The organism is Flavobacterium bizetiae (assembly GCF_902804475.1).
Taxonomy (GTDB): domain Bacteria; phylum Bacteroidota; class Bacteroidia; order Flavobacteriales; family Flavobacteriaceae; genus Flavobacterium; species Flavobacterium bizetiae.
The window spans coordinates 1-95,752 of the sequence record NZ_CADCSU010000125.1 but is presented as its reverse complement, the minus strand read 5'-3'; the positions used below and the strand labels follow the sequence as shown (position 1 = coordinate 95,752).

At 33.5% G+C, this 95,752-nt stretch carries 87 protein-coding genes, 1 tRNA gene and 1 pseudogene; 49 read left to right on the top strand and 40 right to left on the bottom strand.

What is annotated here, in order from left to right:
* Positions 1–111 precede the first annotated feature (111 nt).
* Positions 112–684, top strand: a pseudogene (locus tag FLACOL7796_RS17740) (dihydrodipicolinate synthase family protein); the annotation flags it as partial.
* Between the two features lie 498 nt (positions 685–1,182).
* Here FLACOL7796_RS17740 and FLACOL7796_RS17735 read toward each other — a convergent pair.
* From FLACOL7796_RS17735 to FLACOL7796_RS17710, 6 genes are all read right to left on the bottom strand, one after another.
* Positions 1,183–3,387 carry a TonB-dependent receptor gene (locus FLACOL7796_RS17735; protein WP_173972064.1) on the bottom strand — a complete coding sequence of 735 codons (2,205 nt, stop codon included), beginning with the start codon at positions 3,385–3,387 and terminating at the stop codon, positions 1,183–1,185.
* A gap of 128 nt (positions 3,388–3,515) precedes the next feature.
* On the bottom strand, positions 3,516–4,277 hold the full coding sequence (locus FLACOL7796_RS17730) for a hypothetical protein (protein WP_173972063.1): 762 nt from the start codon (positions 4,275–4,277) through the stop codon (positions 3,516–3,518).
* Between the two features lie 275 nt (positions 4,278–4,552).
* Positions 4,553–5,284, bottom strand: coding sequence for a hypothetical protein (locus FLACOL7796_RS17725; RefSeq protein ID WP_173972062.1), 732 nt, complete (start codon positions 5,282–5,284; stop codon positions 4,553–4,555).
* Positions 5,285–5,301: 17 nt separating this feature from the next.
* Positions 5,302–6,174 carry a class I SAM-dependent methyltransferase gene (locus FLACOL7796_RS17720; RefSeq protein WP_173972061.1) on the bottom strand — a complete coding sequence of 291 codons (873 nt, stop codon included), beginning with the start codon at positions 6,172–6,174 and terminating at the stop codon, positions 5,302–5,304.
* Positions 6,175–6,188: 14 nt separating this feature from the next.
* A complete protein-coding gene (locus FLACOL7796_RS17715) occupies positions 6,189–6,653 on the bottom strand; it encodes an Mpo1 family 2-hydroxy fatty acid dioxygenase (RefSeq protein WP_173972060.1) in 465 nt (154 codons plus the stop codon).
* A gap of 1,076 nt (positions 6,654–7,729) precedes the next feature.
* On the bottom strand, positions 7,730–8,971 hold the full coding sequence (locus FLACOL7796_RS17710) for a TMEM143 family protein (protein ID WP_173972059.1): 1,242 nt from the start codon (positions 8,969–8,971) through the stop codon (positions 7,730–7,732).
* 262 nt (positions 8,972–9,233) lie between these two features.
* Between FLACOL7796_RS17710 and FLACOL7796_RS17705 the strand changes: the two genes are divergently transcribed.
* The 4 genes from FLACOL7796_RS17705 (at position 9,234) to FLACOL7796_RS17690 (ending at position 13,048) form a co-directional block, all read left to right on the top strand.
* Positions 9,234–9,653, top strand: coding sequence for a DoxX family protein (locus FLACOL7796_RS17705; RefSeq protein WP_173972058.1), 420 nt, complete (start codon positions 9,234–9,236; stop codon positions 9,651–9,653).
* 366 nt (positions 9,654–10,019) lie between these two features.
* The gene (locus FLACOL7796_RS17700) at positions 10,020–10,625 is read left to right on the top strand and encodes a YkgJ family cysteine cluster protein (protein WP_173972057.1); all 606 of its coding nucleotides are present in this window, start codon (positions 10,020–10,022) and stop codon (positions 10,623–10,625) included.
* A gap of 548 nt (positions 10,626–11,173) precedes the next feature.
* Positions 11,174–12,715, top strand: coding sequence for an arylsulfatase (locus tag FLACOL7796_RS17695; RefSeq protein ID WP_173972056.1), 1,542 nt, complete (start codon positions 11,174–11,176; stop codon positions 12,713–12,715).
* Positions 12,716–12,808: 93 nt separating this feature from the next.
* Positions 12,809–13,048 (top strand): hypothetical protein, encoded by a 240-nt coding sequence (locus FLACOL7796_RS17690; protein ID WP_173972055.1) that lies wholly within the window; start codon positions 12,809–12,811, stop codon positions 13,046–13,048.
* Positions 13,049–13,652: 604 nt separating this feature from the next.
* On the opposite strand, the gene FLACOL7796_RS17685 is transcribed toward FLACOL7796_RS17690, so the two are convergent.
* The 4 genes from FLACOL7796_RS17685 to FLACOL7796_RS17670 form a co-directional block, all read right to left on the bottom strand.
* Positions 13,653–14,051, bottom strand: coding sequence for a hypothetical protein (locus FLACOL7796_RS17685; RefSeq protein WP_232067398.1), 399 nt, complete (start codon positions 14,049–14,051; stop codon positions 13,653–13,655).
* Between the two features lie 664 nt (positions 14,052–14,715).
* Positions 14,716–15,075, bottom strand: coding sequence for a hypothetical protein (locus tag FLACOL7796_RS17680; RefSeq protein ID WP_173972053.1), 360 nt, complete (start codon positions 15,073–15,075; stop codon positions 14,716–14,718).
* 231 nt (positions 15,076–15,306) lie between these two features.
* The gene (locus FLACOL7796_RS17675) at positions 15,307–16,020 is read right to left on the bottom strand and encodes a LytR/AlgR family response regulator transcription factor (protein WP_173972052.1); all 714 of its coding nucleotides are present in this window, start codon (positions 16,018–16,020) and stop codon (positions 15,307–15,309) included.
* A complete protein-coding gene (locus FLACOL7796_RS17670; RefSeq protein WP_173972051.1) occupies positions 15,990–16,991 on the bottom strand; it encodes a sensor histidine kinase in 1,002 nt (333 codons plus the stop codon). Before FLACOL7796_RS17670 ends, FLACOL7796_RS17675 begins: the two co-directional genes overlap by 31 nt.
* A 185-nt stretch (positions 16,992–17,176) precedes the next feature.
* Here FLACOL7796_RS17670 and FLACOL7796_RS17665 point away from each other — a divergent pair, with 185 nt between their 5' ends.
* The 6 genes from FLACOL7796_RS17665 to FLACOL7796_RS17640 all read left to right on the top strand — a co-directional run bounded on the left by FLACOL7796_RS17665 (position 17,177) and on the right by FLACOL7796_RS17640 (position 22,927).
* On the top strand, positions 17,177–18,157 hold the full coding sequence (locus FLACOL7796_RS17665; RefSeq protein WP_173972050.1) for a DUF6268 family outer membrane beta-barrel protein: 981 nt from the start codon (positions 17,177–17,179) through the stop codon (positions 18,155–18,157).
* 69 nt (positions 18,158–18,226) lie between these two features.
* Positions 18,227–18,439, top strand: coding sequence for a hypothetical protein (locus FLACOL7796_RS17660; protein ID WP_065452198.1), 213 nt, complete (start codon positions 18,227–18,229; stop codon positions 18,437–18,439).
* A gap of 286 nt (positions 18,440–18,725) precedes the next feature.
* Complete coding sequence (locus tag FLACOL7796_RS17655; RefSeq protein WP_173972049.1) at positions 18,726–20,258, top strand: SulP family inorganic anion transporter; 1,533 nt, start codon at positions 18,726–18,728, stop codon at positions 20,256–20,258.
* 23 nt (positions 20,259–20,281) lie between these two features.
* Positions 20,282–21,001, top strand: coding sequence for a hypothetical protein (locus FLACOL7796_RS17650; protein ID WP_173972048.1), 720 nt, complete (start codon positions 20,282–20,284; stop codon positions 20,999–21,001).
* A gap of 84 nt (positions 21,002–21,085) precedes the next feature.
* Positions 21,086–21,994 carry a helix-turn-helix domain-containing protein gene (locus FLACOL7796_RS17645; protein ID WP_173972047.1) on the top strand — a complete coding sequence of 303 codons (909 nt, stop codon included), beginning with the start codon at positions 21,086–21,088 and terminating at the stop codon, positions 21,992–21,994.
* A gap of 93 nt (positions 21,995–22,087) precedes the next feature.
* Positions 22,088–22,927, top strand: a complete 840-nt coding sequence (locus tag FLACOL7796_RS17640; protein WP_173972046.1) for an oxidoreductase — start codon at positions 22,088–22,090, stop codon at positions 22,925–22,927.
* A gap of 259 nt (positions 22,928–23,186) precedes the next feature.
* Here the strand turns inward: FLACOL7796_RS17640 and FLACOL7796_RS17635 are convergent, their stop codons facing one another.
* From FLACOL7796_RS17635 to miaB, 9 genes are all read right to left on the bottom strand, one after another.
* Positions 23,187–24,389 carry an alkaline phosphatase family protein gene (locus FLACOL7796_RS17635; RefSeq protein WP_173972045.1) on the bottom strand — a complete coding sequence of 401 codons (1,203 nt, stop codon included), beginning with the start codon at positions 24,387–24,389 and terminating at the stop codon, positions 23,187–23,189.
* 296 nt (positions 24,390–24,685) lie between these two features.
* Positions 24,686–26,314 carry a chaperonin GroEL gene (gene groL / locus FLACOL7796_RS17630; RefSeq protein WP_173972044.1) on the bottom strand — a complete coding sequence of 543 codons (1,629 nt, stop codon included), beginning with the start codon at positions 26,312–26,314 and terminating at the stop codon, positions 24,686–24,688.
* Positions 26,315–26,383: 69 nt separating this feature from the next.
* The gene (locus FLACOL7796_RS17625; RefSeq protein ID WP_012023920.1) at positions 26,384–26,659 is read right to left on the bottom strand and encodes a co-chaperone GroES; all 276 of its coding nucleotides are present in this window, start codon (positions 26,657–26,659) and stop codon (positions 26,384–26,386) included.
* Positions 26,660–26,808: 149 nt separating this feature from the next.
* Entirely contained in the window at positions 26,809–27,150 is a 342-nt protein-coding gene (gene secG, locus FLACOL7796_RS17620) for a preprotein translocase subunit SecG (protein ID WP_065452204.1), read from the bottom strand.
* 3 nt (positions 27,151–27,153) lie between these two features.
* A complete protein-coding gene (locus FLACOL7796_RS17615) occupies positions 27,154–28,794 on the bottom strand; it encodes a tetratricopeptide repeat protein (protein ID WP_173972043.1) in 1,641 nt (546 codons plus the stop codon).
* Positions 28,795–28,883: 89 nt separating this feature from the next.
* Positions 28,884–29,387, bottom strand: coding sequence for an LptE family protein (locus tag FLACOL7796_RS17610; RefSeq protein ID WP_173972042.1), 504 nt, complete (start codon positions 29,385–29,387; stop codon positions 28,884–28,886).
* Between the two features lie 84 nt (positions 29,388–29,471).
* Complete coding sequence (locus FLACOL7796_RS17605; RefSeq protein ID WP_173972041.1) at positions 29,472–30,725, bottom strand: sigma-54 interaction domain-containing protein; 1,254 nt, start codon at positions 30,723–30,725, stop codon at positions 29,472–29,474.
* Positions 30,726–30,784: 59 nt separating this feature from the next.
* Complete coding sequence (locus FLACOL7796_RS24710) at positions 30,785–30,874, bottom strand: GxxExxY protein (RefSeq protein ID WP_232067400.1); 90 nt, start codon at positions 30,872–30,874, stop codon at positions 30,785–30,787.
* Positions 30,875–31,002: 128 nt separating this feature from the next.
* Positions 31,003–32,448 (bottom strand): tRNA (N6-isopentenyl adenosine(37)-C2)-methylthiotransferase MiaB, encoded by a 1,446-nt coding sequence (gene miaB, locus FLACOL7796_RS17595; protein ID WP_173972040.1) that lies wholly within the window; start codon positions 32,446–32,448, stop codon positions 31,003–31,005.
* Between the two features lie 523 nt (positions 32,449–32,971).
* Between miaB and topA the strand changes: the two genes are divergently transcribed.
* The 8 genes from topA to FLACOL7796_RS17555 all read left to right on the top strand — a co-directional run bounded on the left by topA (position 32,972) and on the right by FLACOL7796_RS17555 (position 44,114).
* Positions 32,972–35,506 (top strand): type I DNA topoisomerase, encoded by a 2,535-nt coding sequence (topA, locus tag FLACOL7796_RS17590; protein WP_173972039.1) that lies wholly within the window; start codon positions 32,972–32,974, stop codon positions 35,504–35,506.
* Between the two features lie 3 nt (positions 35,507–35,509).
* Entirely contained in the window at positions 35,510–36,661 is a 1,152-nt protein-coding gene (locus FLACOL7796_RS17585; RefSeq protein WP_173972038.1) for a formimidoylglutamase, read from the top strand.
* A 263-nt stretch (positions 36,662–36,924) separates the two neighbouring features.
* Positions 36,925–38,325 carry a T9SS ring complex lipoprotein PorK/GldK gene (porK, locus tag FLACOL7796_RS17580; RefSeq protein ID WP_173972037.1) on the top strand — a complete coding sequence of 467 codons (1,401 nt, stop codon included), beginning with the start codon at positions 36,925–36,927 and terminating at the stop codon, positions 38,323–38,325.
* A 66-nt stretch (positions 38,326–38,391) separates the two neighbouring features.
* Positions 38,392–39,039, top strand: a complete 648-nt coding sequence (gene porL / locus FLACOL7796_RS17575; protein ID WP_173972036.1) for a type IX secretion system motor protein PorL/GldL — start codon at positions 38,392–38,394, stop codon at positions 39,037–39,039.
* A gap of 52 nt (positions 39,040–39,091) precedes the next feature.
* A complete protein-coding gene (gene porM / locus FLACOL7796_RS17570; protein ID WP_173972035.1) occupies positions 39,092–40,633 on the top strand; it encodes a type IX secretion system motor protein PorM/GldM in 1,542 nt (513 codons plus the stop codon).
* Positions 40,634–40,678: 45 nt separating this feature from the next.
* Positions 40,679–41,668 (top strand): type IX secretion system ring subunit PorN/GldN, encoded by a 990-nt coding sequence (porN, locus tag FLACOL7796_RS17565; protein WP_173972034.1) that lies wholly within the window; start codon positions 40,679–40,681, stop codon positions 41,666–41,668.
* A gap of 307 nt (positions 41,669–41,975) precedes the next feature.
* The gene (gene porN, locus FLACOL7796_RS17560; RefSeq protein ID WP_173972033.1) at positions 41,976–42,965 is read left to right on the top strand and encodes a type IX secretion system ring subunit PorN/GldN; all 990 of its coding nucleotides are present in this window, start codon (positions 41,976–41,978) and stop codon (positions 42,963–42,965) included.
* A gap of 75 nt (positions 42,966–43,040) precedes the next feature.
* Positions 43,041–44,114 carry an NAD(P)/FAD-dependent oxidoreductase gene (locus tag FLACOL7796_RS17555; RefSeq protein ID WP_173972032.1) on the top strand — a complete coding sequence of 358 codons (1,074 nt, stop codon included), beginning with the start codon at positions 43,041–43,043 and terminating at the stop codon, positions 44,112–44,114.
* Here the strand turns inward: FLACOL7796_RS17555 and FLACOL7796_RS17550 are convergent.
* The gene (locus FLACOL7796_RS17550) at positions 44,095–44,478 is read right to left on the bottom strand and encodes a DUF983 domain-containing protein (RefSeq protein WP_173972031.1); all 384 of its coding nucleotides are present in this window, start codon (positions 44,476–44,478) and stop codon (positions 44,095–44,097) included. The genes FLACOL7796_RS17555 and FLACOL7796_RS17550 overlap by 20 nt on opposite strands.
* A gap of 300 nt (positions 44,479–44,778) precedes the next feature.
* Here FLACOL7796_RS17550 and FLACOL7796_RS17545 point away from each other — a divergent pair, with 300 nt between their 5' ends.
* The 18 genes from FLACOL7796_RS17545 (at position 44,779) to FLACOL7796_RS17460 (ending at position 61,181) form a co-directional block, all read left to right on the top strand.
* Positions 44,779–45,354, top strand: a complete 576-nt coding sequence (locus FLACOL7796_RS17545) for a TerD family protein (RefSeq protein ID WP_173972030.1) — start codon at positions 44,779–44,781, stop codon at positions 45,352–45,354.
* 64 nt (positions 45,355–45,418) lie between these two features.
* Positions 45,419–46,084: an HAD family hydrolase gene (locus tag FLACOL7796_RS17540; RefSeq protein ID WP_173972029.1), complete on the top strand. Its 666-nt coding sequence runs from the start codon at positions 45,419–45,421 to the stop codon at positions 46,082–46,084.
* A gap of 2 nt (positions 46,085–46,086) precedes the next feature.
* Positions 46,087–46,893, top strand: coding sequence for a phosphoribosyltransferase family protein (locus tag FLACOL7796_RS17535; protein ID WP_173972028.1), 807 nt, complete (start codon positions 46,087–46,089; stop codon positions 46,891–46,893).
* Positions 46,894–46,896: 3 nt separating this feature from the next.
* Positions 46,897–47,451 carry a TerD family protein gene (locus FLACOL7796_RS17530; protein ID WP_173972027.1) on the top strand — a complete coding sequence of 185 codons (555 nt, stop codon included), beginning with the start codon at positions 46,897–46,899 and terminating at the stop codon, positions 47,449–47,451.
* A 4-nt stretch (positions 47,452–47,455) separates the two neighbouring features.
* Complete coding sequence (locus FLACOL7796_RS17525) at positions 47,456–48,064, top strand: TerD family protein (protein ID WP_173972026.1); 609 nt, start codon at positions 47,456–47,458, stop codon at positions 48,062–48,064.
* Between the two features lie 6 nt (positions 48,065–48,070).
* Positions 48,071–49,159: a toxic anion resistance protein gene (locus FLACOL7796_RS17520; RefSeq protein WP_173972025.1), complete on the top strand. Its 1,089-nt coding sequence runs from the start codon at positions 48,071–48,073 to the stop codon at positions 49,157–49,159.
* Positions 49,160–49,357: 198 nt separating this feature from the next.
* Entirely contained in the window at positions 49,358–50,149 is a 792-nt protein-coding gene (locus FLACOL7796_RS17515) for a hypothetical protein (protein WP_232067397.1), read from the top strand.
* 12 nt (positions 50,150–50,161) lie between these two features.
* The gene (locus FLACOL7796_RS17510; protein WP_071636522.1) at positions 50,162–50,713 is read left to right on the top strand and encodes a TerD family protein; all 552 of its coding nucleotides are present in this window, start codon (positions 50,162–50,164) and stop codon (positions 50,711–50,713) included.
* Positions 50,714–50,734: 21 nt separating this feature from the next.
* On the top strand, positions 50,735–51,394 hold the full coding sequence (locus FLACOL7796_RS17505) for a TerD family protein (protein WP_173972023.1): 660 nt from the start codon (positions 50,735–50,737) through the stop codon (positions 51,392–51,394).
* Positions 51,394–51,807, top strand: a complete 414-nt coding sequence (locus tag FLACOL7796_RS17500; RefSeq protein ID WP_173972022.1) for a hypothetical protein — start codon at positions 51,394–51,396, stop codon at positions 51,805–51,807. The genes FLACOL7796_RS17505 and FLACOL7796_RS17500 overlap by 1 nt, the downstream gene beginning before the upstream one ends.
* A 13-nt stretch (positions 51,808–51,820) precedes the next feature.
* Entirely contained in the window at positions 51,821–52,459 is a 639-nt protein-coding gene (locus tag FLACOL7796_RS17495; protein WP_173972021.1) for a vWA domain-containing protein, read from the top strand.
* A gap of 161 nt (positions 52,460–52,620) precedes the next feature.
* Positions 52,621–53,256 (top strand): vWA domain-containing protein, encoded by a 636-nt coding sequence (locus tag FLACOL7796_RS17490; RefSeq protein ID WP_173972020.1) that lies wholly within the window; start codon positions 52,621–52,623, stop codon positions 53,254–53,256.
* 2 nt (positions 53,257–53,258) lie between these two features.
* Positions 53,259–53,747, top strand: coding sequence for a hypothetical protein (locus tag FLACOL7796_RS17485; protein ID WP_173972019.1), 489 nt, complete (start codon positions 53,259–53,261; stop codon positions 53,745–53,747).
* Positions 53,748–53,999: 252 nt separating this feature from the next.
* Positions 54,000–55,052, top strand: coding sequence for a TerY-C metal binding domain-containing protein (locus FLACOL7796_RS17480; protein WP_173972018.1), 1,053 nt, complete (start codon positions 54,000–54,002; stop codon positions 55,050–55,052).
* A gap of 3 nt (positions 55,053–55,055) precedes the next feature.
* Positions 55,056–56,462 carry a PP2C family serine/threonine-protein phosphatase gene (locus FLACOL7796_RS17475; RefSeq protein WP_173972017.1) on the top strand — a complete coding sequence of 469 codons (1,407 nt, stop codon included), beginning with the start codon at positions 55,056–55,058 and terminating at the stop codon, positions 56,460–56,462.
* Positions 56,463–56,464: 2 nt separating this feature from the next.
* A complete protein-coding gene (locus FLACOL7796_RS17470) occupies positions 56,465–57,976 on the top strand; it encodes a helix-hairpin-helix domain-containing protein (protein ID WP_173972016.1) in 1,512 nt (503 codons plus the stop codon).
* A 30-nt stretch (positions 57,977–58,006) separates the two neighbouring features.
* Complete coding sequence (locus FLACOL7796_RS17465; protein ID WP_173972015.1) at positions 58,007–59,014, top strand: TerC/Alx family metal homeostasis membrane protein; 1,008 nt, start codon at positions 58,007–58,009, stop codon at positions 59,012–59,014.
* 253 nt (positions 59,015–59,267) lie between these two features.
* Positions 59,268–61,181: an ABC-F family ATP-binding cassette domain-containing protein gene (locus FLACOL7796_RS17460; protein ID WP_173972014.1), complete on the top strand. Its 1,914-nt coding sequence runs from the start codon at positions 59,268–59,270 to the stop codon at positions 61,179–61,181.
* Positions 61,182–61,402: 221 nt separating this feature from the next.
* On the opposite strand, the gene FLACOL7796_RS17455 is transcribed toward FLACOL7796_RS17460, so the two are convergent.
* Together FLACOL7796_RS17455 and FLACOL7796_RS17450 are read right to left on the bottom strand one after the other, a co-directional pair.
* Positions 61,403–61,600 carry a hypothetical protein gene (locus tag FLACOL7796_RS17455; protein WP_173972013.1) on the bottom strand — a complete coding sequence of 66 codons (198 nt, stop codon included), beginning with the start codon at positions 61,598–61,600 and terminating at the stop codon, positions 61,403–61,405.
* A gap of 8 nt (positions 61,601–61,608) precedes the next feature.
* A complete protein-coding gene (locus FLACOL7796_RS17450) occupies positions 61,609–62,568 on the bottom strand; it encodes an App1 family protein (RefSeq protein ID WP_173972012.1) in 960 nt (319 codons plus the stop codon).
* Between the two features lie 66 nt (positions 62,569–62,634).
* On the opposite strand from FLACOL7796_RS17450, the gene FLACOL7796_RS17445 reads away from it, so the two are divergent.
* From FLACOL7796_RS17445 to FLACOL7796_RS17435, 3 genes are all read left to right on the top strand, one after another.
* Positions 62,635–63,504, top strand: a complete 870-nt coding sequence (locus FLACOL7796_RS17445) for a diacylglycerol/lipid kinase family protein (RefSeq protein ID WP_173972011.1) — start codon at positions 62,635–62,637, stop codon at positions 63,502–63,504.
* Positions 63,505–63,606: 102 nt separating this feature from the next.
* Positions 63,607–64,512, top strand: coding sequence for a hypothetical protein (locus FLACOL7796_RS17440; RefSeq protein WP_173972010.1), 906 nt, complete (start codon positions 63,607–63,609; stop codon positions 64,510–64,512).
* Between the two features lie 18 nt (positions 64,513–64,530).
* Positions 64,531–65,922, top strand: a complete 1,392-nt coding sequence (locus tag FLACOL7796_RS17435; RefSeq protein ID WP_173972009.1) for a hypothetical protein — start codon at positions 64,531–64,533, stop codon at positions 65,920–65,922.
* Between the two features lie 41 nt (positions 65,923–65,963).
* Here the strand turns inward: FLACOL7796_RS17435 and FLACOL7796_RS17430 are convergent, their stop codons facing one another.
* Positions 65,964–67,109: a GNAT family N-acetyltransferase gene (locus tag FLACOL7796_RS17430; protein WP_173972008.1), complete on the bottom strand. Its 1,146-nt coding sequence runs from the start codon at positions 67,107–67,109 to the stop codon at positions 65,964–65,966.
* 117 nt (positions 67,110–67,226) lie between these two features.
* Positions 67,227–67,715 (bottom strand): DUF1761 domain-containing protein, encoded by a 489-nt coding sequence (locus FLACOL7796_RS17425; protein WP_173972007.1) that lies wholly within the window; start codon positions 67,713–67,715, stop codon positions 67,227–67,229.
* Between the two features lie 231 nt (positions 67,716–67,946).
* Here FLACOL7796_RS17425 and FLACOL7796_RS17420 point away from each other — a divergent pair, with 231 nt between their 5' ends.
* Entirely contained in the window at positions 67,947–68,252 is a 306-nt protein-coding gene (locus tag FLACOL7796_RS17420; RefSeq protein WP_173972006.1) for a hypothetical protein, read from the top strand.
* Positions 68,253–68,371: 119 nt separating this feature from the next.
* Positions 68,372–69,121 carry a class I SAM-dependent methyltransferase gene (locus FLACOL7796_RS17415; protein ID WP_455550748.1) on the top strand — a complete coding sequence of 250 codons (750 nt, stop codon included), beginning with the start codon at positions 68,372–68,374 and terminating at the stop codon, positions 69,119–69,121.
* A gap of 45 nt (positions 69,122–69,166) precedes the next feature.
* Here the strand turns inward: FLACOL7796_RS17415 and FLACOL7796_RS17410 are convergent, their stop codons facing one another.
* On the bottom strand, positions 69,167–70,147 hold the full coding sequence (locus tag FLACOL7796_RS17410) for a phosphotransferase (protein WP_173972004.1): 981 nt from the start codon (positions 70,145–70,147) through the stop codon (positions 69,167–69,169).
* Positions 70,148–70,356: 209 nt separating this feature from the next.
* Between FLACOL7796_RS17410 and FLACOL7796_RS17405 the strand changes: the two genes are divergently transcribed.
* From FLACOL7796_RS17405 to FLACOL7796_RS17395, 3 genes are all read left to right on the top strand, one after another.
* A complete protein-coding gene (locus FLACOL7796_RS17405) occupies positions 70,357–72,297 on the top strand; it encodes an oleate hydratase (protein WP_173972003.1) in 1,941 nt (646 codons plus the stop codon).
* Positions 72,298–72,497: 200 nt separating this feature from the next.
* Positions 72,498–73,379 carry an AraC family transcriptional regulator gene (locus FLACOL7796_RS17400; RefSeq protein WP_173972002.1) on the top strand — a complete coding sequence of 294 codons (882 nt, stop codon included), beginning with the start codon at positions 72,498–72,500 and terminating at the stop codon, positions 73,377–73,379.
* A gap of 188 nt (positions 73,380–73,567) precedes the next feature.
* A complete protein-coding gene (locus tag FLACOL7796_RS17395; protein WP_173972001.1) occupies positions 73,568–74,845 on the top strand; it encodes a RidA family protein in 1,278 nt (425 codons plus the stop codon).
* Positions 74,846–74,953: 108 nt separating this feature from the next.
* On the opposite strand, the gene FLACOL7796_RS17390 is transcribed toward FLACOL7796_RS17395, so the two are convergent.
* Positions 74,954–75,964, bottom strand: a complete 1,011-nt coding sequence (locus tag FLACOL7796_RS17390; protein WP_232067396.1) for a Ppx/GppA phosphatase family protein — start codon at positions 75,962–75,964, stop codon at positions 74,954–74,956.
* A 500-nt stretch (positions 75,965–76,464) separates the two neighbouring features.
* On the opposite strand from FLACOL7796_RS17390, the gene FLACOL7796_RS17385 reads away from it, so the two are divergent.
* Positions 76,465–76,611: a hypothetical protein gene (locus FLACOL7796_RS17385; RefSeq protein WP_173971999.1), complete on the top strand. Its 147-nt coding sequence runs from the start codon at positions 76,465–76,467 to the stop codon at positions 76,609–76,611.
* A gap of 125 nt (positions 76,612–76,736) precedes the next feature.
* Here FLACOL7796_RS17385 and FLACOL7796_RS17380 read toward each other — a convergent pair whose 3' ends face one another.
* The 3 genes from FLACOL7796_RS17380 to FLACOL7796_RS17370 all read right to left on the bottom strand — a co-directional run bounded on the left by FLACOL7796_RS17380 (position 76,737) and on the right by FLACOL7796_RS17370 (position 79,348).
* Entirely contained in the window at positions 76,737–77,291 is a 555-nt protein-coding gene (locus FLACOL7796_RS17380; RefSeq protein WP_173971998.1) for a porin family protein, read from the bottom strand.
* 292 nt (positions 77,292–77,583) lie between these two features.
* Positions 77,584–78,123 (bottom strand): DUF3575 domain-containing protein, encoded by a 540-nt coding sequence (locus FLACOL7796_RS17375; protein ID WP_173971997.1) that lies wholly within the window; start codon positions 78,121–78,123, stop codon positions 77,584–77,586.
* Between the two features lie 88 nt (positions 78,124–78,211).
* A complete protein-coding gene (locus FLACOL7796_RS17370) occupies positions 78,212–79,348 on the bottom strand; it encodes a helix-turn-helix domain-containing protein (RefSeq protein WP_173971996.1) in 1,137 nt (378 codons plus the stop codon).
* A 313-nt stretch (positions 79,349–79,661) separates the two neighbouring features.
* Between FLACOL7796_RS17370 and FLACOL7796_RS17365 the strand changes: the two genes are divergently transcribed.
* A complete protein-coding gene (locus FLACOL7796_RS17365) occupies positions 79,662–80,072 on the top strand; it encodes a hypothetical protein (protein ID WP_173971995.1) in 411 nt (136 codons plus the stop codon).
* Between the two features lie 181 nt (positions 80,073–80,253).
* On the opposite strand, the gene FLACOL7796_RS17360 is transcribed toward FLACOL7796_RS17365, so the two are convergent.
* Entirely contained in the window at positions 80,254–81,807 is a 1,554-nt protein-coding gene (locus tag FLACOL7796_RS17360) for a S41 family peptidase (protein WP_173971994.1), read from the bottom strand.
* 542 nt (positions 81,808–82,349) lie between these two features.
* On the opposite strand from FLACOL7796_RS17360, the gene FLACOL7796_RS17355 reads away from it, so the two are divergent.
* Both FLACOL7796_RS17355 and FLACOL7796_RS17350 read left to right on the top strand, forming a co-directional pair.
* The gene (locus FLACOL7796_RS17355; RefSeq protein WP_173971993.1) at positions 82,350–84,362 is read left to right on the top strand and encodes a M13 family metallopeptidase; all 2,013 of its coding nucleotides are present in this window, start codon (positions 82,350–82,352) and stop codon (positions 84,360–84,362) included.
* A 151-nt stretch (positions 84,363–84,513) separates the two neighbouring features.
* A complete protein-coding gene (locus tag FLACOL7796_RS17350; RefSeq protein ID WP_173971992.1) occupies positions 84,514–85,065 on the top strand; it encodes a GNAT family N-acetyltransferase in 552 nt (183 codons plus the stop codon).
* A 100-nt stretch (positions 85,066–85,165) separates the two neighbouring features.
* Here FLACOL7796_RS17350 and FLACOL7796_RS17345 read toward each other — a convergent pair whose 3' ends face one another.
* From FLACOL7796_RS17345 to FLACOL7796_RS17300, 10 genes are all read right to left on the bottom strand, one after another.
* Entirely contained in the window at positions 85,166–86,761 is a 1,596-nt protein-coding gene (locus FLACOL7796_RS17345; protein WP_173971991.1) for a hypothetical protein, read from the bottom strand.
* A 129-nt stretch (positions 86,762–86,890) separates the two neighbouring features.
* A tRNA-Met gene (locus tag FLACOL7796_RS17340) sits at positions 86,891–86,963 on the bottom strand.
* A gap of 127 nt (positions 86,964–87,090) precedes the next feature.
* Positions 87,091–87,615 carry a DUF4269 domain-containing protein gene (locus FLACOL7796_RS17335; protein ID WP_173971990.1) on the bottom strand — a complete coding sequence of 175 codons (525 nt, stop codon included), beginning with the start codon at positions 87,613–87,615 and terminating at the stop codon, positions 87,091–87,093.
* Positions 87,616–87,624: 9 nt separating this feature from the next.
* Positions 87,625–89,154 carry a glycosyltransferase family 39 protein gene (locus tag FLACOL7796_RS17330; RefSeq protein ID WP_173971989.1) on the bottom strand — a complete coding sequence of 510 codons (1,530 nt, stop codon included), beginning with the start codon at positions 89,152–89,154 and terminating at the stop codon, positions 87,625–87,627.
* A 176-nt stretch (positions 89,155–89,330) separates the two neighbouring features.
* Positions 89,331–89,867 carry a DUF4494 domain-containing protein gene (locus FLACOL7796_RS17325; protein ID WP_173971988.1) on the bottom strand — a complete coding sequence of 179 codons (537 nt, stop codon included), beginning with the start codon at positions 89,865–89,867 and terminating at the stop codon, positions 89,331–89,333.
* A 199-nt stretch (positions 89,868–90,066) separates the two neighbouring features.
* Entirely contained in the window at positions 90,067–91,824 is a 1,758-nt protein-coding gene (locus FLACOL7796_RS17320; protein ID WP_173971987.1) for an STN and carboxypeptidase regulatory-like domain-containing protein, read from the bottom strand.
* A gap of 15 nt (positions 91,825–91,839) precedes the next feature.
* Positions 91,840–92,820 (bottom strand): FecR family protein, encoded by a 981-nt coding sequence (locus FLACOL7796_RS17315; RefSeq protein WP_173971986.1) that lies wholly within the window; start codon positions 92,818–92,820, stop codon positions 91,840–91,842.
* Positions 92,817–93,422: an RNA polymerase sigma-70 factor gene (locus FLACOL7796_RS17310; RefSeq protein WP_232067395.1), complete on the bottom strand. Its 606-nt coding sequence runs from the start codon at positions 93,420–93,422 to the stop codon at positions 92,817–92,819. Before FLACOL7796_RS17310 ends, FLACOL7796_RS17315 begins: the two co-directional genes overlap by 4 nt.
* Before the next feature lie 239 nt (positions 93,423–93,661).
* On the bottom strand, positions 93,662–94,690 hold the full coding sequence (locus FLACOL7796_RS17305; protein ID WP_173971985.1) for a sterol desaturase family protein: 1,029 nt from the start codon (positions 94,688–94,690) through the stop codon (positions 93,662–93,664).
* Between the two features lie 22 nt (positions 94,691–94,712).
* Positions 94,713–95,393 (bottom strand): DUF6134 family protein, encoded by a 681-nt coding sequence (locus FLACOL7796_RS17300; RefSeq protein ID WP_173971984.1) that lies wholly within the window; start codon positions 95,391–95,393, stop codon positions 94,713–94,715.
* Positions 95,394–95,752: the final 359 nt, after the last annotated feature.

The following is a 95,752-nucleotide window of genomic DNA, read 5'->3' as shown; positions in this document are numbered from 1 at the left end:
TTAAACAAGAAAATTCGTGTTAAATAAAATAAATAAAAACATTTTTTTTTAAAGTATAAAACAAAAAAGGCCGGAAGAATAATCTTCCGACCATGACTAGGAGCTACAGCGGTAATGATTATCCCGATGAGTTATTGGAAATTGAGTGATGATGAAATTGTAAAACACTACGATGCAGTTGCCAAACAAATTTCGATCCCAATTATGGCGTACAATAATCCGGCTACAGCAGGAGTAGATATGTCGCCAAAATTATTAAAGAGAATTCTCGAAATCCCTAATGTCACTATGATTAAGGAAAGTACAGGAGATGTTCAGCGAATGCATTACCTCAAGAAAGAATTAGGAGATTCGATAGCATTTTATAACGGTTCTAATCCGTTGTCGCTTTCGGCTTTTGCGGCAGGAGCGATTGGTTGGTGCACCGCAGCGCCTAATTTAATTCCGGAACTCAACATTGCTTTGTACAATGCTATTCAGAATAATGATCTTCAGGGAGCTCAAAAAATATTCTACAAGCAAATCGATTTGTTGCGTTTTATAGTCGAAAAAGGATTACCAAGAGCCATCAAATCAGGATTGCAGCTGCAGGGAATAGAAGGCGGACATTTAAGAAAACCTTTGCAGCCGCTTACAGAAAATGAGATAACCGAACTAGATCGTATTCTGAAGTTGGTTAAGTAATTAAAATAAATATTGGATTAAAAAGCATAGTTTAATTACTATGCTTTTTTGTTTGAGATTCAGAGTATAATCTTAATTGAGGCTTAATTCAACAGAATATTGTCATTTCGACGAAGGAGAAATCACACTCGTTCTTCGGCAAAGATTGGCGATTTTGATTGTGGAGTTTCTAGTGTGATTTCTCCTTCGTCAATGACAAAACCTTTGCGATCTTTCGCTTTAGCGAAAGATTTTTTTGATATAACATTATTGATTTTTTCTACCAATATTTAACTCCTAAAGGAGTAGCTTATTACAAAGATTTTGATCTGTGAATTAAAATTAAAGATCAGCATATTTAATTTAAATGAATATTTCGTAGAGATTAAATATTGGTAGAAAAAAATAAAGGCAAGGCAGAATTTGTCCCGTAGAGACTAAATAAAAAACCAAGTATCGAAGTTTCGCATAAGAAACATTCAATACTTGGTTTTTATATTTTAGAATGAAATACTGTGCTTACCAGCTATATTTCAGAATTAATCGTGCATTAAAAGGAGTTCCGGCAGTAAAATGTATTTCGTCTACAGGTTCCGTTTCATTGGCTAATCTTGTTTCGGTTAAGAATTGAGTTTCTTTCCATTTAGTATCAAAAATATTATCGATGTTAATACCAATCGAAACTTTCTTAATCTGATAATTTACAGAGAAATCAGTAATGCAATACCCTTTTGCAACTACAGAGTTATCTTCATTAGCAGGACGGTCTCCTAAAAAACGAGTTCTTAAACTTCCTGAGAATCCTTTTAAATTCTTCACCGAAAGTCCGCTTGTTAACGTATGAACAGGCGCAAGAGGCAAATAATCCTGTCCTTTTGGTTCATCTATAGAACGGGCGTGTGTGTAGGTATAATCAGTATTCCAGAATAACCAATTGGTAAATTGATATCTTAAACCAAAATCAAAACCTTTACGGGCAGTTTTTCCGCTTGGTTCTACAACGGCTTCATCTCCTACATATACAAATTCCTGTGCCAGATATAAATACCAAAGTGCCGAATTGATGATCATTCTCGGGAACGGTTTCCAGTTAATTCCCAAATCTCCTCCATAAGTTTCAGGAAGGATTTTTTGACCTTTTTGAGCCACAACCACACGGGCATCATTACTATGAAATCCTTTTCCTAATTTTAAGAAATATTGTAAAGTGTTATCCTGAGTATACAAAAAGTTCAGTTTAGGGCTTACAATTGCTTTTGTCTGAGTTTGATTGCTATACGTTGGTGCCAATTGATCTTCGTAACCAAATTTAAAATAATCTAAACGCAATCCAGTATTAATAAGCCATTTTCCTGTTGTAAAATCAGCGCTGGCATAAGAGAAAAGATTAGTCTGGTTTACATCTCCAAGACTTAAATATTCTAAAACAGTTTTGCGGTTTACGGTATGCGATAATTCCAGACCTTTGTTGTTGTCATTTCGTAATCCTGCCCCAATTTTAAAACTCCATTGATCATCGATTTTACGATCATATTCAGACTGGAAACCTACAATGGTTCTATTATCTCTTTGTCTGATCTGATCGCCATTTACAGGATCGTTTAGGAAAAAGGTAAAATTCGAGAACAATTCAAAATCGTATTTGCTTATATAAGCCGTATTTTTAATTTGAGAATAATCATCAATTTTCGAATCGTATTGAAGGTTGATGTTCGATCTTGAAGTATTTCCTCCTTCATTAGAATCAATGGCACCGAAATGCGAAATCATACCGCTATTTACCGCACGATCCGGAATTTGTCCGCTCGCATCCCATTGACTTTTAAAATGCGATACAGAAATGGCAAGCTGATCTCCGTTATTAATTTTAGCAGAATATTTTCCAAATAAATTAATACGGTTAAAGTTTTGCGGAGCATCAAAATAACCATCTGTCATCATGTATTCTCCGGCAAAATAAGCCGATTGATTTTCAGTATTTAATAAATTGAATAGAGCAACAGTTCTGTAGGTATCAAACTGTCCCAATTCAAAAGATACGGAGCTGTTTTTTAAAGCTTTTTTAGTGTTGAAAGCAATATAGCCTGCAGTAGTAAAATCGCCTTTATCTGCAAAATATGCACCTTTGTCAAAATCGATATTATCAACAGTTTCCGGAATCACAAAATGAAGATCGGCATATCCCTGACCATGGCCATGAGAAACCATATTTACAGGCATTCCGTCTACAGATACGCTAATATCTGTTCCGTGGTCACAGTCAAATCCTCTCAGGAAAATTTGTTCTGCTTTTCCTCCTCCGGCATGCTGTCCAATAAAAAGCCCCGGAACTTTGCGCATTAAATCCTGCGAATTCGAGATAGGCTGAATTTCTAAATCTATTTTAGAAATCGTATTCAGGTATTTCAGGTTATTGGTAATCTTGACCTCTTCAAGTAAAAAAGGTTTTTCTTCGAGAGAAATTGTAAGTAAATCGTTGGTCAGGATTTTAATATTTTCAGTAATAAAACCTTGTTTGGTGATTTGTAAACTGTCTTCGGGTTTACTGTTTTCGATAGTAAATTTCCCGTTACTATCGCTGTGGGCATGTGTTTTCGAAAAAAGATTGTGAATTAAAACCTCTTCGAGAGGCTTTCCGTTGGTATCTGTAATAACGCCATTTACAGACTGTGCATTTACGGAAAAGGATAAAATAAAAATTCCAAGAACAAATAATAATCTCATGAGAACGGGGGGCTAAACTTTTACTAGTATTTTAAAAATGCAAAAGTAACCTAACAAGCAGAGAATTTAAAATAAAATTTGTTAAATGTAAGAAAAAGTTTATTTTTAATTTGGTGGTTTAAAAGTCTTTATTCTTCTAATATTTTTTCAGTATCAATTTTGTTCTTTTCCTGATAAAGCATTTCGCCCGTTATACCACTATCTCCTAATGCACGCCCTTTTATTAACCAGGCAATTCCAAAAGCAAAAAGAGACAATGCCTCGAGAACCAAAGTAGAATACTCAAACCGATCTAATTTCTCTGATATTGGCACCAAAACAACAAATAGTATGATGGCATAACCACAAGTTCTGTAAATATTATTTTCGTTTAAGATGCTTTTGGGACTTCTGGTCTCGTTTTTTTGCCCTATCGTAAAAACATTTATGGCCAGTAAAGCCATTATCAGGAATAAAAGAGCAGCAAAACCATAATGAAGCCAGCCGAGCCATTCCTGAGTAGACGGAATTAGTGTGTAGATCCTGGTTTCTATTTTATTTTCTTCAGGAGCGGGAGTAGTTGGAAAGAAGGCAACGGCCAAAGCCATCATTCCGGCAATATTGGTGAGTAAATTATCATTTTTCCAGATCGAAGCATTTCCATGACCTTTATATCGAATTAAAAATAAACCAACGGCACACAAAGTTCCGGTAAAAAACTCTCTAAGATGCGTGTAATAATAATGACTGATAGAATGCTGAACGGAAGTTTGAAAATAAGAAATGAATGAAAGGCCAACTAAAAGTATCGGAAGACTTATACCCAGATACCCTATAGCACGTCTGATTCTTCTATAGGTGAAAACGTCATAACTCTCAATTTTAATTTCATCGTTTATATCTATTTTCATATCGCCAGTGTATTGGTTTGATAATGATGAAGTTAATGTGAAATTTTAAAGAAATTAAATATGTTTTTTTGTTTTGATTGTTATGATAAAGCATTTTTTCAGGAGCTAATCCCGCTATTCGTTCCAATCTTTTGTGGCGAACACCGCCACAAAAGGATTTCCTCTTCTATCGGGGCTAGGACACTCGTTTTCATAACAAGATTACGTAAAAAAACATTGAAAACATTGTCAGACTGAGCGAAGTCGAAGTCCCTCGTTATTACAACTTTTATTTCCTACTCAGTCAAAGGATTATAATTTTTATATCGTGTATAAACTTCCAGATCCTTTACAATTTCTTTTTTTACCGTTTTGCGTTTTCCTTTTTTATCGATAATATAAATTTCTCTGTTATCATTATCCAGCGAAACGCTAGCAAACTCTCTTAAGCTATCTTTTTCTATTTTTAGAAATACGGTCGAACTTCCGCCATAAACCAGCCAGGCATCTACACAATTTAAAAGTTCGTTATATTGTAGATTAGGATAGTGATCAGAATTTTTCATTAAAACAAATCTCTTTTTGGAGGGATTAAAAATAAGCAATTTTCTAATTTCGTTGGCGCCTCTTGCCGCAACCGAAGACTTAAAGGTAAGATCATTGAATCCGTCGTTATTGAAATCGTTTAGTTCAGGTTCGCAATTGGTTACGCCATCTTTCAGGTACTCTAAATTTTGTTGAGTAATCCATTTGTTGTTTCTTTTTTCGAACAGATTAATTTCGACATACGTGCTGTCATCCGTTCTAAATTGGTTGACGGTTAATTTAAATTTTCCTTTCGTTCCAACCTGAGTACTATCTGTAAAAGCTTCTTCTAAAATAGTTTTTGTGGTATCTGTTTTAGTTTCAGGTTTGATGATCTCTTTTTTTGTGATGACTTTTTCAGGAAGATGTACAGTTTGTTCTTTGCTTTTTTGGGAGCAGCTTATTATCGAAAAGAATAAGACGAGAAGTATTGATTTTGTCATATTATAAAGGTAGCTGATTATTGTTTTATTCCTAAGGCAGTTCTATAAAACTCGTAGCCTTTTTCATTTCGATTAGGCAGGTATTTTTCACGATATTCAGTTGCACCTAAATCTTCGATGAGCTTGATGTTAAATTGATTTAGATAATTCGATAATTCATTCGGCATAAAACCAAAAGTCCAGCGTTCTTCAAGTTTATCAAGATCTGTAAGCAGTTTTTCGCCGCCTACAAATGATTTTGGATTTTCTATTATTTCTTTGTGTACATATGTGAAGATAATGTGACTGTTTTTGGCAAATTTTGAGATAAAAGAAAAAGTATTCTGAATAGCTTCTTTGGTTAAATAATTGGTAACCCCTTCCCAAATTATGGCAGTAGGTTTGGTAAAATCTAAATTATGCTGCGCTGCTAATTGCTCAAGATCCTGTTTGTTAAAATCAATTTGAAGAAAACTAACATTTTCCGGAACTTGACCAATCCTTTTTTTATAAGTTTCGATTTTATAATTTGAAGTGTTGGGATGATCAATTTCTATAACTGGAATTGATTTTAAGAAATCAAGTCTTAATGCCCTTGTATCAAAACCTGCTCCCAGAATTATTACTTGTTGTACGCCATCTAAAACAGCAGTTTGAAGCAATTCATCAATATATTTTGTTCTGGCAAGTCCTGAAGAAAAAGCACCGGGAATCTTTTTTTGTATCGTATTCTGAATGTATTTTCTAATTGAAGGATATTTAGACATGCGCGTAGCGAATCTTAATTTTGGATCCAGAAAATGTATTGCATAAGGATCTGAAAATAAGCGATCTTTTTTATCTAATATTGTTTCCAAAGCTCTAAATAGTGCCATATATTGGGCAGTTCGACTAGTTTTATCTGCTTTCATGAAAAATAGGTTTGTTATTTCTTAGAAAACAAATTCTCTACAACCCATGCAGGACCAATCATAAGGAACTGAAGATCTTTTAAGAAAGAGGGTTTTTTGCCTTCGATATTATGACCGTAAAATTGCCCGATCCAGGCGATGACAAAAACGCCAATAGAGAATATCCATAACGGAACAACTTGACCGATATAATAATTTACAACCAAACAAATCGCTGAGAAAATCGCAATTTTGATGGCCATTGCCACGGATAACCTGATATAAAAAATGAGCACAAAAATCAGGACTACAACGGCCCAGTTTTCGATAATAGGCGCATTTAGTTGTAGCGTATTGGCAATAAAACTACTTGGGATGCTCATTAATAATCCTACAATAGAAAAGAAAATTGCGGGAACACATACATAATGTATCGCTTTGTTTTTTGGGTTTTGATGACTTACGGCATATTCATCAAACCATTGATCTAATGTTCTCATTGTTTTGGTTTTGAGGTTAGTTGCGTAAATCTAATCAAATTTCTTTTTCGTTGATCGATTTATGAATTTGACTTAAAATTAATTGAAAAAATTATATGGAAATGGGGTTTAAATTGTACGCGGATGAGACGGATTCGCTGTGCGAAAGTGCGGATTTGTACGGATTTTTGTATACTGTATTTGAATGACAAACTGGGGTTAATACTGATGAGGTATTTAAGTATTAGTGATCGAATTAATATTTATAAAAAAATAAAGAGCAAATATAACCCAAGCTAAAAATGGAATTAATCCTAATAGAATCCACAGGGATTTATATTTAACATTTAAATTGAGATCTTTTTTAAGAAGGCAAATTAAGAAGATAAAGGATGAAATTAAAGCTGTAAAATGAAAAATATAGCAGGAAATCCATCCACAATGATAAATCCATCTGAGATGTTCTATATATCTAAATTGTTGTGTAAACCTGCCTACCAAAAAGCCTGATACGAATATTGTTATTATAAAAATTGAAAAAGTTTTTACATTATTCATTTTTGCTTGATATTGTAACCATTTGATAAAGATAGAAAAACTATAAAATGTAAAACCGAAATATACACAATCTTGTCATCCCGAGGAACGAGGGATCTTCACAAGAAACTAACATAAAGTATATGTAGATTGTCGAGCTACTAACGGAGATCCCTCGTTCCTCGGGATGACAAAAATGCGTTGCCCCATGACGAACATCATCTTTTCGTATTAATTGTCAGGCTGAGCGGAGTCGAAGCCCTCGTTCTAATTGGATCGCCCTTCGACTTCGCTCAGGGTGACAAGCTTATAGTTGATTTATGTCGCATGCTTTACGTTCAATATAACCCCAAACAAAGTATTTGTCATCCTGACGCAGGAAGGATCACACAAAAAGCTCGACTAAGATTGTGGAATTACTAGTGTGATCCCTCGTTCCTCGGGATGACAAGATTGCGGGAATTTCTCATGAAAACAATTGCCCTAGCCTTTATAGAAGCGGTATCCTTTTATGGTGGGGTTCACCATAAAAGATACAAGTGGATAGCAGGAAACAGCTCCTAAATATTTACAGTTGTATTGGCATAATCAAAAACATTATCCCATAACTCATCTATGGTTACGAGGGCTTTGTTTAGCGAAATAACTTCCCATTTTCCGTTGGTTTCGATGCCAAGTCCAATGTTTTTTAGTTTGGTTAAAGCATCTTTTACATTAAAATCAAGATCAGTGTTGAGCTTTGTTTTAAACCAGGATTCTATTTGGTCATCGAGTTCTTGTGCGGTTAGGGGTTTTTCGCTTTGGTGTAAAAAAGTATAAGCCAAAATGGTTTCTTTCAGTACTTCTTCTTCGGATGAATTTAGGAGCGAGTAAAAGGCGCCACTATTGTTCCCGAGGTTCTTAAAATAAAGACTGTCTGAAAGTATTTTAGAATATTTGATTTTCTTGTTGACAAAATTGCTGTATTGACGAAAAAGGTACAACGACAAAACGCCAAGAGCAATTAAGCCTTGATTTAGAGAGGCTTTGCTGTTTAATAAATCGATCGTTTCGCCAGACTGATATGCGGCATACATACCTATCAGAGCCGGAATTACAGTGGTACTCAACAACGAGATTCCGCCGCCAATACCGGGAACCCAAAAGAACAATTTGTCTCGTGTTGACATTCTTGGTATGGCATTAGGAAAAATGGTTTCGAGATCGTTTTTGGGTACGCGCTTAAAGATTTTTAAGGCAATTGTTCCCGGATCAATTGGCATTTTGCCCAGTTTGACTTTGTTTTCGCTCAGGTATTCTTTTTCGTTGTAGTTGAGGTAAATCAGGACGCGATCATAATACTCGATGTCGATTTCTTTTTTCCAGAAAATATATTTCTTTACTTTTTCTTTTGCCTGATGATGCCCACGAACGTACAATTCGTAATCTTTGAAAGCATTAAAATCTATAGAAAGATTCAGGCCAATTAAGTCTGAATCCTCAAATGCTTTGTCTAGAGTTTCCTGATCGACACGACGATAATTACCCTGATCTAAAACTTTTAGAAGGGTTTCTTTGAAAACAGTAAAATCGCTTTTACCCAAAAAAGCCTGACGTTCTTTAAGACTTAAATCCGGATCGAATAAGGCATAATTTTGCTTTAAGTTTCGGTTCAGATTAAAGGCTTCGTAATGAAAATAGTGTTCGATGATATCAAATAATTTTTTGAAATCTTCGACCTTTTTTTGATCATCAGAGAAAGTAGCAATTTGTTGTTCGAGTAAGAATTCCTTGTTAAAGGGAATGTAATGTTCTCGCTTCATACATTTTTGGGGCTTAAATTTAGTGGTATTTCTAAAACGCAAAAATACCATTGGAAATTTGATTTCTGAACTGATTTTGTATTAAAATTTAGTTATTTTCTTTTAAGGTTTAGAACGTCTAATGACATGGAGATCAAACAACATTTCCGGTAAAATTTTGCAAATAACGTACTACATATTATCGTAAATTTGAGAGAATGTGACTTAAATAAAACTCACTTTTAAACTGAAAATTAAAACTTTACGATAATTGATACCCGATATGGAAAATATACATACCTCTAAAACTCAAATTTTTGTTAGAATACTTTTAGGAATTTTTATGATCACGGCGGCCATTGGTCATTTTACTTTTCAGCGGGACGATTTTCAGGCACAGGTTCCTAATTGGGTGCCGCTTGATAAAGATCTTGTGGTCATACTCTCCGGAATTGTAGAAATCGCATTGGGATTGAGCATGATTTTTTTAACCCGATACAAAGTTCAGGTAGGCATCGCGCTGGCCGTATTTTATGTTTTGGTTTTTCCGGGCAATATTGCTCAATATCTTAATGGAACCAGCGCTTTTGGTCTTGATACTGATAATGCTCGTTTGATGCGATTGTTTTTTCAGCCGGTTTTAATTTTCCTGACGCTGTGGTCTACAGGAGCGATTAGTTTTTTTAAGAGACTAAGACACTAAGTTGCTGAGTTGTTTTTAGGAAAGGGACAAAGTAGCAAAGGTTCAAAGAAACAAAGTTTGAAATTTTAGACTTTTGTGAAAACTAATTTAATTTCTTCTTTACATATAGCCCGTGTTATCAACCACGGGAACACAATACGAGGCGTGATATTATCGTACCCCGTGGTTGAAACCACGGGCAATGTCTAACAAAGTTTATTAAATGTACAACTTTGGAATTTGGAATTTAATTTTTAGAATTTGATATCTACTCCAGTTTGGAATTTGGATTTTTTTAATTGAAATTTATTTTTTCCCACTTTTTTCCCAATACTATCATCATCATAGCTCGAGCCATTTCTATTAGCCTACCTTACCAAAAAAAGGATGGCGATAGAAGATAAGGTTAGGCAGGTTGAAGCATTATTTGATCGTCTTGAAACTGAAATTACTGCTTTTCAGTCAGAGACGCATTTGTTTTGCAATGCGGGCTGTGGCAAATGCTGTACTACGCCCAGTATCGATGCCTCTCCTTTAGAATTTTTACCGTGGGCATTTCATTTGTTTTTGAATGGCAAAGCCGAGGAAACTTTAAAACTTCTGAACCAGACTTATACGCATAATTGCCTCATATATAGTCCTCTTTCTGTTTTAGAACATAAAGGAAGCTGTAGTAATTATCGTTATCGTGGACTAATTTGCCGACTTTTTGGCTATGCTGCGAATACAGATAAATACGGAAAACTACGCCTGGCAACCTGCAAAATCATCAAAGAACAACAACAAGAAAATTTCATCGCAGCCGAAGAGGCGATTAACAACGGTAAATACGTCCCTGTTTTTACCGACTATTATATGCGACTGGCCCAAATAGACCTTAGAATGGGTGTTATTTTAGTTCCCATAAACGAGGCGCTCAAAATCGCTATCGAAGAAGTTTTGCATTACTACGCCTACAGACCACTTCCGGACGGACTTGGAAATATTGCTTAATTTTTTTTTTGAGATTCTGAGTGGCTAAGGTTCTGAGGGACTAATGTTTTAAAGCTTTAAAACTATAAAAATTAAATCTTTTTTTAGGAGCTAATCCCGAACCCGAGCCTGAAAGTGCGAACTGGCGAAGCAATCCGTTTCAATCTTTTGTGCCTAACACCGGCACAAAAGGATTTCCACTTCTATCGGGGCTAGGGCAGTCGTTTTCATGAGTTGTCATTTAGAGGAACGACTATATTATGCTCTTTTACTGGTTTCAGGAACTTTGTCAAAGTTTCAAACTTTGACAAAGTTGTCTAACTTAGCAAGATTTGGAATTTGGATTTTTTTATTTTGAAATTTAAGAAACCACACTATCACTGTGCTTGTTATCGTTGCATAATTAAAGCTCGTTTCATTTTATAACTTGAAACAGAGTTTACTCCCAAAACTTCATTTTTATGCTTTTGACCTTATAATTTTATACTGCTTTATTTCTCATTGAATTATGATAATTAAAGAAGAGTAGCAGATGTCAAAAAGGGTTTAATAATTTAATTATTTAAAAGATGAAAATTAACTTCAAATTTGTCAAGGTATCTTTACTTTGTGTATTTATAGCCTCAGTATCTACCGTGAATGCGCAAAAAAAGCCTAACATTTTAATTATTTTTGGGGACGATGTAGGAGTTACCAATGTTAGTGCCTATAGCCGCGGATTAATGGGATTTACAACTCCCAATATCGACAAGATAGGTAATGAAGGAGCTGTTTTTATACAGTATTATGCGCAACAAAGCTGTACCGCAGGTCGTGCGGCACTTATTACTGGACAATCGCCTTATCGTACCGGTTTAACAAAAGTAGGATTGCCGGGTTCACCGGTAGGTTTACAAAAAGAAGATCCTACGATTGCCGAGTTCCTGAAACCGTTAGGATATGCATGTGGTCAGTTTGGTAAAAATCACCTGGGCGATCAGGATAAATATCTACCAACAGCGCACGGATTTGATGAGTTTTTTGGTAATCTGTATCACTTAAATGCAGAAGAAGAACCAGAGAATGCAGATTATCCAAAAGGAGCAGAATTTAAAAAAGCATTTGGTCCGCGTGGAGTACTCAGATCTACAGCGGGAGGAAAAATCGAAGATACAGGACCACTTACCAAAAAAAGAATGGAAACTGTTGACGAAGAATTTTTGGCAGCAGCCAAAGATTTTATTACAAGATCAGCAAAAGCAGGCAAACCTTCTTTTACCTGGTTTAATAGTACCCGTATGCACGTTTTTACACATCTTAAACCTTCGTCTTTGGGCAAAACAGGTTTAGGAACTCAGGCTGACGGAATGGTAGAACATGATGCCATGGTAGGCGAGCTTTTAAAACTCTTAGACGATCTTAAAATTGCCGACAATACCATCGTTATTTGGTCTACAGATAATGGTGCTATGAAAAACCAGTGGCCTGACGGAGGTTCTTCGCCATTTCGATCAGAAAAAGATACCAACTGGGAAGGAGCTTATCGTGCTCCGGCAGTAGTGCGCTGGCCAGGAGTGATAAAACCGGGAAGCAATTTAACCGGATTATTTTCGGCAGAAGATTGGTTGCCAACATTGGTTGCAGCAGCCGGGGGAGATCAAAACCTGGTTCAGAGTGCGCAGAATGGAGTACAGGAAGGCGGTAAAAACTTTAAAGTACATCTTGACGGATACAATCAGTTATCTTATCTAAAAGGGCAAACGGGTAGTAATCGCCATGACTTTGTTTATTTTGATGATGACGGAAATCTTGTAGCGTATCGCGATGACCGTTTTAAATATACTTTTGCAGCTCAATACGCAAAAGGGATGGAGATATGGCGTGACCCAATGGTAAAACTTAGAGGCCCGTTTATAATTGATTTATTGGCAGATCCTTTTGAGTATGCTGTAGATGGCTCTATTGGTTATGAAAAATGGATGATGGACCGTGCCTTTTTAATTTTACCGGCGGTATCAAAAGTGGCACAATATCTTGAAACGTATCGTAAATTTCCGCCACGTCAGGCACCGGCAACATTTTCTATAGACGAAGTGATTGCCAAATTGCCTAAACCTCAAATAGAACGATAGTTTTTAGTTGGATTATAACGTATAAAATACTGTCAATTTTAGATTGGCAGTGTTTTTTTGTGCTCATGGTTATTTAATTTAATAAATCATTCTATGTCCCTCCCAGATGAATTGTACAACGCAAAATTTGCCGAATATATAGATTCTATGAAGATCATGTATTTGGTAGACGATAGGTTTAAAATGATTTGTGATGATTATTGCATCAGTAAAGTAAATGCCGAAAAATTCAGGCAAAAAATAGAGCGCGATTTTCAGCATCAGCTCAAGCACGAAAATTTATCTAAGGAGCTAGAAGAGGAGATATTAATTTATATTATGAAAAATATATAATTAAATTTCGTCATCAATTTCTATCAGATAGGACTCAAGCAATTGTTGTGTGTCGGGATCAAGTCTCCATAATCCGCGCCTGTTGTTTTTAGGGCCAAGACGCCTGAAATTTTTAGGATCTAGCTTAAAAGGAAGTACTTTGTATAAGTAGGCAATAAGCAGAAAACCTTTTTCTCGTCTGCAGACTACGGCAGGATCATATAAAGATTAACAAACAATTTACCGTAATCGATAATATAAGTTATTTGCGCGTTCTCTGTTATTATGGTGCCGTAATGATAAAATTGAATTGGTAAAAGCTTCGATTAGGGTCAATGCTCAGTTTTAAATTGTTGAGGTACTGTATTTTTTAAAAAATTTCTTAAAAAAAAGTATAAAAAAGTGGGACTTTTAATCGTTGGCGTCGATTAGAAATCCCACTTTATGGTTCCAAAAAAAAAGTGACAACATTTAATATTTTCCTTGACGGTAAATGGCAAATCTTGAGTAAAAATTATTTACCGCAATTTTACCACTAAAATAGAATTGTAACAATAGGTATTTATACCTGTTTTTTTATTTGTTTTGCCACGAAAGCACTAAGTTCTTTTTCTTTGGTTTGGTATTAATTGAGTTCTGATGTTTTTAGCTCGATTATTTTTGCAAAATATTGTATAAGGTATTTTCGTTCTACGGCAAACAAAGCGTTTTCATCTTCGGTTTTTAAGTATAAATCGGCGATGCTTTCAGCGTCCATCTTGTTATTTAGGTAGTGATGTTCGCCATATTTTATCAGATTGTCTAGAAAAACTTCGCGCATTTTACCTTTTTCGAGAGTTGCTTCGTCGCCTTTTTTTATTTTTTCCATCTCAGATTCCGTTAAATCTATAGTAAGGTATGTATAGTCTACAGGAACTTTTAACAGCATTTCTTTGTCTACTTTTCCAGAGCCATAGCAATAGGCGCAAGGTGCAGGCGTCCACTTTAGTTCCTTATTCAGGCGTCGAATATCTTCCCAGTCCACAAAAGCTTTCCCTTGGCATCTGGGACATTCTATACTAGATTTTCTAAATAGGAAATTAAAAATGGTCATTTTTTCTATAATTATTTAGCGATTAGTGGCATCGCGAATATAATTATTTATGTAAGAAAAATTGGTTTATCAAAGCATTTTTTTTAAGAAAATGATTTATGAGCCGTGAGAATTAAAGGATTTTTACACGTAAAAGACGATTGCCGATTTTTAGAATCGAAGTTTTCCGGGTTTGTATTTTTGTTGTTATTAGCACAAATTGCAAATATGCGTTATGAAACTTTTTGAAATTAAGCTTCCGCCCTTACAGGGCTTAAAAATATAATTGTTTATCATTCATTCATAGTGCTTTGCACCACATGCTATTGCTAATGCTCTTTCAGAGCAGCAGGTTTCGAACATTTATCATGGTAAACATGAGTACCCGAAACTTTTTAAAATAGGCTGAAATCCCTAAGAGCAATAGCGTGGTGCAACGAACTACGAATTAAATCAAAAGAGGAAATTGCCCTGAAAGGGCAAAATAAAATAGAGAATAAAGATGTAAAGAATCGTTATTCATTCCTAGTACTTCGTAGCGTGCTATTGCTAATGCTCTTTCAGCAGAAGGTTTTGAATATTTATAATGGCAAATCTGCTCTATCGTTGTGTATAGTTATTTTGACTTTTTTTTCATCAAATAATAAAAAACATTTTGTCCTCCCTCGACTAAAATATTCGATTGTACAAATTCATATCCGTACCCGGCCATAAAATTTAAAGCATCGATAATCGAATTAAATACTAAAACTTCTCCGTTTTTATCTTTCAAACGCGCCGTATCATTGTTACTCGACATCAATTTTGTTCTTTGCCCTATGTCTATCGAAATCTTAACTTTAGAAGACATATATACTGAACTTCCAATGATCTGAAGATATTCTACATCCAGATTCTGAATAGGGATTCCGTTTATCGTTTGTGCAAAACCCGCAAAGCTGAATAGTAACGTAAGGGTAAGTAGTAGTTTTTTCATGTGATACTTGAGATTATCGGTTAGTGGTTTAGTTAGATAATTGCAATGTGAGATTTGCAATTTTTTAGTTTAGAGCTTTGGTACAGGCTCTTTTAAGCGATATCAAGATTTATACCATAAAATGAATCGCAACAACCAAATACTGATACTGCTCTGAAAATCCAAAAACAAAAAAAGCTCAACCATAAAAGTTGAGCTTTTCAAATTATCTAATTTTCAAAAATCGATTAATTATCTAATTTCCAGATTATCCAATAAAATCTGATATTTCCTTCCAACAGGAATAATTTCACCGTTAAACATCGTAAGAGTTTTAAAAGTTACAGCTTTAATTTTAGCCACATTTACAATAAAAGAGCGATGCACCTGAACAAAATTAGTACTGTCAATTTCTGCGGCAATGCTCGAGAGCGAACCGTAAATAATCATGGGCGATTTTAGTTTGGTGCTGTACAATTTCATGTAGTTGCCCAGACTTTCGATATAAATAATATCGCTTAAGAGTGTTTCCGTCATTTGTCCGTTTACGCGGTGCGAAAGGACTTTGGTATCTGTAGTGGTTTCTTTTTTTGTGGTCGCGCCAGAGAAATAAATCTTGGCTTTTTCGATCGCTTTAGAGAATTTTTCGAACGAAATGGGTTTGAGTAAATAATCTATAGCATCGTTTTGGTACGCCGAAAGAGCAAAGTCAGAATAGGCTGTGGTGACAATTGTAAGTGGTCTTTTGGGTTGTAATTCCATCAGCTCGACACCGGAAATTACGGGCATATTAATATCCAGAAAAATAATATCGTAGGTGTTTTCGTTGAGCATTTTTACAGCTTCCATACCGCTAAAAGCGCTTCCGGAATGTTCCAGATCGTCAAATTTAGAGATGTGCGATGCGAGCGCTTTATGTGCCGGCGATTCATCGTCTATGATAAGACAGCGGTAGGTAAGTGCCATATTTTTAATTTTACTATAAAGATATTCTTTTCTTTCTTGCAGTTGAGTTCATGTCGCAAACCATAAACTTCGAGACGTCTTTTTAGATTCTCGATTCCAATTCCCGTACTCGAAAGTCGTGATCCCGATTCGAGATAATTGTTTTTTAAAGTAAAAGACAATTGGTTGCATTTTACCTTTAAATCTACATTTATAAAAGGTTTTGGAGTTTCGGCCGAGAATTTAACCGCATTTTCAACCAGTGGCAAAAAGAACAATGGTGGAATATCTATACTGTCGTAATCACCTTCAAAATGCTGGGTAACTTCAAGGCGTTCGTTCTGAAAAGTATAGTATTCAATGTACTTTTTTATAAAGGCAATTTCTTCTTCCAGAAAAACATAATCTTTTTTGGTGGCTTCGATCTGATAACGCAACATGTCCGACAGATTCAGGATTCGGTCCGGCAATTTATCAGGATCAGACAGTGATTCTCCGTATAGATTATTCATCGCATTGAGTAAAAAATGTGGATTGAGTTGTTGTTTCAAAAACGAAAGTTCTGATTTGAAATTCATAATATCCTTATCGGCATCCATGATTTTTTTAGTGATGACAACATGTATAAAATAGAAAAACATTCCGTTGATGATCAGCGATAATATTTGAAGCGTTTTGAAATTTCCCAAACCAACAAGCGGAAAAAACCAATTCATGAAAAAGTAAAACGAAGTCCAGTAAAGGGCAAAAAGTATAAAAAATACTTTAAGTCTTTTTTTAAATAAAAAGGGCCTAATAATAAAAACGTTAAAGATCGTTACCCAGATAATACAAGGTAAATATCCAACGGCTATTTTGCTCATGATATAACCCCAATCGTGACCGTCTAATTTTATTTCGTCATAAACGCAGGCCACTATAACCAAAATTATAAAGGTGTTTACGATGAGGTTTCTAAGAAAAAAGTTCTGATAAATTTTAAGAATCTTCATAACAGCAAAAATAGGCTAATATTATAGTTTGTAACGCTTTGTAACGTATAAATTATACAAACGCCATTCGTATAAATGATACGCCATTGGTATAAAATTACTGTTATAATAGAGGCTTCGCCATTACTTTTGCCCCGGGTTTTAATACTTTTTCAATAAACGAAACTTTAATTTTATACCAATTTATGAAAACAAAAATCATTTGTGTTTTATTCATTTGTGCATCGATACGAACTATGGCTCAGGAAAAAGAGGCGCCTATGCAAACGGTGTTAAAAGCGGTAACGGATAAATTTCCGACTACGCGAATTTTAGACGTACAATATGAACAATTGGGCCCCACAAATTTTGATTCGAAACTTTTTGGAGATCGTTATGAAAGAGGCCGAATCGACCAGCACGATAGATTAAAAGTGGCCATCAATGTGCCATTTTTTGCTACAGCATCAAAACGTTTTGTGGTAACGGGATCTTTGCGTTACAAATATGAAACTTATGATTTTGGTAATGTTTACAATTATGCCACAAGTTCAAACTATACAAAAGAAAAAGAAGAGTTTCACTATTTTGCCGGTGCTGTGAGCGCGACTTACATGACAAAGCTTTTTAATAAGCCTGTTATTTACAACGCAACCGCAACTGTCGATGGGAATCAGGATAATGTACAACGTGTAAAAGGATTTGTAACCGCCAATATTGTGATTAAAAGAACCGCCAATACTACCATTACCGTTGGAGCTTTGGCCATGCTCGATCCGTCGTCTATAATTCCTGTTACGCCACTTTTTACACTGAATCACAAATTCGAAGATTCAAAATGGGATTTGGATTTTATTCTTCCTCAGCGTTTATTGTTCAGAAGACAGTTGTTAGAAAATGGAAGAATTTCCTTCGGAACGGAACTAAATTCTGAAAGTTTTTATTTAAATTTAAATGCTTCAAATTTAAAAGGAATTTACGAGTTAAATCAGTTAGAATTAAAGTCTGGTATTACCTATGAATACCGCATTGCGCCTCAAATAATTGGTTTCTTAAAAGGAGGTGTTAATAATGTTTTAAGTACTCGTGTAACAGAAAGGGGTGAACGAACGTCTAAGTATATTTATGATCATAAGGAAGATGCTCAGGGATATTTTAGATTTGGAATCTCTTACAATCCTTTTTAATCAGAATTTGTGATGTAGCGCAGTTCTATAGTTCATTTATTATTTTTTATAGTATTAAAATAAATAATTATGGTTGTTGAAGTTTTTAAAACAAATGTTCAAAAAGAAGCAGATACCAATTATATCATTGCCGTAATCCTGACGCAGTTTCCTGATTATAAAATTAATTTTGATCTCGAAGATTGTGATAAAATATTACGTGTCGAAGGGGTTGATCTGGAGCCAAATAATATCATAGACTATGTAAATTGTCTGGGATATACGTGTGTGAAATTAGAATAATTTATTTTTTCAGATTCACTAACGAGACATTTAAAAGCAGTTTTATTTTATTGCTGTAATGATTAAAAACAGGTATAAATACGCAGCTTTATATATCATTTTATAAATAATTTTGTACGATAATTTCTTTTGAAAATAGTTATGACAAGTTTTATTCTTTCTCTTTTGGCTTTACTTGTAAAGCAGTTAAGCTAACTGTTTTAATTTTTTTATTCTTTTTGTGGCGCTTTTTCAGATTTGAAAAGGTTAATGCTCTTTTGGTCATTATTTTCTACATTTGTGGCCTATGAAAAAAGCGCTCCATCTCTTTGACTTTACTCAAAAAGTAAATTACAAAAACGAAATTTTAGCCGGTTTAACAGTGGCCATGACGATGATACCCGAATCGTTGTCATTTGCTATTTTGGCTGGATTTCCACCTTTGGTTGGTCTATACGCTGCTTTTATAGCCGGATTGGTTACTGCTATTTTTGGCGGAAGACCCGGAATGATTTCGGGCGGGGCAGGAGCAACTGTTATTGTTTTGATTGCCTTAATGAAATCGCACGGTATAGAATATGTTTTTGCGGCCGTCGCGCTTGGTGGTGTAGTGCAAATTTGCATCGGACTTTTTAAACTCGGAAAATTTATCCGGCTGGTTCCTCAACCCGTTATGTTTGGTTTTGTAAACGGTTTGGCGGTTGTGATTTTTATGTCGCAACTCGAGCAATTTAAAACAGTCGTAAACGGTCAGGTTTCTTGGCTGCAAGGAACTCCTTTGTATATTATGCTGGGTTTAGTGGCCTTAACAATTGGAATCGTTTTACTTTTTCCGAAATTGACCAAAGCAGTTCCGGCGTCGTTAGTCGCGATAATGGTAGTTTTTGCTATTGTTTTAATTTTTAATATCGAAACCAAAACGGTCGAAGATATTGCTTCGGTTCAGGGCGGATTTCCTCCGTTTCATATCCCTGATATTCCACTTTCTTTTGAAACTTTCAAAGTCATATTTCCGTATTCTGTAATTGTTGCCGCCGTTGGTTTAACTGAAGGTTTGCTTACGCTGAATTTGGTCGATGAGATTACAGGAACACGAGGAAACAGCAATCGCGAATGTATTGCGCAAGGAAGTTCGAATATTTTAAATGGTTTCTTTTTTGGGATGGGAGGCTGTCCAATGATTGCACAAACTTTAGTGAATCTTTCAGCAGGTTCCAGAGCCCGACTTTCTGGTATTATTGCTGCCTTAACGATTTTATTGATCATTCTTTTTGGCGCGCCCGTAATTGGTAAATTGCCAATGGCTGCTTTAGTGGGAGTTATGATGATGGTGGCGATTACGACGTTTGAATGGGCGAGTTTCAGAATCATTAACAAAATGCCCAAACACGATATTTTTGTTGGAATTCTGGTGGCTTTAATTACAATTGTATTGCATAACCTGGCATTAGCCGTTTTGATTGGGGTTATTATTTCAGCTCTTGTTTTTGCCTGGGAAAGTGCTAAACGTATTCGTGCAAAACATTTTATTGATGATGCAGGAGTAAAGCACTACGAAATTTTCGGGCCGCTATTTTTTGGTTCTATAGCTGCTTTTTTCGAAAAATTTGATGTTGCCAATGATCCTGATCACGTGATTATCGATTTTAAAGAAAGCCGTGTCGCTGATATGTCGGCAATCGAAGCGCTGAACAATCTGACAAAAAAATACAAGCAGGAAAATAAAACAATAGAATTGCAACACTTAAGCGCAGATTGCAGGCAATTACTTAAAAACGCCGATGCGGTTATTAACGTAAATGTAATCGAAGATCCGACATATAAGGTATTGTCGAGATAATTAAAATTTTAGATATATAAGTTATGGAGGAAAAATCATTAGTAATTAAAGCAATAGACTATATTAAAAAAGATTGTAATGATTTTGAGATTAGAAATTTTTTAATGCAAGAAGGAGCTGTTGAAGATGAGGTTGATGACATTCTTCAGAAGGCACGAGGTATTCTAGAAGAAAGAGAAGTAGAAATGAATAATAAGAAATATAGAGTTTTCTTTTTGTTATTTCTTGCGCTTTTTGTAAGTAACTTTTATTATTTCCTGTTTATTTTACCTGTTAAAATAGAGTCAGCTTCCATACTTTATTCTTTATTAGGTTCAATTTTAATATGTCTATTTGGTATTCTTGCTATTGTTTATTTTGGAAGTTGGAGCAAAGATAAACTTAGAAAAAGAGGAAGTATTAATTTAAAATTTGATGTCCTCCTTTTTTCTATGGCATTTCCAGTTCTTATTATGTATTTCATTATTAATTCAGTATTTGAGAATGTTGCAGAAGATATGTTAAAAATGAATAAGGTAGAAGTTGTAGGGATTGTAATGGCATATGCGGTAACAAAAAAAACAGTAAGTGGACGCATTACAGATATTAGAATTGGAGTTGAGTTTAATACTCTTGATGGCGAAAGAATAATTGCAGATAAAAAAGTTTTGTCTTATGAGCTTAATCAAATTTATGAGGGACAGGAGGTTAATGTAATATACTCTAAGACTAATCCACATAATAATGATGTTCTACTTTTTTGAAGACGATATAGGTAGTTTAAAAATAGCTTAGAAGAGATATTATACCTCAGAATTATAATAATTTGATTTTCGTAACTTTGCCAAATGAAACTACAAGAAACACTCGAAGATTTTTATACGGTAAAAATAAAAGGAATGCCTGAGAATCTTAAAAAAGAAATCGGACATTTTAATGTTTTTAAACTCGACGATTACGTTGGGAGCACTTGTAATCCTTTGCCTTATACGCGAAAAGACTTTTATAAAATAAGCCTGATCGTGGGTAAAAACAAAGTGCATTATGCTGATAAAGTTGTGACTATTGATGACCAGGCTTTATTTTTTGCCAATCCTCAAATTCCGTATAGTTGGGAACATATTGATGAAAATCAAACCGGATTTTTCTGCATTTTTACAGATGCTTTTTTTAGTCAGTTTGGGAATTTAAAAGAATATCCTTTGTTTCAGCCTGGCGGAAATCCTGTTGTTCCGGTTTCAAAAGAACTTGCCGAAGATTTAAAGAAGGTTTATTTAAAAATGTTTGATGAAATCAATTCAGATTATGCTTTTAAATATGATGTGATTCGGAATTTAGTTTTTGAAATTATTCATCTTGCATTGAAAACGCAAACTGTAACTGCTTCATTATATAGTAAGTCGAATGCGACGATACGAATTTCGTCCTTGTTTCTGGAATTGCTGGAACGCCAATTTCCGATTGAATCGCTTTCTCAGCAAATTAATTTTAGATCGCCATCAGAATTTGCCAATCAGTTGAATGTGCATGTCAATCATCTCAATAAAGCTTTAAAAGAAACTACCGGAAAAACCACTTCGCAGATTATATCCGAAAGAATTGTCCAGGAAGCCATGATTCTGCTCAAACAAACCAATTGGAATATTAATAAAATTGCCTGGTGTTTAGGTTTTGAAGAATTGTCTCATTTTATTAATTTCTTCAAGAAAAATACTCAGGTTTCACCAAAAAACTATCGCGTAACCGAAATTGTTTGATTTTCGTAACTTCTTGTTTGATTCCTTTAATTTTTTAAAAGCACTTCGCCAATACCTTTGTCCTGTAATTAAAATCTAAAAAATTTAAAAATCATGGAAAATAACAAAGTTTGGTTTATCACAGGTGCTTCAAAAGGACTTGGATTAGAATTGGCTAAAAAATTATTATCAGAAGGATATAAAGTAGCGGCAACATCAAGAAGTGAAGAAGCTTTGATTAAAGTATTTGGAGATGTATCTGAAAATTTTCTTCCTTTAGAAATGGATTTGGTGGATGAAAAAAGCGTTAAAAATGCAATTGAAGTAGCAGTAAGTCATTTTAAAACTATAGATGTTTTAGTAAATAATGCAGGTTATGGGTTACTAGGAGCTTTGGAGGAATTGACTGATGCAGAATCCAGAAAAAATTATGAGGTAAATGTTTTCGGATTATTAAATGTAATCAGAAATACAGTACCGTACATGCGTGCAAAACAATCCGGACATATTTTTAATATATCTTCTGTTGGTGGTTATCACGGTGGTTTTGCAGGTTGGGGAATCTATTGTTCTACAAAATTTGCTGTACCAGGTTTAACCGAGTCGTTGTCGGCAGAAGTAAAAGAATTCGGTATCAATGCTACGATTGTATATCCGGGTTATTTTAGAACCGATTTCTTAAAAGACAGTTCGTTATTATTACCACAAGACCCAATTGCAGATTATAAAGCTGTAAGACAATCTGAAAGCGCACACAAAGGCGATATCAATCAAAATCAACCAGGAGATCCTGTGAAATTAGCCGAAGCTTTAATAAAAGCAAGTCAGGATCAAAATCCGCCTTTGCATTTGTTTTTAGGAGAAGATGCTTATAATATGGCGAATCAAAAAATAGAAAGCGTTCAGAAGGATTTGGAAAACTGGAAAGCAGTTTCTGTTTCGACTGGGCTTTAATTAGATAATGTGGCAATGAGATAATTAGAAAATGATATTTGCAGTGATTATTATTGTAGAGACGCACTGCAGTGCGTCTATGTTATTGATTTGCTACAATTGGTATACGTGCTAATTACTCTAAAAAATAAACCCGACAGGTTTTTAAAACCTGTCGGGTTTATTGTGTTTATAAGTTTGTCAGGCTGAGCGAAGTCGAAGCCCACGTGCCAATTGGAACGTCCTTCGACTTCGCTCAGGATGACACTCAATTCATTATCTAGTTAACCAGCATTGATTTTACATCGCTCAGTTTCCCGTCAACTTGGTCAATTTGCAATCCTAAAATATGAGCAATTAGTGGATAGACCGAAACATTCTGAAATGTTTTTACTTCTTTATCGACTTTAAAAGCCGGGCCTTTTGCATAGAAAATCGCGTGCATATCTTTTTCTTCATTATCGTAGCCATGTGTTCCGCCTTTTATATTTTGATTTTTGTCTTTTGCTAAACTATATCCTTTTTTGGCTTCAATCACAAAATCATGAACTCTCGGGTTGGTTCCGTAATGTAATCTTTTAGGAACTTCAGTTGATTTCCAGAACTTGATATGCGGGACTTTTTTTAAAGCTTTTGCAATAGAATCCTGATAACCCGGTTTTGCCTGAAGACTCATAATAGGATTAATTACATCTTTATAACCTAACCATTCCGGTTTTAGATAATCCAGAACAACTACTTTTTTATCGTTGCTGATATCGGCCATTCCGTGATCTGAAACAATAATTAAATTAATTTGTTTTCCAATAGCCAACTGATCTAATTTTCTGGACAATTCTCCCATAATAGAATCCATTTTGATTACCATTTTTTTGTTTTCGGGAGAAAGCGGACCAAAATTGTGTCCCGTATGATCGGGTTCATCAAAATATAAAGTCACCAAATGCGGACGTTGTTTTTCAGGAAGCTGTAACCATTTTAAAACCGTATCGATTCTGGCTCTGTATGGAATTTTATTATCGTAATTTTTAAAATAGCTTGGATTTCGTTTGTCAATATCAGAACCCGGCCAGAAAAAAGAGGCAGCTTTTACCCCTTGTTGTTCGGCAACATTCCAAATGGGATTTCCGCCATAAAATCTGGAATCATTTTTTGCTTTGCTTGAAAGTGAAAAAGATTCGTTTAAGGCCGAGTCGTAAAAAACGTTGTTTATAATTCCGTGGTGATCAGGATAAAGCCCCGTTACAATCGAATAATGATTTGGGAAAGTTTTACTCGGGTAAGAAGGTTTCATTGACCTGGCATGGACGCCTTCTTTCGCAATTTGCTTTAAATTAGGAAGTTTAAATTGTTTTTGAAAATCCCAACGAAAACCATCCATAGAAACTAAAACTACATAAGCATCTTCATTGGATTGAGAATAGGAAATAGAGGTAAGAAGTAAGAATGTAAAAAGTAATAGGTGAGTTGTAAATTTTCTCATTTTGCAATTTTAATAGAAATGCAAATTTAATGATTATCGATTTTTTAAAGAAAAAGACAATGTTAAACTAAAGGAAAAGTTTACTACGAGTTTATTTTTATAATGTTTGAGTTGATAAAAAAAGGTTTGCCACGAATTTCACGAATTTCCGCTAATTTTTTATGCATAATCTGTAGAAAAAGAATTCGTGATAATTCGTGAAATTCGTGGCGAAAAAATCTTTTTAATCCGTACAATCTATGGCAAAAAAAACGCCAGATCAAATCTGGCGTTTATAAGTAAGAAGTTAAGAACGATTACATCATTCCTGGCATACCGCCACCCATTGGCATTCCGCCAGCGCTTTCTTCTTTAATATCAATTAATGCACATTCTGTAGTAAGGATCATTCCGGCAACAGATGCAGCATTTTCTAATGCAACACGAGTTACTTTTTTAGGATCGATAATTCCAGCTGTAAGCATATCTACATATTCGTCAGTTTTTGCATTGTATCCAAAGTCACCTGAACCTTCAGAAACTTTTGCTACTACTACAGAACCTTCAAGACCTGCATTTTCAACAATAGTTCTTAATGGAGATTCAACCGCACGAGATACAATCTGAATTCCTGTTGCTTCGTCAGCGTTGTCAGATTTAAGATCAGCTAATGCAGCTTTTGCTCTTAATAAAGCAACACCACCACCAGCAACAATTCCTTCTTCAACAGCAGCACGAGTAGCGTGTAAAGCATCATCAACTCTGTCTTTTTTCTCTTTCATTTCAACTTCAGAAGCAGCACCAACATAAAGAACCGCAACACCACCAGCTAATTTAGCCAAACGCTCTTGCAATTTTTCTTTATCATAATCAGATGTAGTAGTCTCCATCTGACCTTTAATTTGGTTTACTCTGTTTTTGATAATGTCAGCTTCACCTGCACCACTTACAATAGTAGTGTTGTCTTTATCGATAGAAACTCTTTTTGCAGTTCCTAACATTTCGATAGTTGTATTTTCAAGAGTATAACCTCTTTCTTCAGAAATTACAGTTCCACCAGTTAAGATTGCGATATCCTCTAACATTGCTTTTCTTCTGTCTCCAAAACCTGGAGCTTTTACAGCAGCAATTTTAAGAGCACCTCTTAATTTGTTTACTACAAGAGTTGAAAGAGCTTCTCCGTCAACATCTTCAGCAATAATTAATAATGGTTTTCCTGATTGAGCAACTGGCTCTAAAACCGGAAGTAATTCTTTTAAAGAAGATACTTTTTTGTCGTATAATAAAATGTATGGAGAGTCTAATTCAACTTCCATTTTCTCTGGGTTTGTTACGAAGTAAGGAGAAAGATATCCTCTGTCAAACTGCATACCTTCAACAACATCCACGAAAGTGTCTGTTCCTTTAGCTTCTTCAACAGTAATAACACCTTCTTTACCTACTTTAGCAAAAGCAGTAGCGATTAATTCACCAATAACTTCGTCATTATTTGCAGAGATAGAAGCAATTTGTTTGATTTTATCAGAATCGCTTCCAACAACTTTAGCTTGTTTTGCAAGGTCAGCAACGATAGCTTCAACAGCTTTATCGATACCACGTTTCAAGTCCATTGGATTGGCACCTGCAGCAACGTTTTTAAGACCTTCTTTTACGATTGCCTGAGCTAAAACTGTAGCAGTTGTAGTTCCGTCACCCGCTAAATCATTAGTTTTAGAAGCAACTTCTTTAACCATTTGCGCGCCCATATTTTCTAATGGGTCTTTTAATTCGATTTCTTTTGCAACAGAAACACCATCTTTAGTAACAGTTGGTCCACCAAAAGATTTTCCAATAATTACATTACGACCTTTTGGTCCAAGAGTTACTTTTACAGCATTTGCTAATGCATCAACACCACGTTTTAATCCGTCACGTGCTTCAATATCAAATTTTATATCTTTTGCCATTTTCTTTTTTGTTTAATGTTTATTTGTTTCAGGTTTCCCTAATACTTAATTCTTGAGACCTATGTTTTTTTAGATAATTGCAAGGATATCATCCTCACGCATAATCAAATAATCAGTTCCTTCAAGTTTTAATTCTGTTCCTGCATATTTACCATAAAGTACAGTGTCGCCAACTTTTACAGTCATAGTATGGTCTTTAGAACCATTTCCTACAGCTACAACAGTTCCTTTTTGTGGTTTTTCTTTGGCAGTATCAGGAATAAAAATACCTGAGGCAGTTTTTGTTTCAGCTGCAACAGGCTCAATAAGTACGCGATCTGAAAGCGGTTTAATGTTTAAGGCCATGATTTTATATTTTATAATTATTATAAGTTATACGTTTTATATGCTCTATTGGATTTCAGAAATTATGCCACGTTGGTAAAACTGACATTATTTCCTAAAAAAAATGCCAGCTTTGACAGGCTGGCATTTTATATTTATTTCAAAAATTATTATTTTGCTGCAGGAGTTGCCGGAGCAGGTGTTTGTTGAGCTGGAGCAGCAGGTGTGCTAGCAGCAGGAACTTCAGATTTGTCAATAATTTTAGAGTCAGTATCACTTAATGATCCTGTAAAACTTAAACTTGAAAGCAAGATTAGAGCAATCAAAATAGTAGCTAATGTCCAGGTACTTTTATCTAAAAAGTCAGTCGTTTTTTGTACTCCACCTAACATTTGAGTTCCGCTAATTGTAGACGATAATCCGCCTCCTTTAGGGTTTTGAACCATGATTACTACGATCAATAGAAAACAAACTATTGTGATTAAAACTAAAAAAATTGAAAATGTGCTCATTGCTTAATTATTATTGTTATTTTGTTGTAAAATCTTTATATCCGAAATGCGGTCTGCAAAGAAACTAATTTTTTCTGGATATTTCAAAATTAATATTTCATATGCTTGTATTGCTTTTGTATATTTTTTTTGTTCCAGATATACTCTTGCCAAAGTCTCTGTCATTAAGTAGGTATTTTCCTCTTTATTAACGTCAATTTGTACCGCAGGAGTTATGGGTGTTTGTTTTATGGGAGAAATTTTCGGGTTGGTTTCGATGAATTTATCAATCAATTCGGCCTTTTTCTTTTTCTCTTCATCAATTATATCTGCTTCAACTTTTGGTTCAGCAGTTTTTTTGATTTCTTTTAATTCCTGAGGACCTTCTTCTGTTCTGTCAATTGGTTCTGTTTTTGCTAACTGAAGCCACTCCTGAAATGAATGTTTTTCATTGACAGAAAAATCAAGAGGTTTTCCTATTTCAAGGTTTTCCTCTGCAATTTTTATATTTTCCTGAATTTCAGTTTCTTTTGGTTCCTCAGTTATTTTCGGTTCTTCAAAAACTACTGTGTTGGCTTCTTTAATAGAGTTTAAGATCGATTGCTCGATAGGGTCAACTCTTACTTCCGGAATTTTCGGTTCTACAACTTCTTCCTCTTCTTCTACTATTTCTTCAAAAAAGGTTTTAGTAGGTTCTTTAGTTGTAGTTGAAATTGGTTGCTCAGCAATTTGCTCCTCTTTTGGTTCTTCGATTTTAGGTGCTTCTTCAAAAGTTATATTGGCAACTTCTTTAATAGATTCTAATATAGACTGTTCGACAACAGGATCAAGAGGTTTTTCTTCAATTTCTCCTTCAGGACTGGTTGGTGTTACTGCTACAAAAGTGTCTAAAATAGATTGTTCTGTAATGGGTTCAATTGGGTTTTCTTCAATTTTTACAGGTTCTTCAAAAGTGGTCGGTGCTACTTCTTTAAAAGTATCTAAAATAGATTGCTCTGTAATTGGAATAATTGGCTCTATTTTAACCTCTTCAACTTTTAGGGGTTCAGTAACTGGCGTTAATTCTTCAAAAGTAGTTGTTGTTACTTCTTTAAAAGAATTTAAAATTGATTCTTCGTCAATTATTTCAATTGGTTTTTCTTCAATTTTTGCCGGTTCTTCAAAAGTAGTTGATGTTACTTCTTTAAAAGAATCCAGAATCGCTTGCTCATCAATTATTTCAATTGGTTTTTCTTCGACTTTTTCGGGCTCTGCAAAAGTAGCAGTTGTTGCGCCTTTTATAGAATTTAAAATCGATTGTTCGATTGGATCAATTCGAACTTCGGTTGCTTTTTTGATTTCTTCAAAAGATACAATCTCACTGTCAAATACTTTAATTTCTAAAAGATCTCTTAGTTTTTGATCGTAAAAATCATTCTGAATAGAGGTAAAAGTTTCTGAAGTAATAAAATCAAATAAAACAGCGCGGTCAGTAGTATGAGCGGCTGTAACTTTTAATGCATAATTATACTTAAAGCTATTTTGATTGTAAAGTCCTTTTAATCGCAATGCTCTCGCACTTTGAAAATACGGAAATTCATTCAAAACACTTCCTAATGCGTCCGCTTGCTTTTCTGTGATAGCATCGGGTTTATTCATTAAGTAGGTATAATCAGTTACATTCATGTTTTTTTGTTTAATCGTTTTTTGTTTAACTGTTTAATCGTTTAAAAGAATCGATTAAACAATTAACCGATTTCAACAAATAAACATTTTTACCATTTTGCTAATGAATCATTAAAGATATCCTGCGTGATTCTTTCAAAAATAGTTTGAAGCGCTGTATTTAAAACGGCTCCTGTTGGTAATCCTGTTCCCGGGAAATCATAATAAAACTCAAATGGTTTCTCGAAATCATCTGTTTCTTTATTTTTATTGGTAAACCTTACATTGATACGAATCGTTAAACGGTTTTGCGCCGCTTGCTGGTCAGCAGTTGCTGTCATTGGCGTTGTTCTGTAATCTACAATTTCTCCTTCGTAAACTAAATCGCCACTATTACTTACTAAGTTTAGATTGGTTTGATTTTGAATTAAATCCTGCAAAGCCAATGTAAATTGTCTGTCGATTCCCGGTTCGATCAAATCAGCGTTATTCTGAAAGAAGTTAACCTGAAACGTTTTGGCGTCGATTTTTCCCGTTCCTGTAAAGTTGTAAACAGAGCAGCCACTTAACATAAAGAGACTCATTAAGGCTAATAAAGAATATATTTTTTTCATAATAGTACTCGTGGTAAATTCCAATATTTTTCAAATATAGCAATTTGGAATTTGGAATTTATTTTTTGAAATTTTCTATTTTATTTATAAATCGAATTGTTTGATTTTTCTATATAAAGTACGTTCAGAGATACCCAATTCATCAGCGGCAGCTTTTCGTTTTCCTTTATTTTTTTCTAATGATTTTTTGATCATTTCGATTTCTTTTTGTTCTAAACGCAAAACCTCTTCTTCTTCAATGGTTTCGGCAAACAAATAGTTGTCGTCCTGCATTTGATAATTGTCTTCGCGCGTTGCAGGCGTCATAACAGCAGTTCTTGGTTCTTCTTCAAAATCTATTTCGCTTTCGTTTTCCTGAGAACCATATATTTTCTGAATCAAATTAGGATTGATGTCCTGTACTTTAGTACCGTTTTTCATCAATTCTAAAGTAAGTTTTTTTAGATCGTTCAAATCGCTTTTCATATCAAAAAGCACTTTATACAGAATGTCTCTTTCAGTACTAAAATCACTTTCTTTTTTCTTATCGCTAATTACAGATGGTAAATTAGTGCCTTCAGTAGGCAAATACGATTGTAAAGTTGCTAAAGAAATATCACGATTGGTTTCTAAAACGGAAATTTGTTCGGCTACATTTCGCAGCTGACGAATGTTACCGTTCCATCTGAATTTTTGTAAAAGTTGCACTGCATCATCGTCTAATTTCAACGGAGGCATTTTGTATTTGTGTGCAAAATCGGCAACAAATTTTCTGAATAACAAATGAATGTCTTCATTTCTTTCACGCAATGGTGGCAAAGTAATTTCGACAGTTGTTAAACGATAGTACAAATCCTCACGAAACTTTCCTTTTTCAATAGCATTGAATAAGTTTACGTTTGTAGCGGCTACAATTCTAACATTTGTTTTCTGAACCTGAGACGAACCTACTTTTATAAATTCACCATTTTCAAGTACACGAAGCAAACGAACCTGAGTTGTAAGCGGTAATTCTCCAACTTCATCAAGAAAAATAGTTCCGCCGTCAGCTACTTCAAAATAACCTTCACGCGTACTTGTAGCACCTGTAAAAGCACCTTTTTCGTGTCCAAAAAGTTCACTGTCAATAGTTCCTTCCGGAATTGCACCACAGTTTACTGCAATATATTTACCATGCTTTCTGTGCGAAAGCGAATGTATTATTCTTGGAATGTTTTCTTTACCAACACCACTTTCCCCAGTCACCATTACCGAAATATCAGTAGGAGCAACCTGAATCGCTTTTTCGATGGCACGATTTAATTTCGGATCATTTCCAATAATTTCAAATCGCTGTTTTATTGCTTGAACTGTTTCCATTTATGTTTTTTATCTTTTGCCACGAATTACACAAATTTTTACAAATTTTTTAAATCGGGCTAATGAATAACTCTTTTATGTTGTAGTGACTTCTTATTAAAGTTAACAATAATTCCTAGATCACTATCAGCTAGTCTTAAATAATTAATTGTTTGAGCCGTATGTTCATCTATAATGTCTTTGATGCTTTTACTTCTAAAATAATTTCATCATAAATAACAAAATCAGCATAAAACTTATGTGCTGTAAATTAGTGAAATTCGTGGCAAAAAAAACTTTAATTCATGCTACTCAATCCAACTGCTTCACCCTTCAAAGTTCCACTAGTACAACTTGTAATTTTTACGTTTACAAAATCCCCAATTTTATAATTCTCTTTAGGGAAAACTACCGTAATACTTTGGGAGTTTCTTCCTGAAAACTCCTCGGTCGATTTTTTAGACACTTTTTCGACCAAAACTTCAACAACTTGCCCTACGAACTCTTCACTGCGGAACCAGGCGTGTTTTTGTTGCAAATCGACAATTTCCTGTAATCTTCTCGCTTTAGTTTCTTCCGGAACATCATCTTCCATTTTTCTTCCAGCCAAAGTTCCCGGACGCTCAGAATACGAATACATATAGCCGAAATTATATTTCACATATTCCATTAAACTCATGGTATCCTGATGATCTTGCTCCGTTTCTGTTGGGAAACCGGCAATCATATCTTGCGAAATTGAAGCATTCGGAATAATAGCATTAATTTTGTCAATCAAAGCCATATATTCTTCGCGAGTATGCAAACGATTCATTTCTTTTAGAATTCTGTTACTTCCAGACTGAACCGGTAAGTGAATGTGTTTACAGATATTTGGATATTTGGCAATAACATGCAAAATACTTTCGTGCATATCCTGCGGATTAGAAGTCGAAAATCGAATACGCATTTTAGGGAAACCAACAGCAACCATTTCAAGCAATTGATCAAAATCAACCGCTGTAGCTTTTTGCATATCAGTAGCATTTACGAAATCTTTTTTCAAACCGCCGCCGTACCAAAGGTAACTATCAACGTTTTGACCTAAAAGCGTAATTTCCTTAAAGCCTTTATCCCATAAATCCTGAATTTCCTTCATAATACTTTGAGGCTCACGACTACGCTCACGACCACGAGTAAAAGGTACAACGCAAAAAGTACACATATTATCGCAACCACGAGTGATTGAAACCAGCGCGGTAATTCCGTTACTCATCAAACGAACCGGCGAAATATCTCCGTAAGTTTCCTCTTTCGATAAAACCACATTAATAGCATCGCGGCCGTCTTCAACTTCCGCCAATAAATTTGGTAAATCTTTGTAAGCATCAGGTCCCACAACAAGATCAACTATTTTTTCTTCCTCTAGAAACTGACTCTTCAAACGCTCAGCCATACAGCCCAAAACGCCCACTTTCATCTTTGGGTTAGTACGTTTTACCGCATTATATTTTTCAAGACGTTTGCGAATAGTTTGTTCTGCCTTGTCTCGAATCGAGCAGGTGTTTACCAGGACTAAATCAGCATCTTCAAGAGTTTGTGTAGTATTATATCCGTTTATCGATAAAATGGAAGCTACGACTTCACTGTCCGAAAAATTCATCGCACAACCGTAACTTTCTATAAAAAGTTTTTTCGTATTCTCAGGTTTATTCTCCAAAACAAGACTTTCGCCCTGTTTACTTTCTTCAATAATCTTTTCCATTGTATAAATTCAAAGTGCAAAGATAACGCAAATGTGATCAATATGACAAGATGGCAGAAAAGAAATTTTAGATTTTAGAGTTAAGGTTATTGGAATTTTAGATTGTTGATTTTAGATTGTTGGAACCAACAAAGAATAAGGGAATCTAAAATCAACAATCTAAAATCAACAATAATATTAAGAAGCTATTCCGGCTTTCCGCTACATCCCGATAGCTATCGGGACATAAAAACCGCAAAGTTTCTAATGTTTTAAAAAGAGCTTCCGTTGGTCGCTTTTTTAAAACAAGAAACTTTTGCGGTTTTTACTCCGGGCTTTTCGCTGCAATCCGGGCTATTAATCCGGGGTAAAAAAGAACATTTAGGGGGTATAAACCTTTAAAATTTATACCTATATATATTATAGGTAGGAATACAGATAAATCTTCATTTTAAAGAAACATAATATTAAAATAACTCAAAAATCAATTCGCAAGGCTGATATTTAAAAAAAATAGATACTTTTGTTGCAGAAAAATAGAGCAATGGCAAAGAATTTAGTAATAGTGGAGTCACCTGCAAAGGCGAAAACAATCGAGAAATTTCTGGGAAGTGATTTTCAAGTAGAGTCAAGTTACGGACATATAGCAGATTTACCATCAAAGGAAATAGGAGTAGATGTAGAGAATGGTTTTAAACCCAAATACGAAGTTTCTCCAGATAAGAAAGCCTTGGTAAGCAAATTGAAAACACTATCTAAGAATGCCGAAATGGTTTGGCTGGCGAGCGATGAGGACCGCGAGGGTGAGGCTATTTCATGGCACCTGGCGGAAGAACTAAAATTAGATACTAAAAAAACAAAGCGAATTGTTTTTCACGAGATTACAAAAACTGCGATTCTTAAAGCAATCGAGAATCCTAGAGAAATAGATTATAATTTAGTAAACGCCCAACAAGCACGTCGTGTATTAGACCGTTTAGTAGGTTACGAATTATCTCCTGTTTTATGGAGAAAAATTAAAGGAGGATTATCTGCTGGTCGTGTGCAATCAGTTTCAGTACGTTTAATTGTTGAGAGAGAACGCGAAATCCAAAACTTTAATGCAGTTGCGAGTTATTCTATCGTAGCAGAATTTGTTAATGAGGCCGGAAAAACTTTCAAAGCCAAATTACCAAAGAACTTCAATACAAAAAAAGAAGCCGAAGATTTTTTAAATCAAAACATCGGATCACAATATAAGGTAGCGGATTTAGAAACTAAACCTACCAAAAAATCACCAACAGCACCATTTACAACTTCTACTTTGCAACAAGAAGCAGCCAGAAAATTGTATTTGCCAGTTGGTATTACCATGCAGCTTGCACAGCGTTTATACGAGGCCGGACTTATCACTTATATGAGAACAGATAGTGTAAACCTTTCTAAAGATGCAATGGATGCTGCTGAAGCTGAAATCATAAAATCGTACGGAAAAGAATTCTCGAAACCGAGAGTTTTTGCTAACAAAAGCAAAGGAGCACAAGAAGCGCACGAAGCAATTCGTCCGACTGATATGTCTCGCCACACTGTAAACATCGATCGTGATCAGGCTCGTTTATATGATTTGATCTGGAAAAGAACATTGGCCTCTCAAATGAGCGATGCGCAATTAGAAAGAACAAACGTAAAAATCGAAGCGAATAATCACAGCGAAATTTTTACAGCTTCCGGAGAAGTTTTACTTTTTGAAGGTTTCTTAAAAGTATACTTAGAAGGCCATGATGACGATGAGGAAGAGCAAGAAGGGATGTTGCCTGCTTTAAAAGTAAACGAAAAATTAGTTAATAATTATATCACAGCAACAGAAAGATATTCAAGACCACCGGCTCGTTATACAGAGGCTTCTTTGGTTAAGAAATTAGAAGAATTAGGAATCGGGCGTCCGTCTACGTACGCGCCAACTATTTCGACTATCATCAATAGAAACTATGTAGAAAAAGGAACTCTTGAAGGTCAGGAACGTAATTATACCCAACTTACTTTGCAAGGGAATAAAGTAGGAGAGAAGTTGCTGAAAGAAAATACAGGTTCAGATAAAGGAAAGTTAGTTCCGACAGATATTGGTACAATCGTTACCGATTTCTTAGTGAAGAACTTTGGAAACATTCTGGATTATAATTTTACTGCAAAAGTAGAACAGGATTTTGATGAGATTGCCGAAGGAAATATCGACTGGGCAATCATGATGCAGGAGTTCTACAATAAATTTCACCCAAATGTAAAAGAGGTTGAAGCAAATGCAGAACGTGAAAGTGGAGAAAGAATCTTAGGAAAAGATGCTGACGGAAGACAAGTTTCTGTTCGTTTAGGGAAATTTGGACCAATGGCTCAAATTGGAGAAGCAGATGACGAAGATAAAAAGTTCGCCAGTTTAATGGCTGACCAAAATATCGGAAATATTACCCTTGAAGAAGCATTGAATTTATTTTTATTGCCTAAAAACTTAGGAGAATATAAAGGAGAAGAAGTGGAAGTAAGTAATGGTCGTTATGGTCCTTATGTACGTCACGGAAGTGTTTTTATTTCTTTGCCAAAAGGAGAAGATCCGTTAAGTCTTTCAAAAGAAAGAGCGCAGGAATTAATTGATGAAAAAGCAATTGCCGATGCTCCAATTGCAGTTTACAAAGGCGAAGGTGTTCAAAAAGGTGTGGGACGTTTTGGTCCTTTCATCAAATGGAACGGAATTTTCATTAACGTAAGTAAAAAATACAATTTCGATAATTTATCACAACAGGAAATAGAAGAGTTGATTGAGGATAAATTACAGAAAAATATAGATAAAGTACTTCACAATTGGGAAGACGAAGGAATTTTGGTTGAAAAAGCGCGTTGGGGTCGTTCGGTTATTACAAAAGGTAAAATCAAAATTGAACTAAGTAAAGATGTTGACGCAACAAAACTAACATTGGCTCAGGTTCAGGAAATGATTGCTGCTAAAACACCAGCAAAAAAGACACCGGCAAAAAAGGCTACAACAGCAAAAAAAGCAACAACCGCTAAGAAAGCTCCAGCTAAAAAAACAGCTGCTAAAAAGAAATAATAAATGGAATTTGATTTTCTAGAACCAGTTAATGAAGGAATTTTAAAATTCATTAGTTCGTTGTCTTCGCAAGAATTGGGTAGCAAGATTGTTTTGCATACTCAGGATCAGTTTCCTGATATTAGTAAAATTACAATTGCAATAGTAGGTGTTCTGGAAGACCGCCGAAATAGCAATGTAATTAACGAAGTCAACTTAAATGCAGTTCGTAAAAAACTGTACAATATGTTTCCTGGTAATTGGGACGCTTCAATTGCAGACCTGGGAGACATCCTTCCGGGTGACTCTGTAGAGGATACTTATTTTGCTCTAAAAAAAGTAACTTCTACCTTAATAAAGAATAAAGTGATTCCTATAGTTATAGGAGGTTCGCAGGATTTGACCTATGCACTATATCGCGCTTACGACGATTTAGAGCAAATGGTAAACATGGTTGCTGTAGATAATAAATTTGATTTTGGTAAAGAAAATGAAACCGTTTCGGCTAATTCTTACCTGACTAAAATTATTATCGATGAACCTAATAATCTTTTCAACTACTGTAATATAGGATATCAAACCTATTATAATTCTCAGGAAGAAATCGATTTGATCGAAAAATTATTCTTTGATGCATATCGTTTGGGGGAAATTTCAAATAAGATTGTATTGGCAGAGCCGGTTTTTCGCGATGCAGATTTAGTAAGTATCGATCTTAATTCAGTAAAGTCATCAGCTTCAGCGAATTTGGTTTCTTTTGAACCAAATGGATTCAACGGAAAAGAAATTTGTTCATTGGCCAGATACGCCGGAATTAGTGATAAAGTTTCTTGTTTTGGAGTTTTTAATCATAATAGTACAGCTCCGGAAGCAGGTATTATTGCGCAAATAGTTTGGTATTTTATAGAAGGATATCATTATCGATCAAAAGAATATCCGTTTGGTAGTCGGGCAACGTATTTAAAATATATTGTTCCGCTTGAAGATGAAGAATTGGTCTTTTATAAAAGTGACAAAACAGACCGTTGGTGGATCGAAATTCCGTTCGAATCAAACGGGCACAATAAATTGAAAAGAAATACGTTATTACCGTGTTCGTATGACGAATATTTGAGCGCTTGTAATCAGGAATTGCCTGAAAGATGGTGGAAAGCACAACGAAAAAATGCTTTATAAATTAAAATTTTAACGAAAATTGTAGTTTTTTTTAGGTTTGAAAAAAATGTTAAAATATATTGGTAAGAAAATATATACAAAGTATAAAATTTAACGTTTTACGTCGATTTTTTCTGTTAGTTTATCGATGAAATATTTTTTTTTTATTTTATTTAACATTATTTTTGAACGGTAAAATAAATTTCGCAACTAGTATTGTTTTTTAGATAAATAATAAATACGTTTACGGACTTATAATAATGAATAGATAATCCCAAATTTATATGAAGAAGTTTATTGCATTTGCAGCAATGTTAACACTGGTAATTGGCTGTGGTAAGTCAGGAGACAAAGGTGAGTTAGTTGGTGTTACAGGAGGGAAATGGCATCCTGAAAAGCCTTATGGAATGACGTTAGTTCCGGGTGGATCTTTTATTATGGGTAAATCAGATGCTGATTTAGCTAATGTTGAAGATGCTCCTACTAAAACAGTAACAGTTCGTTCATTTTATATGGATGAAACAGAGATTACTAACAGCGAGTACCGTCAATTTGTAGAATGGGTAAAAGATTCTACAATGAGAGTTCGTTTAGCAATCTTAGCTGATGAAACCGGACAAAAATCTACCGGAGACAAAGGTAAAAAAGGTGGAAGTATTGCAGATTATGCATTTAATGATTCAGAGCCGGACAAAATGACGGCATATGATAAATACATGTATGATAACTACTATAGTGTAGGAACAAAAGATGATCCTTATGCTGGTAGAAAATTAAATAAAAAAGTTAAGTTAATTAAAGATACTAAAGCTTATCCGGATGAGTATTATGCTGAAGTAATGGACTCTATGTATTTGCCAATTGAAGAATCATACAATGGTTTAAGAACAATTGATGTAAATAAATTGAAATTCCGTTATTCTTGGATGGATATTCAGGCAGCTGCAAAAGCCAAAGTTGGAAAAAGAAAAGATTTCGTTAAAACAGAACAAGTAAGTGTTTATCCTGATACAACAGTTTGGATTAAAGATTTTGCTTACTCTTATAATGAGCCAATGCATAATGATTATTTCTGGCACAAAGCTTACGGAGATTATCCTGTAGTTGGTGTAACATGGAAACAAGCTAAAGCATTTTGTGCTTGGAGAACTTTAAACAAAAACAGCTATATCAAATCTAAGAAAAAAGGACGTGATTTAGTAAATGCATTCAGATTGCCTACAGAGGCAGAATGGGAGTATGCTGCAAGAGGAGGTCTGGAATCTGCTACTTACCCTTGGGGAGGTCCTTATACTAAAAGTGACAGAGGTTGTTTCTTAGCAAACTTTAAACCAAGTAGAGGAGATTATGCTGCTGATGAGGCTTTGTATACAGTTGAAGCGAAATCATATGAAGTAAACGGTTACGGATTATATAACATGGCAGGAAACGTTTCAGAGTGGACGGATTCAGCTTATAATCCAAATGCTTACGAATATGTTTCAACAATGAATCCTAACGTAATCGACGGAAACAACCAAAGAAAAGTGGTTCGTGGAGGTTCTTGGAAAGATGTTGCTTATTTCCTACAGGTAAGTACTCGTGACCACGAATATGCAGATTCAGCAAGAAGTTATATCGGTTTCAGAACTGTACAAGATTACATGGGAACTCAAACAACAGGAAGCGGAAAAAGAAGTAAATAATAATTAAATTCAAATTCAAATAACCAAATCAAATCTATTTTAAATTAAAACCTAAAAAAAAGTATTATGGCATTATTAAGTAAAAAAGTGATGAATTTCGCTTATGGTATGGGAGCGGCAGTAGTAATTATTGGAGCTTTATTCAAAATTACTCACTTTGAAATTGGACCATTAACAGGAACTGTTATGTTATCAATTGGATTGGTAACTGAGGCGTTAATCTTTGCTCTTTCTGCTTTCGAACCAGTTGAAGATGAATTAGACTGGACTCTTGTTTACCCGGAATTAGCTAATGGTCAGGCTAGAAAAAAAGCAGACAAAGTTGAAGTTGCTGCTGATGCTCAGGGATTATTATCTCAAAAATTAGATGTAATGTTGAAAGAAGCTAAAATTGACGGTGAGTTAATGGCAAGCTTAGGAAACAGCATCAAAAACTTCGAAGGAGCTGCAAAAGCAATTTCTCCAACAGTAGATTCTATTGCAGGACAAAAGAAATATGCTGAAGAAATGTCTATGGCTGCTGCACAAATGGAATCATTAAACAGCTTATATAAAGTACAATTAGAAAGTGCTTCAAGAAATGCACAAGCAAATAGCGAAATCGCTGAAAATGCTTCTAAATTAAAAGAACAAATGCAATCTATGACTGCAAACATTGCTTCACTAAACAGTGTTTACGGTGGTATGCTTTCTGCAATGAGTAACAAAGGATAATTAGTTTTTGACTATTATATTAAATTTATTAATAAAGAACTAATTAGAAAAAATGGCAGGAGGAAAATTAACCCCTAGACAGAAGATGATTAACCTGATGTATCTGGTTTTCATCGCAATGTTAGCAATGAACGTATCAAAAGAAGTTATTTCTGCTTTTGGTTTGATGAACGAAAAATTTGAAGGTGCAAATACAAGTTCAACAGAAACAAATGCAAGTTTATTAACGTCTTTAGATCAAAAAGCTGCTGAAGCAAAAGGAGAATTCGCTATTGCGGCAGTAACTGCTCACAAAGTAGAAACAATCTCTAAAGAATTTTACGATTATATCGGATCTTTGAAATCTCAAGCTGTTAAAGGATTTGAAGTTGATAAAGAAACTGGAAAAATGCCATACGAATCTATGGATAGAGGTGATAACATCGACGACTGGTTTACAGGAGACGGTTACACTGCAAAAGGTAACGAAATTATCGCGAAAATAGAAAAATACAAATCAGATATTAAAGCTGCTTTAGGTACAGATAAAAAATATGCTGGTATTATTTCTGAGGTTGAGAAAAAATTTGATGTTTCTGATGTAAAAAACAAAGAAGGTATAAAAGAAAAATACTTAGCATATCACTTTAAAGGTTTTCCTGCAATTGCATCAGCTGCTAAACTTTCAGCTTGGCAAAATGACGTTAAGAAAACTGAAGCTGACGTTTACAACAGTGCTTTAGGAAAAGCGGCTGTAGCTGCTGCTTCTTACAGCAACTATCAAGCGATTGTTGTTTTAGATAAAAATGCTTATTTCCAAGGAGAAAAAGTAACTGGTAAAGTAGTTTTAGGTCGTTATGACGAAAATACAAAACCAACTTCTTTCCAAGGTCCTGGACAAATTGTAAATGGACAAGCTGTTATTTCATTAACTGCAGGTGGAGTAGGTGAGCAAACTATTAATGGACAATTTACATTCTTAGAGGACGGAAAAAATATTCCACTTAAATTTGCTGGAAATTACGTTGTAGTTCCAAGACCAAACTCTGCTACTATTTCTGCTGATAAAATGAACGTTGTTTATAGAGGAGTTGTTAATCCAATCTCTGTATCATTCGCAGGTGTTGCTGACAACAAAGTTGTTGCAAGTGCGCCAGGATTATCTTCAGCTGGTAAACCAGGTAAATATAACATGAGCCCGGGTTCTGGTAATGAAGCTACAATTTCTGTTACAGGTACATTACCAAACGGAGATAAAGTTTCAGATAAGAAAACATTTAGAATTAAAGGTATTCCTGGACCAACTGGTACAATTAGAGGTGAGCAAGGTGTTGTTAAAGGACCTAAATCTAACTTAGAAGTTGCTACTATTGGAGCTAAATTAAATGACTTTGATTTTGAAGTTGGTTTAGATGTTGTTGGATTTAATATGAAAATTGCTGGACAACCTACTGTTGTTGTTACTGGTAACAGATTAAATGCACAATGTAAACAAGTACTTTCAAGAGCTGGAAAAGGAGATCAGGTTACTATTTCTGAAATTAAAACTAAACTTGTTGGAGCTGGTAGTTACTTATTGCCAAGAACTGCTCCGGTAATTTTTGAAATACTATAATAAAAGTAGGTAAACCTACATTCAATATTTTATAATAATACCACGATGAAAGTAAGAAATTTTTTAATAGCTATTGTTTCTATCGCTGGAGGTTTTTCTTCTTATGCGCAATCTAATTTGCTAAATGCGAAAACACCTGCTCAGATAGGACTTAAAACTCCTGCGCAACTTATCTCAGATAACGATAAACCTTTGGCTTATGGTTATGTAGATGATAGAGACATCTTGATGGGAAAAACAACTTGGGAGATTATTGATTTAAATGAAAAAATCAATTTTCCAATGTACTTTCCGGTAGATACGGCTAATATTGGTTCTGATAGACGTTCTCTTTATGACGTTTTGACGAAAGCTGTTAAAAACGGCAAAATAACTGAAGTATATAGCGACAGTTATTTCAATACTAAAAAATCTTTGAAAGACATTCAAGGTGCATTATCTCGTATTGATACAACAGATGCTGGTAGAGAGTTAATTAACCAATACCCTGATGACTACAAATCACGTGTTGTGAAGAAGAAAGTAGTAACAGGTACTGGTAAAAAGAAAGTTGTTTCTTATGTTGAGGAAACAGTTGGTCCAACAAGATCTGTTCCGGCTGAATATATCCTTAAACAAGACTTAACAGCAGCAGATGTTACACAATATAAAATTAAAGGATACTGGTATTTTGACAAACGTCAGAGTGAACTGAAATATCGTTTACTTGGAATTTGTCCTGTAACTCCGGATGTTTATACGATGAATAGTGACGAGAAAGATTATATCGAGTTATTTTGGGTTTTCTTCCCTAATGCCAGAGAAGCATTGCATGAAGCAAAAGCATTTAACGACAGTAACTCTGCTCTTCCAATTTCATTCGATCAAATCTTAAATTCAAGACGTTTTAATGCAGTTGTTTATAAAGAAGAAAACTTGTACGGAGATCGTGAGATCAAAGATTACATGAAAGATAACGCACAAAATCAATTGTTAGAATCTGAAAGAGTAAAAGAGAAGATTCGTAACTTCGAACAAGATATGTGGAACTACTAAGTATCTCAAATACATTATAAGAAAAGCTCTTATTGCCTGGCAATAAGAGCTTTTTTATTTGGTTGAAGTCTGTAAAGTAATTTGTAGAATCATTCATTCTAAAAAAATATAATTATGTATGGAGTTTTGTTGTTATATGTTTGATATTGAGTTGCTTGTTTTTGGTTTATGTTGTTTCTTTTTTATTAAGTGTATCATTATTAAAAGCTTGTTTTTTATGTTTGAATATTAAAATTTCAGTTAATTGTAGGAAAATAACAATAAAATAGAAAATATTGCGTTAGCTTTGTTACAAAAAAGTGTTATGATGAGAGGGAAAATTTTTTTAATGTGGATTATGTTTGTTACAGCAGGATTTGTTTCAAATGCACAATCTAATTTACTTAATGCAAAAACAGCTGACCAAATTGGGCTAAAGAGTACGGCACAAAGAATTTCGGATAACGATAAACCTTTGTCTTATGGTTATGTAGATGACAGAGATGTTTTGATGGGAAAAACGGTATGGGAAATTATTGATTTAAATGAAAAAATCAATTTTCCGTTATATTTTCCGGTAGACACTGCTAATATTGGTTCAGACAGGCGTTCGCTTTATGACGTTTTAACCAGAGGTATTAGAAGTGGTAAAATAACTGAAGTATACAGCGACAGCTATTTTAATACCAAAAAATCATTAAAAGATATTCAGGGAGCATTATCTCGAGTTGATACAACAGATGCTGGTAGAGAATTAATTAATCAATATCCGGACGACTACAGAACCCGTGTTGTAAAGAAAAAAGTGGTGACAGGCACTGGTAAAAAGAAATCTGTTACTTATGTGGATGAAACCGTTGGACCAACAAGATCGGTGCCGGCAGAATACATCTTAAAACAAGACTTAACTGCAGCAGATGTTACGCAATATAAAATTAAAGGATACTGGTATTTTGATAAAAGGCAAAGTGAATTAAAATATCGTTTGCTCGGAATTTGTCCTGTAACTCCGGATGTTTATACCATGAATAGTGACGAGAAAGATTATATTGAGTTATTTTGGGTTTTCTTCCCTAATGCACGGGAAGTATTACACGAAGGGAAAGCTTTTAACGATAAGAATTCCGCAACTCCAATTTCATTTGATCAGATCTTAAATTCAAGACGTTTTAATGCTATTATCTATAAAGAAGAAAACATGTACGGAGATCGTGAAATCAAAGATTACATGAAAGATAATGCGCAAAATCAGTTATTAGAATCTGAAAGAGTAAAAGAGAAGATTCGTAATTTCGAAGAAGATATGTGGAACTACTAAGTCCCTAAATTACATTAATACAAAAACTCTTAGTACCTTTGTATTAAGAGTTTTTTTATTTTTTATCCTTTACACATGTTAGACTATTTAATTGTCGGATCCGGATTGGCCGGAATTTCTTTTGCAGAAGTTGCCCTTAAAAACAATAAATCTATTTTAATAGTAGATAATATGTCTCAGGTATCTTCTAGAGTAGCGGGAGGTTTTTATAATCCGGTTATTTTAAAGAGATTTAGCGAAGTTTGGAACGCCCAGGAACAATTAGTTCTAATGAATGATTTCTACAATCACATTGAAGCCAAATTACAAACCAAGTTTAATTATAAACTTCCCATACTTAGAAAGTTTTTCTCTATTGAAGAACAAAATAATTGGTTTGCAGCTTCAGATAAAATAAATCTGGCGCCTTTTTTATCTACAAAAATCATTTCTAAAAAATATAAAGGTATCAATTCCCCTTATGATTATGGCGAAGTTCTGCATACGGGTTATGTAGATACCATGTTGCTTTTAGATACCTATAGAGAATATCTGCAAGAGAATGATTTGCTTTTAAATCAGTTTTTTGATTATGCTTATATTGAGTTTTTCGATTATGGAGTTCAGTATAAAAACATTCAGGCACGTAATATTGTTTTTGCAGAAGGATTTGGACTGCATAAAAATCCCTTTTTTAATTATCTTCCTCTCGACGGGACTAAAGGAGAAATGTTTGTAATAAAAGCTCCGGATTTAGACCTGGATGTTATTATGAATACAAGTGTTTTTATCTTGCCTATGGGAAATGATTTGTTTAAAGTTGGCGCTACATACAACTGGGAAGATAAAACCGATTTACCTACCGAGGCAGGAAAACAAGAATTAATAGACCGAATAAAAGAAATTATCGATTGCGACTTCGAGATTGTAGAGCATTACGGCGGAGTTCGCCCTACAGTAAAAGACCGAAGACCATTGATAGGAACCCACGAAGAATTTAAATCACTTCATGTTCTTAACGGATTAGGAACAAGAGGAGTTATGCTGGGGCCATCAATGGCAAAAGTGCTTTATGATTATATTGAAAATGAAATTCCTCTAACTCGCGAAATTGATATTAAAAGATTTCATAAAAGATATTTAAAAAGTCTTACTTCTGACCGGCCTTAGGATCGTAAGAAACGAACATATTAATGTATAGATTTCTTGAAAGTCGTAAAACAAACGGAAACAATACAATCAAAGTAATAACGATTGCAATAAAAGACTCTTCGATTGTAGTTTTAAAGAATATAAACGATACAATAAAAGCAGCAATTCCTACGGCAACATTCAATCCGTAACTTACATACATTGCGCCATAAAAAAACGAAGGTTCAATTTGATATTTAAATCCACAATGGCTACAATGATCGTTCATTTTTAGAACTTTAGTCAAGTGAAGCGGATTTTTGTCTGAATACATGCTTTCTTTTTGGCATTTTGGACAACTTCCTGTTAAAATACTATTTAGTTTCGATCCTTTTTTCAACATTATGATAAGTATTATTTGATATTCTCTTGCGGAGTTTTTTCTTTTTTTAGGAAACATATTCCTTTTGTAGTAAAGGAAAAATTACTTTTAAATCTTTTTAAGAAGAATAATACAAATATACCTATTTTGTTGAAACTATCAGGTAGAATATAAAGTTAGATTTTTGAAAGTTGCTCTAATTTTTTTCCGAAAATTGCCACTTTGTTAATAAATATTTCGCCTTTTACGGAATCCCACATTTTTACTTACTTTGCTTTTTGTATCATTGTATAATTTAAAATTTAATAAAGAATTATAATAATGGCAATAAATTTACAAAAAGGACAAAAGATTGACATTGGACTGTCCAGAATTTCTGTAGGCTTAGGCTGGGATCCAAATGAAGGAACAGGTCATGAATTTGATTTGGATGCTTCTGCTATAATGATCAACTCTGATCGTAAACTTCTAGGTGAAAATTACTTCGTTTTTTATAATAATTTAAATTCCCCTGATGGTGCTCTGGAGCATACCGGAGATGATCCAACGGGAGGTAACAGTGATGGAGATGACGACGAGGCAATAAAAGTAGATCTAAGTAAAATTGATCCAAATGTACAGGAGATTCTTTTTGTAGTTACTATCGAAGATTTTGAAAGAAGAAAACAAAATTTTGGTCAGGTTAGAAATTCCTATATTAGAATTGTAGACGATGCAAACGGAGAAGAAATTGCCAAATACGAATTGGATGAAGATTTTTCGGTTGAAACGGGAGTTGAATTCGGAAGATTATACAAACGCAATAATCAATGGAGATTTGAAGCTTCTGGTATTGGATATAGAGCAGATTTAGGTTTTTTCCTTGAAAAATACTTTTCTGGAGAAATAATAAAATAGTGTATTTAAAAAATAAGTATACCCATTCAAAACATAATCTTTTCATCTTTTTTAAAACCAGATTTTGAAATTAAATTACAAAAATCACAACCATTTTTCTTTTGATTTATGGTTAACATTAATACGATCTAATCCCGAATTTAAACAAAAGAGAAATCTATTGTTTAAAGACTTTTTTGAAATAAATGCATCTATAGAAAAAGTATCTGAGGTAGTGCGATATTATGATGTTTTATGCAACAATATTAACGAAAAAACAGGATTAAATTTAAGTACATACGAGATTTATTATCTAATTTTAGGCGCCCTCGAGGTAAATTTAGAGTCAAACGGTTTAGATAGATTAGCAGCGTTTTATGACGAAACAGAAGCTTTATTTTTTAACAATAAACCAGAATTGATTTTTCCGGACATTAAACTTCAGTTTGAAGAAATAGTTGCAGAAGGAAAATCAATTAATATATTGAGTAATACCGGATTCATAAAAGGAAAAAGTTTAAGAAAACTGATCTCGCATTATGAATTGGCTGATTTTATTTCTTTTCAGATTTATTCTGACGAAGTAGGATTTTCAAAACCAAACAAAGAAATTTTTCAGTTGGTTTTTGAACAAGTAAAAGAATCAAAAAAAATAGAAAAAAACGAAGTACTGCATATTGGAGATAATAGTATTGCAGATTATAATGGCGCAATCAATTTTGGATTTGAAGCGCATTTACTAAAAAATTAAAAGTGAATAAAAGTTACAGCCTACATAAAATTGTCGACAAAGATAATTGCCCTTTTGAAGAAAAAGAATACAGCCGATTTAAATTTGGTGACAGATTCTATGCAGAAAAATTTGCCAAAGATTTATTTGCCGGATTTGTATATCAGTTTAGGGAGTTGCTTCTTTCAGACGAGGAAATTGTTATTTTACCAAGTCCATATTTGTCAATACCAACCGCTTCAAACTTTTTGTGCTATTACTTCAAAAAAGAATTGAACAGCTTTTTATTCAGAAATGGTAAAAAAGCCAGTATAGAGTCAAAAATTTACAGAAACCAAACTTACGTTACAGATTATGGAAATTTAGATTTTAACGAAAGGGTAAATTTAATTTCTAATGATACGTATTATATTGACCGAAATTTTATTAATAATAAGCTCTGCATTTTTGTTGATGACATTAAAATAACCGGAAGTCATGAACATACTGTAAATAAAATATTGAATCAGTACGATGTAAACGGAGATTTTATTTTTGTTTATTTCGCAGAACTGGCAAATAAAGAGATTCACCCTAAAATCGAAAATCATTATAATTATTTTGATATTAAAAATGTTGAAGATATTATTTCGGTTATTAATAGTGAACATTTTCAATATAATACGAGAATAGTGAAATTCATTTTAAGTTTAAACGAAGATGAATTTGGGTTTCTAATAAATAGTATTTCTTCCAAAAAAAGTGATGAATTATTTCATTTGGCGATAAGTAATAATTACCACCAGATTTTAGAATATAAAACAAACATTAATGTAATTAAAATAGATTAAACTATGGCTATCAACTTACAAAAAGGACAGCGCGAAAATATAAACGCTCCAAAATTTACAATTGGTTTAGGATGGGATACAAACAATAGCAGCACGGGATCAGGTTTTGACCTTGATGCATCTGTTTTTATATTAGGTGATAACAGAAAAATTTTATCTGATTCTCATTTTGTTTTTTACAATAATCTTAAATCTCCGGATGAGGCCGTAATTCATACAGGTGATAATTTAACAGGAGATGGTGATGGAGATGATGAGCAGGTAAAAATTGATCTTACCAAAATAAACCCGGCTGTAAAAGAAATTTGTATTGTTGTTACCATTCATGATGCTGTAAGCAGAAAACAAAACTTTGGACAAGTTAGAAATTCGTTTATCCGAATTGTAGACGATAGCAATAATACCGAAATGGTAAAATACGAATTAGAAGAGGATTTCTCTATAGAAACTGCTGTTGAATTTGGAAGAATTTACAATAAAGACGGGCAATGGAAATTTGAAGCAATGGGTGTTGGAATGAAAGGCGGATTAGAAGATTATTTAAATAAATATAACTAAAAACATGGCAATTAACTTAGAAAAAGGACAACGTATAAATCTTGAAAAAAGTAATGGTTCTAAATTACAAAACATTTGTGTTGGTGTAAATTGGGGTGCAATCGAGAAAAAAGGTTTTTTTGGAACTAAAAAAGAAGCGGTAGATTTAGATGCAAGTTGTGCTGTTTATGATGACAAAAAAAATCATATCGATTCTGTAAATTTCAGAAAATTAATTTCAAACGATCGTGCGATTAAACACAGCGGAGATGATTTAACAGGAGATTTAAATGGGGATGACGGTTTAGATAACGAAGTAATCACTTTAGATTTTTCGCAGTTAACACCATCAGCAAACCATGTTGCATTTTTTATTAATAGTTTTAGAGGGCAGGATTTTAAAGATATTCCTTTTGCTTCTATCCGTATCTACGAAGGAACACCTACTAAAGTAAGCCAGGAATTTGCACGTTTTGATATTGCAAATGATGCAACTTTTGCCGGAAACGTTTCTATGGTTTTAGGCGTATTTTATAAAAGAAATGAAGAGTGGAAATTTAGTGCCGTTGGAGTTCCAACCAGTGATAAAAAGTTAGAGCAGACTATCGTTACAATTCAACAAAATCACCTATAATCTAAAATGGAAGAAAATCAATTAGTTACTCAGGAAAATACCGCTTTGATTGACAAAGATGGTAATGTGAATTTAACTTCAATCTCAGAAGCTGAAGTAAATAATTTCAAATCAATTTCGAACCAGTTAAACGAAAATGATGCGAATTCGATTTTAAATTATGGAGCCGAAATTCAAAATTCGATAGCCAAACAAAGTGATACTTTCTTAACGAATGTCAGAACATATAACTCTGGCGAAGTAGGAACTTTGATCAATGATTTGTTAACAGAATTAAATTATGTTGATGTAGATCAGCTTGATCAGGGACCGTTTAAACGCTTTCTTTCTAAAATTCCGTTACTGAATAAATTAGTAGTCGATGTAAAAAAGTTATTCCAGCAATACGATAAAATTACCGTTAATATTGACAAAATCAGTAATAAGGTAAAAGCCGGAATGATCAATTCTGTAAAAGACAACAGCGCCCTTCAAACTATGTTTGACGGAAATGTTGGCCTTATAAAAGAAATGGAAAAGCATATTATTGCAGGTCAGATTCGTTTTAAAGAATTAAACGAAGAACTTGCGGTAATGGAAGGTAATCCGTCTCAATATCAGGATTATCAAATTTCAGACAAAAGAAATTTCATCAATCGTTTAGACAAGCGTTTGGCCGATATGAAAATTGTTCGTTTCATTATGTTGCAATCTTTAGCGCAAATACGTGTGGTTCAAAACAACAACACATCAATTGCCGAAAAAGCGCAGTCTATCCTGACTACAACAATGCCGGTTTGGAAAAACCAGCTTACTCTTGCCGTAGCGCTTCAAAGACAAAAACAAAATATTGAAGTTCAGCGAAGAGTATCTGAAACTACAAATACCATTTTACAGAAAAATGCAGAAATGCTAAAACAAAATAGTATTGAAGTAGCCAAAGAAAATGAAAATACCGTCGTTTCATTAGAGACATTAAAAATGACAACCAAATCATTAATAGATACTTTAAACGAGGTAAAGCAAATTCACGAACAAGGTACAGCAACCCGCAGACAGCTTGATGAAGGATTACAAAGCCTTGAAGTAGAATTAAAAAAAGGGGTTATAAGTTAAAAAGAATAAGGAATTAACGGAATGCAGCAAGAGGAAGAGGAAAGGTACGTTCAGATAATAAAAGATAGTAACAGAAAGCTTGTGGTTTTAAAATTGTTATCCAATTTTTTTAACCACAAGGATTTTGTTGGAGTTTTGGTAAGGACAAAAGTAATCCATTCCCTTTTTCAAAAGAACCAATCATTAGATATTAATAAGTTGGAACTGTTTCATATTCAGTTTACTAATAGTCTGATCGACTTGTTTCAAAAAATAAAAAAATCTAAAGAACAGCAGTATACTCTCATTTCTGATGAAATATATATCAACGGAGATATCATTTCGAAAATGAATTTTGAAATAGGAGAAGAGAAATTCTCTAATCAAACAAAAGAGCATGCCCAAAAAATGTCAAAAAAAATTGAGCAGCTGTATCAGATTTTTGCAACAGACAGTAATAGTTTTTTTGACTGGAACGATATAATGTCTTTTTCTGATGGAATTAAATCAGAATATTACAGAGAAATTAATATCGACCAATATGAAAAACTGACTACCGCCAATAAAAAAAATTATGAAAACAAGTACGTTAAGTTTGAGAAAAAACTCTTAGGCCGACTTAACATACTTAATTTTAAAATTAAATTTTTATGCGGCTTAGTTTGTAACAATGAGATTATTGAGGTGTATGAATTTAGAGATTCTAACGACAAATTTATTTTTGTTGGAAACGAAAAATCTTTTTCTTTCATCGAAAATGACATGGAAAAAGTAGTTGATCTTTCAAAGAATAATTCGGCTAAAGAAGAAATTATTGCGCAGTTGAGAGATAAAAACACTCTATTGGAGTTAGAATTAAGTACCATTAAAACCTCTCTTCCTGAAAGTGTACAGGAGGTTTTAAAAGATTATTTAAATAAAATATCGTCTGTAGACTTTTTAGAAGATTTACAAAACGTCGACGAGCAAACGAATATTTTAAAAACAATGTTGAATATTAATATTAATTAAAGAATAAATAAAATGGCAATTAACTTAGAAAAAGGTCAAAGACAAAGTATTGACGCACCAAAATTTATTGTAGGACTTGGGTGGGACAGTAACTCAAGTAATACAGGTTCAGATTTTGATTTAGATGCTTCAGTTTTTTTGGTTGGTGCAAATGGCAAAATTCCAAATGACAACCATTTCGTTTATTACAACAATTTAAAATCACCTGATGGAGCGGTAACTCATACTGGAGACAACCTAACAGGTGCAGGAGATGGAGATGATGAAAAAATACAAATTGATTTATCTACAATATCTCCGGATGTTCATGAAATTTCATTTGTTGTAACGATTCACCATGCCGATACAAAAAGACAAAACTTTGGACAGATTAGAAATTCATATATCAGAATTCTGGATCAAACCAATACAGAATTAGTAAAATACGAGCTTGATGAAGATTTTTCTATAGAAACTGCAGTAGAGTTTGGAAGAATTTATAAAAGAAATAATGAGTGGAAATTTGAAGCAGTTGGTATTGGAATGAAAGGCGGCTTACAAGATTATTTAAATAAATATAATTAATTTAAACCTTATTAAAAAACTATGGCAATTAACTTAACCAAAGGACAAAAAATTGACTTAAGAAAAACAAGCGGCGAAACATTAACAAATTTTTGCGTTGGTGTAAACTGGGGAGCAATCGAAACCAAAGGATTTTTAGGATTATCAAAAAACGTAGTAGAAATCGACTTAGATTTGAGCTGTGTGCTAATTGATGATCAAAATAAACTTTGTGATCATTTGTATTCTCCGTTATACAGAGTAGAAGTATTACAGCAATTTGGACTTCCAAAAGGTAAATTGCTTAGTGTTGACGGAGCTTTAAAACATACCGGAGATGACCTTGCAGGAGACACAGGCGGAGATGATGGTTTAGACAATGAAATTATTACAGTTGACCTTTCTAAAGTTGATCCAAAAGTTAATCAGATATTTTTCTTTTTAAATAACGCAGGAAAAGAAGATTTCTCTCAAATTCCTTACGCAAAAATCAGAATGTACGAAGGTACTCCAACACGTGTAGTTTCAGAATTTGCTTCGTATAATGTTTCTGCAGATTCACAATATGTAAACAAGCGTTCGATCATTATGGGTAAACTTTACAAACGTAATGGAGAATGGAAATTTAGTGCAATTGGAGACCCAACAGATGATACTTTCTTAGGTCAGACTATTCATAAAATTGTTCAGTCTTATCTGTAATGCAAATCAAAAACATTGAAGGATTAAGAGTTTCTCAAGTTAGAGATCTGGTTCATCAAGGCGGAAAATTTGTAGTATTTCCATACACGGTTTCATTTATATTAATGACCCTGAAAAGAAGTTCTGATATTTATTTTATCAGACCTGACGAAAATACGTTTAAGTATTCATACGGATATGTATTTCTAAATTTAATTATTGGCTGGTGGGGAATTCCGTGGGGACCAATTTATACAATTGGCTCAGCATACCATCATGCAGTTGGAGGCAAAGACCTGACTCAGGCAGTTATGAGTCACTTAACACAGCATGATCCAGAAGCCAATACGAATGCGTACAACATCAATGGTATCGAAAGCTCTAATCAGGCTCAAGATAGTAATGAGACACCAATCTACAATATTCCTGTATAAATAAAATTTTACCATGAGAAGACTGCCTGTATATTTAGTACTAGACACCTCCGGATCAATGACCGGAGAGCCTATTGAAGCTGTTAAAAATGGCGTTCAAATGATGATTAGTTCGTTAAGACAAAATCCGCAAGCCATTGAAACTGCTTTTTTAAGCGTAATAACTTTCGATACTACAGCGCAGCAAATTATTCCGTTAACTGATTTAGCTTCTTTTCAAATGGTTGATCTTAAAGCGACAGGTGTAACTGCGCTGGGAGAAGCATTAAGATTAACGGCCCAAAAAATAGAATCTGAAGTTGCAAAAACAACAACAGAGCAAAAAGGAGACTGGAAACCACTGGTTTTTATTATGACCGATGGAATTCCTACTGATAATTGGGAAAATGGTCTGAATGAGTTTAAAAAAGCCAAAGTAGCCTTTACAGTTGCCTGCGGTGCAGGAGGCGGTGCAGATACTGCAATTTTAAAACAAATTACAGATAATGTAGTGAGCCTGGATACTGCGGATAGTGCAAGTATCGGCAAGTTTTTTCAGTGGGTAACCGCTTCAATCGGAGTAACTTCAACAAAAGTGGAAGATTTTGGTAAAGAATTTACAAATTTTAAAGAATTACCTCCGCCACCGTCTGAATTAAACATCGTAGTTTAAATTTTAGAAAGGCGGAGTTTATAATACCGTTTTTTAATTATTTTTTTTGTATTACATCTTTTTGATAGAAGTTATACGCATTCACTATGCCTGTAAGTTTCTGCCAAATAGTTTTGAGCGTTAAGTACTTTCATTTATTAAATCATTTTCTTTAAAGTTATATGAGAAGACTACCAGTTTATTTTTTATTAGATACATCAGGTTCGATGTATGGAGAGCCAATTCAAGCTTTAAATAATGCTTTAAGCGGTATGATCAATACATTACGTTCTGATGCTCAGGCGTTAGATTCTCTCTGGATCAGTATAATAACTTATGATAGAGAAGTAAAAGAAATTGTACCGCTTACAGAGCTGGTTCAGTTTCAGCTTCCGGAAATCACTTGTCCGCAAAGTGGCCCTACAAATACAGGAGCAGGACTTGATTTTGTTATTCAAAAAGTAAATAAAGAAGTTATAAAAGGATCTGCGGATCAAAAAGGAGATTGGAAACCATTACTTTTTGTTTTTACAGATGGAAAACCTTCTGATATACAGTTTTATAGAGAAAAAACCGCAGAGATACGAAACATGAGTTTTGGAGCCGTTGTCGGATGCGCTGCCGGACACATGGCCAATGATGATATCTTAAAAGAATTAACAGATAATGTAGTGCATTTAGCATCAGCTGATAGTTCTACACTGAAACAATTTTTCAAATGGGTTTCAGAAACCATCGAGCAGGGAAATAAAAGTCAGGGAACAGGCGAAAGTGTAACCTTGCCGCCACCGCCAAGCGAAATAACGGTAGTCATTTAGTTATGGAAGTATTAGGCACCCTGATTACAATTATAAGTATAATTGTGCACATAGTTCAAAAAGTAAATCAATCGTCGTATGGTAACGATAACAGCAGAAGTTCTTACAGAGACGTAACTTATGAAGTTGTTCATGAATTTACTCCGCAGGAAAAATTAGAAAATATGAATATCGATAGTCTAAACATTTGTTATAAAACTACCGGAATCATTGGTTTTTCTATTGAAAATGCAAGACGCACGCTGCTTAATAAGTACGTGCAACATGATTTTTATATAGACGATGTTATTATCCGTCAAAATTGCATGTATATAAAAGTAATGCATGCAATTCCGTTTAATGGCAGAAATAAATGTTATGGCGCTTCTTTTTCTATGAATTTTATGACCGTAAACAATGGCGTAGCAGTTTATGGATCAAAAAAAATCAATGCCGATGAAGAACTGGTTTTTAAAGAAATCGCCAACGAATTAATAAACGCAGTTTCATAATGTATTTCGCAAAGATATTTATTCAAATACTAATTGTCGGGTTGTTTTTGTACTCCAAACTATTGCCTTACAAAGACAAATTGAATCCGCAGTACAGAAGTATTTTTGATTTTTTCAATAGTATTTTTTCGCCCATATTCAATTTTCTAAAAACAATGATAAAACCTTTTCAGGTTGGAGTAGGTTTAGCAGTTGATATGACTCAGATACTGCTTTTAGTTATTTTTTTAATGTTATTAAATTTCCTTTAAAATGAGAAGATTACCCATATATTTTTTAATCGATATTTCGGAGTCAATGGTTGGAGAACCAATCCAGCAAGTTGAAGAAGGATTAGCAACTATAATTCAGGCTTTAAAAACAGATCCGCATGCACTTGAAACTGTTTTTGTTTCGATTATCGTATTTGCCGGACAGCCAAAAACATTAGTTCCCTTGCAGGAAATTGTGAGCTTTTATCCGCCAAAATTCCCAATAGGAAGCGGTACATCGTTAAGCAAAGGCTTAGGGCATTTAATGCATGAATTAAGAACCAATATCGTTAAAACGACTTATGAGGTAAAAGGTGACTGGAAACCAATTGTTTTCTTGTTTACAGACGGAGTTCCTACCGATGACAGTCAGACAGCAATAAACGAATGGAAACAAAACTGGCAGCGAACAGCCAATTTAATTGCGATCTCTTTTGGCAGCGAAACAGATACAAAATTATTAGGCGAGCTTACAGAAAACGTACTTCATTTTAAAAACACGAATGTACAATCGTACAAAGAGTTTTTTAAGTGGGTAACAGATTCCATTAAAACAAGCAGTATAAGCGTAGAGAATAATTCGAGTGGTTTTGAGTTGGCAAAATTAGACGGAGAAACACTTTCGAAAATCGATTTAACCAAAGAAACTCCAAACCGACAATATGTTGATGATAATTTTGTGGTTTTAAACGGAAAATGCCAAAATACAAAAAGGCCTTATTTAATGAAATACCGCAAAACCATTGCAGAATCTATCTATGCAGGTATCGAATTATCGTCTAAAAATTACAAGTTAGTAGGCGCTTATCAAGTTGATAATTCTTATTTTGAATTGGCTGATTCTGGGAATTTCAACAATAAAGTCAATACAGATGAACTTATTGGCGGCCCAACCTGTCCGTGTTGTGGTAATCAAATTGCTTTTGCAGTTTGTGTATGCGGCAGTATACATTGCATTGGCGACGAAGATATAAGCACTTGCCCTTGGTGCAATAATCAGGGAAGTTACGGCTGTGGTGAAGGCGGATTTGATGTAAACAGAACTCAAGGATAATTCATGGAAGAGACTAAAAGATATATTCAGTCTTTTTTATCACAAAAGAAAATTGATATTTCTTTAGATAAAACGGCCCTTTTTGAGGTCTTTGCATCTAATGAAAAAAATGTCAATGCAGTAAAAATAATTCAGGAAAACCAAAAAATGATTATGCAGAATTGGATATTGAAAAACAGAATCGATGATATTTTGACCCAGCCTGTCTCGATACCAAACGGCACAGTAAACAAAAAATATTTGGCAAAGATTGATTTCAATACTTTGGGCTGGAATGATATTATTTCTTTTGAAATTAAAGGTTTAGAAAATACAGGTCTTGAGTTTAATGAAAATGATGAATTAGTTGGAGTTCCCGAAATAAGTGGAGATTTAAAAATAAAACTATTATTTAGAGTTGAAGGCGAACCGGAAGATTCGGTTTTAAATGAAAAAATAATAACACTTATTGTAAACCCAGATCCAAAGTCGTTGTGGAAGAATCTTGAAAGCGATAAAAACGATCCTTTCTCGAAACCGGATAATGAAGCCGTTGCGGCTAAATTTTTAGATAAAAATATTGTAATAGCATCCAAAAGAGGTAGAAGCCATGCGAATGTTGGGTCTTTTAGAGAAGATGATTTTGCGTTTAAAAACTTTACCGAAACAGGTTGGAGTGTTCTCGCCGTTTCTGATGGAGCGGGTTCGGCAAAATTATCAAGAAAAGGATCAAATTTAGCCTGTAATTCAGTTATTCAATATTTTGAAGAAAATTTGAAAACAGAAAATCTAAAAGAATTTGATCAGGTTTTGGTCGATCATCATAATAAAGTAAGCGAGGAAACATCAAAAAAAATAAGTCATTTTGTTTATCAAAACCTTTCAAAAGCAGCACATTTTGCACATCAAAAAATAGAAGAATTCGCAGTAAAAAACGAAACAGATTTAAAGAACCTCCATGCTACTTTAATCTTTGCTTTGGTTAAAAAATATGATTTTGGATATGCCGTTCTAACATTCGGAATTGGTGACTGCCCAATTGGATTATTAAATAAAGATCTAACCGAAATTAAATTAATGAACTGGCTTGATGTTGGTGATTTTGGCGGCGGAACGCGTTTTATTACCATGCCCGAAATTTTTCAAAATGATAAATTTTCGACGCGATTTGGGTTTAAATTAGTTGATGATTTCTCTTATTTAATGTTGATGACAGACGGAATTTACGATCCTAAATTTGTAGTTGAAGCCAATTTGGAGAAAATCGAAAAATGGAACAACTTTTTGGAAGATTTAAAAGGAAAAAATGAAGATGGAATTAAAGTTGATTTTAATCCGGAAAACCCTGAAATTGCACACCAGCTTTCGACCTGGATGGATTTTTGGAGTCCGGGAAATCATGACGACAGAACCCTTGCCATAATTTATTAAGTATGAGTACGATTACAGTAAAATCTATTAATGACAACTCGAAATCCTATCAGTTTGTAGATAATGGCGAACCTATGCGCGGTGGTGTAAAGGATGTTTATTTTAGTCCCGATAGAAAATATGTAGTAGCGATTTTTAGAGAAAAACTAGATTTTAATCAAAAAGAGAGACTGCAAAGAATTACAAATAAATATTTAGTTCAAATTCAAAACGGAGATGCAGGCGATTATTATCTAAACGAAGTATACAGATGGCCAACGGATGTTATTGAACATAACGGATTAACGGGAATCATTGTACCTATTTACGATTCTAAATTTTTCTTTAAAAAAGGATATGAAACCAGCGATTTAATTCAGGGAAAAGAAAAAAACGGAAAATGGTTTGCGGGATCAAAATTTAGAAATCCGCATTTTCCACTTCGAGTAGCAAAATCAGAGTTAGGTGATTGGCTGAGTTATTTTCAGGTTTGTGTTAATTTAACCCGCGGTGTAAAAAAAATGCATGCCATGGGATTGGCACATTCTGATTTGTCATACAATAATGTTCTGATAGATCCAATCAATAAATCGGCTTGCATGATTGATTTGGATGGACTTGTAGTTCCAGGGTTATTTCCGGCCGAAGTAATTGGAACAGCCGAGTTTATAGCTCCAGAAGTACTTTCGACCAAGCATTTAAATAAAACAGATCCCGATAGAAAATTACCAAGCAGATTGACCGATTTGCATGCGTTACCGGTTTTGATCTATATGTTTTTACTACACAGACATCCCCTAAAAGGAGGAAAGGTGCATGATCTTGATACCGAAAAAGACGATTTGTTATCGATGGGCGAAAAAGCCATGTTTATAGAGCATCCAACAGATGCTACAAACAGACCCAAACTCAATCAGGTTTCGAAATGGGATTTGCCTTGGGCTGATATAACCAAAATACCATATGCCATTACAGGCCCATATTTAAAAACCTTATTCGATAAAGTTTTTATAGACGGATTGCATAACCCAATGCAAAGACCAACTGCCGAGGAATGGGAAATAGCATTATTGAAAACAACCGATTTAATGCAAAAATGCCATAACGCTTCATGCGAACAAAAATGGTATGTTTTCGACAACACAAATACACCAAGATGTCCGTTTTGTAATACGGCTCACAAAGGCACGTTGCCGGTTTTAGATCTCTATTATCAGTTTCAGGAAACCGTCTGGAAACCCGAGAATCATAGATTAATGGTTTATAACGATCAATACTTGTTTCAATGGCATGTTAATCGTAATATTGCGCGAAATGAAAAATTAACGGCAGAACAAAAAGTACCTGTAGGCTACTTTACTTTTTATAATGATAAGTGGGTATTTGTCAATCAAAAACTAACATCATTAAAAGACGTTACCGAAGACAAAGAAATTCCCATCGGCACCATGCTCGAGCTTACAGATGGTAAAAAAATACTGCTTTCAAAAGAAGAAGGCGGCAGAGTTATAGTAGTTACAATGGCCAATAAATAATTTAAAATCTAACCTAATTAATATTTAAAAATGAATCAACACCCTATTTTTTCAGAACATCCAGGATTAATAATAGTATTTGCGGTCGCAGTTGTGATCATGCTGTTGTTAGATTTAGGAATCTTCAACAAGAAAAGTCATGTCGTAACAAATAAAGAAGCGATAACATGGTCATTAGTATGGATAAGTTTAGCAATGATTTTTAGTGGTTTGATCTATCACTTTGCAGGAGCTGCCAAATTTTATGAGTTCCAGTCGGCATACTGGATCGAGAAAGCACTTTCTGTAGATAACCTATTTGTATTTATATTAGTTTTTAAATTTTTTGATGTACAAAACGAAAACAAACATAAAGTACTGTTTTGGGGTATTATAGGAGCCTTGGTTTTAAGAGCTATATTTATATTCTCAGGAGCATTCTTAATAGAACTTACATACCTAAACAAACTTTTAAGCCTTGTTGGAGTAGAAGGTTTCAAATACGATATCAATTTAATCATGACAGCCTTTGGATTGTTCCTTGTTTATGCAGGAATCAAATCTTGGTCTGCAGGAGATGATGATGACGAAGAAGATTACAACAATACAAGAGGAGCTAGATTAATCAGAAAGTTTTTTAGTGTTTCTGATAAATACGACGGAGATAAATTCTTTACGTACGAAAACGGAAAAAAATTAGCAACACCTCTTTTGGTAGTTGTAGCCGTAATCGAATTTACAGATTTATTGTTTGCAGTAGATTCTATTCCGGCAATTTTCGCGATTTCAAACGACCCATTTATTCTTTACACTTCTAACATTTTTGCAATTTTAGGATTAAGAGCATTGTTCTTCTTATTAGATAATTTCATTCACTTGTTTAGTAAATTACAATACGGACTGGCAATTATCCTTTCATTCATTGGTGTTAAAATGATTATTGCTCCATTCTACCATATAGATTCGATTTATTCATTGATCGTTATTGGAGGAATTTTGGTGATATCAGTAGTATTATCAATTTTATTACCAGAGCCAAAAGAAGCAACTGAGGTATAAAAAAGAAAGAAAAACGATTTAAAAAAACGGGTAGAAGTCTAAAAGATTTCTACCCGTTTTTTTATAATTATTGGTATTGAAACAAAAGAACTTAAGCTATAAAAAAGGATTTTTTATCCTCAAAAAGCCTTGTAATATTTGTTTTATAACCACAGTCGAAACTTAAATTAATTGTCATACTTTTGCACTTTCAAAAAGCAAAGCAGATAAGGCGCTTAAAAACCTTTACAGCTTGCCACAATAGTTACACATTATGCTTAATATACACAATCTTTCGGTTTCTTTTGGAGGAACATATTTATTTGAAGAAGTTACCTTTCGTTTAGGTGCCGGCGACCGCGTAGGTCTTGTTGGTAAAAACGGAGCGGGTAAATCGACAATGCTTAAAATGTTAGCAAGAGATTTCGCTCCTGATTCCGGAGTTATTTCTCAGGAAAAAGATATCCGAATGGGTTTTTTACGTCAGGATATTGATTTCGAACAAGGAAGAACGGTATTAGAAGAAGCTTATGAAGCCTTTACTGAAATCAAAATTGTAGAGAAAAAATTAGAAGAAATCAATCATCAATTGGTTACCAGAACCGATTATGAAAGCGAAGAATACGGCCAAATCATCGAAGATTTATCTGATTATACACATCGTTTTGACCTTCTTGGAGGTTACAATTATGTAGGTGATACAGAGAAAATTCTTTTAGGACTTGGTTTCAAAAGAGAAGTGTTTAACAATCAAACCGAAACATTTTCAGGAGGTTGGAGAATGCGTATCGAATTAGCCAAACTATTATTACAATCAAATGATGTATTGCTTCTGGATGAGCCTACCAACCACTTAGATATCGAAAGTATCATTTGGTTAGAGAGTTTCTTGCGCAGTTATCCAGGAGTTGTTGTAATTGTTTCGCACGATAAAATGTTCCTTGATAATGTTACAAACCGTACAATCGAAATCTCTTTAGGAAAAGCATACGACTTTAATAAACCATATTCTCAATATTTAGAATTGCGTCATGAAATTCGTGAAAAACAATTGGCAACGCAAAAAAATCAAGCTAAAAAAATTGAGGAAACAGAAAAATTAATCGAAAAGTTCCGTGCAAAAGCATCAAAAGCTTCGATGGCGCAATCGTTAATTAAAAAATTAGATAAAGTAGAAAGAATCGAAGTTGATGAAGATGACAATTCGGTAATGAATATTTCGTTTCCGGTTTCAAAAGAACCAGGAAAAGTTGTAGTCGAAGCTGAACATGTTACAAAGGCTTACGGAGATAAAGTGATTTTAAAAGATATCGATTTGTTAGTAGAACGCGGAAGCAAAATTGCTTTTGTGGGTCAAAACGGACAAGGAAAATCGACTTTTATTAAAGCCATTGTAAACGAATTCGAATATCAGGGAAACATCAAATTAGGGCACAACGTACAATTGGGTTATTTTGCTCAAAATCAGGCCGAATATCTTGATGGAGAAATCACCTTATTGCAAACTATGGAAGATGCTGCAACAGACACCAACCGTTCTAAAGTTCGTGATATGTTGGGATCGTTTTTATTCCGTGGCGACGATGTAGAGAAAAAAGTAAAAGTACTTTCAGGAGGTGAGCGTAACCGTTTGGCGCTTTGTAAATTACTATTGCAGCCAATCAATGTATTGCTGATGGATGAGCCTACGAATCACTTGGATATTAAATCTAAAAACGTTCTTAAAGCCGCACTTCAAAAATTTGGTGGTACTTTATTATTGGTTTCTCACGATAGAGATTTCCTTCAAGGAATGTCGAATATCGTTTACGAATTCAAAGATCAAAAAATCAAAGAATATTTAGGAGATATCAACTATTTCTTAGAGCAGCGCAATCTTGAAAACATGCGTGAAGTCGAGAAAAAAGATGTGGCAAAAGCCGCAGCTCCTAAAGAAAGCAATAAGGTTTCTTACGAAGATCAGAAAAAAGGAAAAGCGCTTCAAAACCGTTTGAGTAAAGTCGAAAGTCAGATCAAACAATTAGAAAAAGACATTCAGCACGACGATAAATTGTTGGCTTCGAATTATGACAAGCATATCGAAGATGCTTCATTTTTTACAGCATACAACAAAAAGAAAAAAGACCTGGACCAATTACTTCTTGATTGGGAAATTGTTCAGGAAGAGATTGATAATTTCAACGCTTAGTTTAGTTTTCAGTCTCAGTCAAAGTTTACAGATGCCTTTGTCAAAGTTTCGAACTTTGACAAAGGTTTTTTTAGTTTTTAGGAGCTATTTCCAGCTTTCCGTTTCAAGTCCGGAGCAAAAAAAACTATTTTTCTAAGCCATAAAACGAGCTTCCGTTGGTCGCTGTTTTCTGGCAAGAAAAATTAGTTTTTTTTGCTCCGGGCTTTCCTCTTCAATCTGGGCTAGGAGTCGCAGTTTTCAGTTTCAGGTTTAGACGTTTCCATAAAGTATGTCATTGCGAGGAACGAAGCAATCACATTTGCAAAATCAAAACTCATATCAATTACTAGTGAGATTGCTTCGTTCCTCGCAATGACAAAAACGAGAATAAAAACCTGCGAAAACCAGTTAAAACCCGCGTCATCCGTAGATAAAATCATAAAAAATCTTAAATAATCCCAATACTTTTAGAATGCATAATGGCTTCGCTGCTATTTTTATAATAACAAACAGAAACTTCTAAAGCTTCTAGGTTTTTCATGATTTTTTTAGTCGCTTCTTTTTGGTGTTTTCCAGTTTGCCTGATGTAAACCGCTTTTACAGTTACAGGAAATATTTTGCAGATTCGTTCGTACAAAACAGGATCATGTTGCGAATCATCACCTAATAACACATATTTAAGATTAGGGTAAAACTCTAAAACATGTTTTATTTTGTCGAATTTATGATCGTGATTTCCGCGTCCGCTCATAAAAAAGTCTGTGATACCTCTTTTAATATCCTTTAATAAAATTACGGCTCTGGGCAGATTGTGTATTTTGGTAAATTTTACAATAAAGCGATACAAATTCCATTCGCTGCTTGAAACATAAAAAAAGGCATTTTCCTCTTCTTTATTGTTTCGTCCTGCAGAACTCAAAGCCTGATAATGCGGTACAACATCTGTAAAAACCTTGCGGTCATTTACATTTTTAAACAAAAGAATATAGATTTTTTTAAAGAAATTCTGAGTATGCGAAATCAAAAAAGTATCATCGATATCAGATATTATTCCAAGTTTTCCTTTATGAGGTCTTATAAAACTACCTTTTTCAGTTATGGTTTCATTTTCATCCTTGATCGTAACTTCGTATTCCATCCATCCAAAACTGGTTTCAGTTTCCAGCGGAATACAAAACTTAAAATAACCATCATCCAAAGTTTTGGTATGAATTTCCTGATGGCCGCATTTTAGATAAATATCAAAATTATCAAGCGTTTTTATCCTGAACTGATTAATAATTGAACGGGCATTTTTTAAGTTTTTCTTCTGAAAATCATAATCATACGTTCTTTTAAAAACATGTCCCATTACAATTAATTCTTCTTCATTGGCATAACCCCGATATAATTGTAAAATTGGTTTCATTAATTGCGTATATTTATAGATAGATGCTGTAAATTAATTATTTTAATTGACTTTAAAAATAAAACTTTGAAAAAGAATATCATATTTGTTGTAAATCCTATTTCCGGAGACCTTGATAAATCAGATTTGATCGAGGCTGTGCAGGAATTTGCAACCACGAATAATTTTGACCTGACGGTTTATGAAACTACAGGCAAAACAGACCAGAAAGAAATACAATCGCTTTATAATCAATTGCAACCTGAACGAATTATAGTAGCAGGCGGCGACGGAACGATAAAAATGGTTGCCGAAGCCGTAGAACAATTTGATGTTGTTATTGGTATTTTGCCCGCCGGATCGGCAAACGGTTTATCTGTAGATCTTAATTTACCCACAACAATAGAGGAGAACCTGAAAATCGCCTTTTTAAGCCGTTATATCGAAATGGACATGATTTGCATCAACGGCAAAAAAAGCATTCATTTAAGCGACATTGGTCTTAATGCTGATTTGGTGAAAAACTATGAACAAAGTAATCTACGAGGAATTTGGGGATATGCTTTGCAGGCTTATAATACCCTTGTTGATTCTAACGAACCTTTTGTCGCTACGATTACCGCAAATAAGGAAACAGTAGAGCATACAGCAAGAATGATTGTAATCGCCAATTCTAAAAAATACGGAACCGGCGTAACAATAAATCCAAATGGTGCGATGAACGACGGAAAATTTGAATTGGTTATTTTAAAAAGCCTTGACTTATTATTACTCGGAAAAATCATTACCGGAAACATGCCAATCGATTCTGATGATATTGTGATTATTTCGACAGACAAAGCGACCATAAAAACAAATTATCCGGTTAATTTTCAGATTGATGGTGAATATTGCGGAGCGCAGACTTCGTTAGACATTCATATTTTGCACAAACAAATGAAGATTGCGGTGCCTTGAGATGAAGTTTTAATTGAAAGAAAGAATAGAGACAAAAAAGTAAGTTTTTAAATTTAAAAAAGTATTTTAGTTTTTATAATGACCCGTCATATATCATTAATAATGAAAAAAATATTTTTTACAATTTTTATTCTGATTCAGAGTACTATATATTCTCAAAGTGTTGATTTGAGAAATTTAACAATGAATAGTGATCTAATCCTTTTTGTTGAATATTCCGATTTTGATTACGGAAATAAGTATATTAATGACCATTTTAAAGCCGGATATATTAAGGTAAATAATTATGAGGAAATTATAAAAAATGATTCCAATATTAAATTTATAGATAAAGAAATTTTTTGCCCTCAAAGTGAAAATGACTATTATGATAGCAATATGATGAATGGAGGATCCTGCGGTTTTGGAGAGATCTTGGAAGCGAACAGAAAATATTATTGTATTCTATTTTTTAAAAAAGAAAAAAAGAAACTGACACTATTGGCGAATCTTTCGAAAAGTGATTCTGACTGGAAAAGTATAATTGAGAAAATAAAAAACGTAAGAGAAATTGAAAATTCAAAATCGCCAGAAGAACGTTATGGAAAAAGTATTGACTATTATTTGAAATGTAATGATTTGCCCAGGTATGACTTTATAAATTATTATAGACAAGTAAAGGTTTTAAAATCAGATACTTTAGTCTTGACCGAGAAACAATTAATCTTGGCTAAAGATAATTTTTTGAAAGGAAATGAAAGCTATTATGAATTAATTGCGAAAAAATTCCCCGAAGAAGTTAGACAATTTTATATTAATAAAATGAAGGTCATACTAAGCAAAAATGAAGCCGACGAGTATTTTAGTCCCTATGATTTTACTGAGGCATACGAAAGGGCCACAAATACAGGCTATATGGATGATAGTGTAATGGGAAAGCAAAAAGAAAAATTAACTAATGAAATAACTCTTGAGCAAAGAATAGTAATTATGCAAGCTTTAATTCAAAATGCTGAACAAGAAGATTAGCCGATAATATTATTATTAATGAAAAATAAACTTCTCTTAATTCTATTTGTTTTTGTGACAATCATGAATTCACAAAACAAAGTTACGGACATTACAAACTACGATTATTGTCAGGTTAATAGCAATATGCTTTTTTTTTATAAAATTGAGAAAAAAGGGTTCACTCAAAGTCGTGGCAATTTTTTTCATGGCAATAGGTTCAATGTTTATGCTACAGAAAAAGTAGATTTTATAGGCAAAGAATATTATGGCAGTATGGATGCGATAAAACTCTCTGATTTGGATAGTGATTTTGACTTGTTAAAAGAGTTCAGGGACAAAGTTTACTTTGTGGATCAGCCTCATTTGAAACATTTTTATTTCTTGAAAAATGATAGTGTTTTGGTTTGTCGAGTAATAAGAAAGAAAAAGGTTTGGGAGTTAGAAAGTGAAAAAGAAGATGAAATACATAAGATGGTCATGGCCAATAATAAAATTATTTATTGGTCTTCAAAATTGGGTTTGATTTATAAAAAAGATAATGAGATAAAAACAAGTTTTCTGGATTTGCAAAGTGATTATAATACTTATGGCCTTAAATTTTCTATAAAGGATAAAAATGCTGTTAATATGGAAACAGGCTATTTTGAAATAGGAAAATATACTCTTAAAATAAAAAAGGACAACAATTATACGGTTTTTAAGGATAATAAAAAGATTGTAGATGACCTACCGTTAAAATATTACAATAACAAATATTTTGTTACGATCGATGATAAGACTGTAAAATTCTACAATTCTGATTTTGAATTAGACAGTACTTTTACCTACCGTGACATTTATCAAGGATCTGTGAATATTGAGATTTTAACAGAAAACAAAATTAAAAAAATTGACACTCGTCTTTTTACTCCTGCATTTTACAGCGATAGAACTTGGGGCTGTGGAACTGTTACAAGATATATATTAAGTATAAAACAGAACAGAATTAGGGAAATTATCGATGCAGAAATTACTAGTGGTTACACATCGCCGCCTAAAAATATTTTTATCGACTCTAAAATAAAATTTGATTCGCTGCTTTTTGTAAGCCGTAAAAAGATTATGGATTATTCTGTGAATGGTGGTTTTGATGATCGGGTGATATTAATAAAAAATAAAAAGGAAGGACTTTACGCATTTAAACAACAAAATGATACTATCACTTTGAAGGAAATAGTACCTATAAAATACGAAAAGATTTATTTATTAAATGGTTTTGTAATTTTAAACAAAAACAATAAAATGGATTTTTATGATAAAGATTTTAAGGTAAATACAATGCGTTTTACTAGTATTGTTTTTTTTAGTTATAACTATGTAAGATATAAAAAGAGAAATCATACCGCGGGCTGGATGAACAGCAGAGGAATTTTATTTGATGATTTATAAAAAAGAAAAACTTATCTAATTTTGTATAATAATGGTTTTAATTATTTAAACGGATTTCGTTCCTGCCAGTCTGTTTTAGGTTCAAGATAATTAAACAATTTGGCAATGTTATGATTGATCAAAGCATTGCTATGGGTAATTAATCCGTACATTTTTAGGGGTTTTGCGCCTACAGAACTTTTAATTTCGAGGGCTGTACGGGCAAAAACAATTTCAGAAAATCCTTGGTTGATAGAATACGCAATCATGTCGTATAACATGTTTAGATACAACATTCTTTCGCGTTGAATGGTTTCGTCGTAACCTAAAAAGTACGTGTCCATTACATTTCCGTTTTTAATCAATGTATTGAAACCAATTAATTTATCTTCTAAAAAATAACCATAAAACAAGAAGTTATCTTTCATGATTTCTTTAAAAAAACTAAAGTGATTTCTGGCTAAGAAAAAAGTATTGAAAGGCGCATTTTTAGCCACATGAAAATACAAATCGTAGATAACATCTTCATATTGCTGAATATCCTGCAAAGACATTCTCTGCTTTCTTATTCCGTCAGCTTTTTTTCGGGCGCGTTTGTATTGGTCACGATATTTTTTTGATAAAGCATCAATATAATCCTGTTCAGTCGTCCAGTTTTTATTGATTTCAAAAATCATATTGGGCTGAGTCGAAAACGTATAATTGTTTTTAAATTCAGCTTGTAGAGGTTCGATTTCTTCTGCTGTAAAATCTTTTATACTTGTAATATGTACTTTTTTTCCACTCGCTTTCAAATCTTTTTTAAGCTGATTAATCGCTTTATGAAGCGTTTTAATGGCTTTAGATTGCTTTATATTTTTGTCAAAAGCAAAAGCATTTTGGCCTGTAAGCATATTATTGCCCACGAATAATACATGCGAAGCAAAATTTTTGAAAGCAAAATTACGTACCGAAGTTTTCAGGCATTGATCGCGTTCTCCAAAAGAATCCAGTTTTTCTGCAAACAAAAATTGCGTCAGGACAATTCCGGCTAGTTTATCTTCGTTAAAAATTCCGATAAAATGACAAATCATATTTACCGGAGAAGAATTTTCCAGTACTTCGAGATATTCTCTTGTCAAAAAAATATTATCTACAGCCAGCGAATTCCATTCTAAAGGCAATAATGAAGCGCTGTTGTAAATTTGAAAAGTAAAAGTTGTATTCAAAAGTGTTACGTAATTTCTTCAAAATTAGATATTATTTACAATAACTCATCTCGTTTAAGTTATTATTAAGAAAACCCCGTTGATTTATAATTTCAAACGGGGTTTTGTTTTTTGTCATTATGCATAAGCGCAAATAATTCCGCCCATAAGTGTCAGCGTCAAAATCCAGTATCCGGCATTTATCAAAATATATTTCCATGATTTTCTTTCGAATAAACCATTTATAGCCAAAATTGGCAGCGCAAAAAATAAACCTGATATAAAACCATGAAGCGCTCCGTGTTTAAAAGTGCGATACGCAGTTCCGTAATCGGCCATAAAAGCAGCAAATGATGGTTTTGCAGTGGCGATTAAAGGCGGTCCGCCCACCATACCTACAGCTCCGGATTGATGAATGGTTAATGCTGAAAGAATTACCGTGATCATTAAAGAAAAAATGTAAGTGAGTCCGAAAATTTTAATCATATTTCCGTTTTTTAGAGCTTCCGGAGTTAGTCCGGCTTCGCGTATCCAGACAGTTCCAAATACTTTAGGATTGTACCAGATAAAACCGGTTACAAGTGTAATTAATGCCGAAGCAAAGAAGGGTAGGAGATTCATTTCCATAAGATTAGGTTTTTAGATTAGTTGATCAAATTTAAACAAAATAAAAGACGAAAGCTTCTGAAATTCTTTCATTCTTTTAGAGAGGAAATCTGTTAATTCTCATCAGAAAAAAATAATATATAATTAAGATCGTATTTTTTAAGAATTTGCTTTTTTTTCATAACTTTAATTCATCAATTTGCATAATGAAATAAAATGATAAAAATATTCTAACCTTTTAATAGCAAAATTATGGTAGTACAATATCAAGGTAAACAACACGGAAAAGCAACCACATTTACGATAAGAATTATAGGTAACAATTTGTCTAAAAGCAGCTCTAATTATCAAATCGATTTATTAGTAGGAGATAATAAATTACCAACATTTACAACCGGAATTCATCAAAGTTTATCCAATTGCCTAAAAGAAATTTATTTGTTTAGAAAACATAACGGGATACAATTTGAAGCTTCTACAGAGAAAGTAGCGAAGCCTTTAGTACCTTACGATGAGGTTTTATACAACTATAACAAAGGAGCTTTGTTTATGGCTTAAACTGATTTAGTTGATATACTATTAAAAAAGATTGTTCGTTGAGCAGTCTTTTTTTATTTAGCATAAAATGGTTTCTTTTTAAAGAAATAGAAATAATAGAAAATAGCTTTAAAGCTTTAATGAAAAAGAAAAAAGAGATGAAACAAAATATTTATGATGATGAAGATTTTTTCGAAAATTATGGCAAAATGCCACGTTCAGTTGATGGTTTAAACTCTGCTGGCGAATGGCATGTTTTAAAAAATATGTTACCGGATTTTAAAGGAAAAAGTGTTTTAGATCTGGGTTGTGGGTATGGCTGGCATTGTATTTATGCAAAAGAGCAAGGAGCAGAAAATGTAATTGGGATCGATTTATCGAAAAAGATGATTGATAAAGCGAAAGAAAATTCAAAACAGTTAGCGATCGATTATTATCAAATGCCGGTGGAAGATATTGATTTTAAAGAGGAGCAGTTTGACATTGTTTTTAGTTCACTTACTTTTCATTATATAGAAAATCTGAATGCTGTTTTTAGAAAAATTTATCAATACTTAAAAAAAGGCGGAAGTTTTGTTTTCTCTATGGAACATCCTGTTTTTACTTCGAGAGCCGAGCAGGATTGGTTTACAGATGAAAACGGAACGCGATTGCATTGGCCGGTCGATGATTATCAGGAAGAAGGAATAAGACAAACGAATTTTTTAGGCCACAACGTAATTAAATACCACAGAACTGTAGCGAATATCATCAATACGGTTATTGAATCTGGTTTTAGTATTCAGCAAATATCTGAACCTAAACCATCAGAGGAAATTATTGAAAAATATGCAGAGATGAAAGATGAATTAAGAAGGCCTATTTTTATTATGATTTCGGCTTTAAAATAATACTAAGTCTGATACTAAGAGAACAGATTATGTTTGTGAGATATTTTAAGTTACTTTTTCGTAATAACCTTTAATCAAAACGGCAATAAAACGTTTTAAATAGACTTCATTCAAAAAGGTATTCGACCAATTTTCGAACCTGTTGCACTGAACTCCTAAGTAAAAATAGTACATGCAAACGCCTAAAATAGGGATTAATCGTTTCTCTTCGTCACTGATTTTTTCTATCGTCTCGTAACCTTTATAAAATGCATTTATTTTGGCAGTTCTTTCGGTATCGTCCTTTTCAGTGCTATGCAATTGCAGGATGTAATAGGCAATGTCTAAGCAAAGCCAGCCGTTTCCGCAAAAGTCAAAATCAAATAGCGTAACCTTATTATCATCAGAAATATTCAAATTATCAAACCATATATCCATGTGCACAATTCCTGTGCGCAATAGTTTGGTATTGGCATTCAATAATTCCTTTTCCAGAATGAATCGGGTTTCTATAAGAAATTGCATTTCTTCAGTTTCATCAGAAAGAAAAGGTTTGATATAATTTAGGGATTGATTTAATAAAATTTCAGGCGTATAGGTAATTCTGTTAAGCTTTAATCCTTTGGTTTGTTGATGAATTCTGGCCATTAACGTTCCAATTTCAGAATGAATATCCTCGCTAAAGTTTAGAACTTTATTTCCTTTGGCAAAAGAAAACAAAACAGCGTAACGTAATCCTTCCGGAGCATTTATGTCGTTAATAAGATTCTCTGAACGATTTGAAATTGGATAAGAAACCGCAATATCATTTTGTTTTAAAAGCTGTAGTAACTTTAATTCTTCGGCAATTTCTTGTTTGGTTCGCCAGTTGCAGCTGTAAAGCCTAAATATAAAACTCTCGTTATCGGTATCAATACGATAGGTGTGATTGATTCCTGTTTTTAATAACCGGCAAGTTGTATTTGGGGATAATGCATATTTTTCACAAACAAAATCTGCAATGTCTGATGATGAAATTATAGAGCTGGTTACAGAGAAGGTTTTCATTGAATAGTGCTTAGATTGTTTGGGCTGAATAAAATTCAAAAGTACACAGATTTATTGCTGTAGCAAAAATATTTCTGTATTGGAGTAACAACAAAAAACAATTAGGTATAATAACCAAAACGGAATTTCGGGATAGCAATAATGAATTTCGGGATGCACATTATTCTGTTGGTAATCTTAACTTTGAGTAAATCAAAAATAGATTAGTTATGAGTTCTACCACTTCAAAATTCGAAAAATTATTAAATGGTTCTAAAGAATATGGAAATGTGAACCACCAGCCCGACTCGAGTAAAGAGATTCAAATTAATACACCTGAAAAAACAATGCCTTTTTCAGATCAAATCGGGAATTACCAGCGTAATAAAGGAATTCCGTCAAAATCATACAAAGACAGTAAAATTTATATTGTAGGAAGCGGCATCGCCGGAATGGCGGCAGCTTATTATTTTATTCGTGATGGTCATATTCCGGGCGAGAATATCATTTTTCTGGATCAGTTGCACGTAGATGGCGGATCGCTGGATGGTGCCGGAAATACTACCGATGGTTATATTATTCGCGGAGGTCGCGAAATGGATATGACGTACGAAAACCTTTGGGATATTTTTCAGGATATTCCGGCTCTTGAATTGCCAGAACCTTATAGTGTATTAGACGAATATCGTTTGGTAAATGATAATGATCCTAATTACTCAAAAGCGAGATTAATTCATAATAAAGGCCAAATTAAGGATTTTAGCAAATTTGGATTAGAGAAAAAAGACCAACTTGCGATTGTAAAATTGTTGCTTAAGAAAAAAGAAGATTTAGACGATATTACCATCGAAGGTTATTTTAGTAAATCATTTTTGGAAAGTAATTTTTGGTTTTTCTGGAGAACAATGTTTGCTTTCGAAAACTGGCATAGTTTACTAGAATGTAAATTATACATGCACCGTTTTCTGCACGCGATAGACGGAATGAAAGATCTTTCGTGTTTAGTTTTCCCAAAATACAATCAGTACGATACTTTTGTTACGCCGCTTAGAAAATTTCTTCAAAGCAAAGGTGTACAAATCGATCTTAATACACTCGTTAAGGATTTAGATATTCACAGTGATATCAATGGTAAAGTTGTCGAAGCGATCATTATTGAAAAAGATGGTAAAGAAGAAAGAATTCCTGTTGGTAAAGAAAATTATGTAATTGCTACAACAGGTTCAATGACCGAAGATACTTTTTACGGTGATAATAAAACCGCTCCGGCGATTGATTTGGATAATAGCAAAAGCGGACAAAGCGCGGGATGGAAATTATGGAAAAACCTGGCAGCGAAATCACCTGTTTTTGGTAAACCGGAAAAATTCTGTGGAAACATCGAAAAATCTTCATGGGAATCTGCTACACTAACCTGTAAACCTTCTGCTTTTACAGAGAAAGTAAAAGAGTTGTGCGTAAACGATCCTTATTCTGGTAAAACTGCCACGGGAGGAATAGTTACGATTAGTGATTCAAATTGGTTAATGAGTTTTACCTGTAACAGACAACCGCATTTTCCTGACCAGCCAGATGATATTTTAGTAATTTGGGTATATGCGCTTTTTATGGATAAAGAAGGGGATTATGTCAAAAAAACAATGCCTCAATGTACAGGAGATGAAATTCTAGCTGAATTGGCGTATCATTTAGGAATTATCGATCAGCTGGATAATATTGTCGAAAATACAATTATACGTAGTTCATTTATGCCATACATTACTTCTATGTTTATGCCAAGAGCAAAAGGCGATCGTCCACAAGTAGTTCCTGAAGGCTGTAAAAATTTAGGTTTGGTAGGACAATTTGTAGAAACCAATAACGACATTGTATTTACGATGGAAAGTTCTGTACGAACTGCGAGAATAGCAGTTTATGAATTATTGAATCTAAACAAACAAGTACCGGACATTAATCCGTTACAATATGATCTTCGTCATTTGCTTAAAGCAGCACAATCATTAAATGATTATGAGCCAATAGTAGGTGAGGGGCTTTTAAGAAAATTTCTAAAAGGAACGTATTACGAACATCTTCTGGTAGAAAATGCAGAAGATTCTCAAGAACATGAATCTTTTTTTACAGAACAAATTAATAGATTAAAAAGCTGGATAGGAGGAATTAGAGATTAAGAAAAATCTATTTCTTTTTACAGGATAATAATTAAGAAAAAATGACGCTAAGGCTTTTTGCTCTGGCGTCATTTTTATATTAATTAACCGTTGTTTTTTCTTAAATCGTCCAATTTTATAGGGAATTATCTCAGATTATTGCTTATTTTTATACGTAAATTAGTCTTCCAAAATTAATAGTTAAGCAATATTTACGCAGTATGGATCAACCTTATGATAAAATAAGCGATACATTAGCCTACTTTGAGGTTGATAATAATTTGCCCTATTATGTCTCTTCAGGCAAGAAACAAATCGATTATCCCCAGAAACCTTTCAGAATGGATTATTATTCATTGTGTATTTGTACAGAAGGGAATATTGTGGTTTCAATCGATGGTAAAAAGCATGCCGTAAGTCCGTTTAGTTTGTTATTGGCGAGGCCAGCTACAATTATTGCTTTTCAGAATAATAGCGAAGACTTTCGGGTAAAATTGCTTTTTTTTGAGAAAGAGTTTTTGCTTAAAAATATATCCGATCCTTTTATTATTGAGCGTCTTACATTTTTTAAAGACAAATCTTATGAGTTCATGCATCTCAAGGAACAAGAAGCTAAAAAGTTAATTAAGCTCATGAAATACCTTGAAAATAAAATCAGTGCCAATCTTAAATTTAAAGATGAAATTGTCCGGACAATCATCTTTAATTTGCTTCTCGAAACGGCTGAATTTTTACCACAAGAAAAAACAAAAAATGATGTAGTTCTTAATAATCCCAAAGAAATTTATTTTCAGTTTCTTAAGTTGGTTATGGAAAATATCAGCCAGCATAAAGGAGTAAATTATTACGCTCAAAAACTTCATATCTCAAATAAATACCTGATTCAGATTGTAAAAAAAGCCGTAGATAAAACGCCTCACGAAATTATCGATGCACATTTATTAAAAGAAGCCGTAGTATTGTTAGGAAATCCGGCAATCAACATAAGCGACATTGCTTATCGATTGCGTTTTAATTCCGTTTCTGCTTTCGGACGTTTTTTTAAGAAACATTCCGCTATTTCTCCTACTGATTACCGTCGCTTGCAGAATCTTTCTCACTAGATTTAATTTTTAATTATTGAAGAATATATACTAAGAAAGAAAAGTCTTATAATTATATTTTGATGTCCTATCGTGAATTATTTTGAATGCTAAGAATAATAATTTTGAGTTAGCCAGAATATGGCACTTAATTCTTTTGAATTAAGCAAAAAAAACTCCCATTATTAATTAGGTTAAAAATACACAAAATGGCTTCAAATAAAGTAAATGCAGTATTAGCAAGAAATACTAAAAATGCCCCAAAAAGTATCGGTCCTTATTCACAAACCGTAGCTTTCTCTCATTATAATAACCTTTCGGCACAATTACCAATCGATCCAAAATCAGGTAAATTAGTTTCTGGCGGTGTAAAAGAACAGGCAGAACAATGCTTTAAAAACATTCAGGCAATTGTAGAAAGCATCGACCATGTTATGAGCGATGTGGTTAGGATTACTGTTTTTGTTACAAACATTAAAGATGTTGATGCTGTAAACGAAGTTTATAAAACTTTTTTCCCGACTTATGTTCCTACAAGAACTACAGTAGCAGTTGCAGCTTTGCCAATGAATGCATTGGTACAAGTAGAAGCATTGGTTTCAAACGGAGAAGGTACAATTCCGAACGCGCCTCAATCAGGTGATCTTATAAAGCTTACAAACAACACGGCGAATGCTCCAGTAAATGCTTTGTCTTCGCAAACAGTTTCATTTTCTCATTACAATAATCTTTCGGCTCAATTGCCTATCGATCCTAAAACGGGCAGATTGGTAATTGGCGGAGTAAAAGAACAATCTGCACAATGTTTAAAAAATATTAAATCAATTTTAGAAAGTATCGATGTTCCTTTTGATGATATCGTGAAGATTAATGTTTTTGTTAAAAACCTTTCAGATGTTCAAGCTGTAAACGAAGTTTATACAACGTTTTTCCCAGATTCAGCTATTGCGAGAGCTGTAGCTTATTTCCCTGCACGTACAACCATTGCAGCTTCGGCTTTGCCAATGCAGGCTTTGGTACAAATTGAAGCAGTGATTTCTCACGGTGATGGCACGCCTCCGCAAGCTATCGAAGACAGACACGGAATTGTTATAAAAGCAAACAATACCGAAAAAGCACCAAAGTGTTCTCTATCGACACAAACGGTGGCATTTTCTCATTACAATCATATTTCGGCTCAATTGCCTTTAGATCCTAAAACAGGTAAACTTATTGCCGGTGGTATAAAAGAGCAAGCGCAACAATGTTTAAAAAATATCAAAACCATTCTGGAAAGTATTAATCATGTAATGGATGATTTGGTAAAAGTAAATATCTTCCTTAAAAACATCGAAGATATTGATGCTGTAGATGAGGTTTATAAAACATTCTTCCCGGGCGGAATTCCTTCAAGAAGAACAGTTGGTGTATCAGCCTTGCTTAAAGATGCGTTAATTCAGGTAGATGTAGTTGCGGCAAATGCAGAAGGAACACCTCCAAACGTATAACTTATTAAATATATAAAGTATAAAAGTTGTTTAATTAAAAAGGGTTGTCTCAATATTTTTGAGACAACCCTTTTTGTTTGCTTTTATTATAAAAGTAAAATCTATATCTTAGAAATTAGTATTTATTTTCTTAGAACGGTCTGCAATGTATGACATAAGCCAGGTTACTTGTCCGTCTTTCACAAAATATATTTTTTTTGTTGCTACGTTAGGAATACTTTCAAGACAGTTCGAAAGAATGTTGTTGGCAGAAATAAGGTATTTCTGGTCATATGTTTTTAAAACTCTGTCTACTTCTGCATTCGTTTTAGAAAGATTACTGAACTTGTTGAAGTTGTTTTTCAGAATTGCATCGTAATTAATAACATCTTCTAAACTGAAAGGAATATAGTGATCTTTTAAGTTTTCATTATAATATAAAGTTGCAAAAGCCCATACAGCTCCTCCTGATAAATATATTTTTTCCTTTTTTAAGATAAGAGGATTTGCATCAAGCATTTCTTTGATTTTTTTACGTAAAACGGTATTAAAGTCAAAAGATTTTTCCTGGTATGTCGACATATCATTAGCCTGACTTTGATTTACAACCGTCTTTTTTACTGCATCAGTAAGTGTCATTGTACCAAAATCAAGTTCTAAAGGGATGAACTCTAATTTGTTATCATCAATTTCATCAATGTATCCACCTTTAGTAGTTTGAGCACCAATGTCTAACAATATTGCGTTAGAATAATCAACAGGAGGTATAGCACCTTTAACTAACATTTTAGCTTCTTCATCAGCATTGATAATGTCAAAAGTTTTGTTGGTAAGAGTCGAAATTTTATTTTTTAAAACATCGATGTTGCGGGCAGAAGAAAAAACAGGAGATGCAACTATAAATATATTTCCTTCAGAAATTTTAAAGTCAGCTCTTACTTTTCTTAATTGGTCAGCAACTATAATACTTGTTTTGTTGATGTCTTCCTGAGGCAATTCTCCAAAACTGGCAATATGATCAGCAAGACTAATTCTGTCATTCGAAAAGTAAAGAATTTTATAATCTGCTTTCTTGATATTGTTGATTTCAAGAACAGAAGTTTTGATTGCTCTTCTTCCGATTTCAATTCCTACATACACATTCTTTTGCGAAAAGGAATTAATGGAAAAAAATAAGTTTAAAAGAATAAAAAATAAAATCTGGGGTTTGTTTTTTTTAAGCATTGTGTTGTGTAAGTATGATTATAAAAATTTGTTTTGGATGAAGACTTTAAGGCAATTTTGAGGTATTTGTGTGAAAGTCATAATTTTGTACTGAAAATAAACGGTTTCAATATAAGATTGCAAATTTATAAAAACATTTACGAATACAAACTGCGTTGTAGAGAAAACATGTTAATTAATTTACTGCAATGTTTTCCAATTGTTATTTCTTTAGAAAATGCTTTTTATTATACAAAATCAAAACAAATTTGTACTATTTTGAAAGGCATCGTATCATTTTGAAAGGGGTTTATAAATTTAATGAGAATGCCTGTTTCCCTACTTGTTTGAAATTCATTTACTTATGATTTATCCCGTTATTTTGGCACAACATTTGACTTTAAGGAGAAAAAAGTGTTGAATTAAAATAAAAAAATATGAAAGCAAATAAATGGAGCAAAAAACATGCAACGAAAGTAAAATTATCTGATAAATCGATTCGGGCAAAAGACAGATTCGTTAATTCAATCGTATTTACTGTAGTTTTTTGTATTGCTGTTTTTATAATTTCGAAATTGGTTTAGGTTGTATGGAATAAAAAAAGCTCCAGATTTCTCTGAAGCTTTGTGGTAATAGTTGTTCGCGGCAGTGATTTAACCTTTATTCAAAAAGACTGAGGTAAGGCATAAATGTTGAAAATTATTAAACTTTAGAAAAAGAAATAACCAACAGATAATTGAAATACGCTGTTTTTGTTTTTACTTGAAGAACCTTCTACATTATTAATATCAGTTAATCCCAAATTATATCTTGCGCCAAAATTAAGTCCGTTGTCAAGTTTATAACCCAGGCCAAAATTAACTCCAAAATCAACAGTATTAAACGAATCTTTTACGTTTGTCTTTTCATTTTTGGCAGCAAGCAAAAATCCTATTTGCGGTCCGGCTTCAAGGCTCAATCCTTTTGTTACATAATATTTTCCCATTAAAGGAATATTCAGATAACTTAAGGCAACGGTATTGTCATCGAAACTGTATCCCTGACCGGAATACATTATTTCAGGTTGAAAAGAAAATTTATCAGAAACTGGAATTTCTGATACAACACCAAAATTAAACGATGTTACAACATCAATACCTTTGGTATTATCTCCGCTGATATTGGCAAAGTTGAGACCTCCTTTAGCACCAAATTTAATTTCTTGGGCATTAACATTTAAAAATCCTAAAACTGTAAGGACAGCTAGTAATAAAAAATTTTTCATAAAAATTGATTTGAATTATTGAGTCCAAAATTCATATAACAAAAAGTGAAAGAGGTTTCAAAAGCTTAAAAATGTATAAAATGGTACCTATTTTGGCGGTGTTTTAACATTATTTATGTTCTGACAGGTTGTTTTTTTTAAGCTTTATAAAAGGTCGTTTTGAAATACCCATGGATTCTAATCTCTCAGCTTGCAAGAGTTTCCCGCTCATAAATACAAAATTGTTTCAGGATAATCGACAATAAAAAAAGCTCCAAATTTCTTTGAAGCTTTGTCTTAATAACCGGAAGCATTAAAATAGATATCCCACACTCAGTCCAAATTTTGCAACTATAGTATGATCTGTTTTATCTGCATTGATTATTATACCGCCATAACCAACATTTGCTTCAAAAAGAAATCCGCTTTTACTAACCCATTTCCAGCCTCCGCCGGCACCGAGAGCAAAATTAATAACGTCGGGATTCTCGGTATAAATTGAATGATCATCTGATGTGTATATTTTTTTACCATCTGTTGAAGCCAGCATTCCAAATCCTTCAACAAACCAGCCTGATGCGTATTTTTTACCAAAATATCTTCTGTAATACGGAGATATTGAATAATTCAAATCCTTTTCATTCTTTGTATTGTCAAAAACATAATAAAAAGAAAGTCCTAATGATGAATTATTATTTAAATGTCTTTCGTAATTAATCTGAAAAGATTGCAATAAAGGAGCCAGTGCATTTAATTTAACTTCATTATTTTTCTGATAGGGATCAGTTTCATTTTGAGCATTGACAGAATAAAAGGCAAACAAAATGATAAGTAGTAAATAGTTTTTTTTCATAAAAAGGAATTTGAATTATTTAAATGCAAAATTCACTTAAGAAGAAATAGAAAAGGTTTCAAAAACTCAGAAATGTATAAATTGGTACTTATTTGCTGGTGTTTTTATATTCATTTGGTGTCTGACCAGTAACTTTTTTAAAGGCTTTATAAAAAGTTGTTTTTGAAGTAAACCCAGATTCCAATCCCATCGTCAACAAATTATAGTTTTCATACTCAGAATTTGAAATCATTTCTTTGACAGCTTCAACTCGATAGTTATTGATGTAATTGGCAAAGTTGTCTCCTGTTATCGTGTTTATAATTTGTGAAACATATCCTGGGCTTATACCTAATTTTTCAGCCACTTTTTCTCTGTTTAATGTACTATCAGTATAAATGTGCTGCTCTTTACAAAGAAGTTCCAGTTTTTGAAAATAAAGATTATCTGCTGTGATAGCTTCCCTATATTCTTCTGGTGTATTATTTTCTACCATTTGCAGATTGCCATACGAAAGAGCTACATCTGTATTTAAAAAATTGAAAACTGCATCTTTGTTTTTGGCCAGTTTGTATTTGTAAATTCCTATGTAAGCTGTCCAGTGAATTATGAATGTTGCAGACAGCGCCAGAACACTCATAGTAGAGGAAATATCTAAACCAAGGAATAACCCAACCAAATAGGTCGTAAGCCAAGTCAATAATAATAAATAAAGACTAGTTAATAAAGTAATTATCCATTTTTTTTCTTTAGAGTCTTTTAAATGCTTTATCATAAAATAAGAGTAAAGAGGTAGAAACGGGATGATAATAACGGCAAATAAAAGCTGAATTAGCATAAGTATATTGATTAGGAAAATACTTGAATCCGGGATTTTGTAAATTCCTGCAACATTACTAAGATCGTATGTAATATGAACAATAGAGGAATAGGCAAACGGAATATAATACAAATAGTGCTTCTGCCTATTCTTTATAGTATCGTCAATCCGGTTTATAATGAACAGAAATATGAAAACGGGTAATAAAAATATCCACTCGACATCGTCTATAAAACGTAGAAAAGGATACGAAGTAAATGCACCTTCAATTTCAAAAACATAATTCAGTAAAACAATGGAAAGTGCAAATAGTAAGTATGCTAAATATTTATTTGAATTGCTATTGAATATAGAAGACTTTAAAATAATTAAGCCTAAAACTATTCCCTGAAAAATCGCAATATTTAAAAGTGCTGTATAGATCAATTTTTTCCTGTAAAGATTGTTTTTAAGATTTGTTTTGGGATATCATGGTAATGAGTTATTTTTTTAAACATAACTTATTTCATACGAATTGACAGAACGAATTTATAGTAATACAAATGACTTTCTTATTGGATTAAGAAATGATTAACTTAACTAAATGATTTATATTAAATTTTGAGTGAAACAATAGGTCTCATGAAGTTTTCTTTTTTTAGACTAGATTTGTTTTAAGAAGTGGCGCGAAGTATAGACATTTGCGCAACGAGGGAAATTTATAAGTTATCATACCATCTTAAATCTTTAATGCATAGAAATGAAAAATTTAAAATTATATAGTATTATTTTGCTACCATTATTAACATCTTGTATGGATGTAAGTGATAGTAGATGTATTGCCACTAGCAATAAATCTAAAAATAGTATCTATTGTTTTTATCTTGAACACGAGTTGAATAAAATGGACGGACTTCCAAAATATTCTTTTCCTCCACATGAAACAAAAGACAATGAAGATGATTGTAATTTGATAATTAAACCTCGTTGGGAAGAATACATTAAAACCTGTGATAACCAAAAAATAAGATATTATATTATTAAAAAAGATAGTGTAGATAAATATGGTTGGGAAACAATATTTAGGAAAAACATCTACAATAAAAAATATCTTTTTAAAATTGAAGATTTAGACAGTTTGAATTGGACAATTACTTATGATGGGGATTAAATAAAATAAGAGGCGTAAAAACATCACAAAGCCTAAAAGTTCTCAGGCAAGATGTGCGAGTGTCTATGACTTCGCACCTGCAATCTAAATCAGATATTGTTTTGTGAATTTTGACTAAAATAAAAAAGCTTCAAATTTCTCTGAAGCTTTTTGTCGTTTTTGGAAAGGAAAAAAATCTAAATTATTTCGTTTTTATAAGTTTAAGTGTAAACTCCATTTGCGTATCCTTTTGTTGGAAAAAATCATCCAGAGATGGCCATACCTCATGATCTGGCATAATACCACGACCTTCTGGCTGATTCTCCTTTTTTGGCGCATCCTGAACCAGATTTACAATCGAAAATTGTGTTTTTATCTTTGAATTGGGAAGCTCATAGATCAGTGGTGAATGTCCGTTGTGACGATAGTAACCGCCAACAGTCTCTACGCCAACAATGGTAACATTTTGAACATACGCTTTTACCAGAGAAGCAAAATGTGAAGCAGCTGATGCCACATTTTCATTAATCAAAAGATAAAGATTGCCTTTAAACTTTGGCGATTTGGGATAATAAACCGGATTGTATTTTGGGTTTTGTACACTTATATTGTTCTTAAAAACCGGATAGACATCTTTTAGGTATTCTTTTCCCATTTTTTTAGAAATACTATCCATTCGTTCTGATGTTAAAACGCCCCAGAAATAGTTCTCAAAAGGCAACAAGTTGGGATCGAAAATTATGGTAGCTTTTACATTTTCCTTGAATGGTTGATCTGTGAGGTACATTACAGGTTGTTCAAAATTAGGATCACTGCCACCAGGATTGTTTCTAACATCAATGATCAGGTTAGGAACTTTGTTTTTGTCCAGTCCTGTAAAAACGCTATCCAAAAAATGAACATACGGTTCAAACTTAGGATCGTCTGATCCGTATGCCATTCCAAACCATCTTAGATTTAATAAACCTGTTGTCGGGTTAAGCATGCGAAAGCTGTAGGGAGACTGTTTTTTGTAATCTAGCAAATCCGTAACAGGAGCGCTAAATCTATTTTTAATGTTTGCTTCTCTTTGCTTTAGTGTTACTGCAGGAAGTACCTTTTTTTGAAGAGATTCAGATTTTGGTGAATTGTATTCTATAATGAATTCATTAGAAAGACCATATTCCAGCAGATAATTTATTCCAAAGGATTTATTTACGCTGGCCGATAATTTTTCTGTAGTGTTAAAGCCATCTGCTGTATAATATTTATAAAAAGACTGCATCAATTTTGTGTCACTTATCCCATTTATGCTTCTTATCCTCGAGCCGGCTGGTATATCTGATGATTGACCATCAAAAATAATTTGCCCCTTAATATAAAGAAGAGGATAGGGGAAAAAAGATTTTTGCCTGTTCAGAAATTTTATTAAGTCGAGATCAGGAATAGTATAATTGTGTACGCTTCCTTCATAGTCCGTCAGATGGAGCATTATTTTGTAAAACTCCGTAACGCTTAAAGACTTCTTGATATTTTTAATAGTTGTATTGTAAAGACTATCAATTTGTTTTTTAGAACGGTATTGGTAAAAGCCGGAATTTGCTTTTTCGTTTATGGCAAGAAGTATTTTAAGATCCTGTTGTATTTGTTTTACTGAAAGCATTTTATTGTACAGCAGTATACTATCCTTCGTGTTTTTATCAGATCCTTGTGCCTGAATTTTACAGGACAAAAAAAACAATAGTATAAAAATTGGTATCAGATTTTTATTATTCATGTAATACATTAGTTATAGGTTAGGGGTTAGAGGTTTAATTTTTGGAGTTTAATATTCGTTATGGGTAATCATTTTTACTTCATTTTTTTTAACTACATTCTTGTGATAAAATTAAGATAAAATTGCATTGTAATAAAAGAAAAATAGCGCAAAGTAATTAGTGAAATTAATAGCGTTGAATTATAGTGTTTTGATTAGTAAGTATTTAGTTGTTGTTTGTAAACGAAATATTTGCATAACGATTGCGAGCTGACTCCGAAGAATCGGTTTTATATTCAGGATGATTTGTTTTGTCTGTACGCTATCGCTTAGTTACCAAATCTGAATAACAGGATTATTTAGGTTTAAAGCCAGCCAGGTCTCGTAATGTTATACTGGATTATTGCATTAATGATAAACAATTAGCTGTAATTATGTTGTTTATGCGCAGTAATTTTGTAAAAAGTTTAGAATTACGAACTGAATTCGTATATTGTTCTGCATTTTAAAATATTTGCTTTCAAACGTTTTTCAGTTCATTTTAATAGAAATAAGTCTAGATTATGAGAAATTCATTAATGCTCTTCATTGCATTCTTAGCTTTTACAGCATGTTCCAAACATCAAGGAAAAAAAAATGTTGCTATCACCGGAATAGATTCGACATTGCGTCCTGGGAATGACTTTTTTAAATACGTAAATGGCAAATGGTATGATTCTGTATCAATACCAGCATCTCAATCCGGAGTTGGTGCCTATATGTTTATGAATTACCCACAACGAATGCGTCTTCAGGGGATATTAGACAGTATTTCGAAAAGTAAGAATGAGGCAGGAAGTATAGCGCAAAAGGTAGGAGATTTTTATGCCTCAGGTATGGATACCGTAACTATTGACAAACGCGGCTATACACCTATCAAACCTTTGCTTGCCAAAATTGACGCAATTAGCGATTTACCTTCTTTAATGAACTTTGTAGTTAATGAGGTAAAAGTAGACAACTCTTCTATTATAGCTTTTGGAGTGTCACCCGACAATAAACACAGCAGCATGAATATTGCCCAGCTCTATCAAACCGGCATTGGTTTGCCTGACAGGGATTATTATTTCAAATCAGATTCATCAACCGTTGCCATACAGAAAGCATACAAAAAATACCTTGCTACCTTGTTTCAACAAACGGGCAGCGATGCCAAAGAGGCCGAAAAGAATGCTAATTTGGTTTATGATATTGATAAACAACTAGCAGGTTCGCATAGAACAAAAGTCGAGCTTCGTGATGTGCAGGCAAATTATAATAAAATGGCTGTGACAGATCTTGTAAAAAAACATCCTAACATAAACTGGACTACCTTTTTAAATAATTTAGGTGCTAAAACTGATTCTATTAATGTATGTCAGCCTGCTTATTATGACGCGCTTAATAAACTCTTAAAAACTATTCCGGTTAATAATTGGAAAATTTATTTGAAAGCAAACTCTATAGAAAGATATTCAGATGATTTAAGTAAGTCTTTTGTCGATGCTTTATTCGAATATACAAAAGTGCTTTCTGGTCAGGCTGTTCAAAAATCACGTGGCGAAAAAATGGCTAATGTGCTTGACACTTACTTAGGCGACGCTTTGGGTGAATTGTATGTAAAGAAATACTTTCCGGAAGATGCTAAAAAACGTATGTTGGTTCTCGTGAATAATCTGCAAAAAGCCTATGGTATAAGAATTGATAAATTAGAATGGATGAGTCCTGGTACGAAACAAAAAGCCAAAGAAAAATTGTTTGCTATTACGAAGAAAATAGGATATCCGGATAAATGGAAAGATTATAGCAATGTAAAAATAGCCAGAAATACCTATTTTGAGAATATGGTTTCGGCCGCAGCGGCCGCATATCAATTTCAATTGGCAAAATTAGACAAACCAGTCGATAAGTCAGAATGGTATACTACAGTTCCAACGGTTACAGCATATAATAACCTTACTGCAAATGAAATTGTTTTTCCTGCAGGTATTTTGCAACCTCCATATTTTGATAATAATGCAGATGACGCGCTTAATTACGGAGGTATCGGAATGGTTATAGGACACGAAATAACCCATACTTTTGATGATCAGGGGGCTCAATTTGATAAGGTTGGTAACTTAAAAGACTGGTGGACAAAAGAGGATTATGCACAATTTAAGTCAAGAATACAACAGGTTATTAATTTATACAGTACCTATACTGTTTTAGACAATCTACATATTAATGGTGCAATGACAGTTGGTGAAAATACGGCAGATATCGCCGGAATAGCCGTTGCTTATGATGCTTTTAAAATGACTGAACAAGGAAAAGGAAACACAAAAATCGACGGTTTTACTCCAGACCAACGTTTCTTTATTTCTATAGCCAAAATATGGCGAGTAAAAATGAAAGACGAATTCCTGCGTTTGTGGATTAACAATAATCCGCATTCTCCACCAAACTGGCGTGTTAATGGCCCGTTAATGAATACGACACCTTTTTACGAGGCATTTAATGTACAACCTGGAGATAAAATGTTCTTGCCGAAGAAAGATAGAATAACTATTTGGTAGTGTTACGCTTGCGAAAGCACTTATTTTATAAAAACAATAAAGCTTCAGAGAAATCTGAAGCTTTGTTTTATTAGGGGAAAGACTTATATAAATAATTTAGCGGTAAGTTCCTGACGACGAAAACTGATAATAAGAAACAAACAAAAAAATCATGAAGAAAGAATTTCCAACTATAAAAACCGAAAGGCTTTTACTGCGACAATTTGCAGATAGTGATCTTGAAAATGTTTTCAAAGGACTTTCGCATCCAGAAGTTATTAAATATTATGGAGTGAGTTTTCAAACATTGGAAGCAACTAAAGAACAAATGATTTTTTTTGCTGACCTTGAAAAAAACTATACAGGAATTTGGTTTGCTATTTGCTCGGCTGATAATGCAACATTCTATGGAGCGGGTGGGTTAAATAACTTAAGTAAGGAACATAAAAAAGCAGAAATCGGTTTTTGGTTAATCTCTAATTTTTGGGGACATGGAATTATGAAAGAAGCAATGCCGTTAATTTGCAATTATGGATTTGACAATTTAGAACTTAACAGAATTGAAGGATTTGTTGAGTCGGAAAATAAGAATTGTAAAAACCTAATGGCTAAACTTGACTTTCAGTACGAAGGAACTATGAAAGACTGTGAAATTAAAGATGGTAAAATTATAAGTCTTGACATTTATGCTAAACTAAAAAGTAATCTAATAAAGCCTGCGTAAGAAATCAAACCAAAAAAGCTCCAGATTTCTCTGAAGCTTTGTCTTAGTAGCCCTAACGGGACAATTCTCGAACCGTTTTAGAGATGATTTAATAAGAATTTCATGACCATAAATTTTTCAACGTAACCCAAAAGCTAGATTTTTTACTCATTGGTTGAACCAACGAGCCTTCGGTCACTAAGTTCAAATTGTTATCATCTGCAGTATTTTTCCAAGGTTTAATAATTTCTATGTAATTTAAATCAATCCAATTATTTGCAATTTCATTAATTGCTTCGGGTAATGACTCTCGTTCTTTAATATCTTCAACGTCAACCATCCAGTTCGAATTTTCATAATAAATGCGAATGTTCGGATATTGTTCCATTGCTCGTTGTCCTGAAAAAATCTCTATTAGTGAATTGTTTTTTGATTTAAGAATTGTTTTTTTCTTTTCATTATTATTTTCTTTCCATTTAAATAACTGAGTTTCCTGATTCAGATCAAACCAGTTGGTAACTTCCAATTTTGTTGATTCAGAAAGTTTTTCCTCAATTATTTCCTTCGAATCCAAACGATAAATTGCTCTCTCAAAACCAAATTTTACATAAACTTTAGGTATTTCGTCTGTATTAGATATTGCAGCGTGAATATGTACTTCTTTATCACCAGCCACTTTAAGTTTATTAATGTGATTTGAAACAAAAGAACTTGCATAATCAACAGCACTTAAAATGCTGTAATTAAAATCATCAGATTCCTTATTTAAAAAGCTATAAACTGATAATTTTTTACTTTCTGAGACAACAAATTGATTGGTATACGGATTAACAGATAGATATTCTATTTCTCTATTAATTATTTGATGATTTACTTTAGACTCAAGTTCTACAATATCTATGGTGCTTCTTTTGTGCAGTAGGACAAATTCACTTTGTCCCATAAAATAAGTATTTAAGACCGATTCATTTTTAAAATCTGGCAATGGAATCTCTATTAATGCACTAGATTGATTTTCTATGTCATAAATACACAATTTCTCGATGTTTTCTTGTCCTCCTAGGTAAGGATTCACAATAAACGCTATTTTATCTCCATCAGTATTGAACGAAGGACAACTGGCTTCATATTCAGATCTTGAACACTCATTTTCTCCGAAATTGAAGTATTTTAATCTCTTATTTTCGGGAACTGCAGAATGAATTAAAAAACCTGACTGATAGGCACTCCAACAAGCTCCAATTAGTTTTTTACTTGGATGCAGAACTGCTCCTCTTCCATAATGTTCATAGCGTTCTAGTTCATACTCCTGAAAATCATTATTAACATAATCCCAAAAGCTCCAATCTACACTCCCAGATGAAGCTGGTATAGTTAAATAAACAGTATTTTTCTCCGCGAAAGCTCCATCTAAAAAACCATCATTTCTCTCAAGTTGACAAAATATGGAATAATCTGAAAGTCTAACTATAACTGATTTTTTTTCAAATACCAAGAGGGCATAAGTCGTATTGTCGTTTAATGCAATTTTTTTAAGCTTATCACCAATTTTTAGTTTACCTGAAGAAACTATTTCCAAACTTGAAGTTTTTATTTCTAGTACAATTGATGATTCTACTCTATAAGCAATTAAGATTCTGTTTGAATATAAATTCCAATCTATACCTAAAATAGGTTCTGGAGATTCTTGCTCATATTTTATTTTGAATTCTTGCATTGTTTTTAGATTTTTTCGGACTTAATGATTTCTTATTTGAATCAGCAATTGTATTATCTGTTTCTTTTAAGAGAATGAAAAGTAAATATAAACAAAAAAGCTCCAGATTTCTCTGAAGCTTTGTCTTAGTAGCGGGAACAGGACTCGAACCTGTGACCTTCGGGTTATGAGCCCGACGAGCTGCCTACTGCTCTATCCCGCGATGTTTCGGGTGCAAATATAAGCACTAAATACGGTTATGCAAAGAAATTTGTGAATTATTTTTTATTTTGTGCTTTTTTATTGTAAATGTTTAAAATAGAGGTATTTAAATATGCGTAATTTATGACTTAGATTTTATATTCTAATAATTCGGTGTAAGGATCTCCTTTTAGGCCTAATAAAAAGGCAAAAGCAGGTTCGGTTTTGTAGCCATTTTGTTTGAGTTTGATAATTTCTGATCTAAAATCGTTGCCTTTTGATTGTAGAATTTCATTTTCGATAAGCATGTGTCTATATCCGTTTTGATCTTTGGTGGGAATATTTTGTCCAAATACCTCAATTTCAAAGTTTTCTATTTTGAAATTTGCAACAACAGAATCTCTGCCATTAATAAATATTTCCCTGATAGCGAATCCGGCTTCTTTTCCAAAAAATAAAATGATCTTTTCTATAAAATTGGCTTTGTCATTCCAATAACAAATAATATCCAAATCGCTGTTTTCGATATCAATATTAATCGGAATCGTTCCAACCAAAATTGGGTCAAATTCCGCAAGGTTCGATAAAATTTTATGTTGAGTTAAGACTTCAAAAGCATTACGCTGTTTTTTATTTCCGTTTTTTAAATATTCAATATTGCTAAAGTCTGTCATTGCTGGAGTTTATTCCTTGAGATAATCCTTTTCTTCTTTTATTTCGTCTTCAATTCTTTTATTAATATTGATTTTAGCTTTGGTAAACACAAAAATAGTCGTTTTGTACTCTCGTGCATATTTGTTGGTTATTTCGCCGGCAATTGCTGAGGATTGAAAAAACGGACCAGTTTCCTTAAATTCGGTACTCTTTTCTTCGTAATTTTTAATTCGGATGAGGTTTTTGTACTGAATAGTAAGATCAAACCAATTGACATAATCAGCATTAAAAGAAACGGCTTTAATTCCTTTTTTAGTATAATAATTGATGGCTCCGGCTTGTCCGTAATTATCGCAAAGTACGATCGTTTCCTTTTTGTTTGGGATTAAAGCATAAACCGAATCTGTTTTTCGGGCCAGTTCTTTCCAGCCCAGCATGTCGGCAAAATCTTGTGGCAAATCGTGATCTTTCCCGTCTTCCCAACGAAGCATTCCTATTTTTTTATATTGCTCCTGATTTTTTACAAAATATTCAGGGCTTTTATTGGGAAACGTAAGATGGTACATCGGAATAAAAAACAATAACGGAATAATAATAAACACTGGTTGTAAGTAACGTTTCCAGCCCGTTTGTAAAATTTGCGAAAGAAAAACTGCGCCAAAAGCAATATAAACAGGATATAGCCCAATAGCATAATACGCTTTGGCCTTAAAATACATAAAGATGGCAAGGGTAAAAATCAGCGATGCAAAAAAGAATTTGAATCGGGCAAAAGGTTTGTATAACAACAACGCATACAAAGCAGCAATAATCACCAAGAAAGAACCAATAAAAAACAATAATTGTTCTTTTAGAAAACCTGTTCGGTCAACATTGACCAATTGTGTTTCAGCCAATTCTTTCATATGGTGCACAATAGGAAAGTGATTATTGTATTGCCATAAAAGATTGGGTAAAATTAAAAACAATCCCACAATCAGGGCGAAGTAAAGTTTTTTCTCGACAAACACTTTTCTTTCACTGGATAATAATAGGGCAGGAAGGAGGCCAATTAGCAAAAACAAAATATTGTATTTGTTTAGAAAACCAAAGGCAAATACGATCGCACCTATAAAAAAGTATTTAGGTTTTTCGGTCAGGATGTATTGAATGATAATATAGTAAAAACCTGTCCAACACGATATGTCTAATGAGTTGGGCTGGTACAGCGTATTAATTCGCAACAATGTCGAAAATAAGATACAAGTTGCACCTAGAATTAACGCATATAAATTGCCTTTTAAACTCTCGATAGTTTTCCAGACGATCAAAAGCGTTAAAGCGCCAAAAAGAGCAGGGAAAAATTTTACCCAAAAAACAGTATTACCAAGAAGAAATATAATATAAGAAATCCAGGAAGTTACCGGCGGAACCGATAAATAACCCCAGGCCAGGTGATGTGCCTGATCGAGATGCAGATATTCATCACGTTGCAAATCGTATTCAGGATTTATTAATTGATATTGCAAAACAAATTTTAGCAGGATAAACCCAATTAGAATTATTGTTTTTTTGCTCATGAAGATTTGGTTTGTAGGTGGTTAATGGTAATGCTAATATATAATTTATTTTGATTTCCGAATAAGACAGTTTATTGGCTTAAATGTTACAAAATAAAAAAGCTCCAGATTTCTCTGAAGCTATTTTTCAAAATCCTCTTTTGGAATTTGTAATTTTATTTTTGGGATTTAAAAGATTATTCTGCCTCTTCAAATTCCATATGGTCGATTTTTTCGACCTCTACAGGTTTTGAAGCTTTTAGTCTATTGAATCTTTCTAATTGTTCGGTTTCGCCTTCTTCACCGCTGAAATAAGGGAAAACATCCATAATTGGAGACTCAGAAACTGCCGGGATCGAATATTCTCCCATAGTGCTTTGCATGATATGAAGCGTATTATCATAAGCTTCTCTTACATCATTTGCCTGCACTAAAATATACATGTTCGATTTTCTTTCTTTACCGCTTTCTTCGTCATAAGCCAATAATGAAACTTTCGATTTAAACCAACGATCTGCATTTTCGAAAGGATGAATTTCGGCATAGTTAGCTACTTTTATATTCGTGATTTTAAATTCTTCACTAATGTAAGCCGCCATTTCTTCATTTATTCTTTTTTCGGCTTCGGTATACGATAAAGCATCAACCAAATAAGGCTCGGTTAAAACTTTTTGTCCTCCGGTTTCGTCTGTCTTTCTATATTTTACTTTGCATTCGTACCAAGTTGCGCTCATCTTCTAATGTTTTTTAAGGATGCCAAAGATAGATTTTACAGGAAAATAAAGGCTGAATTCCTGAAATAGATATTCACAATTTTAGTAGATTTTTGGTAATGTTTTGAATGTCTGTGGATTATTGGTTGAAATTAGCTAAATTCTAAATTCAGATTTTTAACGTAATAAAAGCATTAAAAAAAGTTTTGTAAAGTGTTATTTAAAATAAGGTTAAACCAAAGCTCCAGCCTACCCATCCAGTAATTCCGTTGCCATTGTCTTTTATTACATTATAACGTTTGGTTCGGTTTTGCACAAAAGTAGAATTATTGATGTCGGGGCTGCTTTTGTCTCTTCTTTCAGAGGAATAAAGATTAAATGAAGGTCCGGCAGACAGCGCTACACCTTTGAGTATTCGAAACGTAAACGGAGAATCGAATTTATAGACAAAATTATATCTGTCCCAGTTTCCTAAATAAAGATACTGAATACTGATTTCAGGATTGTAACTAAGGCGGTTTCCTAACGGCGCATTTTTTCCTAACCCGAACCCAAAAGAAGTTAGTTTTTCTTCGTTAGTTCGTTCGCTTTTTCCTACCATCAAAATAGTGTAGAGTTTATTATCTCCTGTTTTTATAGCTAAATTAATATCGGAAATTTCATTGCGTGTCACACTAAATTTTTGATAACCATCTTTTTTAAAATTTAATAATCCAAAACTATAACCTGATGGCGAACCCGCAAAATTGATTAATCCAATCTGAAGTCCGTCTAATTCTTTGGCATAATTTAATGCGGCAATTTGCATACCGCGCACTTTTTGATGTCCGGCATTATAAATACCTGAAATTTGCAATCCGTTTTGAGAACCATTTACATTATTATAAATAGCCGCAATCTGGATTCCTTTAGAATCTTGCTGAGTATGATTATAAATGCCTGAAATTTGCAAACCTATCTGTGAACCTTTTACGCTATTATGAATTCCGCTCATTTGCAAACCGTTAAGATCTCCAAAGACATTATTATAAACTCCGGCTAGCTGAACTCCTTTTACAGATCCGCCTACGGTATTGAATATCCCAGCCATTTGTAAGGCATGAACATTCATACGATTAATATTGTAAAGTCCCGCCATTTCGACTCCGCGAACTCCGCCCGTATATCCTCCTAACAAGTTTAAAGAAACACTGCTGTTAATTTGCGAGTTCATCATACCGCGCGTACTCAGACTCGGAATAAGAGAAGCTTGTACAGGAACTTCAGATATAAGCCCACCAAGATTAAGCGATTGTATTTTTTGTTTAGATGAAATAAAGAAACGGCCAATTCCGGATCTTTCGACTGCAGAAAAATCACCATCGACATAATCTGAATTTGCCGATTTTCTGGAGCCCATTTGTATTTTAATTTCCGAAAGGAAAATAGTAGTAATGGTTTTGTAATTTTCCTTGACAACGGTAAGCTCAATAGTTTCAGGAATGTTTTTTAGTTTTAATTCAAAAAAACCTTCTTTGTCTGTCAAGGTAGATTGCAGGGCGTTTTTTTCGTAGACACTTGCATTTTCAATACGTTTGTTGGTTTGTACATCCATGATGTAGCCATTTACAACCTGATAATCGCCTACAACGCTGTTTTTTTCTAGCACAAGAGCAAGTTCCAAAGGCGCATAACGCAGAATTATAAACCCTTTTGATTCTTTATATTCATATCGGTTTTTTAATAATTGATCGAGAACGTCTTTTATCGTAGACTGATCGGCGTGAATGCTTACCAGACTATCTTTTGCAACTAATTTGCTGTAATAAGCAAATCTAAAATTTCCTTTTTGCTCCATTAAACCCAGAATATTGCCTAAAGGTTTTTTGTCTGCCTGAACAGATATCGGAATGTCTAGCATAGACTGAGCATGAGCGCTAAAAAAGGCGCCTGAAAAAAGTAAAAATAAAAACGATATTAAAGTAATTTTTGAGTTCATGAACATATAATGGAATTACTCTAATATGATTTGGTTGTCTTTGCGTTCAATCTCGATCAGGAATGTTTCTTGAATTACTTCTAAAATTTCATCTAATGACTGATCTTTAAATACCGTTGTTATTGGTTTTTTCTGCAACGCGGTTTTCTTTATAATAATATTTGCGTCGTATATTTCGTTGAGCGCATCGACCAATTCATGCAATGGCGTTTCTTCGCAAACAAGTTCGTTATTGCGATAATAATTATACAGTTTGCCTTTGCTGACGCTTTTTAATAAATGCGATTGTAGATCGGCAATGACTACTTTTTCGCCATGTCTTAATTCTACCTGATCTTTGTTTTTGCTCACTTTTACAATTCCGGTTTCGACATCTACAGTTGTTTTTCCGTTTTTGTTTTTTACATTAAATGAAGTTCCAACTACTTGTACCGTAACATCGTTTACTGTAATGATAAAAGGTTTTGTTTTGTCTGGAGAAACATAAAAAAAAGCTTCGCCCTTTAAGGTAACTGGTCGTGTTTTGCCTTTAAACTTATTGGTATAAGACAAAGATGAATTTTTATTTAAAGTAACCGTTGTACCATCTGGCAACGTATCGTTTAGAGTTGTGTTTGCTGTTTTTATTTCGATTAGGGTATTGGCAGATTTATTTTCGAAATAAGAATAACCCAGCCATCCCAAAGTGCTAATTAGCAAAATTGAGGCAGCAATTCGTAACCAATTCATCGAAGACTTTTTCAAAGTATGCACAGGAACATCATTTTCGTGAATGCGATTTTGAAATCGTTTCCAGGCTGCATTTTCATCAACGGTTTTTTGGTCAGCAAGTACAAGGCTGTCTTCCCATATTTTCTTAAAACCCTTATAATAGTTTAAGTTTTTTTCATCGGCTTTAAGCCAAATTTCTACTGTTGCGCTTTCGTTTGCATCAGTTTCGCCAACCAGGTATTTCACTAGTAAATCATCGTTCATATTCATATTGTTTTGGCTCATGATCTTCGTATTAAATATAAAAAGTGAAGCAGGAAAGGAAGATATTCAACCAGTTTAATGCGTAATACTTTTAGCGCTTTACCCATTTGGTTTTCGACTGTTTTGATAGAAATATTCAATTGATCGGCAATTTGCTGATATTTGAGTTGCTCGAAACGACTCATCTGAAAAATGGTTCGGCATTGTTGCGGCAATTCGTTAATTGCTTTTTGAATATCGCTTTCGAGTTCAGATGCCATCATTTGATTGGATGCATCTTGATTTGAGGATTCCATATTACCTGAATACTGAAGTTGAAAAGAGCTTTTTATTTTAAGGTGTTTGATGTGATTGAGACTCTCATTATGCACCGCTCTGTAGAGATAAGCTTTTAATGAATCATCAATTTGCAGTTGATCTTTCTTTTCCCAAACCTTAAAAAACACATTTTGTACAATTTCTTCGGCAATGATATCGTCTTTCATAAAAGTGTACGCAAAAGCGTGAAGGTTTCTAAAATACATTTTAAAAACCTTTTCAAAAGCAGCTTCATTTCCGTTTTTTATAAAACTGATTTGGTCTGTATTGCTATACTCCACTAATACGTTTTGATATTCAATCAAAGATATATACTTTTTATATTTAATGTTGTCTTTTGATTAATTGTAAGAAGCATTGGGCTGGTAATGCACCTTGTTGTGATTAGTTAATAGCTCAATAAAAGCATCAATTGTAGTGTTCATATCGATATCAGTATTTAAACTAAATTCGTAACAATGCACAATACAACTATGATCTGAGAGATAGGTAAACGTTAATGCTTTATCTGTTTCTGTGCTGATTATTTCATTTTCTATGTTTTTTATACAATTATCTTTTCGGCTAAAGTATTCGAAAAGTTGGTATTGAAATTCTTGTTGCTTTTTTTGACTTCTTCGCATGATACAGACAATTGAGGTTGAGTAATTTCTTTTTTTAATTTATTCTTGGCAATAGCGTCAGGACTGGCAAAAATATAGTACATCTTTTTCCTGAAGCCTTTTGCTTTTTTTACATCCCTGATAATATCCTGAAACTCATGAATGTTAAGGTATAACGGATTGAGTTTACTTTTAAGCGCACTCGTAATACCATAGCGCGGTTTTTCTTCTTCGTATTGAAAGGAATTAAACAAGTGGTCCCAAATCATAAAAGTGGCGCCAAAGTTTTTGTCGAGATATTTTTCCTGGCTTCCGTGATGTACACGATGGTTTGATGGAGTTCCGAAATGTTTTTCGATAAACGGATGCAGTTTTCCAATGGCTTCTGTATGTACCCAAAACTGATACAAAACACTCAGTTGATTGGCAATAAAAAATACAGCAGGATGAAACCCGGCAAAAATCAGCGGAATAAAAAATACAATTTTAGCATACTGAAACCAACTTTGTCTAAAACTTACCGTAAGATTATAATGATCGGCAGAATGATGCACGACGTGAGTAGCCCAGAAAAAACGGCAATAATGAGAGATTCGGTGTGTCCAGTACGAGCTAAAATCATAAAGTATAAAACACGGTATTAAGCTCCACCAATTAAATTCCATGCGATAAGGCAGGATATTGTAAATTCCAACAACGGCATACAATAAACCGGTTTTCATTAATAAATTAACCGTTAGATTTCCCAGGCCAATTAAAACCGATCCTAAAGTCTCTTTTTTGTCGTATTCTTTTTTTTCTAAAAAGTAAAAAACAACAAATTCAAGTACAGTAAAAAATAATACAACAGGTAGTGCATATACAATTAAGTTGGGCGCACTTTTTTCGATTTCATGAATTTTGCCCATTGCAATAGGTTCTGCACCAAAGAAAGTGAGTTTAGTAAATAAATAATTGATGATTTTGATCATGATGATTGATTTTTAGATTGATTTATGCAATTTGAATGTTGATTGTAAATAAGGAATGATGCAATTCGACTTTTTGGCATATACCGTTCAGGAAATGGTAATCATTATAATTTCCGTCAGGCAATACAATACGATAGGAGTGATGGTTCGTTTTTTTGATCACTAAAAATTGCTGAAAACTATCCGAGTAAACCTCGCTTTCGTCCACAGGTTCTTTGCTGTAAAGCAGCATAAGATTGTAATCGATGTATTGTTGCTTAATTTGACCCTTTTTATTTTCGGCTAAAGTTTTATAGCTCGAATCGATAAGTTGGGTCGTTTTATTGGCTTTCTCTTTTCCGTTTACGTGGCGCTTCACGTACGACGAGATTAGTTTTCCGTTTTTAAAATGCGAACCTTCTTCTGTTTTAATATCAATACCAAAAATCAATCTGGTTTTTACTTCTGATGAAATTTTCAGGAAAACATCATCATTATAAGTCTTTTGGTAAAACTGCATTTGCCCAATGATAGTGCCATTGCGCAATACGTTATAGTTTACTGTTTTTTCTTGTGCCTGAAAAGTTGTTGCAATGAGAAGAAAGACAACAGAAAATTTTACTTTGGCGGAGATCACAACAAAGCTGAAGTTCTCAGATGCAATAGTTTCGATTTTTTTAAATAACCAAAAAAGTAATACGACAGTGATAATTATTGGTATCATAAGGCAATTTGAGATTAAGAGTTGCTGAATTCTGCTCTTGTTATTGTAGTAATACAACTGAATCAAATTTTACCCCTACGTCCTTTTTTTATTTTTTTTAAAATCTTTCAATAACCTGTTTTTTTTGAAATTAATTAAGGATTGACACGAGATAAAGTCTCTCGCTTTTTTATGAATTTTGATTGATAATGGAATTTATTTTTGAAGATTTCTTGCCTTGAAAATGACATCCTGAAGAATAGAAAACAGTTTAGTAAATCATTAGATTGAAGAGAGCTTTTTTTTGTAATGCATTATAAAAATCAAAAATAGAATACCCGATTATCGCATAAGGTTTATATTTATAAAGTAAATAACTT

Bases quoted from the DNA above. Each gene is read 5' to 3' on its own strand.
- FLACOL7796_RS17735 (WP_173972064.1), bottom strand. From the start codon at position 3,387: ATGAGATTATTATTTGTTCTTGGAATTTTTATTTTATCCTTTTCCGTA.
- FLACOL7796_RS17730 (WP_173972063.1), bottom strand. From the start codon at position 4,277: ATGAAAATAGATATAAACGATGAAATTAAAATTGAGAGTTATGACGTT.
- FLACOL7796_RS17725 (WP_173972062.1), bottom strand. From the start codon at position 5,284: ATGACAAAATCAATACTTCTCGTCTTATTCTTTTCGATAATAAGCTGC.
- FLACOL7796_RS17720 (WP_173972061.1), bottom strand. From the start codon at position 6,174: ATGAAAGCAGATAAAACTAGTCGAACTGCCCAATATATGGCACTATTT.
- FLACOL7796_RS17715 (WP_173972060.1), bottom strand. From the start codon at position 6,653: ATGAGAACATTAGATCAATGGTTTGATGAATATGCCGTAAGTCATCAA.
- FLACOL7796_RS17710 (WP_173972059.1), bottom strand. From the start codon at position 8,971: ATGAAGCGAGAACATTACATTCCCTTTAACAAGGAATTCTTACTCGAA.
- FLACOL7796_RS17705 (WP_173972058.1), top strand. From the start codon at position 9,234: ATGGAAAATATACATACCTCTAAAACTCAAATTTTTGTTAGAATACTT.
- FLACOL7796_RS17700 (WP_173972057.1), top strand. From the start codon at position 10,020: ATGGCGATAGAAGATAAGGTTAGGCAGGTTGAAGCATTATTTGATCGT.
- FLACOL7796_RS17695 (WP_173972056.1), top strand. From the start codon at position 11,174: ATGAAAATTAACTTCAAATTTGTCAAGGTATCTTTACTTTGTGTATTT.
- FLACOL7796_RS17690 (WP_173972055.1), top strand. From the start codon at position 12,809: ATGTCCCTCCCAGATGAATTGTACAACGCAAAATTTGCCGAATATATA.
- FLACOL7796_RS17680 (WP_173972053.1), bottom strand. From the start codon at position 15,075: ATGAAAAAACTACTACTTACCCTTACGTTACTATTCAGCTTTGCGGGT.
- FLACOL7796_RS17675 (WP_173972052.1), bottom strand. From the start codon at position 16,020: ATGGCACTTACCTACCGCTGTCTTATCATAGACGATGAATCGCCGGCA.
- FLACOL7796_RS17670 (WP_173972051.1), bottom strand. From the start codon at position 16,991: ATGAAGATTCTTAAAATTTATCAGAACTTTTTTCTTAGAAACCTCATC.
- FLACOL7796_RS17665 (WP_173972050.1), top strand. From the start codon at position 17,177: ATGAAAACAAAAATCATTTGTGTTTTATTCATTTGTGCATCGATACGA.
- FLACOL7796_RS17660 (WP_065452198.1), top strand. From the start codon at position 18,227: ATGGTTGTTGAAGTTTTTAAAACAAATGTTCAAAAAGAAGCAGATACC.
- FLACOL7796_RS17655 (WP_173972049.1), top strand. From the start codon at position 18,726: ATGAAAAAAGCGCTCCATCTCTTTGACTTTACTCAAAAAGTAAATTAC.
- FLACOL7796_RS17650 (WP_173972048.1), top strand. From the start codon at position 20,282: ATGGAGGAAAAATCATTAGTAATTAAAGCAATAGACTATATTAAAAAA.
- FLACOL7796_RS17645 (WP_173972047.1), top strand. From the start codon at position 21,086: ATGAAACTACAAGAAACACTCGAAGATTTTTATACGGTAAAAATAAAA.
- FLACOL7796_RS17640 (WP_173972046.1), top strand. From the start codon at position 22,088: ATGGAAAATAACAAAGTTTGGTTTATCACAGGTGCTTCAAAAGGACTT.
- FLACOL7796_RS17635 (WP_173972045.1), bottom strand. From the start codon at position 24,389: ATGAGAAAATTTACAACTCACCTATTACTTTTTACATTCTTACTTCTT.
- groL (WP_173972044.1), bottom strand. From the start codon at position 26,314: ATGGCAAAAGATATAAAATTTGATATTGAAGCACGTGACGGATTAAAA.
- FLACOL7796_RS17625 (WP_012023920.1), bottom strand. From the start codon at position 26,659: ATGGCCTTAAACATTAAACCGCTTTCAGATCGCGTACTTATTGAGCCT.
- secG (WP_065452204.1), bottom strand. From the start codon at position 27,150: ATGAGCACATTTTCAATTTTTTTAGTTTTAATCACAATAGTTTGTTTT.
- FLACOL7796_RS17615 (WP_173972043.1), bottom strand. From the start codon at position 28,794: ATGAATGTAACTGATTATACCTACTTAATGAATAAACCCGATGCTATC.
- FLACOL7796_RS17610 (WP_173972042.1), bottom strand. From the start codon at position 29,387: ATGAAAAAAATATATTCTTTATTAGCCTTAATGAGTCTCTTTATGTTA.
- FLACOL7796_RS17605 (WP_173972041.1), bottom strand. From the start codon at position 30,725: ATGGAAACAGTTCAAGCAATAAAACAGCGATTTGAAATTATTGGAAAT.
- miaB (WP_173972040.1), bottom strand. From the start codon at position 32,448: ATGGAAAAGATTATTGAAGAAAGTAAACAGGGCGAAAGTCTTGTTTTG.
- topA (WP_173972039.1), top strand. From the start codon at position 32,972: ATGGCAAAGAATTTAGTAATAGTGGAGTCACCTGCAAAGGCGAAAACA.
- FLACOL7796_RS17585 (WP_173972038.1), top strand. From the start codon at position 35,510: ATGGAATTTGATTTTCTAGAACCAGTTAATGAAGGAATTTTAAAATTC.
- porK (WP_173972037.1), top strand. From the start codon at position 36,925: ATGAAGAAGTTTATTGCATTTGCAGCAATGTTAACACTGGTAATTGGC.
- porL (WP_173972036.1), top strand. From the start codon at position 38,392: ATGGCATTATTAAGTAAAAAAGTGATGAATTTCGCTTATGGTATGGGA.
- porM (WP_173972035.1), top strand. From the start codon at position 39,092: ATGGCAGGAGGAAAATTAACCCCTAGACAGAAGATGATTAACCTGATG.
- porN (WP_173972034.1), top strand. From the start codon at position 40,679: ATGAAAGTAAGAAATTTTTTAATAGCTATTGTTTCTATCGCTGGAGGT.
- porN (WP_173972033.1), top strand. From the start codon at position 41,976: ATGAGAGGGAAAATTTTTTTAATGTGGATTATGTTTGTTACAGCAGGA.
- FLACOL7796_RS17555 (WP_173972032.1), top strand. From the start codon at position 43,041: ATGTTAGACTATTTAATTGTCGGATCCGGATTGGCCGGAATTTCTTTT.
- FLACOL7796_RS17550 (WP_173972031.1), bottom strand. From the start codon at position 44,478: ATGTTGAAAAAAGGATCGAAACTAAATAGTATTTTAACAGGAAGTTGT.
- FLACOL7796_RS17545 (WP_173972030.1), top strand. From the start codon at position 44,779: ATGGCAATAAATTTACAAAAAGGACAAAAGATTGACATTGGACTGTCC.
- FLACOL7796_RS17530 (WP_173972027.1), top strand. From the start codon at position 46,897: ATGGCTATCAACTTACAAAAAGGACAGCGCGAAAATATAAACGCTCCA.
- FLACOL7796_RS17525 (WP_173972026.1), top strand. From the start codon at position 47,456: ATGGCAATTAACTTAGAAAAAGGACAACGTATAAATCTTGAAAAAAGT.
- FLACOL7796_RS17520 (WP_173972025.1), top strand. From the start codon at position 48,071: ATGGAAGAAAATCAATTAGTTACTCAGGAAAATACCGCTTTGATTGAC.
- FLACOL7796_RS17510 (WP_071636522.1), top strand. From the start codon at position 50,162: ATGGCAATTAACTTAGAAAAAGGTCAAAGACAAAGTATTGACGCACCA.
- FLACOL7796_RS17505 (WP_173972023.1), top strand. From the start codon at position 50,735: ATGGCAATTAACTTAACCAAAGGACAAAAAATTGACTTAAGAAAAACA.
- FLACOL7796_RS17500 (WP_173972022.1), top strand. From the start codon at position 51,394: ATGCAAATCAAAAACATTGAAGGATTAAGAGTTTCTCAAGTTAGAGAT.
- FLACOL7796_RS17495 (WP_173972021.1), top strand. From the start codon at position 51,821: ATGAGAAGACTGCCTGTATATTTAGTACTAGACACCTCCGGATCAATG.
- FLACOL7796_RS17490 (WP_173972020.1), top strand. From the start codon at position 52,621: ATGAGAAGACTACCAGTTTATTTTTTATTAGATACATCAGGTTCGATG.
- FLACOL7796_RS17485 (WP_173972019.1), top strand. From the start codon at position 53,259: ATGGAAGTATTAGGCACCCTGATTACAATTATAAGTATAATTGTGCAC.
- FLACOL7796_RS17480 (WP_173972018.1), top strand. From the start codon at position 54,000: ATGAGAAGATTACCCATATATTTTTTAATCGATATTTCGGAGTCAATG.
- FLACOL7796_RS17475 (WP_173972017.1), top strand. From the start codon at position 55,056: ATGGAAGAGACTAAAAGATATATTCAGTCTTTTTTATCACAAAAGAAA.
- FLACOL7796_RS17470 (WP_173972016.1), top strand. From the start codon at position 56,465: ATGAGTACGATTACAGTAAAATCTATTAATGACAACTCGAAATCCTAT.
- FLACOL7796_RS17465 (WP_173972015.1), top strand. From the start codon at position 58,007: ATGAATCAACACCCTATTTTTTCAGAACATCCAGGATTAATAATAGTA.
- FLACOL7796_RS17460 (WP_173972014.1), top strand. From the start codon at position 59,268: ATGCTTAATATACACAATCTTTCGGTTTCTTTTGGAGGAACATATTTA.
- FLACOL7796_RS17455 (WP_173972013.1), bottom strand. From the start codon at position 61,600: ATGATTTTATCTACGGATGACGCGGGTTTTAACTGGTTTTCGCAGGTT.
- FLACOL7796_RS17450 (WP_173972012.1), bottom strand. From the start codon at position 62,568: ATGAAACCAATTTTACAATTATATCGGGGTTATGCCAATGAAGAAGAA.
- FLACOL7796_RS17440 (WP_173972010.1), top strand. From the start codon at position 63,607: ATGAAAAAAATATTTTTTACAATTTTTATTCTGATTCAGAGTACTATA.
- FLACOL7796_RS17435 (WP_173972009.1), top strand. From the start codon at position 64,531: ATGAAAAATAAACTTCTCTTAATTCTATTTGTTTTTGTGACAATCATG.
- FLACOL7796_RS17425 (WP_173972007.1), bottom strand. From the start codon at position 67,715: ATGGAAATGAATCTCCTACCCTTCTTTGCTTCGGCATTAATTACACTT.
- FLACOL7796_RS17420 (WP_173972006.1), top strand. From the start codon at position 67,947: ATGGTAGTACAATATCAAGGTAAACAACACGGAAAAGCAACCACATTT.
- FLACOL7796_RS17415 (WP_455550748.1), top strand. From the start codon at position 68,372: ATGAAAAAGAAAAAAGAGATGAAACAAAATATTTATGATGATGAAGAT.
- FLACOL7796_RS17410 (WP_173972004.1), bottom strand. From the start codon at position 70,147: ATGAAAACCTTCTCTGTAACCAGCTCTATAATTTCATCATCAGACATT.
- FLACOL7796_RS17405 (WP_173972003.1), top strand. From the start codon at position 70,357: ATGAGTTCTACCACTTCAAAATTCGAAAAATTATTAAATGGTTCTAAA.
- FLACOL7796_RS17400 (WP_173972002.1), top strand. From the start codon at position 72,498: ATGGATCAACCTTATGATAAAATAAGCGATACATTAGCCTACTTTGAG.
- FLACOL7796_RS17395 (WP_173972001.1), top strand. From the start codon at position 73,568: ATGGCTTCAAATAAAGTAAATGCAGTATTAGCAAGAAATACTAAAAAT.
- FLACOL7796_RS17385 (WP_173971999.1), top strand. From the start codon at position 76,465: ATGAAAGCAAATAAATGGAGCAAAAAACATGCAACGAAAGTAAAATTA.
- FLACOL7796_RS17380 (WP_173971998.1), bottom strand. From the start codon at position 77,291: ATGAAAAATTTTTTATTACTAGCTGTCCTTACAGTTTTAGGATTTTTA.
- FLACOL7796_RS17375 (WP_173971997.1), bottom strand. From the start codon at position 78,123: ATGAAAAAAAACTATTTACTACTTATCATTTTGTTTGCCTTTTATTCT.
- FLACOL7796_RS17365 (WP_173971995.1), top strand. From the start codon at position 79,662: ATGAAAAATTTAAAATTATATAGTATTATTTTGCTACCATTATTAACA.
- FLACOL7796_RS17360 (WP_173971994.1), bottom strand. From the start codon at position 81,807: ATGAATAATAAAAATCTGATACCAATTTTTATACTATTGTTTTTTTTG.
- FLACOL7796_RS17355 (WP_173971993.1), top strand. From the start codon at position 82,350: ATGAGAAATTCATTAATGCTCTTCATTGCATTCTTAGCTTTTACAGCA.
- FLACOL7796_RS17350 (WP_173971992.1), top strand. From the start codon at position 84,514: ATGAAGAAAGAATTTCCAACTATAAAAACCGAAAGGCTTTTACTGCGA.
- FLACOL7796_RS17345 (WP_173971991.1), bottom strand. From the start codon at position 86,761: ATGCAAGAATTCAAAATAAAATATGAGCAAGAATCTCCAGAACCTATT.
- FLACOL7796_RS17335 (WP_173971990.1), bottom strand. From the start codon at position 87,615: ATGACAGACTTTAGCAATATTGAATATTTAAAAAACGGAAATAAAAAA.
- FLACOL7796_RS17330 (WP_173971989.1), bottom strand. From the start codon at position 89,154: ATGAGCAAAAAAACAATAATTCTAATTGGGTTTATCCTGCTAAAATTT.
- FLACOL7796_RS17325 (WP_173971988.1), bottom strand. From the start codon at position 89,867: ATGAGCGCAACTTGGTACGAATGCAAAGTAAAATATAGAAAGACAGAC.
- FLACOL7796_RS17320 (WP_173971987.1), bottom strand. From the start codon at position 91,824: ATGAACTCAAAAATTACTTTAATATCGTTTTTATTTTTACTTTTTTCA.
- FLACOL7796_RS17315 (WP_173971986.1), bottom strand. From the start codon at position 92,820: ATGAGCCAAAACAATATGAATATGAACGATGATTTACTAGTGAAATAC.
- FLACOL7796_RS17305 (WP_173971985.1), bottom strand. From the start codon at position 94,690: ATGATCAAAATCATCAATTATTTATTTACTAAACTCACTTTCTTTGGT.
- FLACOL7796_RS17300 (WP_173971984.1), bottom strand. From the start codon at position 95,393: ATGATACCAATAATTATCACTGTCGTATTACTTTTTTGGTTATTTAAA.